General features: G+C 52.4%; 115 protein-coding genes, 1 tRNA gene, 1 pseudogene and 1 riboswitch (1 of these 118 running past the window's edge). Of the genes and pseudogenes, 80 read left to right on the top strand and 37 right to left on the bottom strand.

The genetic code is table 11. The features are described 5' to 3' along the window. From ACZ41M_RS00005 to ACZ41M_RS00040, 8 genes are all read left to right on the top strand, one after another. On the top strand, positions 1-937 hold a 937-nt coding region (locus tag ACZ41M_RS00005), incomplete at its 5' end, for a polyprenyl synthetase family protein (RefSeq protein ID WP_464737474.1). A gap of 47 nt (positions 938-984) precedes the next feature. Beyond that, positions 985-2,265, top strand: a complete 1,281-nt coding sequence (locus tag ACZ41M_RS00010; RefSeq protein ID WP_464730893.1) for an HlyC/CorC family transporter — start codon at positions 985-987, stop codon at positions 2,263-2,265. 44 nt (positions 2,266-2,309) lie between these two features. Then, positions 2,310-3,545, top strand: coding sequence for a GspE/PulE family protein (locus ACZ41M_RS00015; RefSeq protein ID WP_464730892.1), 1,236 nt, complete (start codon positions 2,310-2,312; stop codon positions 3,543-3,545). A gap of 10 nt (positions 3,546-3,555) precedes the next feature. After that, positions 3,556-4,818, top strand: coding sequence for a type II secretion system F family protein (locus tag ACZ41M_RS00020; RefSeq protein ID WP_464730891.1), 1,263 nt, complete (start codon positions 3,556-3,558; stop codon positions 4,816-4,818). Between the two features lie 2 nt (positions 4,819-4,820). Then, a complete protein-coding gene (locus ACZ41M_RS00025) occupies positions 4,821-5,669 on the top strand; it encodes a prepilin peptidase (RefSeq protein ID WP_464730890.1) in 849 nt (282 codons plus the stop codon). A gap of 13 nt (positions 5,670-5,682) precedes the next feature. After that, positions 5,683-6,402: a dephospho-CoA kinase gene (gene coaE, locus ACZ41M_RS00030; protein WP_464730889.1), complete on the top strand. Its 720-nt coding sequence runs from the start codon at positions 5,683-5,685 to the stop codon at positions 6,400-6,402. Positions 6,403-6,413: 11 nt separating this feature from the next. After that, a complete protein-coding gene (zapD, locus tag ACZ41M_RS00035) occupies positions 6,414-7,271 on the top strand; it encodes a cell division protein ZapD (protein ID WP_464730888.1) in 858 nt (285 codons plus the stop codon). Next, positions 7,268-7,465 (top strand): DNA gyrase inhibitor YacG, encoded by a 198-nt coding sequence (locus tag ACZ41M_RS00040; protein ID WP_464730887.1) that lies wholly within the window; start codon positions 7,268-7,270, stop codon positions 7,463-7,465. Before zapD ends, ACZ41M_RS00040 begins: the two co-directional genes overlap by 4 nt. Positions 7,466-7,533: 68 nt before the next feature. On the opposite strand, the gene ACZ41M_RS00045 is transcribed toward ACZ41M_RS00040, so the two are convergent. The 5 genes from ACZ41M_RS00045 to ACZ41M_RS00065 all read right to left on the bottom strand — a co-directional run bounded on the left by ACZ41M_RS00045 (position 7,534) and on the right by ACZ41M_RS00065 (position 11,058). Then, positions 7,534-7,833 (bottom strand): hypothetical protein, encoded by a 300-nt coding sequence (locus ACZ41M_RS00045; protein WP_464730886.1) that lies wholly within the window; start codon positions 7,831-7,833, stop codon positions 7,534-7,536. Between the two features lie 164 nt (positions 7,834-7,997). Then, positions 7,998-9,215: a ribosomal protein uL16 3-hydroxylase gene (locus ACZ41M_RS00050; protein WP_464730885.1), complete on the bottom strand. Its 1,218-nt coding sequence runs from the start codon at positions 9,213-9,215 to the stop codon at positions 7,998-8,000. Between the two features lie 88 nt (positions 9,216-9,303). Beyond that, on the bottom strand, positions 9,304-10,515 hold the full coding sequence (gene coaBC / locus ACZ41M_RS00055; protein ID WP_464730884.1) for a bifunctional phosphopantothenoylcysteine decarboxylase/phosphopantothenate--cysteine ligase CoaBC: 1,212 nt from the start codon (positions 10,513-10,515) through the stop codon (positions 9,304-9,306). Between the two features lie 7 nt (positions 10,516-10,522). Then, positions 10,523-10,831 carry a cell division protein ZapA gene (locus ACZ41M_RS00060; RefSeq protein WP_464730883.1) on the bottom strand — a complete coding sequence of 103 codons (309 nt, stop codon included), beginning with the start codon at positions 10,829-10,831 and terminating at the stop codon, positions 10,523-10,525. After that, positions 10,828-11,058, bottom strand: coding sequence for a hypothetical protein (locus ACZ41M_RS00065; RefSeq protein WP_464730882.1), 231 nt, complete (start codon positions 11,056-11,058; stop codon positions 10,828-10,830). The genes ACZ41M_RS00060 and ACZ41M_RS00065 overlap by 4 nt, the downstream gene beginning before the upstream one ends. A 139-nt stretch (positions 11,059-11,197) precedes the next feature. Beyond that, a riboswitch (cobalamin riboswitch) is annotated at positions 11,198-11,483 on the top strand. Between the two features lie 76 nt (positions 11,484-11,559). Here ACZ41M_RS00065 and ACZ41M_RS00070 point away from each other — a divergent pair. Genes ACZ41M_RS00070 through ACZ41M_RS00080 form a run of 3 tightly spaced genes read left to right on the top strand, consistent with a single transcriptional unit; the run spans position 11,560 to position 15,235 of the window. Further along, positions 11,560-13,467, top strand: coding sequence for a TonB-dependent receptor plug domain-containing protein (locus ACZ41M_RS00070; protein ID WP_464730881.1), 1,908 nt, complete (start codon positions 11,560-11,562; stop codon positions 13,465-13,467). Between the two features lie 26 nt (positions 13,468-13,493). Beyond that, complete coding sequence (locus ACZ41M_RS00075) at positions 13,494-14,477, top strand: FecCD family ABC transporter permease (protein ID WP_464730880.1); 984 nt, start codon at positions 13,494-13,496, stop codon at positions 14,475-14,477. Further along, positions 14,474-15,235 (top strand): ABC transporter ATP-binding protein, encoded by a 762-nt coding sequence (locus ACZ41M_RS00080; RefSeq protein ID WP_464730879.1) that lies wholly within the window; start codon positions 14,474-14,476, stop codon positions 15,233-15,235. Before ACZ41M_RS00075 ends, ACZ41M_RS00080 begins: the two co-directional genes overlap by 4 nt. Before the next feature lie 62 nt (positions 15,236-15,297). Here the strand turns inward: ACZ41M_RS00080 and hemN are convergent, their stop codons facing one another. Beyond that, the gene (hemN, locus tag ACZ41M_RS00085; RefSeq protein ID WP_464730878.1) at positions 15,298-16,680 is read right to left on the bottom strand and encodes an oxygen-independent coproporphyrinogen III oxidase; all 1,383 of its coding nucleotides are present in this window, start codon (positions 16,678-16,680) and stop codon (positions 15,298-15,300) included. Between the two features lie 284 nt (positions 16,681-16,964). Here hemN and rplU point away from each other — a divergent pair, with 284 nt between their 5' ends. The 3 genes from rplU (at position 16,965) to ACZ41M_RS00100 (ending at position 19,708) form a co-directional block, all read left to right on the top strand. Continuing rightward, complete coding sequence (gene rplU, locus ACZ41M_RS00090) at positions 16,965-17,276, top strand: 50S ribosomal protein L21 (RefSeq protein ID WP_464730877.1); 312 nt, start codon at positions 16,965-16,967, stop codon at positions 17,274-17,276. Between the two features lie 73 nt (positions 17,277-17,349). Then, positions 17,350-17,604, top strand: coding sequence for a 50S ribosomal protein L27 (gene rpmA / locus ACZ41M_RS00095; protein WP_464730876.1), 255 nt, complete (start codon positions 17,350-17,352; stop codon positions 17,602-17,604). A 190-nt stretch (positions 17,605-17,794) separates the two neighbouring features. Then, positions 17,795-19,708, top strand: a complete 1,914-nt coding sequence (locus ACZ41M_RS00100; protein ID WP_464730875.1) for an amylosucrase — start codon at positions 17,795-17,797, stop codon at positions 19,706-19,708. Positions 19,709-19,759: 51 nt separating this feature from the next. On the opposite strand, the gene ACZ41M_RS00105 is transcribed toward ACZ41M_RS00100, so the two are convergent. Beyond that, the gene (locus ACZ41M_RS00105) at positions 19,760-21,031 is read right to left on the bottom strand and encodes an MFS transporter (RefSeq protein WP_464730874.1); all 1,272 of its coding nucleotides are present in this window, start codon (positions 21,029-21,031) and stop codon (positions 19,760-19,762) included. Positions 21,032-21,225: 194 nt separating this feature from the next. Between ACZ41M_RS00105 and cgtA the strand changes: the two are divergent. The 4 genes and pseudogenes from cgtA to ACZ41M_RS00125 form a co-directional block, all read left to right on the top strand. After that, positions 21,226-22,284 (top strand): annotated as a pseudogene (cgtA, locus tag ACZ41M_RS00110) (Obg family GTPase CgtA); the annotation flags it as partial. Between the two features lie 221 nt (positions 22,285-22,505). Beyond that, complete coding sequence (proB, locus tag ACZ41M_RS00115; protein ID WP_464732141.1) at positions 22,506-23,600, top strand: glutamate 5-kinase; 1,095 nt, start codon at positions 22,506-22,508, stop codon at positions 23,598-23,600. 4 nt (positions 23,601-23,604) lie between these two features. Further along, positions 23,605-24,120 (top strand): tRNA adenosine(34) deaminase TadA, encoded by a 516-nt coding sequence (gene tadA, locus ACZ41M_RS00120; RefSeq protein WP_464730873.1) that lies wholly within the window; start codon positions 23,605-23,607, stop codon positions 24,118-24,120. 301 nt (positions 24,121-24,421) lie between these two features. Next, entirely contained in the window at positions 24,422-25,474 is a 1,053-nt protein-coding gene (locus ACZ41M_RS00125) for a ligand-gated ion channel (RefSeq protein ID WP_464730872.1), read from the top strand. Between the two features lie 118 nt (positions 25,475-25,592). Here the strand turns inward: ACZ41M_RS00125 and ACZ41M_RS00130 are convergent, their stop codons facing one another. From ACZ41M_RS00130 to ACZ41M_RS00175, 10 genes are all read right to left on the bottom strand, one after another. Next, positions 25,593-26,051, bottom strand: a complete 459-nt coding sequence (locus ACZ41M_RS00130; protein ID WP_464730871.1) for a group III truncated hemoglobin — start codon at positions 26,049-26,051, stop codon at positions 25,593-25,595. A gap of 147 nt (positions 26,052-26,198) precedes the next feature. Next, positions 26,199-26,567, bottom strand: a complete 369-nt coding sequence (locus tag ACZ41M_RS00135) for a DUF779 domain-containing protein (protein ID WP_464730870.1) — start codon at positions 26,565-26,567, stop codon at positions 26,199-26,201. Positions 26,568-26,660: 93 nt separating this feature from the next. Next, positions 26,661-27,812, bottom strand: coding sequence for an iron-containing alcohol dehydrogenase (locus tag ACZ41M_RS00140; protein ID WP_464730869.1), 1,152 nt, complete (start codon positions 27,810-27,812; stop codon positions 26,661-26,663). 215 nt (positions 27,813-28,027) lie between these two features. After that, positions 28,028-29,548 carry an acetaldehyde dehydrogenase ExaC gene (gene exaC / locus ACZ41M_RS00145; RefSeq protein ID WP_464730868.1) on the bottom strand — a complete coding sequence of 507 codons (1,521 nt, stop codon included), beginning with the start codon at positions 29,546-29,548 and terminating at the stop codon, positions 28,028-28,030. A gap of 135 nt (positions 29,549-29,683) precedes the next feature. Further along, positions 29,684-30,880, bottom strand: coding sequence for a GAF domain-containing protein (locus ACZ41M_RS00150; RefSeq protein ID WP_464730867.1), 1,197 nt, complete (start codon positions 30,878-30,880; stop codon positions 29,684-29,686). Between the two features lie 170 nt (positions 30,881-31,050). After that, positions 31,051-31,320: a glutaredoxin family protein gene (locus tag ACZ41M_RS00155; RefSeq protein WP_464730866.1), complete on the bottom strand. Its 270-nt coding sequence runs from the start codon at positions 31,318-31,320 to the stop codon at positions 31,051-31,053. Further along, positions 31,321-32,697, bottom strand: coding sequence for a PDZ domain-containing protein (locus ACZ41M_RS00160; protein WP_464730865.1), 1,377 nt, complete (start codon positions 32,695-32,697; stop codon positions 31,321-31,323). A gap of 192 nt (positions 32,698-32,889) precedes the next feature. Continuing rightward, complete coding sequence (gene sodB, locus ACZ41M_RS00165; RefSeq protein WP_464730864.1) at positions 32,890-33,468, bottom strand: superoxide dismutase [Fe]; 579 nt, start codon at positions 33,466-33,468, stop codon at positions 32,890-32,892. Positions 33,469-33,497: 29 nt separating this feature from the next. Further along, positions 33,498-34,841 carry an exodeoxyribonuclease VII large subunit gene (gene xseA, locus ACZ41M_RS00170; RefSeq protein WP_464730863.1) on the bottom strand — a complete coding sequence of 448 codons (1,344 nt, stop codon included), beginning with the start codon at positions 34,839-34,841 and terminating at the stop codon, positions 33,498-33,500. A 5-nt stretch (positions 34,842-34,846) separates the two neighbouring features. Continuing rightward, positions 34,847-35,488, bottom strand: coding sequence for an SIMPL domain-containing protein (locus ACZ41M_RS00175; protein ID WP_464730862.1), 642 nt, complete (start codon positions 35,486-35,488; stop codon positions 34,847-34,849). Positions 35,489-35,669: 181 nt separating this feature from the next. Between ACZ41M_RS00175 and ACZ41M_RS00180 the strand changes: the two genes are divergently transcribed. Beyond that, the gene (locus tag ACZ41M_RS00180) at positions 35,670-36,281 is read left to right on the top strand and encodes an OmpA family protein (RefSeq protein ID WP_464732140.1); all 612 of its coding nucleotides are present in this window, start codon (positions 35,670-35,672) and stop codon (positions 36,279-36,281) included. A gap of 70 nt (positions 36,282-36,351) precedes the next feature. Here the strand turns inward: ACZ41M_RS00180 and lolA are convergent, their stop codons facing one another. Then, positions 36,352-36,987 carry an outer membrane lipoprotein periplasmic chaperone LolA gene (gene lolA / locus ACZ41M_RS00185; protein ID WP_464730861.1) on the bottom strand — a complete coding sequence of 212 codons (636 nt, stop codon included), beginning with the start codon at positions 36,985-36,987 and terminating at the stop codon, positions 36,352-36,354. 420 nt (positions 36,988-37,407) lie between these two features. On the opposite strand from lolA, the gene ACZ41M_RS00190 reads away from it, so the two are divergent. Next, complete coding sequence (locus tag ACZ41M_RS00190) at positions 37,408-38,235, top strand: Cof-type HAD-IIB family hydrolase (protein WP_464730860.1); 828 nt, start codon at positions 37,408-37,410, stop codon at positions 38,233-38,235. A gap of 116 nt (positions 38,236-38,351) precedes the next feature. Here the strand turns inward: ACZ41M_RS00190 and ACZ41M_RS00195 are convergent, their stop codons facing one another. The 4 genes from ACZ41M_RS00195 to ACZ41M_RS00210 form a co-directional block, all read right to left on the bottom strand. Further along, on the bottom strand, positions 38,352-39,218 hold the full coding sequence (locus tag ACZ41M_RS00195) for a Rossmann-like and DUF2520 domain-containing protein (RefSeq protein WP_464730859.1): 867 nt from the start codon (positions 39,216-39,218) through the stop codon (positions 38,352-38,354). Positions 39,219-39,252: 34 nt separating this feature from the next. Then, the gene (locus tag ACZ41M_RS00200; protein WP_464730858.1) at positions 39,253-41,232 is read right to left on the bottom strand and encodes an ATP-dependent DNA helicase; all 1,980 of its coding nucleotides are present in this window, start codon (positions 41,230-41,232) and stop codon (positions 39,253-39,255) included. A gap of 40 nt (positions 41,233-41,272) precedes the next feature. Continuing rightward, positions 41,273-41,788, bottom strand: a complete 516-nt coding sequence (locus ACZ41M_RS00205; RefSeq protein WP_464730857.1) for a hypothetical protein — start codon at positions 41,786-41,788, stop codon at positions 41,273-41,275. Positions 41,789-41,873: 85 nt separating this feature from the next. Beyond that, positions 41,874-42,362 (bottom strand): hypothetical protein, encoded by a 489-nt coding sequence (locus ACZ41M_RS00210; RefSeq protein ID WP_464737475.1) that lies wholly within the window; start codon positions 42,360-42,362, stop codon positions 41,874-41,876. A gap of 233 nt (positions 42,363-42,595) precedes the next feature. Here ACZ41M_RS00210 and ACZ41M_RS00215 point away from each other — a divergent pair, with 233 nt between their 5' ends. The 8 genes from ACZ41M_RS00215 (at position 42,596) to ACZ41M_RS00250 (ending at position 51,669) form a co-directional block, all read left to right on the top strand. Continuing rightward, complete coding sequence (locus ACZ41M_RS00215) at positions 42,596-45,016, top strand: Tex family protein (RefSeq protein WP_464730855.1); 2,421 nt, start codon at positions 42,596-42,598, stop codon at positions 45,014-45,016. 285 nt (positions 45,017-45,301) lie between these two features. Beyond that, positions 45,302-46,030, top strand: a complete 729-nt coding sequence (locus ACZ41M_RS00220) for a transferrin-binding protein-like solute binding protein (RefSeq protein WP_464730854.1) — start codon at positions 45,302-45,304, stop codon at positions 46,028-46,030. Positions 46,031-46,165: 135 nt separating this feature from the next. Then, positions 46,166-46,960 (top strand): transferrin-binding protein-like solute binding protein, encoded by a 795-nt coding sequence (locus ACZ41M_RS00225; protein WP_464730853.1) that lies wholly within the window; start codon positions 46,166-46,168, stop codon positions 46,958-46,960. Further along, complete coding sequence (locus ACZ41M_RS00230) at positions 46,957-47,757, top strand: tetratricopeptide repeat protein (protein WP_464737476.1); 801 nt, start codon at positions 46,957-46,959, stop codon at positions 47,755-47,757. Before ACZ41M_RS00225 ends, ACZ41M_RS00230 begins: the two co-directional genes overlap by 4 nt. Beyond that, positions 47,754-48,470 carry a surface lipoprotein assembly modifier gene (locus ACZ41M_RS00235; RefSeq protein ID WP_464730851.1) on the top strand — a complete coding sequence of 239 codons (717 nt, stop codon included), beginning with the start codon at positions 47,754-47,756 and terminating at the stop codon, positions 48,468-48,470. Before ACZ41M_RS00230 ends, ACZ41M_RS00235 begins: the two co-directional genes overlap by 4 nt. 217 nt (positions 48,471-48,687) lie before the next feature. Further along, the gene (locus ACZ41M_RS00240) at positions 48,688-49,848 is read left to right on the top strand and encodes an ATP phosphoribosyltransferase regulatory subunit (protein ID WP_464730850.1); all 1,161 of its coding nucleotides are present in this window, start codon (positions 48,688-48,690) and stop codon (positions 49,846-49,848) included. Between the two features lie 32 nt (positions 49,849-49,880). Continuing rightward, a complete protein-coding gene (locus tag ACZ41M_RS00245) occupies positions 49,881-51,221 on the top strand; it encodes an adenylosuccinate synthase (protein WP_464730849.1) in 1,341 nt (446 codons plus the stop codon). A gap of 34 nt (positions 51,222-51,255) precedes the next feature. Then, on the top strand, positions 51,256-51,669 hold the full coding sequence (locus ACZ41M_RS00250) for a hypothetical protein (RefSeq protein ID WP_464730848.1): 414 nt from the start codon (positions 51,256-51,258) through the stop codon (positions 51,667-51,669). Positions 51,670-51,865: 196 nt separating this feature from the next. On the opposite strand, the gene ACZ41M_RS00255 is transcribed toward ACZ41M_RS00250, so the two are convergent. Further along, positions 51,866-52,810 carry an IS5 family transposase gene (locus ACZ41M_RS00255; RefSeq protein ID WP_464730200.1) on the bottom strand — a complete coding sequence of 315 codons (945 nt, stop codon included), beginning with the start codon at positions 52,808-52,810 and terminating at the stop codon, positions 51,866-51,868. A gap of 79 nt (positions 52,811-52,889) precedes the next feature. After that, positions 52,890-53,138 carry a DUF1289 domain-containing protein gene (locus ACZ41M_RS00260; protein WP_464730847.1) on the bottom strand — a complete coding sequence of 83 codons (249 nt, stop codon included), beginning with the start codon at positions 53,136-53,138 and terminating at the stop codon, positions 52,890-52,892. Positions 53,139-53,254: 116 nt separating this feature from the next. Between ACZ41M_RS00260 and ACZ41M_RS00265 the strand changes: the two genes are divergently transcribed. The 30 genes from ACZ41M_RS00265 (at position 53,255) to ACZ41M_RS00410 (ending at position 77,510) form a co-directional block, all read left to right on the top strand. Continuing rightward, complete coding sequence (locus tag ACZ41M_RS00265; RefSeq protein ID WP_464730846.1) at positions 53,255-53,812, top strand: phosphoribosyltransferase; 558 nt, start codon at positions 53,255-53,257, stop codon at positions 53,810-53,812. A gap of 78 nt (positions 53,813-53,890) precedes the next feature. Further along, positions 53,891-54,100 (top strand): DUF2788 domain-containing protein, encoded by a 210-nt coding sequence (locus ACZ41M_RS00270; protein ID WP_464730845.1) that lies wholly within the window; start codon positions 53,891-53,893, stop codon positions 54,098-54,100. Between the two features lie 33 nt (positions 54,101-54,133). After that, entirely contained in the window at positions 54,134-54,784 is a 651-nt protein-coding gene (locus ACZ41M_RS00275; RefSeq protein WP_464730844.1) for a DUF2238 domain-containing protein, read from the top strand. A gap of 17 nt (positions 54,785-54,801) precedes the next feature. Then, positions 54,802-55,809, top strand: coding sequence for an NAD(P)H-quinone oxidoreductase (locus ACZ41M_RS00280; protein WP_464730843.1), 1,008 nt, complete (start codon positions 54,802-54,804; stop codon positions 55,807-55,809). Between the two features lie 186 nt (positions 55,810-55,995). Beyond that, positions 55,996-56,745, top strand: coding sequence for a triose-phosphate isomerase (gene tpiA / locus ACZ41M_RS00285; protein WP_464730842.1), 750 nt, complete (start codon positions 55,996-55,998; stop codon positions 56,743-56,745). A 96-nt stretch (positions 56,746-56,841) separates the two neighbouring features. Continuing rightward, positions 56,842-57,195 carry a preprotein translocase subunit SecG gene (gene secG / locus ACZ41M_RS00290; RefSeq protein WP_464730841.1) on the top strand — a complete coding sequence of 118 codons (354 nt, stop codon included), beginning with the start codon at positions 56,842-56,844 and terminating at the stop codon, positions 57,193-57,195. Positions 57,196-57,253: 58 nt separating this feature from the next. Further along, a tRNA-Leu gene (locus ACZ41M_RS00295) sits at positions 57,254-57,339 on the top strand. A 115-nt stretch (positions 57,340-57,454) separates the two neighbouring features. Further along, the gene (locus ACZ41M_RS00300) at positions 57,455-57,829 is read left to right on the top strand and encodes an NADH-quinone oxidoreductase subunit A (protein ID WP_464730840.1); all 375 of its coding nucleotides are present in this window, start codon (positions 57,455-57,457) and stop codon (positions 57,827-57,829) included. An 86-nt stretch (positions 57,830-57,915) separates the two neighbouring features. After that, complete coding sequence (locus ACZ41M_RS00305) at positions 57,916-58,419, top strand: NuoB/complex I 20 kDa subunit family protein (RefSeq protein ID WP_464730839.1); 504 nt, start codon at positions 57,916-57,918, stop codon at positions 58,417-58,419. Continuing rightward, positions 58,416-59,057, top strand: coding sequence for an NADH-quinone oxidoreductase subunit C (locus tag ACZ41M_RS00310; protein ID WP_464730838.1), 642 nt, complete (start codon positions 58,416-58,418; stop codon positions 59,055-59,057). Before ACZ41M_RS00305 ends, ACZ41M_RS00310 begins: the two co-directional genes overlap by 4 nt. 17 nt (positions 59,058-59,074) lie before the next feature. Beyond that, the gene (locus ACZ41M_RS00315) at positions 59,075-60,328 is read left to right on the top strand and encodes an NADH-quinone oxidoreductase subunit D (RefSeq protein WP_464730837.1); all 1,254 of its coding nucleotides are present in this window, start codon (positions 59,075-59,077) and stop codon (positions 60,326-60,328) included. A gap of 35 nt (positions 60,329-60,363) precedes the next feature. Continuing rightward, positions 60,364-60,852, top strand: a complete 489-nt coding sequence (gene nuoE, locus ACZ41M_RS00320) for an NADH-quinone oxidoreductase subunit NuoE (RefSeq protein ID WP_464730836.1) — start codon at positions 60,364-60,366, stop codon at positions 60,850-60,852. Then, positions 60,849-62,141 (top strand): NADH-quinone oxidoreductase subunit NuoF, encoded by a 1,293-nt coding sequence (gene nuoF / locus ACZ41M_RS00325; protein WP_464730835.1) that lies wholly within the window; start codon positions 60,849-60,851, stop codon positions 62,139-62,141. Before nuoE ends, nuoF begins: the two co-directional genes overlap by 4 nt. 13 nt (positions 62,142-62,154) lie before the next feature. After that, entirely contained in the window at positions 62,155-64,479 is a 2,325-nt protein-coding gene (gene nuoG, locus ACZ41M_RS00330; protein ID WP_464730834.1) for an NADH-quinone oxidoreductase subunit NuoG, read from the top strand. Further along, complete coding sequence (nuoH, locus tag ACZ41M_RS00335; protein WP_464730833.1) at positions 64,479-65,546, top strand: NADH-quinone oxidoreductase subunit NuoH; 1,068 nt, start codon at positions 64,479-64,481, stop codon at positions 65,544-65,546. Before nuoG ends, nuoH begins: the two co-directional genes overlap by 1 nt. Positions 65,547-65,609: 63 nt before the next feature. After that, positions 65,610-66,098 carry an NADH-quinone oxidoreductase subunit NuoI gene (nuoI, locus tag ACZ41M_RS00340; protein ID WP_464730832.1) on the top strand — a complete coding sequence of 163 codons (489 nt, stop codon included), beginning with the start codon at positions 65,610-65,612 and terminating at the stop codon, positions 66,096-66,098. 52 nt (positions 66,099-66,150) lie between these two features. Beyond that, the gene (locus tag ACZ41M_RS00345) at positions 66,151-66,807 is read left to right on the top strand and encodes an NADH-quinone oxidoreductase subunit J (protein WP_464730831.1); all 657 of its coding nucleotides are present in this window, start codon (positions 66,151-66,153) and stop codon (positions 66,805-66,807) included. After that, positions 66,804-67,109: an NADH-quinone oxidoreductase subunit NuoK gene (nuoK, locus tag ACZ41M_RS00350; protein ID WP_464730830.1), complete on the top strand. Its 306-nt coding sequence runs from the start codon at positions 66,804-66,806 to the stop codon at positions 67,107-67,109. The genes ACZ41M_RS00345 and nuoK overlap by 4 nt, the downstream gene beginning before the upstream one ends. A gap of 103 nt (positions 67,110-67,212) precedes the next feature. Beyond that, positions 67,213-69,228: an NADH-quinone oxidoreductase subunit L gene (nuoL, locus tag ACZ41M_RS00355; RefSeq protein WP_464730829.1), complete on the top strand. Its 2,016-nt coding sequence runs from the start codon at positions 67,213-67,215 to the stop codon at positions 69,226-69,228. Between the two features lie 128 nt (positions 69,229-69,356). After that, positions 69,357-70,856, top strand: a complete 1,500-nt coding sequence (locus tag ACZ41M_RS00360) for an NADH-quinone oxidoreductase subunit M (protein WP_464730828.1) — start codon at positions 69,357-69,359, stop codon at positions 70,854-70,856. Between the two features lie 86 nt (positions 70,857-70,942). After that, positions 70,943-72,421 carry an NADH-quinone oxidoreductase subunit NuoN gene (gene nuoN / locus ACZ41M_RS00365; RefSeq protein ID WP_464730827.1) on the top strand — a complete coding sequence of 493 codons (1,479 nt, stop codon included), beginning with the start codon at positions 70,943-70,945 and terminating at the stop codon, positions 72,419-72,421. Positions 72,422-72,427: 6 nt separating this feature from the next. Beyond that, complete coding sequence (locus ACZ41M_RS00370; protein ID WP_464730826.1) at positions 72,428-72,718, top strand: DUF2818 family protein; 291 nt, start codon at positions 72,428-72,430, stop codon at positions 72,716-72,718. Positions 72,719-72,787: 69 nt separating this feature from the next. Continuing rightward, positions 72,788-73,387, top strand: a complete 600-nt coding sequence (locus ACZ41M_RS00375) for an NUDIX domain-containing protein (RefSeq protein WP_464730825.1) — start codon at positions 72,788-72,790, stop codon at positions 73,385-73,387. A 15-nt stretch (positions 73,388-73,402) separates the two neighbouring features. Next, positions 73,403-73,753: a 5-carboxymethyl-2-hydroxymuconate Delta-isomerase gene (locus ACZ41M_RS00380; protein WP_464730824.1), complete on the top strand. Its 351-nt coding sequence runs from the start codon at positions 73,403-73,405 to the stop codon at positions 73,751-73,753. A gap of 323 nt (positions 73,754-74,076) precedes the next feature. Further along, entirely contained in the window at positions 74,077-75,156 is a 1,080-nt protein-coding gene (aroG, locus tag ACZ41M_RS00385; RefSeq protein ID WP_464730823.1) for a 3-deoxy-7-phosphoheptulonate synthase AroG, read from the top strand. 24 nt (positions 75,157-75,180) lie between these two features. Next, positions 75,181-75,534, top strand: coding sequence for an antibiotic biosynthesis monooxygenase family protein (locus ACZ41M_RS00390; RefSeq protein WP_464732139.1), 354 nt, complete (start codon positions 75,181-75,183; stop codon positions 75,532-75,534). Positions 75,535-75,571: 37 nt separating this feature from the next. Further along, the gene (locus tag ACZ41M_RS00395; RefSeq protein ID WP_464730822.1) at positions 75,572-75,961 is read left to right on the top strand and encodes a RidA family protein; all 390 of its coding nucleotides are present in this window, start codon (positions 75,572-75,574) and stop codon (positions 75,959-75,961) included. A gap of 48 nt (positions 75,962-76,009) precedes the next feature. Beyond that, positions 76,010-76,141 (top strand): hypothetical protein, encoded by a 132-nt coding sequence (locus ACZ41M_RS00400; protein ID WP_464730821.1) that lies wholly within the window; start codon positions 76,010-76,012, stop codon positions 76,139-76,141. A gap of 68 nt (positions 76,142-76,209) precedes the next feature. After that, on the top strand, positions 76,210-76,506 hold the full coding sequence (locus ACZ41M_RS00405; RefSeq protein ID WP_464730820.1) for an ArsR/SmtB family transcription factor: 297 nt from the start codon (positions 76,210-76,212) through the stop codon (positions 76,504-76,506). Between the two features lie 29 nt (positions 76,507-76,535). Then, complete coding sequence (locus ACZ41M_RS00410; RefSeq protein WP_464730819.1) at positions 76,536-77,510, top strand: cation diffusion facilitator family transporter; 975 nt, start codon at positions 76,536-76,538, stop codon at positions 77,508-77,510. A gap of 77 nt (positions 77,511-77,587) precedes the next feature. Here ACZ41M_RS00410 and ACZ41M_RS00415 read toward each other — a convergent pair whose 3' ends face one another. Then, a complete protein-coding gene (locus ACZ41M_RS00415) occupies positions 77,588-79,414 on the bottom strand; it encodes an ABC transporter ATP-binding protein (protein WP_464732138.1) in 1,827 nt (608 codons plus the stop codon). A gap of 215 nt (positions 79,415-79,629) precedes the next feature. Here ACZ41M_RS00415 and ppk1 point away from each other — a divergent pair, with 215 nt between their 5' ends. The 3 genes from ppk1 (at position 79,630) to ACZ41M_RS00430 (ending at position 83,516) form a co-directional block, all read left to right on the top strand. Further along, complete coding sequence (ppk1, locus tag ACZ41M_RS00420) at positions 79,630-81,735, top strand: polyphosphate kinase 1 (protein WP_464730818.1); 2,106 nt, start codon at positions 79,630-79,632, stop codon at positions 81,733-81,735. Next, positions 81,736-82,509, top strand: a complete 774-nt coding sequence (locus ACZ41M_RS00425) for a sulfite exporter TauE/SafE family protein (RefSeq protein ID WP_464730817.1) — start codon at positions 81,736-81,738, stop codon at positions 82,507-82,509. Between the two features lie 152 nt (positions 82,510-82,661). Next, positions 82,662-83,516, top strand: coding sequence for a hypothetical protein (locus ACZ41M_RS00430; RefSeq protein ID WP_464730816.1), 855 nt, complete (start codon positions 82,662-82,664; stop codon positions 83,514-83,516). Positions 83,517-83,586: 70 nt separating this feature from the next. Here ACZ41M_RS00430 and hemL read toward each other — a convergent pair whose 3' ends face one another. Then, positions 83,587-84,885 (bottom strand): glutamate-1-semialdehyde 2,1-aminomutase, encoded by a 1,299-nt coding sequence (hemL, locus tag ACZ41M_RS00435; protein WP_464730815.1) that lies wholly within the window; start codon positions 84,883-84,885, stop codon positions 83,587-83,589. 12 nt (positions 84,886-84,897) lie between these two features. After that, a complete protein-coding gene (gene thiD / locus ACZ41M_RS00440) occupies positions 84,898-85,791 on the bottom strand; it encodes a bifunctional hydroxymethylpyrimidine kinase/phosphomethylpyrimidine kinase (protein ID WP_464730814.1) in 894 nt (297 codons plus the stop codon). A 131-nt stretch (positions 85,792-85,922) separates the two neighbouring features. On the opposite strand from thiD, the gene ACZ41M_RS00445 reads away from it, so the two are divergent. Beyond that, positions 85,923-86,093 (top strand): rubredoxin, encoded by a 171-nt coding sequence (locus ACZ41M_RS00445; protein ID WP_464730813.1) that lies wholly within the window; start codon positions 85,923-85,925, stop codon positions 86,091-86,093. A 76-nt stretch (positions 86,094-86,169) separates the two neighbouring features. On the opposite strand, the gene plsX is transcribed toward ACZ41M_RS00445, so the two are convergent. The 3 genes from plsX to ACZ41M_RS00460 all read right to left on the bottom strand — a co-directional run bounded on the left by plsX (position 86,170) and on the right by ACZ41M_RS00460 (position 88,183). Beyond that, on the bottom strand, positions 86,170-87,198 hold the full coding sequence (plsX, locus tag ACZ41M_RS00450) for a phosphate acyltransferase PlsX (RefSeq protein ID WP_464730812.1): 1,029 nt from the start codon (positions 87,196-87,198) through the stop codon (positions 86,170-86,172). A 172-nt stretch (positions 87,199-87,370) separates the two neighbouring features. Next, on the bottom strand, positions 87,371-87,553 hold the full coding sequence (rpmF, locus tag ACZ41M_RS00455) for a 50S ribosomal protein L32 (RefSeq protein ID WP_464730811.1): 183 nt from the start codon (positions 87,551-87,553) through the stop codon (positions 87,371-87,373). A 108-nt stretch (positions 87,554-87,661) separates the two neighbouring features. Continuing rightward, entirely contained in the window at positions 87,662-88,183 is a 522-nt protein-coding gene (locus ACZ41M_RS00460; RefSeq protein WP_464730810.1) for a YceD family protein, read from the bottom strand. A 95-nt stretch (positions 88,184-88,278) separates the two neighbouring features. Here ACZ41M_RS00460 and ACZ41M_RS00465 point away from each other — a divergent pair, with 95 nt between their 5' ends. The 4 genes from ACZ41M_RS00465 (at position 88,279) to ACZ41M_RS00480 (ending at position 92,476) form a co-directional block, all read left to right on the top strand. Further along, the gene (locus ACZ41M_RS00465; RefSeq protein WP_464730809.1) at positions 88,279-88,872 is read left to right on the top strand and encodes a Maf family nucleotide pyrophosphatase; all 594 of its coding nucleotides are present in this window, start codon (positions 88,279-88,281) and stop codon (positions 88,870-88,872) included. Positions 88,873-88,973: 101 nt separating this feature from the next. After that, positions 88,974-90,008: a carboxylesterase family protein gene (locus ACZ41M_RS00470; RefSeq protein ID WP_464730808.1), complete on the top strand. Its 1,035-nt coding sequence runs from the start codon at positions 88,974-88,976 to the stop codon at positions 90,006-90,008. A gap of 239 nt (positions 90,009-90,247) precedes the next feature. Then, entirely contained in the window at positions 90,248-91,768 is a 1,521-nt protein-coding gene (locus ACZ41M_RS00475; RefSeq protein WP_464730807.1) for an alpha/beta hydrolase, read from the top strand. A 78-nt stretch (positions 91,769-91,846) separates the two neighbouring features. Then, positions 91,847-92,476, top strand: coding sequence for an NAD(P)-dependent oxidoreductase (locus ACZ41M_RS00480; protein WP_464730806.1), 630 nt, complete (start codon positions 91,847-91,849; stop codon positions 92,474-92,476). A 55-nt stretch (positions 92,477-92,531) separates the two neighbouring features. Here ACZ41M_RS00480 and rpiA read toward each other — a convergent pair whose 3' ends face one another. Then, positions 92,532-93,206 carry a ribose-5-phosphate isomerase RpiA gene (gene rpiA / locus ACZ41M_RS00485; RefSeq protein ID WP_464730805.1) on the bottom strand — a complete coding sequence of 225 codons (675 nt, stop codon included), beginning with the start codon at positions 93,204-93,206 and terminating at the stop codon, positions 92,532-92,534. 258 nt (positions 93,207-93,464) lie between these two features. Between rpiA and tyrS the strand changes: the two genes are divergently transcribed. The 3 genes from tyrS (at position 93,465) to dtd (ending at position 95,788) form a co-directional block, all read left to right on the top strand. Next, positions 93,465-94,730, top strand: a complete 1,266-nt coding sequence (tyrS, locus tag ACZ41M_RS00490; protein ID WP_464730804.1) for a tyrosine--tRNA ligase — start codon at positions 93,465-93,467, stop codon at positions 94,728-94,730. A gap of 75 nt (positions 94,731-94,805) precedes the next feature. Continuing rightward, positions 94,806-95,324 carry a transposase gene (locus ACZ41M_RS00495; protein WP_464730803.1) on the top strand — a complete coding sequence of 173 codons (519 nt, stop codon included), beginning with the start codon at positions 94,806-94,808 and terminating at the stop codon, positions 95,322-95,324. A 2-nt stretch (positions 95,325-95,326) separates the two neighbouring features. Beyond that, complete coding sequence (gene dtd, locus ACZ41M_RS00500) at positions 95,327-95,788, top strand: D-aminoacyl-tRNA deacylase (protein ID WP_464730802.1); 462 nt, start codon at positions 95,327-95,329, stop codon at positions 95,786-95,788. 65 nt (positions 95,789-95,853) lie between these two features. On the opposite strand, the gene ACZ41M_RS00505 is transcribed toward dtd, so the two are convergent. Together ACZ41M_RS00505 and ACZ41M_RS00510 are read right to left on the bottom strand one after the other, a co-directional pair. Further along, the gene (locus ACZ41M_RS00505; protein WP_464730801.1) at positions 95,854-96,156 is read right to left on the bottom strand and encodes an Mpo1-like protein; all 303 of its coding nucleotides are present in this window, start codon (positions 96,154-96,156) and stop codon (positions 95,854-95,856) included. A gap of 68 nt (positions 96,157-96,224) precedes the next feature. Next, the gene (locus ACZ41M_RS00510) at positions 96,225-97,220 is read right to left on the bottom strand and encodes a LacI family DNA-binding transcriptional regulator (RefSeq protein ID WP_464730800.1); all 996 of its coding nucleotides are present in this window, start codon (positions 97,218-97,220) and stop codon (positions 96,225-96,227) included. A gap of 388 nt (positions 97,221-97,608) precedes the next feature. Here ACZ41M_RS00510 and ptsP point away from each other — a divergent pair, with 388 nt between their 5' ends. The 4 genes from ptsP to ACZ41M_RS00530 all read left to right on the top strand — a co-directional run bounded on the left by ptsP (position 97,609) and on the right by ACZ41M_RS00530 (position 102,607). Then, positions 97,609-100,092 (top strand): phosphoenolpyruvate--protein phosphotransferase, encoded by a 2,484-nt coding sequence (ptsP, locus tag ACZ41M_RS00515; protein WP_464730799.1) that lies wholly within the window; start codon positions 97,609-97,611, stop codon positions 100,090-100,092. Continuing rightward, complete coding sequence (pfkB, locus tag ACZ41M_RS00520; RefSeq protein WP_464730798.1) at positions 100,089-101,078, top strand: 1-phosphofructokinase; 990 nt, start codon at positions 100,089-100,091, stop codon at positions 101,076-101,078. Before ptsP ends, pfkB begins: the two co-directional genes overlap by 4 nt. Positions 101,079-101,191: 113 nt before the next feature. Continuing rightward, complete coding sequence (locus ACZ41M_RS00525) at positions 101,192-101,494, top strand: PTS fructose transporter subunit IIB (RefSeq protein ID WP_464730797.1); 303 nt, start codon at positions 101,192-101,194, stop codon at positions 101,492-101,494. A 39-nt stretch (positions 101,495-101,533) separates the two neighbouring features. Further along, complete coding sequence (locus ACZ41M_RS00530) at positions 101,534-102,607, top strand: PTS fructose transporter subunit IIC (protein WP_464730796.1); 1,074 nt, start codon at positions 101,534-101,536, stop codon at positions 102,605-102,607. A 158-nt stretch (positions 102,608-102,765) separates the two neighbouring features. On the opposite strand, the gene prpF is transcribed toward ACZ41M_RS00530, so the two are convergent. Next, positions 102,766-103,956 carry a 2-methylaconitate cis-trans isomerase PrpF gene (gene prpF / locus ACZ41M_RS00535; protein WP_464730795.1) on the bottom strand — a complete coding sequence of 397 codons (1,191 nt, stop codon included), beginning with the start codon at positions 103,954-103,956 and terminating at the stop codon, positions 102,766-102,768. A gap of 110 nt (positions 103,957-104,066) precedes the next feature. On the opposite strand from prpF, the gene ACZ41M_RS00540 reads away from it, so the two are divergent. Continuing rightward, the gene (locus ACZ41M_RS00540; protein WP_464730794.1) at positions 104,067-104,585 is read left to right on the top strand and encodes a DNA-deoxyinosine glycosylase; all 519 of its coding nucleotides are present in this window, start codon (positions 104,067-104,069) and stop codon (positions 104,583-104,585) included. A gap of 148 nt (positions 104,586-104,733) precedes the next feature. Beyond that, positions 104,734-105,090 (top strand): DUF1622 domain-containing protein, encoded by a 357-nt coding sequence (locus ACZ41M_RS00545; RefSeq protein ID WP_464730793.1) that lies wholly within the window; start codon positions 104,734-104,736, stop codon positions 105,088-105,090. 411 nt (positions 105,091-105,501) lie between these two features. On the opposite strand, the gene acnD is transcribed toward ACZ41M_RS00545, so the two are convergent. From acnD to prpB, 3 genes are all read right to left on the bottom strand, one after another. Next, complete coding sequence (gene acnD, locus ACZ41M_RS00550; RefSeq protein WP_464730792.1) at positions 105,502-108,120, bottom strand: Fe/S-dependent 2-methylisocitrate dehydratase AcnD; 2,619 nt, start codon at positions 108,118-108,120, stop codon at positions 105,502-105,504. 190 nt (positions 108,121-108,310) lie between these two features. Further along, the gene (gene prpC, locus ACZ41M_RS00555; RefSeq protein WP_464730791.1) at positions 108,311-109,471 is read right to left on the bottom strand and encodes a bifunctional 2-methylcitrate synthase/citrate synthase; all 1,161 of its coding nucleotides are present in this window, start codon (positions 109,469-109,471) and stop codon (positions 108,311-108,313) included. Between the two features lie 46 nt (positions 109,472-109,517). Then, entirely contained in the window at positions 109,518-110,399 is an 882-nt protein-coding gene (gene prpB, locus ACZ41M_RS00560) for a methylisocitrate lyase (RefSeq protein WP_464730790.1), read from the bottom strand. Between the two features lie 359 nt (positions 110,400-110,758). Between prpB and ACZ41M_RS00565 the strand changes: the two genes are divergently transcribed. The 5 genes from ACZ41M_RS00565 to accB form a co-directional block, all read left to right on the top strand. Continuing rightward, complete coding sequence (locus ACZ41M_RS00565) at positions 110,759-111,490, top strand: YbhB/YbcL family Raf kinase inhibitor-like protein (RefSeq protein WP_464730789.1); 732 nt, start codon at positions 110,759-110,761, stop codon at positions 111,488-111,490. 17 nt (positions 111,491-111,507) lie between these two features. Further along, positions 111,508-112,065, top strand: coding sequence for a guanyl-specific ribonuclease (locus ACZ41M_RS00570; RefSeq protein WP_464730788.1), 558 nt, complete (start codon positions 111,508-111,510; stop codon positions 112,063-112,065). Between the two features lie 2 nt (positions 112,066-112,067). Next, on the top strand, positions 112,068-112,553 hold the full coding sequence (locus ACZ41M_RS00575) for a barstar family protein (protein ID WP_464730787.1): 486 nt from the start codon (positions 112,068-112,070) through the stop codon (positions 112,551-112,553). Between the two features lie 122 nt (positions 112,554-112,675). Continuing rightward, complete coding sequence (gene aroQ, locus ACZ41M_RS00580; protein WP_464730786.1) at positions 112,676-113,128, top strand: type II 3-dehydroquinate dehydratase; 453 nt, start codon at positions 112,676-112,678, stop codon at positions 113,126-113,128. A 375-nt stretch (positions 113,129-113,503) separates the two neighbouring features. Then, positions 113,504-113,870, top strand: partial view of an acetyl-CoA carboxylase biotin carboxyl carrier protein gene (accB, locus tag ACZ41M_RS00585; RefSeq protein ID WP_464730785.1) — the 5' portion only. Its footprint extends 104 nt past the window's final position; 367 of the gene's 471 nt are visible here — the first part of the coding sequence; its start codon is at positions 113,504-113,506; the stop codon falls past the right edge of the window.

Here is a 113,870-nt window from a genome sequence, read left to right on the forward strand (position 1 = left end):
GCTCAATGAAGTGATTCGCCAGACCTTGCACTCGGAAGTGCCGCTGGTGAACCAGATTTCGGAGTATTTGATTTCGGCAGGCGGCAAACGTCTGCGTCCGGCGATTCATCTGCTGCTCACGCGCGCGCTGCAAAATGCGTGCCCGCATTCGGCATACACGCTGGCGGCAGTGGTGGAGTTTATCCATACGTCCACGCTGTTGCACGATGATGTGGTGGATGAATCGGATCTGCGCCGTGGGCGGCAGACGGCGAACGCGATGTTTGGCAATGCGGCCAGCGTGCTGGTCGGTGACTTTTTGTATTCGCGCTCGTTTCAGATGATGGTCAGCGTGCAGAGCATGCGCGTGATGGAGATTTTGGCCGACGCGACCAATGTGATTGCCGAAGGCGAGGTTTTGCAGTTGCTCAATGTGCACGATCCTGACGTGACCGAGGCGCGCTATATGCAGGTGATTCATTATAAAACCGCGCGACTGTTTGAGGCTTCGGCGCAGTTGGCCGCGGTGATGAGCGGTTGTACGGCGGAGCAGGAGGCGTTGTGTGCTGCTTATGGTCGTCATCTGGGCGCGGCGTTCCAGTTGGCCGATGATATTTTGGATTACGCGGGCGATACGGCGGTTTTGGGTAAAAACGTGGGCGACGATTTGCGCGAGGGTAAGCCGACTTTGCCGCTGATTTATGTGCTGGAAAATGGTTCGGATGCGGAAAAAGCGATGGTGCGAGCGGCGATTGAGAATGGCGGTATTGATCAGGCGCATTCCGACTTCACCACGATTTTGAACGCGATCAAGTCGAAAGGCGCGCTGGATTACACGCATCAAAAAGCCGAGCATGAAGTGGCGGCAGCGAAAGCCGCTTTGGACTTTTTGCCGGAATCTGAGTTCAAGCAAACCTTGCTGGCGTTGGCGGATTACTCGCTGGCGCGTGATGTGTAAGCCGTTTTTGCGCAACAATTGCGACTCGTCAATCTAAAGGAACAACTGTGGATACGCTCCCGCTTTGGGCACAGATTTTAATTTTAGTAGGTTTGCTGGCGGTGGCTGGGTTTTTCTCGATCGCCGAGACCTCGATGATGGCGATCAATCGTTTTCGCTTGCGCCATTTGGCCAAGCAGGGCAACCGAGCTGCGATACGGACACAGGAATTGCTCGAACAAACCGAGCGTTTGCTCGGTGTGATTTTGATCGGCAATAATGTGATCAATACGATTTCCGCGATGTTCTCCGGTGCGATTGCCGCGCACTACTGGGGGAACAATCAATATGCCTTGTCGATTGCCGCAGCACTTATCTCGTTTGCCATCATTATTTTTAGTGAGCTGACGCCGAAAGTCATCGGTGCGGCCTATCCTGAAAAAATTGCGCTGCCCGCCAGCCTGATTCTCAAGCCGTTGCTGACCATCATCTATCCGGCGGTATGGTTCACCAATTTGTTTGCCAATGGCTTGCTGCGTTTGATGCGCATCAATCCGAAGCCGGACGAAGAAACGCTATCGAGCGAAGAAATCCGTGCGTTGGTGCTGGAGCAAACGCCGTTGATGCCGAAAAAGCACAAAAGCATTTTGGTCAATCTGTTTGATTTGGAGGAAGTGGAGGTCAACGATCTGATGACGCCGCGCTCGAAAATCGAGGCGCTGAACATCAATGACGATATTGACACCATCCGCCATCAATTGGTGACCTGCTACCACAATAAATTGCCGGTGTACGACGGCGAATTGAACAACATCCTGGGGATTTTTCACATCCGCAAAGCCTTGCATCACTTGGAGGACGGCTCCTTGACCATCGATGAAATCCGCAACAGCGTGAGCAAACCGTATTTCATCCCGTCCGAGACCGCGATTTTTGAGCAGTTGCAGCATTTTCAGGAGGACAAACAGCGGCTCGGCGTGGTGGTGGACGAGTACAGCGAGGTGCTGGGGATTTTGACGATGGAGGACATCATTGAGGAAATGGTCGGCGAATTCACCTCGGCGGGACACGGTGGTCAAAGTCGCACGGTATGGGGCGAAGATGGCTCGGTGGTGATTGATGCGGGAACCTCGTTGCGTGAAGTCAACCGCCGTTTGAAACTGAATCTGCCCTTGGATGGGCCCAAAACACTCAATGGTTTGATTTTGGAAGAATTGCAAGACATCCCTGATGCGCAAGTCAGTTTGCGTTTTAACGACTGCGTGGTGGAAGTCGTGCACGTGGATGATCAGGGCGTGCGCAGTGCGCGTCTGTTTCGCCTCAACAAACAGAAAAAAACCTCGCATTGAGCTCGCCAATAGGCGCGTTCAATCATTATTCATAGGAAAGCACGGTGAACGTTATTCGCTCGGTTTCTCTCGTTAGCGCGGTCAGTGGCGCAGGTACGCAGATTTTTGATGCGCAGGACGCGCCAGTGGTGCGTTATATTCAGGATTTACTCGCGCGCTTGGTCGGCGAGCGCGCATCCGACGTGCATTTTGAACCGTTTGCCGAGGATTTTCGCATCCGTGCGCGTATTGACGGTGTGCTGCATGAAGTGGCGCGCCCTGATCTAAATTTGCGTGAGCAGCTGACCGTGCGTCTGAAAATCATGGCGCAGTTGGACATTGCCGAAAAACGTTTGCCGCAAGATGGTCGGCTGAAATTAACGATCACGCCGAATCAGTCGGTGGATTGTCGCATCAGCACCTTGCCAACTTTGTTCGGTGAAAAAGTGGTGGTGCGCTTTTTGAATGCGCAGGATACCACGCTGGATTTGCATGGTCTGGGCTACGAGCCGGAGCAATTGCGCATCGTGGAAGAAACGCTCAAACACCCGCACGGCATGGTGCTGATGACGGGGCCGACGGGTAGCGGTAAAACCGTGTCGTTGTACGCCTGTCTGAATGTGCTCAATCACGAGGGCGTGAATATTTCCACCGTCGAAGACCCCGTAGAAATTTTCATGCACGGCATCAATCAAGTCAGTATCAATGAAAAAGCCGGTGTGCAGTTTGCCACCGCTTTACGCGCGTTTTTGCGCCAAGACCCCGATATTTTGATGGTCGGTGAAATCCGCGATCTGGAAACCGCCGATATTGCGGTCAAAGCCGCACAGACGGGGCATTTGGTCTTTTCAACCCTGCATACGAACGATGCAACGATGGCGCTGACCCGCCTGATGCAGATGGGCGTGACGCCCTACAATGTGGCGGCATCGGTCAATTTGATTGTGGCGCAGCGTTTGGTGCGGCGACTGTGTTCGTGCAAAAAGCCGGTCAAGCTGGATGCATATTTGCTGCAAAGTGCGGGAATGGACGAGGCACAAGCGCAACAGACCGATTGGCAAGCATTCGCGCCCAATGGCTGCGAGCAATGTTATGGTACGGGCTATATCGGGCGCATCGGGATTTTTCAGGTCGTACCGGTCTTGCCGAGTATGCAATCACTGATCGCGCGCAATGCGTCGTCGCAAGAATTGAGCCAACTGGCACAAGAAGAAGGTTATTTAAACCTGCGCCAAGCCGGTTTGCGTAAAGTGGTGGCGGGCATCAGCTCGCTCGAAGAAGTCATGTCGGCCACATTGTAACAAGGTGACCATGAATACCGCACCGCCGAATCCCCCAAGCAGCCCAAATCCGTCAGCATCAGCCCATAGTCGGTCTGCGCCCCAGCCCGTTCCGGCTTTAAAACGCTACACCTGGCGCGGACAAAACCGCGCGGGGCAGGATTTATCGGGCGTGCTGTATGGCGTGGACAAGGATGCGGTGCGTGCGCAATTACATCAGCGCGGCATTATTGCGCTGACGATTCGTCACTCCGGTGAGCCGTGGCTGCGACGCGTGTCCACACGCGAAGTGACGCGGTTTTTACAGGAATTATCCACGTTGTACGATTCGGGCGTGCCATTGTTGCGCATCTTGGATGTGCAGTTGTACAGCGAGCCGAAACCGTATTTTCGCAACATCATACAAACCATTCGTCTGGATGTGGAGCGTGGTGAAAACCTGCACACCGCGCTGCGTCATCATCCAAAAATTTTCGATGAATTGAGCTGCAATCTGATCGCCAGCGGTGAGGAGTCGGGGCGCTTGTCCGAGGTCTTGCGCAACATCGTCCAGTCGCAGGAGCAGCGTCAACGCATCCGTTCGCAGATTCAAACTGCGTTGTGGTATCCGATTTTTGTGTTCTTGGCCGCAATTTTGGTCTGGACGCTCATTTTAACCTTTATCGTGCCGGTGTTTGAGTCGGTGTACCGTACTCAGGGCAAAACTTTGCCGTGGTTGACTCAGTTTTTGATCCAAATCTCACACAGCATACGCGACAATTGGCTGATTTGGCTGGCGTTGATTGGGCTATTGCTGGCGTTGCTGGCGCGTTGGCGACAGTCGCGTTGGCAGGGCGTTTTGGATCGCTGGCGGATGCGGATTCCGCTGATTGGACGATTGCTGCGGCAAGCGTGGCACGCGCAATTTGCCCGTACCTTGGGTCTGCTGTATCAGTCGGGCGTGCCGCTGTATCAGGCGCTGGAGACCTCGGCGCAAACGGTGTCCAGCGTGACGATGCGCCAATCGATTCGCGCGGTGATTCAGGACGTGCTCAATGGCCACAGCCTGTCGCTGGCCATGACGCAGTATCCGATTTTTGAGCCGAGTTTGATTCAGCGGGTGCAAATCGGCGAAGAGTCCGGCTCGCTGTCTACTATGTTGTTGCAACACGCACAGCACAATGAGTTTTTGGTTGAGCAGGGAATCAAGCGCTTGTCTTCCTTGATCGAGCCCATCATGGTGGTTGTGGTCGGTGTGACCGTTGCGGTTATGGTGATCGCGCTGTATCTGCCGATTCTGAATATGGGCATGTGATCATGGCATGGGCTGATGGGTTCGCGTGGTTTTGGCTGCTGCTGTGCGCGGCGGCGTTGGGCAGTTTTGCCAATGTGTTGGTGTATCGATTGCCGATGCAGATTGTGCGGGCGTCTGATGAAGTGGATTCGAGCAAGGGCGCGTTTAATATCGCTGTGCCGGCTTCGCATTGCCCGAATTGTCACACGCCGCTCAAGTGGTGGCAGAATGTGCCTCTGATGAGTTTTATATGGCTCAAAGGTCGTTGTGCGTTTTGTCATGCGCCGATTCCGCGTCGTTATTTTTGGATTGAGTTGGGTACGGTATTGATTGCCATCGCGTGCCTGTCATTGTTTGGCATCGGTGTGAAGGCTTTGGCGCTGTTTGTTTTGTTGTACGCCTTGTGGGTGTTGAACTGGATGGATGCTTTGTATCAATTGCTGCCCGACGTGTTGACGCTCGGTTTGCTGTGGACAGGCCTGTTGCTGCGGGCGTGGTTTGCGCCGATGAGTTTGGACGATGCGGTTTGGGGTGCGGTGTTGGGCTATGTTTTGCTGTATCTGCCGCATGTGTTGTATCTGAAATGGCGCGGCGAAGTCGGACTGGGTTTGGGCGATGCGAAATTGCTGGCTGCGGTGGGCGCGTGGTTGGGTTTGGTGCATGTGCCGACGGTATTGCTATTGGCTTGCGTGGCGGGTTTGATGTATGGCGGCGTACGATTTTTAGGGCGCGCGCGCGTGACGCATCGTGTGGAGGCACAAGATTTACGGGATTTGCGCAGGGTGCGCATTCCGTTCGGACCGTTTATCAGTATGGCGACGGCGCTCATTGTGCTGTGGCAACATACGCTGATTTTTGCGGGGTGGCAATGATGAAGGGGGCTTTATGAAAGGTGTTTTGCAGATATTGCGTCCGTATTTACGCCCATCATTGCGAATGATGACCGAACGCGCCGAGTTGCCCGCTCATGTGCTGAATGTGGGTTTGACCGGCGGTATTGGTTCGGGCAAATCGACCGTGGCGCAGCTCATGCAGTCGCATGGCTTTGCGGTGATTGATCTGGATCGTATTTCGCATGAATTGACTCAAGCCGGCGGTCGTGCCATCGCGCCGATCGTGGCGTACTTTGGTTCTGCGGCGATGGCTGCGGACGGTGCGCTCAACCGTGCCTTTATCCGCGAGCGCGTGTTTGCCGAACCATCGGAACGCGCGGCGCTGGAGGGGATTTTGCACCCGATGATTGAGCAAGAGGTGTTTGCGCAGGCGAGGCATTTGGCGCAGCAGGCCAAGTGCATCGTGTATGATATTCCGCTGTTGGTGGAGAGTGAGCGTTGGCAAGCGCGTTTGGATTGGATCGTGGTGGTTGATTGCGAATCAGAGGTGCAACTGCAGCGTGTCCAAGCGCGTAACCCGCAGATGGATGTGACAACGATTAAGGCCATCATTTCGGCGCAAGCTTCACCCGATCAGCGTCGAGCCATCGCCAATGCGCTGATTGATAATCGTCAAAATACGCCCAATCGCTTGAATCTAAGCCGTCAAGTCGATATACTGACCAATTATATAAACGCATTGTGTGCGCAGAAGCAATGTAAGCAAAATTGACAAAGGTAGGCATGACCCCATTTGTATCAACGTCGGACTCAAAAATCACTTTCGAGTTTCCGCTCAATGAGCGGTTTCGGACGTTTTTGCGCATTGAAAATCTGCTGCACCGTTGGCAATACTATTTGCGTTCAACGACGAAAGAAGACCATCACACCGCGATTTTGACCCTGCTGGATATTTACGATTTTTCGTTCCGCAACGATGTCAAAGGTGATTTGCTCTCCGAATTGGCGCGCTACAAGCAAGCACTGAGCCAATATTTCAGCTCCCCAGATGTGTCGGAAGACAAACTCAATCAAACGATTTTGCGTTTGGTTGATGCGTATAAACAAATTGAGCAGTCGCCCAAATTTGGCGGCAACTTGGCTGACAATGAGTGGTTGATCAATATCAAAAGCCGTTTGGTGGTCTCCGCCAGCGTATGCTCGTTTGACATGGGCTTCTATTATCAATGGTTACAGGACTCCGAACAGCGCCGGCTCAATGATTTGCAAGAGTGGATACAGCCGTTTGCGCCGATGTTTGACGCGGTGACGTTGTTGTTGCAACTGTCGCGCAATTTGGCTTTGACCAAGGACTGTGTGACGCATTCGTACGCCTATCAACAGCCATTATCCGGTCGTAAATTTGACATCATGCGCGTCGAATTTGCCAACACCAGCAATTATCTTCCCGACTTTAGTGCCAACAAGCACGTCATTTGGCTGCGCTTCGCCGCGCCTGTGGTGAGTGTGCGCTCAAGCGCAAAAACCATGCAACACGCCATGCAGGAGGAAGTGGCTTTTCGTCTCGGCTTGTGCGGCGTGCCGGCCACTTCGCCGGTGGCGCAGCGCGAACAAGTTCATCCGTTTTACAGTGCGCTATGAGTGTACGAGTCAAGTGTCCGACCTGTCGTCGGGAAATCGCATACGATGCGCGTTCGCCGTTTCGACCGTTTTGTTCAGAGCGCTGCCGTCTCATCGATTTAGGCGCTTGGTCGCAGGAAAGTTTTCGCATCCCCGTGATTGAGGAAGACGATGGGCTGAATGTGCATACACCGCTGGATGATGCACCACACTAATCTCAAATCAATGTAAAAAACCGTCAGAGACTGACGGTTTTTTGTACGAATCGTAAAACTACGGGCGATTACTGTTTGCCATCGGCCGTGCGAACCGCTTCTTTGACATCGGCTGCGGCTTTGTCTACTGTTGTTTTGGCAGCGTCAGCCGCGTTTTTGGTCGCGTCAGCAGCTGCGCCGGTTGCGGTTTTGGCTGCATCGGCTGCAGTTGTTGCGGCGCCTGCGGCTGCATTTTTGCCTGCATCTACTGCGGTGGCAGCGGCGTTTTTAGTGGCGTCAACAGCAGATTCTGCTTTTTGGTTCGCGCCACCGCAGGCGGCTAAAATACCGGCTGAGAGCAATACGGCGATCAGTGAGAATTTTTTCATGGGAAACTCCTAAAATAAAAATGTGTGAGTCGGTTCACGGGTTAAAGTAGTAAAGCAGCAACGTAAAAACGCTGCGTCATTAAACACAGGTAGCGAATTATAAAGAAAAAATCCTGTGCGCGTGCGGAACCGCCGCTTTTTTACGCAACGTAATCGGATTGCGCTTACGCCAAAAACCAGCCTTGCTCGTACCAATCGTGCCACACTGCCCATAATTCGGAGTCTTTGGTGATGGAGCCAATCTCCTCGGCAGACAAGGCGCGCTGGTTCGCCAGTTGTTGCAACACCTCGGCGTCTACGCCATCGGCGACGAAATGTTCGCCATTGATGAACACCCATGGTGCGCGGTACAGCATTTTGGTGGCGAAGGCCAATTGCAGACCCTGCTTTTTGATGCGGTTTTTGAACTGCGCCAAGGTGCAACTGCTCGGCAGGTCAAAAAACACGCTCGGTTTGGGCTCGGATAGGTAGCAGCCGAGGCTCTCGGTCACCCAGTCTTTGTCCCAGCGCATTTCTTGCAAACGCTTGCTGATGTCGTTAATCATCTCGTTCGGAATTTGCGCGGGCGTATTTTGGTATTTCAAATTCGGGTCGGCGTAGTGGCCGGACAGTTCCAAATTGTCCTCGATAAATTGCAGCAGCGCGACGCCCAACTCCTGGTAACTCGGCGTGCGAAAACCGATCGAGTAGGTCATGCAGTCGCCCACCGCGATGCCGTCGTGTGCGTATTGTGGCGGTAGATAGAGCATATCCCCCGGCTCCAGCACCCAGTCTTGCTCGGGTGTGAAGTGTTGCAAAATGCGTACCGGCAGATTCGGGCGAATACTGCGATCCGTTTCCTGAGAAATGCGCCAATGGCGTTTGCCATAGCCTTGCAGTAAAAACACATCGTACGCGTCGTAATGCGGCCCGACGCCGCCGCCGTCGGTGGCGAAACTGATCATCAAGTCATCCAAACGCACGTCGGGAATGAAGCGAAACAGATTAATCAACGCGTGGCCGAGCGGATGATGCAGGTCTACGCCCTGAATCAATGCCGTCCAGCGGTTTTGTTTGCGCGAGGGGATGGCTTTTTTCTTGACAGGGCCGTGTTGCAGCGACCAGCCGTTTTGCGCGTCGTCTATCACCAAACGCGATTCGATCGCCTCATTTTGCAAGGCATCGATCGCATCCTGCGGCTGATAAAATGCTTGGAAATTTGGAATCGCTTGGCGAATCAACAACGGTTTTTTGTGCCAGTACTCTTTTAAAAAAGTCTGTACCGACATGCCGCCCAGCGGAATCGGTTGGCCATTGAGCATCGGCCAATCCTTGCCCGCAGGCGTTCGTGAAAAGTCCCCCAACTGCTGCCAGAGCGGGGGGTTGGTTTTTTTGCTGCGCATGATGTGCCTCGTGAATGAGTCGAAAAATGAATGAATCGCGTGAAAAGCTATGTCAATGGCATGTATGCCAATGCGTTTGCTCGAACGGTTAAGGCTTTTTTGCTTGGTGCAGGGCGAATTGCTCGGCAATCGCTTGAATCAACAGCGGCGCCAAATCGTCCTTACGCATTTTTTGCAGCGCCTGCACGCCATTCTCGGAAATCAGGCTGGCTTGGTTGTACTCGCTACCAAAAGTGCTCGGTCCTTGGTTGGCAATGATCAGCGGAATGTTCTTTTTCAAACGCTTGGCCTGCGCGTATTCGATTACGTTTTCCGATTCGGCGGCAAAACCGACACAAAACGGCGCGTTCGGTTGCGCGGCAATGGTCGCGAGGATGTCGGGCGTTTGTACAAAATTCAAACTCGGTACGTCGTCGGTCGAAGCTTTCTTGATTTTCTGCGTAGCAACCTGAGCGACTTTCCAGTCGGCAACGGCGGCGACGGCGATGAATATGTCTTGTCCGTCCAATTGCGCTTGGCAGGCGGCGAGCATATCGTCGGCCGATTGCACATCAATGCGCGTCACACCAAACGGTGCGGGCAGTGCGGTTTTACCGGAAATTAAGGTCACGTGCGCGCCTGCATTTGCAGCCGCTTGTGCCAGTGCGTAGCCCATTTTGCCACTCGAATGATTGGTGATGCCGCGCACGGGATCAATTGCTTCAAACGTCGGGCCGGCGGTGAGTAACACCCGTTTACCCGCCAATACTTGCGGTGTGAATAGACGTGGCAGTAGCGATAAAATCTCGGTCGGCTCGATCATGCGACCATCGCCGATTTCGCCGCAGGCCTGTTCACCATTCGCCGGCCCAAATATGTGAATGCCGTCGGCACGAATTTGTGCCAGATTACGCTGGGTCGCAGGATTACCCCACATTTGTACGTTCATAGCGGGTGCGATGGCGAGCGGGCATTTGGCCGGATCACGCGCTAAGACCAGATTGGTCAGCAAATCGTCGCTGATGCCGTGGGCGATTTTCGCCATGACATTGGCCGTGCACGGTGCGATCAGCATGGCGTCGGCCTCGCGGCTCAGATTGATGTGGGCGATGTTGCTGTCCGTACCGCTGCGGTTGTCCCACAGCGAGTCGTATACCGGCTCGCCCGAGAGTGTGGCGAGGGTCAGCGGCGTGATGAATTCTTTCGCGCCATCGGTCATGACGACGGATACGCGCAGGCCTTGTTTACGCAGAAGACGTACCAGCTCGGCGGATTTATACGCCGCGATGCCGCCGCTGATGCCTAAGAGGATGTGTTTCATGGGCTGCTTAGATCAATGAGTTGAGCGGCGGATGGATGGCGTCGTCAATCTGCTGAACCATTTGCTCAATGCGCTGAGTGGATTCGAGCTGGGTGCTGTTGTGCAAATTGAGTTGCAGCAATTCATTGGCAATTTGCAAGGCGGCAAATACCGCGATTTTGTCGTGGCCAGATAAACCCATTTGCTGATGAATCGTGGTCATTTTTTTATCGACCAGTGCGACGGAGGCCAGCAGTGTCGCTTTTTCATCCGACGTGCACAGCAGGGTGTAGCTGCGCCCCAAAATATTGACGTTTAGTGTTTCTTTTTGGCTCATTCGTCCTCCGAAGTAACCGAGTCAGATTCTGCCGAACCGTCGCTCAAGCGCGCGATCACCCGATCAATACGCGCTTGTGCGGTATTCATGCGCTCTTGCAGCGCCCGCTTTTCATGCTCCAAATGCTGAACGCGCTCGCGCAATTGGCGGTTGTCCTCCTGCAGTTGGCGCACGAAGTCCAAAAGTGTTGCCAATTTGTCTTCTAAAAGTTGAATCAGTTTGAGCATGGTCGAGGTCAAAAAATAAGTAAAAAACAACAATCTCAACGGCTTACGAGACTATCTGCCAATTCTACTCGAATTTGCCCACACACACCGCAAAATCTGGCGGATTTTAAAAGATTGATTTTTGACAGGCAGTCCATTACAGTGTCGGTATTCTACGAGTGTCATAGTTAATCACTATGGTGAAACAGGGAAACTGGAGGCGATGAGCGTTGATCCGATGCGTTTATTCAACGATTTCATTCGCGTAACCATGCTGCACCCGCAACGGTAGATTTCATTGCACAGCCCATTAAAGGGCACGCACGAACGTTTGGCAATCCACTGTAAACAAAATCCTCGCGCCACGCGCGAAGTCTTGATTCGTTTATGGGAAGGGTCAAACAGGGGAAATCAGCCCGGAGACCGGCTCATAGAACTGCCGAAGGCTCCAATGACTAAAACCACGAGTCTTCAAATCGTAAACCCTATGCCTTGCGGGTTGCTTGGCCAAGGACAGCAAAAATGAACAATACATACCCTTCGACAGGGGTATCTGCGCGTGCGCGTCATCAACGCCACGGTTCGCAGATGCCTACCCATTCCTCTAATTTTTCCGTGCAATTGAGCTTGGTTTTGGCTTTATCCGCCTACTCAGTACACGCATGGGCGCAAGAAAGCGGCGCGCCTGACGTCGTCACCTCGGCAGCGCGCACTTCGCAGGTTGTGACCGACGCGCTCAACTCCACTACGCTCATTACCCGCGCGGATATTGAGTCTGCAACGGTAACTGATTTGGCTGGTTTGCTTCGACAGCAGTCTGGGGTTATCGTTCGACAAAATGGTCCTACAGGTAATTTGTCTCAAGTTTCTTTGCGCGGCGGCGATACAAAACAGACATTAATTTTGGTAGATGGTGTCCCGTTAAATAATTTGTCTTTTGGTAGTGCGACATTAGAGCAAATTCCCTTGTCTTTGATTGATCGCGTCGAGATCGTTCGTGGTAATGTTTCTGCTCTGTATGGCTCGCAAGCCACTGGTGGCTTGGTACAGATTTTTACACGCAAAGCTCAAATGGGACAACAGGCGGAGGTGCGCTTTGCTATTGGCTCTCACGGTCAAAAACAAGCAAGTGCGCAAGTGAGCACAGGTAATGATAAGGTTCAACTATCCGCTGGTTTAGCTCATGAACAAGCTAAAGCAGTAAGTGCTCGAAACGCCGCTGTGGCCAACCCAGATAAAGATGGTTATCGTAATAACAGTGGTAACCTTTCGGTGCGTTTTACGCCCAATGAGCGTAATGAGTTCGGAGTGAAATTCTATCAAACCAATGGATATAACGATTATGATGAACTATTCGGAGGTACGTCCGCGATTCATTACCAAAAAGCCAAAACTGAGCAGCTGACGGCATATAGTAATAATCAATTGATGAGCAACTGGTCAAGCCAATTAATATTGAGTCAAGGTGTTACAGACGCAGAAAATACAAGTATTTCGAGTTTTGCCCCCTTTGTTACTAACGATAAAACGACAACTCAAAGTATTTCTTGGCAAAATCAAATTGACTTGAATGTGGGAAAATTGATTGCTGGCGTATCGCATACTCATCAAACGATTAAAAATGGTAATACGTACACGGTTAATAATTTTTCAAAAAATAAAAGAGATACAAATAGTATTTGGTTAGGTTACAACTTAGATCAAAACCGTCATCATTTACAACTGAACGGGCGTTGGGATAAGTTGTCTGACTTTGGTCATTATGAAACTGGAGCCATCAACTATGGTTATGATGTTACGCCAGAACTCAAGGTGTTTGCAGGCTATAGCAATGGTTTTACAGCGCCCTCGTTTTGGGATTTATATGGTTCTTCTTGGGCTAGCAATAAAAACCTGAAAGTCGAAAAAGCTCAGTATGCGCAAGCAGGTGTTCAGTATGACCGTCAGAAATATGGCACGCGTGTGACCTTATACCACAATAAATATAAGAATCGAATTTACTTGGATAGCGCTTATATTCCTCAAAATGCAGATTCTCGTGCAAAAGGGGTTGAGTGGCATTCTTGGTATGCAGATCGCGGTTGGAATGTTGACTTCGGTTTGACTTACCAAGATGTTCAGTTTGCTCAAACTAAGGAACGTTGGTTGCGTCAGCCACGAGTTTTAGCTAATGTTAGCTTAGGTAAGACTTGGAAACAGTGGCAGGCGCAAGCAGATTGGACGGTTCAAGGTAATATGAAGGACGTGAGTAATAAAACAGTGGCCGGTTTCGGTGTGCTCAATACGTCGTTGTTCTACTCGCCACGCAAAGATTTGAAACTGGGCTTGACCGTGGGTAATGTATTTGACCGAAAATATGAGCCGATCGCGGGTTATAACGCCATGCCGCGTAATTTCCTATTCTCGGTGAACTATAAGCCGCAGTGGTAAGTGTCGTTATTTAAATGATGCGCTGCATGAAACTCCGTGTGCCTCGCTTTATTGACAGCCATGCCAGCCATTTTTGGCTGGCTGTTTCTGTTGGTGTGGCGCTATGCGTGGTGCTGTGGGCGATGACTTCGGGCGGCGCGTATGCGTCGCCCGATATTTTTTATCACTTGCGTATGCCGCGTGTGCTGGCGGCTTTTGGCGTCGGTGGTTTGCTGGCTTTGGCGGGCGTGATGTTGCAGGCGCTGTTGCGCAATCCGTTGGCTGAACCGTATATGCTCGGCGCGGCCAGTGGTGCGTCGTTTGCCTTGTTGGTCGGAACGGTGTTGGGGCTGGCGTGGTGGATGTTGCAGGGTTTGGCATTTGCCGGTGCGGTGGCGGTGCTGTGTCTGATGTGGTTGATTTTGCGTCGATTTAGCCGATTGGAAGGGGATATTTCGATTGTGTTGTTGCTGGGGGTGTTGTGCTCGGCGACCTTGAATGCGGGTGTGAGCGTGCTGCTTTTGATGTTGCCCGATCGGGCGTTGCGCGGCAGTTTGTTTTGGCTGATGGGTGATTTGGCGGGTTCGGGGCAGCATTTTGTGGCGTGGTGGGGGCTGTGGCTGTGTTTGCTGCTGGCATTGCCGCTGGCGGGACGCATGATGGTGTTGATGCGCGGTGCGCTGATGGCGCACGCGGTGGGTGTGCCGGTGCAGCGGGTGCGGGTGCAGTTGCTGCTGTTGGCGGGTTTGGCGACGGCTTTGGCGGTGTTTGAGGCTGGCGCTGTGGGCTTTATCGGTTTGGTCGTGCCGCATTTTGTGAAGTTGTTTTGTGCCAAGCGCGATGTGGGCATGCGCTCGGTCATGGTACTGTGTGTGTTGTGGGGCGGTGTGTTGTTGGTGTTGGCCGATGCGCTGGCGCGCACGATCATTGCGCCGATGCAGTTACCGGTGGGCGTGCTGACGATCGCGCTGGGTGCGCCGTTTTTGGCGTGGCAATTGGTGGTGCGTTTGAAATCAGGGGGAATGGCATGAGTGTGTCTGCGTTGCCCGTGGTGTTGCAGTGCGATCGGTTGGCGATTGGTTTTGCTGAGCGAACGTTGGTCGCGCCGTTTGATTGGTCGGTGCGCGAGGGTGAGCGCTGGGCGGTGTTGGGGGCGAATGGTTCGGGGAAAACCAGCCTGTTGCATGCTTTGTTGGGCGCGTCCGTTGCCGATCAGCCGCAGTTGGGTGCGCAGATCACGTTGATGGGTACGTGTTTGGCGCAGTTGAGTGTGCAGACCCAAGCGCGTTGGCGGGTGTGGGTGCCGCAGCGGTATGAGGAGCCGTTCACGATTACGGTGTTGCAGGCTTTGCAGAGTGTGGCGGCGTCGGCGTCCATTGAGGTGGTGCTGGCGGTATTGGCGCAGTTTGGTTTGCAGACTCATGCGCGCGCGTGGGTGCATCAGTTGTCCGGCGGGGAGCGACAGCGTTTGACTTGGGCGATGGCGGCCTTGCGCGCACAGTTGTCTGAGGGGCAAACGCGGCTGTGGCTGCTGGATGAGCCGTTTTCGGCGCAGGATATTGCGTGGCAGCAGCGGCTGTTGCGTTTTTTATGTGAATGCGACGGCGCCGTGGTGGCGACGGTGCATGATTTGAATCAAGTCCATCGGTTTGCGACGCATGTGTTGCTGCTGGGCGAGAGCGGTGTCTTGGCGCAGGGCGCGCGTGAGCAGGTGATGCGCTCGGAGACGCTCAGTCGGGCGTTTGGGGTGGAGGTGGCGCTGGATGAGAACGGGCGAGTTTTTTGGTAGTGGGTTTGTGAGGGTGTAAAAAATCCGCGCTTGATTGCGCGGATTTTTAGTGCGAATGTTGCTTAAATCGTCATTGAAAACAGCCGAGTCTCGGGTTGTTTTTCCCACAAACGCAGGTCAAACGCCATGGCGATGTTGCGAATAAAGGGGCGGCCAACTTCTAAAACGGTTAATCCATCATCATGAATTTCAAGCAAACCGTCTTCTTGCATGGATTTCAGGCGTTCGATAATCAGCGGTAGTTCGGGCAGTTGCATCTGTTCGGCGCGCCAATCGGTGTGCATACGGCACATGATGTTGAGGATGTGTTGGCGCACGATCAGGTCGGTTGGTGTGAGAATGTGGCCGCGTACCAAAGGCCATTCGCCGTTGGTGATGCGGGCGTTGTAATCGTCCAGTTTTTTCTCGTTTTGTGCAAACGCGTACCAGGTATCGGAAATCGAGGATACGCCGAGACTGATCATCAAGCGCGTGTTGGTTTCGGTATAGCCCATGAAATTGCGGTGCAGGCGGCCTTCGATCATGGCTTTGTAGAGCGTATCGGTGTCGCGGGCAAAATGGTCCATGCCGACTTCGATGTAGCCGAGTGTGTCGAACAGCTCTTTGCCCAATTCGTACAGGGCGCGTTTTTCTGGGCCGCTGGGCAGGTCGGCTTCATTGAAGCCGCGCTGGCCATTATTTTTCAGCCATGGCACATGCGCGTAGCTGTAAAAGGCCAAACGATCTGGCGCGAGGCTGGCGGTTTTTTCGATGGTGTGGCGCATGCTGTCCAACTGCTGATGCGGCAGGCCGAACACGAGATCGTGGCTGATGGAGGTGTAGCCGATGCGACGGGCGGCTTCGTGCACGCGCGCGACGTTTTCAAATGGCTGAATGCGGTTGATGGCCTTTTGCACCTTCGGGTCGTAGTCTTGAACGCCAAAGCTTACGCGACGAAAGCCCAAATCGTACAGGGTTTGTAAATGCGCTTCGGTGGTGTTGTTCGGATGCCCTTCGAAGCTGAATTCGTGGTTTTCGGCGCGATCGGCATGTTCAAATAAGCCGTTGAGCAGCGTGTTTAAGTTTTCCGGGCTGAAAAAGGTTGGTGTGCCGCCACCCAAATGGATTTCTCGAATGCGTGGTCGCTCATTGCTGTGTTTGGCCAGTTCGTCAATGTACATGCGCCATTCACGCAGCACATTGGCGATATAACCGGCTTCGACGCTGTGATTTTTGGTGATGCGGTGGTTACACGCGCAAAATGTACACAGGCTTTCACAAAACGGCAGGTGAATGTACAGGCTGATGCCGTCGTGTTGGTTGGATTCGATAAAGGTGCGCGCCAATGTCTGCAAATAGGCCGGTACGGTGAAATCCTGCTCTTGCCAATAAGGAACCGTCGGATAGCTGGTGTAGCGCGGGCCGGCGACATTGTATTTGTGAATTAAGTGGTGGGAAACCGTCATAATCGAATCTTCATAAAGCTTGAATGGAATAAGCGTCATTGTATGATAAAACCATAGGCTCTGGGCGGATGTCACCATAAGCCATATAGACATCAACCGTTATTGTTCATGCCTCTTTGGATTGATGGCGCATCACACAGATCGGATTTACTATGAGAAAAATACAATTGTGGTCGCTCAATTTTGTTGTTTTAATGCTTTTGTTCTTGATTTTATTGATAAAAATGTTTAAAATTACCAGTTCTCTCGTAATGGTGCGGGGGATATTTGTAAAAGGAATTTAAATGTACGCAGTCATAAAAACTGGTGGCAAACAATATCGTGTTGTCGCTGGCCAAAAATTGAAAGTAGAACAGATCGCTGCTGACATTGGACAACAAGTGACTTTGAACGAAGTCTTGGCCGTGGGTTCTGGCGAAGGTTTGGTTGTGGGTACGCCGTTGGTGTCTGGTGCGTCTGTGGTAGCTAAAGTATTGTCTCAAGGTCGTCACGACAAAGTGCGCATTTTCAAAATGCGTCGTCGTAAACACTACCAAAAGCGTCAAGGCCATCGTCAAAACTACACTGAATTGTTGATTGAAACGGTGAATGCTTAATTTTTAATTGAGCACTTGTTAAGTTTATCGCCGAAGTCGAATAGGACTTTGGGATTGAAAAAAGGATGTCATCATGGCACATAAGAAAGGCGGCGGCTCTACGCGTAACGGTCGTGAATCAGAATCGAAGCGCTTGGGCGTGAAGATTTACGGCGGCGAACACATCGTTCCGGGCAACATCATCGTGCGTCAGCGCGGTACTGAATTCCACCCAGGCGAAGGCGTTGGTATGGGTAAAGACCACACCTTGTTCGCATTGGTTGAAGGTAAAGTACAATTTGCCGTTAAAGGCGCACAAAAGCGTCGCGTGGTTAGCATCGTATCGTAAACGATTTCTGCCCCGTATTTCGGCGTTTGCGGTCATTTGACTGTGAACTGATAAAAAACTCTACGAATAAAATCGTGGAGTTTTTTTGTTTTTGATGTATTTTTTGTTTGTATTTTGGGTGAACTCAGCTCTACAATAAGATAGTTGGTGTTTAATCGTTTACATAACCATCTAACCAAAGAGGTTCATCATGCTCACGCAAGCCCAACAAGTCGATCTGACGTTACAACACATTCATAACCAAATTTTGGCAACTTATCCGTCGCCGGAGCGCGCAGTGGTTGAAAAATCGGAGGATTGGCAGCAGTTTAGCCAACGGTTGCGAACTCATTTCCCAACCCTGATGTGGGAGCTCAATCATGTGTACGGCACGAATGAAGCAGTGCTACCGATGTTGGATCAATTGATGCTGATGGCGTGGCAGAGCTATTCATCGCGTGCGGAACCGTTGAAAAAACAGGATGCGGCACGCGAAGCGGATCCCGACTGGTTCCTATCAAACAAAATGGTTGGCGGTGTGTGCTACGTGGATCTGTTTGCGGGTAATCTGCGCGGCATCATCGACTCGATTCCATATTTCAAAGAACTGGGGCTGACCTATCTGCATCTGATGCCATTGTTCAAATGTCCGGATGGCAAGAGTGATGGCGGCTATGCCGTCAGTAGCTACCGTGAGGTGAATCCGGCGCTCGGTACGATTGACGATCTGCGCGAGGTGGCCAAAGCTTTGCGCGAAGCCGGCATTACGATGGTGGTGGATTTTATTTTCAATCACACTTCAAACGAACACGAATGGGCGAAAGCCTGTGCCGGTGGCGATCCGATGTTTGATAATTTTTACTATATCTTCCCCGATCGCTGGATGCCGGATCAATACGACCGCACGGTGCGGGAAATCTTCCCCGATCAGCATCCGGGTGCATTCTCTCAGTTACAGGACGGTCGCTGGGTGTGGACGACGTTCAATTCGTTCCAATGGGATTTGAATTACAGCAATCCGTGGGTGTTCCGCGCGATGGCGGGCGAGATGATGTTCATTGCCAATCTGGGCGTGGATATTTTGCGCATGGATGCGGTGGCGTTCATTTGGAAACAATTGGGCACGGATTGCGAAAATCTGCCGCAGGCGCATGCATTGATTCGGGCGTTTAATGCAGTGATGCGCATTGCCGCACCGAGTGTGCTGTTCAAATCCGAGGCGATCGTGCATCCGGATAAAGTGGTGCAATACATCGCGCCGAATGAGTGTCAGTTGTCGTACAACCCGCTGCAAATGGCTTTGTTGTGGAATACCTTGGCAACGCGCGAGGTGAATTTGCTGCAACAGGCGCTGACCTTCCGTCACAATCTGCCGGAGCATACCGCGTGGGTGAACTATGTGCGGTGCCATGACGACATTGGCTGGACGTTTGCCGATGAGGATGCGGCGTATTTTGGCATCAATGGTTTTTTCCATCGCCAATTTTTGAATCGCTTTTATGTCAATCGCTACGAGGGCAGTTTCGCGCGCGGCGTGCCGTTCCAAGACAATCCGAATACCGGCGACTGCCGCATCAGCGGCATGTGTGCTTCATTGGTCGGTTTGGAGCAGGGCGACCCGTATGCGGTGGCGCGGATTTTACTGCTGCACAGCGTGATTTTGAGCAGTGGCGGCCTGCCGTTGTTCTATCTGGGGGACGAGGTCGGTACGCTCAATGACTTTGGTTACCAGAGCGATCCGAATAAGCAGGACGACAGCCGTTGGGTGCATCGCCCACCGCGTGATGCTGCGCGTTACGCGCAGCGTACGGACTTGAGCACCAGCGCAGGGCAGATTTATCAGGGCTTACGACATTTGATTGAGCTGCGCAAAAACACCGACGCGTTGTCTGGCGCGCGTCTGACCATTTTTGACTGCAAAAACCCGCATGTGCTCGGCTATCTGCGCAATGATGCGGTTTTGGTTTTGGCCAATTTCAGTGAAGCCGATCAAACCGTGCTGGCCCATGTACTGTCCGCCATGCCGACGCAGGCGCGTGATTTGATCAGTGGCGAGCATTACGCTTTGGATGCGGATTTATGCCTGAAACCGTATCAAGTGCTGTGGCTCCAGATTAAAGCCTAATACGCATTGAGCCGTAATCGGCGCACGTTGATAACACCACGCACGCAGGGTTTAATTCGGTGCGTGGTGCATTTTTTTATGGATGCGAAATAGCTGCATGATCGAAATATAAAAACCGATCATGGCAAAGGCAATCGTCATGTAACCGATGCTCACGCCCAACAGTTCGCTCACATAACCCACGACCAAGCCAGCACTTTGAGCGCCGATGATGATGCAAAACATCAGCAACGCGGAGAATTTTGCCGTATCGTGCGGCGCAAAATCGATCAAATGATTGAGCAAAATCGGGAATACCACGCCGATGCCGACACCGGCAAAAAAGTTGGTGACAAACATATACGGCAGCGTCGCGGAGTTCGGAAAAAATGCGATCAGCACAAATGCCACGCAACCGACCAAACTCAAGCGAATCAATCGCTGCTCAATCGTCAATTCGCTGTGAATGAATGCTTGCCAACTGCGCACCAGCACCATCCCGAGCGTGAACCCGACCAAACCCACGCGCGCCTGATCCAGTGCGATTTCACGGCCGGAATGTGCGTAATTGACGAACCAAAAGCTGTGCCCCCACTCCACATAACCGATCAAAATCGCCGCTATCCACGCCCAAATCGCCCACGGCGCGAACATCAATTGCAGATAAGTATGCGCGTGTTGGGCAGGTGCGCTTGGCGTTGAGGAGTCGTGCGATGTTTCGTGCGAGGTGTCCTGTGCAGACGAAATCAGCGACAACTGCGCAATCGCCTGTCGAATCTGTGCGCGACTGTATGCAAACAGCAACACCAGCACCAATACCGTGAACACCGCATACGGCACGCGCCAGTTCGGATACGCGCGCAGTAGCACAATCACCCAAATCGGCGCAATGCTCGCACCGATGCTCCAGCCCACATCGAGCAAAGCCAAGACACGCGCGCGGATGCTGCTGACCAACTGCATTTTGCCGATCAGCGTATGCCCCAGCGTCGCCATCGCGATCACCATGACTTCATACAGGATAAAGCCGCTGATGAGCATGGCAAAGCCCGTACTTGCGACCATGATGCCGATGGCAACCAACATACCCAGCAAATAAGTCATCAGCAGGTGGCGTGCCGACACGCGATGCACCAAATCACCGCCTAAAAATGCGCCGATGGCGCTGCCGACATTGCCCCAAAACACCAGCCAGCCAATGTGCTTGGGTGTAAGGGTCAAATCAGCGGAAATTTCGGTGGTCAGACTGCCCAGCAAATTGCCAAAAATACCGGCGCAGAGAATGCTAAACATAATGAGCCAAGCCAGAATGGGGACTTGGCGGATAAATTCACGAGTATTCATAAAAACCTTGCTTGTTAAGGTGACATTCTAAACCTTTTGCGTCAATCGCGTGCGCGCACGGCACGACGCGCGCGGCAAAAACCTTGGGGCAAGGCAGGCGCATCGCTTATAATGGCGGGCAATGCGCACAGATTGCGCACATTTACAGTCCGTCGGTGCATCGTCATCAATGCCGCCGGACGTAGGGAAAGAATATGAAATTTATAGATGAAGCCAAAATCGAAGTCATCGCCGGTAATGGTGGCAATGGCGTGGCGAGTTTTCGCCGTGAAAAACACAAACCGAACGGCGGACCGGACGGTGGCGACGGCGGGCGTGGCGGCAGTGTTTATGCCGTGGCCGACGAAAATTTGAACACGCTGATTGACTACCGTTTTACCAAAAAACACCTCGCGCAAAATGGTGAGCGCGGCCAGTCCAGCGACTGCTACGGCAAGGGTGGCGAAGACATCACGCTGAGAATGCCGGTTGGCACCATGATTTTCGACGCGGAGTCGGGCGATTTGCTGCACGACTTGGCGCAGTCGGGGCAAACCGTACTGCTCGCCAAAGGTGGCGAAGGCGGCTTGGGCAATATCCACTTTAAATCCTCGACCAACCGCACCCCGCGTCAATGCACGCCGGGTACGGAGGGCGAACGTTTTGCCCTGCGTTTGGAGTTGAAAGTATTGGCCGACGTCGGTCTGCTCGGTATGCCCAATGCGGGTAAATCCACGCTGATTTCAGCGGTGTCCAATGCGCGTCCGAAAATCGCCGACTACCCGTTCACCACATTGCATCCGAATCTGGGCGTGGTACGCACAGCGGCCGAGCGCAGCTTCGTGATCGCCGATATTCCGGGTTTGATCGAGGGGGCGGCTGATGGCATTGGCTTGGGCGTGCGCTTTTTGAAACACTTGGCGCGCACACGTTTGCTGTTGCATTTGGTTGACATCGCGCCGTTTGACCCGAATGTGGATCCCGTGCACGAAGCACGCGCGATTGTCGAAGAGCTGCGCAAATACGACGAAACGCTGTACGACAAACCGCGCTGGTTGGTGCTCAATAAAATCGATATGATCGCCGAAGACGAGCGTGCTGAACGCGTGGCTGCGTTTGTCAAAGATTACGGTTGGCAAGGGCCGGTATACCAAATTTCCGCCGCGACGCGCGAAGGTACCGAGGCGCTGATGAAAGAGATTCAAAACTATGTCGATCAAGTGAAATTGACCGAGCAGCGCGAGCGCGCGGAATCTGAACAAGCCGAGCAAGCCGCCAAACTGGCCGAACAATTACAAGCCAACCCGGCCAATCCAGCCAGCCCTTTGCAAGCCGCGCCCCTGCCGCAATCGGTATTGAATAAACCCGCCGCCCCACAACTGAGCACAGATAAAGCGGACGATGCGGAGGGCGCATAATGAGCGCAACGCAAACCGTCCGCATCAACGCCGCTGAGGATTTGGCGCGTCCCGTGTCGCTGAAAACCGCTGAACGCGTGGTGATCAAGGTCGGCAGCTCGCTTGTGACCAACGAAGGCCGCGGGCTGGACGAGGCCGCCATCGCCAGTTGGGCGGCGCAGATTGCCGCATTGCGCCAAGCGGGTAAAGAAGTGGTCTTGGTCAGCAGTGGCGCGATTGCCGAAGGAATGAAGCGGCTCAAATGGAACAGCCGTCCGACCCACATCGACGAGCTACAAGCCGCCGCAGCCGTGGGGCAAATGGGTTTGGCGCAGGTGTATGAAACCCAGTTTGCCAAATACGACATCGTTACGGCGCAGATTTTGCTCACGCATGAGGACTTGGCCGATCGCAAACGCTATTTGAATGCGCGCTCGGCCATGTTCACCCTGCTGCATTTGGGCGTTGTGCCGATCATCAACGAAAACGACACCGTCGTTACCGATGAAATTAAAGTCGGTGACAACGACACCCTCGGCGCACTGGTGGCCAACCTGATCGAGGCCGACGTACTCGTCATCCTCACCGATCAGGCCGGACTGTTCACCGCCGATCCGCGCAAAGACCCGAACGCTGAACTCATCCAGACCGCACCGGCGGGCTTGGAGCCGCTCGAACAAATGGCGGGTGGCGCAGGCAGCAGCATTGGCAAAGGCGGCATGCTCACCAAAGTATTGGCAGCCAAACGCGCCATGCGCAGTGGCGCCAGCACCATCATCGCCAGCGGACGCGAAACGCAGGTACTGCCACGTTTGGCGCAGGGTGAACGCATCGGCACCGAGCTGTACGCCAGCGTCGCACTGCTCACCGCACGCCAACAATGGCTCGCCAATCACCTGCAAATGCGTGGACACGTCGTACTCGATGAGGGCGCGGTTAAAGCCGTATTATCCGGCGGGAAAAGCGTGCTGCCGATTGGCGTGATTCGCGTGTATGGCAATTTCGAGCGCGGCGAAGTCATCGCCTGCGTGGACGAAGCGGGCAAGGAAATTGCACGCGGCCTGTCCAATTACAGCAGCTCCGACACCATGCGCATTGCCCGCCATGCCAGTAGCGAATTTGCCGCGCTACTCGGACGTGATGCCGATGAGGCAGAACTGATCCACCGCAACAACCTGATTAAATCCAAATAAATCCATGAACGAACTCGTTTGGTCGGATGAAATGAGCGATGAGCATCACACGCAGGCGCGCGATGAATTTTTCATGCGCCATGCGTTGGCCTGCGCACAGCAAGCCTACGACGCGGGCGAAGTCCCCGTGGGCGCGGTCGTCGTACACCAAAACCGCGTGATTGCCAGCGGCTACAATCACCCCATCGGGCTGAATGATCCGACCGCACACGCCGAAGTGCAGGCACTGCGCGCCGCCGCACAAATTCTCCAAAACTACCGCATGCCCGAGTGCGAACTCTACGTCACCCTCGAACCCTGCCTGATGTGTACCGGCGCGATGTTTCACGCGCGGCTTGCGCGGGTCGTGTTCGGCGCGAGCGACTATAAAACCGGTGTCGCCGGTTCGGTGATGAATGTCTATACGCATGAACAACTCAACCACCATGCGACGGTGGTTGGTGGGGTTTTGGAAGAAGAAGCCCGCGAAGTTTTGCAGCGATTTTTTAGAGAGCGTCGGGCGAAGCAAAAAGGTGATTGAGCGAGTCGGTGTTAGGGTAGTAAAGACAACTCCAGCAATACATGAGCGCTCGCACACAGTAGCTGATTTCAAAATATAAGCAGTTGATAAGAGTGAAATTGGTTCTATTGGATGGATACTCAATGGTCTAAAAATCGGCTGAAAAAGTTCGATAAGCCACAGATTTTTTCTATATTCTACGATTTCGCAATTTGTTCGTTCGGTCGATTGCGTTTGTGAAGGAGGCAGGTGTTTTAAAGAAATACGGTTCGATTTTGGAGGCAGGAGAATTTATGTCAACGCTAATATATTCTAAAAAAATGTGGTTGCTGTTTTTTGTAGCGCGCTGGCGTGGCTCAACATCGCTTGGGCTCAAAATAGCCCGGCGCAGTTATCAGTCGAGAAATCGGCCAGTGCACAAGCCATCGCTGATGCGAAAACGGCTCCTTCACCGCAAGCCAGCGAGGTGCTGGTTGGGATTTATCTGAATGATGTGCAGGCGATTGATCTGAAGCTGCATAATTACATGGTGGATTTTTATATCTGGTATCGCTGGAAAAATCCGGAGATTGACCCGTCAAAGACGATGGAGTTTGTCAATCATTCCGAGTCTTGGGGCAGTATGTTGACTCCGGCTTCAGAGGAGCCGCAAAAGTTGCCTGACGGTAGTTTGTATCAAGTGGTGCATGTGCAAGGCAAAATGAGTAAAAAAATGGATTTGCATGACTATCCGTTTGACAAGCAAATTATTCGTATCGTGGTGGAAGATGCCGCTTCGAATGCGAGTGCTATGAAATATGTCGTGGATAAGGTTTCGGCCAATTCTGAATTAAAGCTGCCCGGTTTTTTATACCATCAGCCAACATTGACCGCGACAGAATACACCCATCAAACCACATTTGGTGATCCGCGTTCGCAAACGGCTTCGACTTATTCTCGAGTGACTCTGGATTTGCCGATTGAGCGACCACATGTTAATGCTTTTATGAAAAATATTTTGCCGATTTTCTTGGCGGTGATCTGCTGTTCATTGGCGTTTTTATTGCATCCGACTTTGGTGGACTCTCGTTTTCAGATTGCGGTGGTGTCTTTACTCTCTATTGTCGCTTTACAAATGACCTCGTCGCAGGATTTGCCCACGATTGAATACATGACTTTGCTCGATAATCTGTATGTTATTGGTTATTTTTATTGTATTTATGTGGTGGCGACGTTAACGCTGTCCACTAAACTGGCGCATATTCATGATGATGAGCACAATGATCCGGCAGGCATTCGGCGCGCAGTAAAGTTTGACCGTATTTTTGGTGTGGTTGGTTTGTTCTTTTATGCGCTTGCTACTTTGTGGACTATGCGGCCTTTATTTGCCGGGTGATGGTTGGAGTAGCGTTCTATCCTTGGGTTTTTATATTTTTAAGGTGTGCAATTTGGGTTTGCACACCTTATTTTCTCTGCTCTTTATCAGTTTCAATTGTCGGTGACATTATCTGCGCTCACAGAGGTTCCGTGGGTTTATCTAAGCGGATTTGTGTAAACTCGTTCTCCTGCGCCAGCGGCGCATCCCCTGAGTTTTGTTGCTCCACCCAAAATTGATGATTCATGTCGAGTGAGCGGCCAATGCGTTGCGCTTGCGCCATCCATGCGTCGGCCAGATCGGTGGGCAGTTGTTCGCGTAGGGTTTGTTCAAACAGCGGTAGCCAGTTGTGTTTGAGTAGTCCGCTGGTGAATCCGACGGCGCGGTGTTTCTTCACGACATTGTATGAATAGTCCATATAGCGTTCGCCGCCGAGTGTGACCCACCAAAAATGGGTGATGAGGTCTTTGTGATGCGGCCAGTCTTTGACCACGGAGAAGGGCATGGCGAGCCCAGGATCGCGTTGCACGCGCTCGTAGAAGGTGTCAACGACTTGGGCGATGCGTTCGCGCCCGATGGTTTCAGCGGTTGTTTGCATAGTGATGATTCAGTTCTTGATATGAACTGAGATTATAGGGCAAAGGTGGCTTGTTCGTTTTCGTCGTTGTGCTTAAGGAAATGCGGAATCAGTTCATGTTTTCAGCATAAGCACGGAAAAAGTAGGTTTTACTTTTTCCGTATTTCCTTAAATCAGTCCTTGCGCTTGTAATTGGGCGATTTCATCATCGGTAAATAGCCGCGAACGGGTATGAAAAGCTTTGCCGGTACTGCCTTCGAGTGAGAATGTGCCGCCGTGACCGTCAATCACGTCGATAATGAGCTGGGTGTGTTTCCAGTATTCGTATTGCGAGGCGCTGATGTAGAACGGTACGCCGCCGATATCGCCCAGATGTACGTCGTAGGCGCCGATGGTGAGGTCGGTCGGTAGATAGCAGTTGGCCGCGCTGTTGTCACAGCAGCCGCCGGATTGGTGAAACATCAGCTCGCCGTATTCGGCTTTGAGCTGGGCGATGAGTTCGAGTGTCGCCGGTGTGGCGATGACGCGTTCGACCATGGTTGTCTCCTGGGTATTTTTTATTGTGTATGAAACACACCCGCATTGCGCAGGTGTGTTTCATGGGTGCTTCATCGTTAATGCGACGAAATTTTATGATCGTTTGCCAAAGGCGTTTTCAAAAATCCCGACGATTTCGGCGTGTGAGGCTTGAACCGGATTGGTCAGGCCGCATACGTCTTTGAGCGCGTTGTCGGCGAGTGTGTCAAAGTCTTCGCGTTTGACGCCGAGTTCTTCCAATGATTTGGGAATGCCCACGATGTCGGCGAGTTTTTTGATCGCGGCAATCACGTCTAAATCTTTCAAGTCCGAGTTGTTCGCCCCTAAAACCTGACCCACTTCATTGAGGCGCTCGCTCGCAACGCTCATGTTGAAGGCTTCGACGTGCGGCAGCAGCAGGGCGTTACACACGCCGTGCGGTAAATCATAAAAGCCGCCCAATTGGTGCGCCATGGCGTGTACATAGCCGAGCGATGCGTTGTTGAACGCCATACCGGCGAGGAACTGTGCGTAGGCCATTTGCTCGCGCGCTTCTTTGTTGTTCGGCTCGCGTACGGCGGTTGGCAAATAGCGCGCCACCAGCGCGATGGCTTTGAGTGCACAGGCGTCGGTGATCGGTGAGGCGATGGTGGAGACGTAGGCTTCGACCGCGTGGGTCAATGCGTCCATGCCGGTGGCGGCGGTTAAGCCTGCGGGCATGCCTTCCATCAGTTCGGAGTCGTTGATGGAAAGGAATGGCGTGACGTTGCTGTCCACAATCGCCATTTTGACGTGGCGGCTCTCGTCGGTGATGATGGTAAAGCGGGTCATTTCGGACGCCGTGCCCGCCGTGGTGTTGATGGCGATCAAGGTCATTTGCGGTTTTTTCGATTGGTTCAGACCCTCGTAGTCCTCGATTTTTCCGCCGTTGCTGGCGACCAGCGCGATGCCTTTGGCGCAGTCATGCACGGAGCCACCGCCCAATGATATGATGAAATCGGCCTGCGCTTTGTTCAGTTGTTCCAAACCGGCGTTGACATTGCCCACGGTCGGATTCGGTTTGACGCCGTCAAAAATGACGTATTCAATGCCTTTTTCGGCCAAACGATCGGCGACTTGCTGCGCCATGCCCATTTGAACCAATGGGGCGTCGGTCACGAGAAAGGCTTTCTTAAAGCCCAGTTGTGCGATTTGGGTTAAACCTTCGGCCAATGCGCCTTGACCCAAAATATTGTTGCTTGGCATGAAAAATTGCGAAGTACTCATGGTTTTTCTCCTTTTGTCTTGGTCGTCCTTGTCACTTCATACGCATCGTATCATTGCATGATGGACGATTTAGGGGGAGTTGTTCTATCTTTGTGGCGCAATAATAGGGATGTATCTGTATGTTTTTGCGGATGTTTTTTTGCGTTGCGCAGTGATATAATGGATGAATTAACTCGGGACAGGTCTGGCGACCTGTCCCGTTGTTTTTCAGTGGTTTAGAAGAAGCCGAGTTTTTGCTCGGTGTAGCTGACCAACAGGTTTTTCGTTTGTTGGTAGTGGTCGAGCATCACTTTGTGCGTTTCGCGACCAATGCCGGATTCTTTGTAGCCACCAAATGCTGCGTGCGCCGGATAGGCGTGGTAGCAGTTGGTCCACACGCGACCGGCTTTGATGCCGCGACCCATGCGGTAGGCTACGTTGCCATTGCGCGTCCACACACCCGCACCCAGACCGTACAGCGTATCGTTGGCCAAAGCGAGCGCGTCGGCTTCGTCTTTGAACGTGGTTACTGCCAGCACGGGGCCGAAAATTTCCTCTTGGAAAATACGCATTTTGTTGTGGCCTTTGAACACGGTCGGTTGGATGTAGTAGCCATCCGCCAAATCACCCGCCATTTGCGCACGCTCGCCGCCGATCAGTACCTGAGCGCCTTCTTGTTTGCCCAAATCCAGATACGAGGTGATTTTGGTCATTTGCTCTTGCGAGGCTTGCGCGCCGATCATGGTGTCGGTATCAAGCGGGTTGCCTTGCTTGATTGCGGCGATGCGTTGCAGACAGCGCTCCATGAATTTATCGTAAATGGATTCATGGATCAACGCGCGCGATGGGCAGGTGCAGACTTCGCCTTGATTGAAGGCGAACAATACGAGGCCTTCGATGGCTTTGTCTAAGTAGCCGTCATCCTCAGCCATCACGTCTGGGAAGAACACGTTGGGCGATTTGCCGCCGAGTTCGAGCGTGGCCGGAATCAAATTATTGGCGGCGGCTTGCGCGATCACGCGACCGGTGGAGGTCGAGCCGGTGAAGGCGATTTTCGCAATGCGTTTGCTGGAGGCCAGCGGCATACCGGCTTCGCGGCCAAAGCCGTTGACGATGTTCAATGCGCCTGCGGGCAATAAATCGGCGATCAACTCAACCAATACGAGGATGCTGATCGGCGTTTGCTCGGCCGGTTTGAGAATCACGCAGTTGCCTGCGGCTAAAGCGGGTGCGAGTTTCCACGCCGCCATCAGAATCGGGAAGTTCCACGGAATGATTTGACCGACCACACCAAGCGGCTCGTGGATGTGATATGCCATTGTGTTTTCGTCGATTTCACTGATGCCGCCTTCTTGCGAGCGGACGCAACCGGCGAAATAGCGGAAGTGGTCAATCGCCAGCGGAATGTCGGCGTTGAGAGTTTCGCGGATCGGCTTGCCGTTGTCCACCGTTTCGGCGTAGGCCAGCAGCTCCAGATTGGCTTCCAAACGGTCGGCGATTTTCAGCAAAATATTGCCGCGCTCCGCTGCTGAGGTTTTGCCCCAGCGATCGGCGGCGGCGTGTGCCGCATCCAAAGCCAACTCGATGTCCTCGGCGGACGAGCGAGCGGCTTGGGTATATGGTTTGCCGGTGATCGGTGTCACGACGTCGAAATACACGCCTTTGGTCGGTGCGACCCATTTGCCGCCGATGAAGTTATCGTATTTGGCTTTGAATTTCAAGGGTGCGCCGCTGGTGTTGGGATGTGCGTAGATCATGGTTCGTCTCCTATCGTTAAGATTAAAATAAAAAGGGGTGCATATATTTGCACTTGGGCCAATCGTGACGGATCATGTCATACAGCAGGTTGAATTTAGGTTGAATGAATCTTTTCAACCCGTGCGCTGTGATGATTAACCCAATTGCGCCAGCTTTGCTGCCACCGCTGCGCGCCGTCCGTCGCCGGCGGGTAAGAGTTGCTCGAGCAAGGCCAAGATGTCGTATTCAGGCTCGTGGTACAGGGTGAATTGCCACAGTGCTTCGGTGTTGTGGTCTTTGAGCAGGCTGCGGATGACCAATTGGTGCAGGTAGTCTCGGTACTCGACGACTTCCGGCGCTTGCGATTGCGGCAGAACCGGGCGCTGGTACAGCGGCATAAGTTTGTCGCTCAAACCGTGCAAGGCGTATTGTTCAACCATCTGCGCATCGGTGGCGCACAGCGCAGGGGAGAGGTTCAGGCGGTAAGGACGTGCTTGCAACACATCGCCGACGTGTTGGCGCAGATGACTCATCTCAGATTTGAGCGTGGACATGGATACTACTTGATCGCCGTACACATACGCATGCAGGCGTTCCAAATTCAGACCTTCGGGATGCAGGGCGAGCACCAGCCAGATTTCTTGCAATCGTTTCGGTAAACTGGTTTGTCCGAGGTATACGCCGGCGTTCGAGCCGCACAGATTGAGGTGAAAATTCGGCTCGATTTGTACCTGTGACCACAGGTGCGAAATTTGCTGGGCGTAGTGGCTGACGGTGGCCAATGCCAACGGCGTGGCGTGCTGCCACGGCGCGCTGATGTCCAGCACCCCCGCCAATTGGCCGCTGGGCGCATGAACGATGGGTGCAGCGTAGCACACCCATTCGTGCAGGCTCGGGACGTAATGTTCGGCGGAGAAAATCGCGGTTGGTTTGGACAGACGCGCGGCCACGGCAACGGCGTTGGTGCCGATGCTGTGCTCGTCCCAACGGGCGGAGGGTATGAAGTGCGCTTTTTCCAGACGGCGTGCCATGACGCGATGCGAGGCCGTCCATTGCAATGTGGCGTGTGCGTCGCTCAAGCCGATGGCAAATCCGCTGTCTTCAACGGCGTGTTGCAGTTCGTTCAACAGCGGTTGGGCGATTTGATACAGGTGCGAGCGGATGAATTCGCGCCGAACCGCTTCCGGGTCGTCAATCGGCGCGCAGGTTTGGTTCACGCTGACATGCGGCGCAGAGCGTTTCCATGATTGTGTCAACCACGAGCTGTCTTCGGTGCGGTTGTGCTGCACAAAATGATGCCATTGCTGCTCGGTGTGCGTGCGCTGAGCACGCAGGCGATCGTTGCTACGCATAATTGTCTCCTCAGCAATCGATTCAGATCATCGATGTCCGGCGGTTTTTTTGAATACCGCTCTGCGACGTGTATGAACCCATCATACAATAAATCGGGTGCCAAGTTGCGTAGAAATGATGGAGGGGTGAGTTTGATTGGTTATTCTATCTTTTTGATTTTATTGAAAAATTATGAATGATTCGCGATGTGGTGCAGCAGCTTGTCCACGTCCAGCCGTCCTTCGCAAATGAGCTGTTCGTGATCATCCGTCAGCACGGGAATGCGCAGACCATAGCGTGATTCGAGTTCTGCGTCATCCTCAATGTCTTGCCAAACCAGATGCAGTAACTGGTGATTTTTTTGCGCCCATACCTGAATATCTGCCCACATGTCATGACACAGATGGCAGGTTTCACGGCCATACAAAAGCAGGGTCAGTGGTGCGCGGGGAGCGGACATTTACTCATCCACGCTCAGGGTGATGAATTGGCGGGTTTCGCCACGGATCACGTACAGCGCCACACTGTCGCCTGACCCTAAGCCTTGCGCCATTTGGTTCAATTGCGTGGTGCTGTTCAGCGGCGTTTGGTTGATGGATACGATCACATCGCCTGTTTGCAGACCGTTGGCCTGCGCTGAGCCTTGCACGCCGGTAATCAGAACGCCGCTACCGATGGCAAGGGCGTCTTTTTGCGCGGTGGTGAGTGTGCGCACGCGCAAGCCCAAACGCTGCCAAGTCCAACTGGCAGGCGTGGCCTGTGTTTTCGGATTGCTCAAGCTCAACTCAAGTGATTCGCCAGTGCGAAAGACACGAATTTTGGCCTGATTGTCCTGCCGCAAAAAGTCGGGCAAGGCGTTCAAATCGGATGCGTCAACAACGCTTTGAGTTTCCAGCGCGATAATCACATCGCCTTTTTGCAAACCGGCATTGGCCGCAATGCTGCCGCTACGCACCTGCGTGACCAATGCGCCCGCCATATTGGTCAATCCCAATGCGGCGCTTTGCGTTTGATCCAGATTGCGTGCGGAAAAACCGATTTGCGATAGGAAATTGATGGTTTCTGAGGCTTTGTCGTAGCCATCCGAACTGAGTTTGCCCAACGAGGCGTGACGGTACAAGCCCAGAGGGGCACGCGTTTGCGTCGAGTTGATGCCCAATACTTGACCGTATACATTGAGCAAAGGACCGCCGCTGTTGTCGCGGTTGGCGGTGACGTCGCTCACCAGGCCGATGGCGGGCGTTTGCGCGGGGGTGCTGACGATCACGCCGACGGAGACGCCTTTTTTGTTCGCACCGATGGCGATCACGCCTTCGCCTTCTTCAACCTGACGCGCCAATCCGATGGCGGGCAAGCCGTTTGCTGAAATTTGCAAAATCGCCAAGTCGTTTTTCGGCTCGGTACGGGTGACGCGCGCTTTGAATTGGCGCTTATCGGGCAAGATGACAAAAATTTCGTGTTTGCCTTTGACCCACTGATAATTAGTGGCGATTCTGCCGGTTGAGCTGATGATAAAGCCTGAACCGGTGATGCGCTTTTTGACCACCGGAGCGGCTTGGCCGCCTGCGTTCGGATGGTCCAAGAATATCGATGAGAGCGACTGATACACCGGATCGTCGGTGATGTCTTTGTACTGCTCAGGAATTTTGACTTTGACCCATTCCACGCCTTGCACTTGCACGATGGAGGGTGCGCTGTCGGTGACCAATTGATTGACATTCACCCCTGCTGCATGCGCGTTCAGCGAACAAAAACCCAAAAGCATCCAGCCGAACAGTCGCTGTCGCTGTGCGTGCGGATGAAACGGACGGGCGAAGCGAGTGAGCAAATGCATCATTGGGTGTATGTGTGTGTATGGAAAATGAGGTATAAAGGTACTCGGTAAACGTTTTCTTAAGTCTTTGATATTATAACCAAATTTTCAATCACACATGGGCTTCAAGGCCGAATATTTTGTCTTTGGGCGCAGACATCAAAAAACCACGCGTTTACCGCGTGGTTTTCTGTACAAATATATCAATACAATGATTTAAGCAAAATTGGCAGCAACGAAATCCCAGTTGACCAAATTCCAGAAGCTTTCCACGTATTTTGGACGCGCATTGCGGTAGTCGATGTAGTACGCGTGTTCCCACACGTCACAGGTCAACAAGGCTTTGTTGTCTGTGGTCAATGGAGTTGCGGCGTTTGAAGTCGATACCAAGTCCAATTCGCCGGATGGGGTTTTGACCAACCATGCCCAGCCTGAGCCAAACGTGGTGACTGCACATTTGCTGAATGCTTCTTTGAATGCGTCGAATGAGCCCCATTTGGCATTGATCGCATCGGCCAATGCACCGGTGGGTGCGCCGCCGCCGTTGGGTTTCATGCTGTTCCAGTAGAACGTGTGGTTCCATACTTGCGCCGCATTATTGAAAATCCCGCCGGATGATTTTTTCACGATTTCTTCCAAAGACGCGTTTTCAAACTCTGTGCCTTTGATCAAGTTATTCAGGTTGTCCACATAGGCTTTGTGGTGTTTGCCGTAGTGGAATTCCAAGGTTTCTGCGGAAATGGTTGGCGCCAACGCGTCCATGGCATAAGGCAATGCGGGTAAAGTATGTTCCATAGTCTTATCCTTTAGTTCTCAATTAAAAATTATTCTGTCTCGGTGTGATTGACAGTGCCAACCACGCGTCCACGTGCGAGCTGGATCGTGATGCCATCGCCAGACTGCAACGTATCTGCATTATAAACGATACGTCCGGTTTGTGTTTGCACGTACGCAAAACCGCGCTGGAGCACATTGTGCGGGTTGAGCTGTTGCAGGCTTTGTGCCGCATGACGGGCGCGTTGCTCACGCTGTTGCAGCAAACGCTGCATGGCCTGTTGCAATAACTGCTGTCGATTGGCCAAGGCATCGGCGTGGTGGGGAATATCCGGCTGCGCACGTTGCCAATTGCGCGCGGCGTATTGCCAACGCTGTTCGGCGTGTGTCAACTGTCGTGAAAAGCTGTGTTGCAGTTGCGTCCACAACTGTCTGATGTGCAATTGCTTGTGCGTGAGCTGCTGCGCCGGTGTGAGCAATCCGAAAGTGGCGCGATCCAAACGCTGCTCCGCCTGCGTTTGCGTGTGGCGCATGGCGCGTTGCAGCGCGCGCAGGCTGGCGGACAACTCGGCTTGCCAATCGGCGTGGCTCGGGCTGCTGATGAGTTCGGCTGCGGCGGTTGGTGTCGCCGCGCGCTGGTCGGCGACGAAATCGGCAATCGTGGTGTCGGTCTCGTGACCCACACCGCTGATGGTCGGCAGGCGGCTTTTGAAAATCGCGTGCGCGACTTCCGGCTCGTTAAACGCCCATAAATCCTCCAGACTGCCGCCGCCACGGATGATGAGTAGGGCGTCCAATTCCTTGTTTTGATTGGCCAAGGCGATGGCGCGCGCGATTTGTGGTGCGGCGGATTCGCCTTGTACCAGCGTTGGATACAAAAATATTTCGATGTGCGGCGCGCGGCGTGCCAAGGTATGTGCGACGTCGCGCAAAGCGGCGGCCTGCGGTGAGGTCACGACCCCGATTTTTCGTACAAAATACGGGAGGCCTTGCTTGGTGTTCGGATCGAATAATCCCTCGCGTTCAAGCTGTGCCTTGAGTTTGAGAAAACGCTCGTACAGCGTGCCCAAACCTGCGGGACGCAGGGTTTCGACGGTGAGCTGAAAATCGCCACGCGGTGTGTACAATCCGGCAGAAACGTAGGCTTGCACGGCATCGCCTTCGCGCGGTTGCCAATTGAGCAGATTGATTTTTTGGCGAAACATCACCGCGCGTACCTGCGCTTTTTCATCCTTGAGCGAGAAGTACCAATGTCCGCTGGCTGCGCGTGTGAGATTGGAAATTTCGCCCTGTACCCACAGCAGCGGCACATTGCGCTCCAGCAGTGCGGCGATGCGTTGATTCAGCTCGGTGATGCTCAGATATTGCTCGGCCATGCGTTCGCCCAAAGTCACAAAGTTTAATCCAGTAATTCAAATACCATGATGACGCTTTCGCGTACTTGGACGTCCTGCGGCTCAATATCGGCTTTGGCCACCGACATCATGGGCGCGGAGTCATAGCCGCCGCCATAGGCGCGTGGTGAGATGCCATTGAGGCCGCTCATGTCGCCATAGACGATTTCCTGTACTTTGCCCAACTGCACCAGAGCAGTGGAGGCCAGTGTGTGTGCGTTGTTTTTCGCTGCGATGACCGCGTTTTGCAAGGCCTGCTGGCGCAGCACTTCGGGGCTTTTGAGCGAAAACGAGACTTGAAATTCCGCATTGCTTTGGCTGTGCGACATCAGCTCAACCAAATCGTTGAGCACCTGTTTGTTATGGTCCAGAACCACGTTCATGCGGTGTGAGGCTCGATAGCCGATGTCAATGCTCTGACCATTTTCGTATTTGGTCTCGGTATGGATCGAAAAATCGCTGGTCTTTAACTCGATGATGGGCAATTGCGAGGCCTGCACACTGCTTTTCAAGCGTTCGGTGGTGCTGTTGAGCTGATTAACCGCCGTGGCGTACTCTTTGGCAACGCCCGTGATGTTTAACGACAAGGTGGCGGTATCCGGTTCGGCTTGGGCTTGACCTTCACCGTAGACTTTCAGTAAGCGCATAATAAGCTCCCTCGGCTCTCGTTGGTTATGTGCGGTTTCATTGTACCAGCAATGGGTGCAACAAGCGTTGCGGCTGCGCTGCTGGATAAAATGGTTGGCGCACGCGATGAATATAAAATACGCAGATGGACGCGCTAAATCGCGTATAATTCTCGATGATTATTTTTAACACAATGGAGCGATTATGTATTCTGAAGACGATAAAGACAACGATCAGCGGTTTGTATTGGGCTTGCTGGCAGGGATTGTGACCCTATTGGTCGGTAGCGTGATTACGTTTGGCGCCTACGTCGGTAGCGGTGGTGGTAGTGATGCGGCCAAAGCAGGCGCAGCCGGAGCAAACGGAGCCGCAGCCACCGCGACAGCAGCACATGGCGCAGCAGCAACCGATGCCAACGCGACGACAGCAGCAGCGACTACCGATGCCGGCGCAGCGGCAGCCACTGGTGCAGCAGGTGCGGACGAAGCCAAAGTCGTGGTTGAAAACGGCGTGGTGAAATTCTACTTCGCTTCGGGTAAATCCGATCTGGCCAAAGGCGGCAACGAAGCATTGGCCGAAGTGGTCAAAGGCGTGAAAGCTGGTCAAAAAGCCGTGATCTCCGGCTACCATGACAGCACCGGCAATCTGGCGCAGAACCAAGAATTGGCGAAAAAACGCGCGTTTTCGGTGCGTGATGCATTGGTCGCGCTGGGCGTACCTGCGGAACAAATCGAATTGAAAAAACCGGAACAAAGTGCCGGTAGCGGCGACAACGCCGAAGCGCGTCGCGTGGAAGTGGTGTTGAGCAAGTAATTCAATTGCTCCGCTCAGCAAAAAGCCTCTCGAATTTCGAGAGGCTTTTTTATGGCTGATGCTTCAGTTTTTAATTACTCACACGAGTTCCTGCAGGTGGGGTGAAGCTGAAGGTTCCTGCGGACACGCCCGGATTTTTGGTAAAGCCGGAGAAGAACAAAATCGTGGTCTGACCCAAGTTATCGTACAGCACCACTGCATCCGGCACGCCGTTTTTCATGCCGATGTTCACGCTGGAGAAGCTCGATTGTCCTTTCGGTTTGGCATGTACCCAGCTACGACCGTCGCGCTCGCCTGCGTCGGTCAAGGTGAAATTCTGTGACAAATCACCGCTGCCGAACAACACTGCGGCAGGTGATGAGCCGATGGCGCTGCCCAGTGAACGCTTGGTCACCTGTTTCAAATCTTTGTCGTACATGGTCAGGGTTTTACCATCGCTGACCAAAATTTGTTGATACGGTTTGCTGTAGGTCCAGCGAAATTTACCCGGACGTGAGAATACGAATGAACCGGAGCTGGATTTCACGCTTTTACCTTTGACCTGCTGGGTGAAATTGCCCGAGGCCGATTTAAAATCCTTGTTGAAGTTTTGCAAATCTTCAATCGCACCGGCTTGCGCCATGCCGATGGCGCCGGCGCACAGCCCCAGCAGAATCGCTGTGCGTGCAACATAAACGGTGTGTAGACGATTTTTGAAAAATTTCATGTAAATCCTTTCATGGTTGCTTGTCTTTGATGTGCCTTTTTGTGAACGGACGTGAATCAACGTGCATAACGTGCATAACGTGTATAAACGTGCGTAAACATGAAAAACGGCTGTTCACTGATTTTGCTCTGCGCTACCGCGTTTGAGGTCGCGTCATTGGCAAGCACGGGCATACTAACAAATAAATCGGGAGAAACGTTGACCATTTTTGTCGAGAAAAGCATAACTTTACACTGATGGAGACATTGTGCGCAGTGATCGACCGGTGCTCCATACCTTGTACAATTGAGCGGGCTGCGCATTATACCCGTGATCGTCCGTGTATATGAAACAGCGGAGCGAGCACAATCGACAAAGCTGAACAAGAATACCCATGACAGGATAAAATGCGATAAAACCGTTGAAACTAAAGGGCTATTTATGGCGAACAACATCAATGCAGAGCAAATCAAACTGGTCTTTTTTGATATAGACGAAACCTTGTATGTCAAAGATAAAGCCTATGTTCCGCCCAGTGTGTACACCGCCATTCGCAAGCTCAAGGAGAACGGCATTGTCCCGGGAATCGCCACGGGTCGCGCGCGCGGCGTGTTTCCGCGTGTGATTAATGAGCTGATCGAACAAGAAAACATTGACATGATGGTCACCATCAATGGTCAGCACAACAGTTATCAAGGCAAGGTGATCGAGCGCCATCCGATAGCCATCGCCAAAATCGAGCGACTGATTGAATTTTTCGAGCAGCACCGAATCATTTACGCGTTTATCAGCAACGACCGCATTGCGGTATCGGGCATCACACCGGAGATGCAAGCGGCGCTGAACCCGATCACTACTGATTATGTGGTGGACAAACAGCATTATCGGCAGCATGAGGTGTATCAGATGCTGGCGTTTTACGACGCCAGTCAGGACGCACAGATTCAAGCGTCTGGGGTTTTGGGAGAGGATCTGAAAGTTCTGCGCTGGCATGAATACTCGGTGGATGTGCTCGAAGATGCCGGCTCGAAAGCGCGCGGTATCGATACCATTGCGCGGCATTTGGGCTACACCGCTGCCAATGTGATGGCGTTTGGCGACGGCATCAATGATCGCGAGATGATTGCGCATGTGGGGCTGGGCGTAGCGATGGGCAATGCCATTCCCGAACTAAAACGAGTTGCCCAATACGTCACCAGTGATATTGAGGACGATGGGATACTCAATGCGTTGGTTGCTTTGGGAATGATTGATGGATTTGAGCGGTAATTTTAAAAATGATTTCAAGATTGCACCCGCAAAGTGGGCGGCATCGTACCCGTCCAGTTCTGAAAGGCGCGGAAGCATGAATGGGATTTTCAAAGTCCCATCAACAAAAATCGCGTTTACTTAGGCGTTGAGTCTTGATCCTCCGATTGAGTCACTGTTCCGTGTTGCGCCAGCCGCGCGGCCAGGATGCTGAGGGCGGCGTAGGCTTCGCCCAGCGTGGCGTCGTGTGCGGTCAGGGCGGTGGTTTGGGCTTGTACCACAGCGGTGTCGCCGCGAGCGGCGGGGCCGGTGAGTGCCGCTTGGGAGCCGAGGGCTTGCAGGTTAGCGGCGGCGCGTTGCACGAAGCCGTTGCTCAGAGTGGGTACATATTCGGCGGGTACGCCTGCGTGTTGCCACAGTTCGCTGGCGGCGGCGTGCAGCACGGGCAGGAAGTTGCTGGCGAGCACGGCGGCGGCGTGGTAGAGGGGTTTGGCTGCGGCGGCAAGGGTGAAGCACTGCGCGCCAATGGCATGGTAGGCACGTTCGGCTTCGGTGCGGGCGATGGCATCGCCTTCCAGCGCGCACAGCGTGCCGGGGAACTGGCTTACCGATTGAGCCACTTGCGCAAAGCTGAAGGCGGGGTGTGTGCTGGCGGTGTGCCAGCCTTGTGCCGCCAGCGGCGCTAATAAATCAGCAGACCAGTAGCCGCTGGCGTGCCAAGCGATGGCGGGCGAATGGTGTAGTGCCGCCAGCGCGTGTGCGGCGGCACTGATCTGTCCATCGGGCACGGCCAGTAGCCAGACGTGGGCGGGCGGCATGTGCGCCAGCTGTGCCACGGCTTGGCCGGCGCCGATTTCGGCCACGGCGGCTTGGGCGCTGGCGGTGCTGCGGGTGTGCACGGCCTGCACGGTGTAGATGCTGTGGATATGCCACAGATGCGCGAGTGTGCGACCGAGGTGACCCGCGCCAATCAGATTCAGGGTGGGGGCGGTGTGTTGTGTCATGGTATGAGTATGGTTGTGGATCGTGGATCCGTGGCTACTCGGTGCGAGTTGCCGTAGGATGGTTTGGTTCAAAAAACGCGCACGCCACGGATTCTTCACGAGTGCGGGCGAACGGCGGCAGGCTTTGCCAAATGCGTCCACCGTACTTTTTGGTCACCAGCCGTGTGTCGCAAATCATCAGCACACCACGGTCGGATTCCGAGCGAATCAGTCGCCCCGCGCCTTGTTTGAGGTTGATGACCGCTTGCGGTACTTGATAGGCCATGAAGCCATTTTCGCCGCGCTCCTCGATCACTTTTAAGCGTGCCGCCAGCACCGGATCGTCCGGCGGCGCGAACGGCAGTTTGTCGATGATGACCAATGATAATGCGTCGCCGCGCACGTCCACGCCTTCCCAAAAGCTTTGCGAACCGATCAATACGGGATTTTTCGCCGAGCGGTATTGGTTCAGTAGCTCGGTACGCGAGGCTTCGCCCTGAATCAACACGGTCCAATCCAGACCGTGTTCTTCAATTTGTTCGGTCAGCCACGCGCCGTAGCGTTTGACCGCCGCCAAGGTGGTGCAGAGCAAAAACGCACGGCCATTTGAGGCGCGTAGCATCGGCCAGATTTTTTGCAATACGGCATTGCCGTAGCTGCGCTCGTGTGGCTCGGGCAGGCCGTTGGGCACATACAGCAGGCTTTGTTGGGCAAAATCAAAGGGGCTGTCCCACGCGGCAGTGTGCGCGTCGTTCAAACCCAATTGTTCTTTGAACAGGCCAAAGTCGCCGCGCACCGACAGGGTGGCGGAGGTGAAAATCCATGAGCGCGGATGCTCGGATTCGCGCTGGCGCGTGAACGGCTCGGCGACCGACAGCGGCGTGGCGTTCAGCCGCACGGTGTGCGAAAACGCCTCGACCCAGCGCACCATGTCGCTGCTGTTGATTTGTCGCCACTGCGTGAATTTTTCGGCCAATTCTTGCAGACGCACCGCTAATTGTTCAATGGTTTCGGCGCGCTCGGTCGCTGGTTCGATGGTTTTGAGCGTGTTCTCAATCGTGCTGTGCAAATGATCGAGCGCGGGCCAAATCGGTGAGGTGTCGGGCAGTTGCGCCACGCTCCAGCGGCCATTATCGCCACAGGCAATGCGCACGTCTTTCGCCGCGCGCTCCAGTGTGTCTTTGACCTCGCGCCAATCGGTCGCGTCGCGGGCGTGGGTGATGCCCTCGGCGAGCAAATCACGCGCCAAATCAATCACTTGTGCCGTAGATACCTGCTGGCCAAAAAACACGCTGGCGACTTCGGGTACTTGGTGCGCCTCGTCAAACACCACGGTGTTGACCGCGGGCAGCAGCTCGGCAATGCCTTCTTCGCGCAGCATCACATCGGCAAAAAATAAATGATGATTCACCACGATCACGTCGGCGGCCTGCGCGTCTTTGCGTGCCTGCATGACGAAGCATTCTTTGTGGTTCGGACAATCCGAGCCGAGGCAGTTTTCGCGGGTTGAGGTCACTTGCGACCAGACCATCGCGTCATCCGGTATGTCCGGCCACTCGGCTTTGTCGCCGCGTTTGACGTGGTGTAGGTCTTTTTTGATGCGCTTGAGGTGCTTGGCATCGTCGCGTCCGAGCAGACGGCCATTCATCAACACACGGTCGAGATGATAATGGCAAACGTAATTGGCGCGGCCTTTGAGCAGGGCGATGGTCACGGGTGCGCCGAGCGCGTCGCGGATGGTCGGCAGATCGCGTTCAAAGAGTTGATCTTGCAGGGTTTTGGTTCCCGTTGAGATGATGGCTTTGCCGCCCCACAGCAGCGTTGGAATCAGGTAGGCGAAGGTTTTGCCCGTGCCGGTTCCGGCTTCGAGTATCGCGCTGCTGACGTTGTTCAGGGCGTGCGTGACCGCCTGCGCCATTTCGAGCTGCTCAGGGCGGGCGTTGAAATATGGCAGTTTCTGCGCGAGCGTACCGCTCTCGCCAAAGATTTGTTCGAGTTGGTGGGATTGGTTGAAAGGTAATTTGAGTGAGGACACGGGCGGTACTTATGGTGAGTTTTTTGTAAAGTCGGTTGGATTATGGTGTGGCATTGAGAATACTGAGGTAATTTTCAATGTCTTTCGGGTCTTTCATCCATTCCCGCAGTACATCTTGATAGTACTGACATTCTTTTTGATATACCTCTGGGCTATACTGGTATTTATTCGGAGTGCTTTGGACTTCTGCCTGAATTTGTGGGTAATACGGTGAGGCGAGTAACAGCTGTCGATAGTGTGGATAGCTTGTCCAAAATTGCTTGACCAGTTGTTGGTGTGCCATGCGTTGCGGCCGTGGAACGGCAGCGCAGTAAACCAGCATATCGTCCGTCAGTTCGTAGATGCGCCGTAGTACATTGAGTTTTTTAATTTCAATTTGTTCGGCGGATAGAGCTGCGGGCGTGGTCGGGCTGGGGGGCAATGTGGTGGTTGGTTTCTTGGTCGAGGATGCCGCTGGCACACCCGCTTGGAACTCTGGGACACGATTTGGCGAGCTGACGCAGGCGCTGATGAAGGCAATGGATAGTAATGGTATCCAAAATAAGCGACGAGGCATTTTTCTCTCCCAAAAAGATTACGAAATGAGTTGAAGTCAGGTCAAGCGAGGGCGCAGGAGGCGTGTGTTGCGCTGTTTGCGAGTGTCAGGGCGCTTGCTCGATGGCTGGCTGTGGCTGTTGTGCCTTTAGGATGCGCTGTCTTTTGATTTCCTCGATGCGCTTGACTTTTGCATTGTAATCTTCGACGTTCTGCGCACGCTGGGCGGCTTTGGCGGCTTCTTGGGCTTTGGCTTGCGCGAGTTTTTCGGCGTGGGCTTTTTGTCGCGCCGCGTATTCGGCGGCGTTGCGCGCGCGTTCAGCCGCTTTGGCAGCTTCTTTTTGCTGATAAGCTTTTACTTTTTGCATCAGGGCGACACGCTGTTGCTCTGCTTGTGCTTGGCGAATGTAGAGGCGCGCCGCGCTGCGTTCGATTTGCGCTTGATCCCAAATTTGGTTGCGGATGTTGGCTTGCTGATCCAAGCAGCGATTGACAAAAAATTGTCGGTAGCAGGCGGCTTGGTTGTTTTTGAGTTCGATATCGGCTGCGTTTTGGCGGGCAATGGCGTCGCGCTCAATCTGCTCGGCTTGCGCCATGTTGTTGATTTGGGCGGCGCTGCTTTGCAGATTTTGCGGGGACAGCGGGTCGTTGGCGATGGTTGATTGGGTGTGTTGTTGTGTATTGGCGCAGCCCAATAGCAGTAAAGCGGCGCAAATTGTGGCACAATACGCGGCTGTTTTTCGGATGCTCTGCGTCCGAAAAGTATTTGAGTGAACACTCAATGAATGAATTAACCGCTTGATTTTTAATAACATAAATGGATACACCGATGAATGCTGTCGCCAATGAAACCCTTGCAACTACCACAGTCGCCACGGCCGAAGAAACCTTGAAGGCTCGTATTATCCCCCAAATCGCCAGTGATTTGGGAATTCGTGTCGCGCAAGTGATGGCCGCCGTGCAATTATTGGATGAAGGCGCGACGGTGCCGTTCATTGCGCGTTATCGTAAGGAGGCGACCAATGGTTTGGATGACACGCAGTTGCGTGATTTGGACGAGCGCCTACGTTATTTGCGCGAATTGGAGGAGCGCCGTAGTGCGATTTTAAAATCCATCGATGAGCAGGGTAAATTGACCACGGAGTTGCACGCGGCGATTGATGCGGTGATGACCAAGCAATTGCTCGAGGATTTGTATCTGCCGTATAAGCCGAAACGTCGCACACGGGCGCAAATCGCTCGCGAAGCGGGCTTGGAGCCGTTGGCGTTGGCATTGTTGGCCGATCCGACGCTCAATCCCGAAACTGAGGCGGCGAAATATTTCAACGCCGAAGCGAATATCAACGATGCCAAAGCGGCGCTGGACGGCGCGCGTGATATTTTGGCCGAGAATTTTTCGGAAAGCGCCGAATTGCTGGCGCATCTGCGGGGCTATTTGAACAAAAACGGTGTGGTCTATGCGAGCGTCATCGAGGGCAAGGAGGCCGAAGGGCAGAAGTTCCAAGACTACTTCGCCTACTCCGAAAACTATGCCAGCATTCCGTCGCACCGCGCGTTGGCGATGTTTCGCGGGCGCAACGAGGGCGTGCTGAGTGTGCGTTTGGGATTGGACGAATCATTGGAGTCGCAAACGCCACACCCATGCGAAGGTTTGGTCGCGCAGCAGTTTAATATCAAAGATTTAGGCCGTGCTGCCGATGCGTTTTTGCTCAACTGCGCCCGCTGGGCGTGGCGCGTCAAACTGCAACTGCACCTGGAAACCGAATTACTCGGCACGCTGCGCGAAGCGGCAGAAACCGAGGCGATCAATGTTTTTGGCAAAAACCTGCGCGACTTGCTGCTCGCCGCACCAGCGGGGCAAAAAGCCATCATCGGTCTGGATCCGGGCATTCGCACGGGCGTGAAGGTCGCGGTGATCGACGCGACCAGCAAACTGCTGGCGACCGACACGATTTACCCGCACCAGCCGCGTAATGACTGGGATGGCTCGATCAATGCCTTGCTTAAACTGGTTAAACAACACAACGTCGGGCTGATCGCGATTGGCAACGGCACAGCCAGCCGCGAAACCGAAAAACTCGCTGCAGACGTGATCAAAATCGTTGGTAATGGCGTGCAAAAAATCGTCGTGTCCGAAGCAGGCGCATCGGTGTACTCCGCTTCCGAGTTGGCCGCCAAAGAGTTTCCGGATTTGGACGTATCCTTGCGTGGCGCGGTGTCGATCGCGCGTCGATTGCAAGACCCCTTGGCCGAATTGGTCAAAATTGATCCGAAATCCATCGGCGTGGGTCAATATCAGCACGACGTGAATCAGCGCGAATTGGCGCGTGCACTCGATGCCGTGGTTGAGGATTGCGTGAACGCGGTGGGTGTGGACGTGAATACCGCATCGGCGCAGTTGCTCGCGCGCGTGTCCGGCCTGAACACGGTACTGGCGAAAAACATCGTCGAATACCGTGAGGCGAACGGCGCGTTCGTCAATCGCCAATGGCTGAAAAAAGTGCCGCGTCTGGGTGAAAAGACCTTTGAACAAGCAGCAGGCTTTTTGCGCATCAATGCCGATACGGATAACGCCGAGATCAATCCGCTGGACGCCTCCGCCGTTCACCCAGAAGCCTATCCCGTGGTTGAACGCATTTTGGCGCGCATTCAAAAAGGCATCAAGGACGTGATGGGCACCAAAGAAGCGCTCAAAGGCATTTCGCCGAGCGAATTCACCGATGAACAATTCGGCTTGCCCACCGTTATGGATATTTTCAACGAGCTGGAGAAACCTGGGCGTGATCCGCGTGGTGAATTCAAAACCGCGACCTTTAGCGATGGCGTGGACAGCATCAAAGATCTGCGCGAAGGCATGGTGCTCGAAGGCGTGATTACCAACGTGGCGAATTTCGGCGCATTTGTCGACATTGGCGTGCATCAGGACGGTCTCGTACACATCTCCGCATTGTCCAATACCTACGTCAAAGACCCGCGTGAAGTGGTCAAAACGGGGCAATTGGTCAAAGTCAAAGTCATGGAAGTGGACGTGGCGCGTGCGCGAATTGGCTTGAGTATGCGCTTGGACGACGAACCGGGCGCAGCAGGGGGCGCACCTAAAGAACGCGGCGAGCGTAGAGAGCGTGGAGGGCGTGAAGATCGCCCGAATAACGGACAACGCAGCCAAGATCGCCGTGGTGCAGGCCATTCGCGCGCGAACGACGCCGGCCAAACCGCGATGGCAGCGGCGTTTGCCAAACTCAAAAGGTGATGGCGGGTTGACTATGTGCTGATTTTGGGTTGATGCGCGTTGCGTTGGTATGGTTCGCAACAATAAAAGCGTTGAATAAAGAGTGGTATTTAACAATACCACTCTTTATTGGGCTTAATGGTAAATTGGTAATACCATTTATTTTATATTTTATGGTATAATAATGAAATAAAATCTATTGTTAATGAATAATTATTCTGTTTTTTGTTAATTAAGCAGATTTATTTTTAAATGTACTTTTAATGTTAAGGAACTATTATAAAAAAATCACAAAACACATTATGGTTGGTTTCAGTTGCGGCGGCGGTTGCTTTGAGCGCATGCGGTTCAGGCGGTAGCGGCTCGGGTGTTTCAAACAGCAATCCCACCACACCGACTCCCCCGACTAAGCCGACTGTAACTGAGTTTAAACAAGCCGGCTATGGTTCACAAGGCACCGCCAGTACCAATTTGGCCGCCGCTACCTCGGATGGTGCGAAGTATACCTACCAATACGAAGGCAAAACATTGGATATCACTCTGCCGAGTACCAAAGCGGGTACTGTAGTTAGCTCTACCGATGGCAGCGGTTTGACGACTGCTGTGGGTGGGTCGACCTACAGTTACTCACGTTTTGGTTCAGTTTTTTCAAAAAACCAATCATCTCCGTCTGAAGTGTTCTCGGTTGGTGTACCGACCAGCAATATGCCTACTACCGGCAGCGCTCAGTACAAAGGTTTGTTACTCGGCGACGGCATGACCTCCGATCGCCAAGCATTCCACACGCAGTTTGATGTGTCGTTCGCCAATAAGACCTTGACTGGAACGGGCAGTACCGTTGATGGTGTGCAAGTGTACGAATTCCGTGATGGCAAGATTCTGAATAATACTTTTGCCGGTGTATTTGCACATCCTGCCGCAGATACTGCAGGTACATTTGCTGGTCAATTCTTTGGTCCGAATGCCGCGGAATTGGGTGGTTATGCGCATGGCCAAGAAGGCTACACTTTCTCGTTTGGTGCGAAAAAGCAGTAATTCAATCGCTACACAGTGCGTTCAATATATTCGGGTTTAAATAAAGCAACTTACATCGAGAGATTGAGTTGCTTTTTGCTTCAGTTTTAGTTAGCCTATAGTCTTAATTTTAGATTGAACTAAAGGAAGGATGATATGAAGAGAATGACTTGTACGACGACGATCTTAGTAACTTTGGTTTTAGCCGCATGTGGTTCTGGTGGCAGCGGTTCGGGCGTATCTTCATCGGGTAATTCTTCTATTTCTGTGGTTACGTTGCCTCCTGTAGCTTCGCCATCAGATTCGAGCGTGAGTTATTTCACTATGACGGGTGGTAACAAAGAACAGACCTTGAGCTTTGATGAGGCAAACATTAAAACAGTGATTATTGGCGGAGAAAAGCTGGATATTGGCAGTTACAAAGCGGGCTTCAATAACCAGTGGGTAATGCAGACAGGTGGTGTTTCTGCGGGTAGTAATGAGCATAACGGCTTTACGCCACAGAGTATTTATGCGTACACTGAACAAGCGGATTATATTGTAGGTATGCTCATGAAGGACAATGTTTGGTATGCGTTTTACAATGGAAAGCCAACCGATGTGGCTAATATGCCAAACTCAGGGATTGCTCAGTATAAAGGTGGTGCTACATTAGAATCAGGCTGGGGTGCAGGTACTGGTAGTTCTTTTAGTTCTTTAATGCCTGCTGGTACTGATATCTCTGTGGATTTTGGTAATAAGAAATTGACAGGTTCGATTGCACGTAGTGATCGAGATGGTGGGGCGATTCAGTTAAATGCTAATGTAATCGGCAACTCGTTCAAATCATCTAGTGAGGCCTCGGTACAAACCAAGGGACAGTTTTTTGGCTCGAATGCAGAGCAATTGGGCGGCGTTTTTAAAGAGGCCAGCACTTATGCGGTGGGCGCTTTTTATGGGGTAAAACAGTGAGTTGTAGTTTTAATCGCATCGTATTTCAATTGCAATATTCTAAAAAAAGCGAGAGGACTTCTCGCTTTTTTTGTAGTTCCATACTTTTTTCAAATACTGTCAAACTGGTTTTGGCTGGTTTAGGGGTAGGTTGGTACGGCGTGACACATGGGCAGGAAGTAATAATTCCCGAGCCTGCGGCGGTTGGTATATCCAATACACTTGATCCCAATGTAAAATTTGGGGAGAAAAATCAGCCTTCTCAAGAAGTTCAGCTGACGGATGAGCAGTTGTCTGCTAATCCGCTCCTTTTGGCGCAGACTCTGGATGCGGCGATTCAGCAACATAAATGGTCTATCGCAGCGCATTTATTACCTTTGTATGCGCAGGTCTCGCCACGAGATGAAACGCTGCTGTCGTTTGCACGGGCGCGTTTGGCGCATGCGCGTGGTCAGTATGTGCAGGCAATTGATGCTTATCGAGCGATTTTGGCGGATAAACCGACACTGACCCCGATTCGTTTGTATTTGGCGCAGGCGTTGTTTGAGAATCAGCAAAATGAGGCGGCGGTTTTTCAGTTTGAGAAAATTCGCGCGGATCAGCCACCGGCTGAGGTGGTGCAAACCGTTGAGCAGTATCTGACGGCGATTCGTCGGCGCAATGCTTGGCGCGTGGATGGTTGGTTGAATTATCTGAATGATAATAACGTGAATAATGCGCCCAGTGAGCGTGAAATTAGGGTTAATGGAGTAAAGCAAGCATGGGTTTTAACACCTGATAGTTTGCCAAAAAAGCGCAGGGTTTGGGCTATGGCGTGAATGTTGCGCGCGATGTGTATGTGTCCGATCAAAACGCGATCACGGGCAGCGTGAGTGTGAATGGTAAGTCATATTGGAACCAACATGCGTATGATGATTTGATTGCGCGGGCAAATCTGGGCTATCAGCGACAAACGGCGCGCTACTACGCGGCAGCGGTGCCGTTTTATCAGCAGCGTTGGTTTGGTAATCGCGCGTATTCGCATACCTATGGTGTGCGCTTGAGCGGCTCGTACATCGTCAAACCGGATTGGCAAGTCGGTGGTGCGTATGAGTATGGTCGCAACCGTTATGACGAGCGCCGATATTTGGATGGTGATTATCATTTTGTTTCGCTCAGCGCGAGTCACGCCTTCAATTCGACCACGCAACTGGTGTTGGGTATGGATTTGACCCGCGATCAGACGCAGGATGCAAGTGATTCCTCGTGGCGTACGGGTGTCAGGGCGGGCGTGACGCATGATTTTGCTTCGGGGTTTTCGGCGCAGTTGCAAGGCTCGATGGCGCGCAAGCGGTTTGACGAGCCGAATTTTTTCGGGGTGCGCAGACAGGAGCGTGAGTACAACGGCACATTGACACTGTGGAATCGCCGTTGGTATGTCTGGGGTGTGATGCCGAAGCTGAATTTTGAGGCGCAAAAAACCACCAGCAACATCAGTTTGTACGCTTATCAAAAGCAGCGGGTGTATCTGAGTTTGGATCGTCGGTTTTGATTCGTGGCGACGATTCAATAAAAACACATGACTGACGGGGGATTTTCCCGTAGAATATGGCTGAAAAGCACAGGGTGCATCGAAAGCCATTCGCCCGCCCCATCATATTTATAAAACACGCCTTTTCAATCATTGTTAAGGCGTGTTTTTTTGTGTGGTTTTGTATGACGTGTGATGCGCTGCTGCGGTGCAATCCTTGAATAATGGATGTCAATTTATGAGTACAAATGCGTGGGTTTTGCCCGATCAGATTTCCGATGTGTTGCCACGACAGGCGCGCACCTTGGAAGCTTTGCGTCGTGGGCTGTTGGATTTATTCAAGCGTTATGGCTACGAGCTGGTGATTCCGCCGCTGGTGGAGTATACGGATGCGCTGTTGGATGATGAGGATGATGATTTGAATCTGCGCACGGTGAAGTGGGCGGATCAGTCGACGGGTCGTACGCTGGCAATTCGCGCGGATATGACGCCGCAGGCAGCGCGTATTGATGCACACTTGCTCAATCGCAGGGGCTTGACGCGTTTGTGTTACTGCGGCTCAGTGTTTCATGCGCAAGCGGTGGGCTTGCTGACTTCGCGCGAGCCGCTGGTGGTCGGCGCGGAGTTGTACGGTCATCAGGGTTTGGAGGCCGATGCGGAGATTCAGACCTTGTTGATCGAGGCGTTGAAATATTCCAAATTGCCCGGCGTGCGTTTGGATGTGTCGCATGCGCAGATCGTGCGTGCGATTCTGGCCGATGTGCCAAGCGATCTGTTGAAAAATACGGCGGATGTGTACGCTGCGTTGCAGGCTAAAGACAGCGCTGCTTTGCGCGTGTGTACGCAGGATTATCCGGAGTCGGTGTGCGCGGCGCTGTTGGCGCTGCTTGATTTGTACGGCGGTGTGGAGGTTTTGGCGCGCGCGCGTGAAGTGTTGCCGCCGCATGAACGCATTATCCAGTCGTTGGATGAGTTGGCGATTTTGGCGCAGCTCGATACCGATGGCGTGGTGCAGTTTGATTTGGCGGATTTGATCGGGTATAGCTATCACACCGGAGTGATGTTTGCCGCGTATTGCGCGGGTATGCCGAATGCGATTGCGCGCGGTGGCCGCTACGATCGAATTGGCGAACGCTTTGGTCGTGCGCGTCCGGCAACAGGTTTTTCGCTGGATTTGCGCGAAATCACGGAGATTTTACCGACCCTGCCGGCGAATAAAGCAATCGCTGCGCCGTGGTTGTTCGATGCGTCGTTACAGGCGGCGATTGCGCAATTGCGTGCGCAAGGCGAAGTGGTGATTCCGCTGCCCGCAGGCGATGCGCATGAAGAGGACGAGTTTGTGTGCGACCGTGAATTGGTGCGCGAGGGCGACGAATGGTTGGTAAAGGCGAAAGCCTGATTTGAATTTAAAACTGAATTGAAGGAAAAGCTATGAGTACGGTACAGCAAGTGAATGCGCAAAGTAATGTGGTGGTCATCGGTACACAGTGGGGCGATGAGGGCAAGGGCAAAATCATCGATTGGCTGAGCGAAACCACGCAGGGCGTGGTGCGCTTTCAAGGCGGTCATAACGCCGGTCACACGCTGATTATCAACGGGCATAAAACCGTCTTGCGCCTGATCCCGTCGGGCATCATGCATGCCGGTCTGCCGTGCTTTATCGGTAATGGCGTGGTACTCTCGCCCGAAGCTTTGTTCAAAGAAATTGGCGAACTCGAAGCCGCCGGCGTGGATGTGCGCTCACGTCTGCGCATTTCCGAAGCCTGCACGTTGATTTTGCCGTACCATATTGCCGTCGATCAAGCGCGTGAAGCCAAGCGTGGTGCCGCGAAAATTGGCACGACTGGCCGAGGCATCGGTCCGGCGTATGAAGACAAAGTGGCGCGTCGCGCCCTGCGTGTGCAGGATTTGTTTGATCCTGAATTGTTTGCGGTCAAACTCAAAGAAACTTTGGAGTTTCACAACTTCATGCTCACCCAATATTTGGGCGCGCCTGCGGTAGATTATCAAAAAACCTTGGACGAAGCCTTGTCCTACGCGGATCAGCTCAAACCAATGGTGGATGACGTGTCTGCGACGCTGTATGAGATTCAGGCCAAAGGCGGGCGCTTGCTGTTTGAAGGCGCGCAAGGCACTTTACTTGACGTTGATCATGGCACCTATCCTTTCGTGACCAGCTCCAATTGTGTGGCTGGTGCGGCGGCAGCTGGTGCGGGCGTGGGACCTAATCGCTTGAACTACGTCCTCGGCATCACCAAAGCCTACTGCACGCGCGTTGGCGCGGGTCCATTCCCGACCGAGTTGTACAACGCCGACGGCATGAACGACGCCAGTGGTAAACACATGGCTGAAGTCGGTAAAGAATTTGGTTCGGTGACGGGGCGTGCGCGTCGCTGCGGTTGGTTTGATGCGGCTGCGCTCAAACGCTCCATTCAAATCAATGGCGTGACTGGTTTGGCCATGATGAAATTGGACGTGTTGGACGGGTTGCCGGAGGTCAAACTCTGCGTGGGTTATGAAATCGACGGTAAACGCGTGGATTTGCTGCCGCGCGGGGCTGATGAAGTGGCGCGCTGCACGCCGGTGTATGAAACCTTCGCCGGTTGGACGGAATCCACTTATGGTCTGACATCTTGGGATGAGTTACCGGCCAATGCACAGGCGTATTTGAATCGCCTCGAAGAAGTCTGCGGCGTACCGATCGACATCGTATCGACCGGCCCTGACCGTGTGCATACCATCAATAAATCGAAGACATTGTTGTTGGCGTAATCAATGAAAAACCGTTCGTTGAACAGAGGTGATGATGAGTTATTCTAAAGTGTGTTTTTTGGTCGGAATGCTGTGCGCTGCGCCTGCCTTTGCCGATGGTTTTGCAGATCGGGTTACGTTGGCACAACAGGCCATCAAGTCGCCTGAAGGCGCACGATACGATCAATTGTTGATGCCGTATATTCAAACTGCGATCAATTCATGTGTGCGCCAAAATGTCGGCGGTATCAATGGGGTTGTTGGTGGCGAGCAGAAATTCACTTTGGTCGGCGCGGTGCGCGCAGAGGGTATTTTGAGTGATGCTCAGGTTCGCCCACAGACTGCTTTTTCGAACTGCTTTGTCCAAGAGTTTGGCCGCTCGCCTTTGCCGAATTTACATTTGAATGGTATTGGCAGTAAAGCGCCTCATCCGATCGTGGTGAATGTGCGCGTGCGTTTGGCTCCGTGATGGAGCGGGTAATACATCAAACAGCCCTCATTTCGAGGGCTGTTTTTTTAGGAAGCGCGGATTAAGCTCACACCATCCCATTTTCAATTGAAGTGATGAGTTTGAAAACGGAATCCCCCTCAAACTCATCACAAATAGTCCCGATAAACGGGTGATTTACTGCAATGCGCCGTATTTTGGCGCATTGCAGACGGATTTATGGTGTCAAAGGTCGATTTCCTTTGACGATGTTGAACAAGGCAAGCAGGACAAACGCACGATTAGCGTTTTTAGCCAAGCCACGGTAGCGCGCTTTTGCAAAGCCCCAAATGCGTTTGATCCAGAGGAAGGGATGCTCAACACGGGCACGCACAGAACTCTTGCGGCGATTGCTCATACGCTGTTCATCGGTCAGGTCACGATTGCGGAATTTGCGGTGATTGGTAAAGTCTTTGGCTTTGGATGAGCGTTCACGCATAGTGGTCTTCTGGCCGATGTAGGCCGAATCGCCGTACACGCGAGTTTCATCACCGTGCATGAGATTGGGTAATTCCTGACTGTCGTGAATACTTGCGGTAGTCACGGTGCTGCTGTGAACAAGCCCGGTTTTGCTGTCCACGCCGATATGTACTTTCATACCGAAGTGCCACTGATTGCCTTTCTTGGTGGAGCTCATTTCAGGGTCGCGTTCGCTCTTTGCATTTTTGGTAGAACTCGGTGCAGCAATGATGGTGGCGTCGACGATCGTGCCGCCAGATAGTCGTAGCCCCGCATTGTCCAGAAGGCTGCCGACCACTCCAAAGAGTTGCTCGCCGAGCTTGTGACGTTCAAGTAGGTGGCGAAAGTTCTCCAATGTCGTGGCATCGGGGATGGGTTCATTGCCAAGGTCGAATTTACAGAAATGGCGGGCTGTGGGCATGTTGTACAGAAAGTCTTCACAGGCTTCATCGGCAAGGTTGAACCAGTGGGCTACGAAGTACATCCGCAGCATCCGCTCCAGACCTCGTGGTGGACGACCCTTGCCAACTTTGGGATAGTGCGGTTCTATCACGGTACACAGTTCTTTCCACGGAATGAGCTTGTCCATCTTCTCAAGGAAGATTTCTTGTTTGGTGCGTTTACGATATTTGTCAAACGTGCCGGATAAACTGAGTTGCTGCATCGGATGCCTCTGGTGTTTTTAAGATGTGACTATTTTATTTCAATTCTCTGATTGCGTGACTTGTTCCGTGATTCCTTTATTATTCAAACAAACTCATTTGATCGGTCGGTTCGTCGGTATCGCTTGGTGGCGTGGATTGCGCACGCAGGTATTTTTGTTCCCGAACTCGACACAGTCGCAGCACCCAGTATTGCTGCGCAGGTGTGAGGTGCTGCCAGTACTGACGCTCTTCGCGCTTGCGAAAGCAGCCTTTGCACAGGCCTTGTGCGTTGGATTCGCACACGCCTTTGCAGGGGTTGGGCAGGTCGAAAAATTCGAGTTGTTCCATCTGAGCGCGCGTTGGTTGATTTGCCAAGAGATGCGAGATTGTAAGCATTTTTATGGGGAAATGGCTTACAATTTGCGCTTTCAATCCATGGTTTGTCTATAAAAGAGGAAATAAAAATGAGCATCCAGCAAAGCACCGAAACCGATTTGTATGTCGATTGGCAGGGTTATCACCGCATGATTGAACGCTTGGCGTTGCAGATTTATGAGTCGGGCTGGCATTTTGACGTGGTGTTGTGCTTGGCGCGCGGCGGTTTGGTCGCGGGTAATGTGCTGTGCCGAATTTTTGATAAGCCGTTGGCGGTGTTGTCCACCAGCTCGTATCGTGAGGCAATCGGTACGGTACAGGGCGCGCTGGACATTGCAAAAAATATCACGATGACACAGGGCGAGTTGAGTGGCAGCGTGCTGCTGGTGGATGACTTGATTGATACCGGCGTGACGTTGGCGGCGGTGAAGGCGCATTTGAAGGAGTTTTATCCGGCAATCACGGATGTGCGCTCGGCGGTGCTGTGGCGTAAAGGCCATGCTTCTGAGGATATGGAGTCAAAGCCGGATTACTGTGTGGATTTTTTGGAAAACAATCCTTGGATTCATCAGCCGTTTGAGGCGTATGATGCTTTGCAGCCGCATATGCTGGCGGCGTGGTTGAAGAAGTCGCAGACGCAAACGTGATTGTATGAATAAAAATAGTTAAGGAAGCGCAGACGGTAGAGGTTACTCCGAGCCTCCTTAATACGATAGGGGGAGAGTATGTCCGAAGCGGAGTTTGCGACGTGGGCCGTGCGCTTGGGGGTGGGCGGTCTGATCGCATTTATGTTTTTCATCGTGTTTCAATTGGCGCATGAGAGCAAAGCAGGTAAATATGGTTTGATGGTGATGATGATCGCGTTGATGATGGGCGTGGTTGGCTTCGGTATCAAGCTGGCCGTGGAGTTGATTTTAAAAGTAAACGGCTTGTGATGGTGCCGCCGCCCGTACATTAGAGGAGATGAGATGCATCGACCGCTTTTGCTTTCCAGATATGTGTTGATGGCGGGTAGCGTGCTGGTGGTGTTGGCGTTGCTGGCTTCGGCCATTCGTCCGTTTGATCGTGCGACGTGGTGGATGGAGGTGTTTCCTGTTTTCGTGGCGTTTCCCTTGTTGTGGCTGACGCGCCGTTCTTTTGCTTGGACAAGTTTACTGTATGTGCTGATCACCGTACACGCCTTGGTGTTGATCTTGGGCGGTGCGTATTCGTATGCGCGCGTGCCTTTGGGTTTTTGGCTACAGGATGTGTTTGCTTTGTCGCGCAATCCGTATGACAAAATCGGTCATTTTATGCAGGGCTTGGTGCCGGCTTTGGTGGCGCGTGAGTTGATGTTGCGCCGCGCTTGGGTCAATGGCCGTGGCATTGCAGGGTTCTTTTCGGTGTGTGTGGCCATGACGGTCAGTGCGGTGTATGAGTTGATTGAGTGGCTGGCGGCGGTGTTGCTCGGGCAGGGTGCGGATGAGTTTCTCGGTACGCAAGGTTATGTGTGGGACACGCAGTCAGATATGGGGTTTGCGCTGCTCGGGGCGTTGGTAGCTGTATTTGTATTTCGTCGTTGGCACGATCGCCAAATCGAGCAGTTGGATAATTGGTCAAATAGTCTTTTTTATTCGTGATGGTTGTCGGAGGGTGTATGGATAAGATGCGTGCGGTGGTATGTGACGGTACGGGTGGTGCAGAGGTGTTGCAATTGGCTGAGGTGGCGTTACCGCAACCGTGGCCTAATTTAACGCAGCAGGTGCTGATTCGCGTGCATGCAGCGGGGATCAATCGTCCCGATGTGTTGCAACGCAGTGGCCTGTATGCGCCACCGAAGGATGCGTCGCCGTTGCTCGGGCTGGAAGTGGCGGGCGAAGTGGTCGAGGTCAAAGGCGATTCGTCGTGGAAAATCGGTGATCGCGTGTGTGCGTTGACACATGGGGGCGGCTATGCCGAATACGTTTGGGCGGATGCGCGCCAGTGTCTGCCTGTACCAAACGGCTGGACGATGGCGCAGGCGGCGAGCCTGCCCGAAACCTTGTTCACGGTTTGGCTCAATGTGTTTGAGCGCGCGCAATTGGGCTTGTATCAGTCATCGGAAACCCTGCTGATTCACGCCGGCGCAAGTGGCATCGGTGCCAGCGCGATTCAAATGGCCAAGGCTTTGGGGCATCGGGTGATTGTCACCTTGCGCCAAATGAGCAAGGCGGATTTTTGTCGTCAACTGGGCGCGGATGATGTGGTGGTGTTGGATGAGCAGTGGAGCGACGTGGTTTTGGAGAAAACTGCAGGGCGTGGTGTCGATGTGATTCTCGATATGCTCGGTACAGCGACTGCTGCTGGCGATATGCGCGTGCTGGCGCGACGCGGGCGTTTGGCTTGGATTGCGTTTTTAACCGGCTCGCGCATGGAAATCAAGGTGCACGAGGTGATGGGCAAAGAGGCTGTATTGACCGGTGCATTTTTGCGTCCACAATCGGCGGATACCAAGGCGCAATTGGCGCAAGGCTTGCGCGAGCATATTTGGCCAAAAATTGAGCAGGGATTGATTGTGCCGATGGTGCATCAAGTGTTTGCGTTTGATCAGGTGCGTGAGGCGCATCAATATATGGAGTCAAACCAACATTCGGGCAAATTGGTCTTGTCATGGGCAAATGACTAAAAACCGTTTTGAATCAGAAGGATGCAGTCCTTGGTGTTTGATTGTGCGGGTTTGTTAATGGCGTGCGGCGCAAATCGTCTGCGTTCAGATTGACCGGTTTAGCCGAACAGCGTATAATTCCAAAGTTGTCCGACGCGAGTATTTGCGCCGGGGATTAAGTCCTCAAAAACCTTTTCGGAGAGCATCATGCGTAGTCAATGGATCATCGGTAACTGGAAAATGAACGGCAGTTTGAGTGCAAACGCCGCATTGTTGAACGAATTGATCGCGGGTACGCAGGAAAAAGGCTCGGCACGCATGGCGGTTTGTGCGCCTTATCCATATTTGGCGCAAGTACAAGCGGCTTTGGCAAACAGCAATATTGCCTACGGGGCGCAAAACCTGAGCGATAAAGCCAGCGGTGCGTATACCGGTGAAGTCAGTGCCGATATGCTCAAAGATTTCGGTGTGCAATTGGTGCTGATCGGACACTCCGAGCGTCGCAGCTTGTATGGCGAAACCGATGCTGTAGTTGCGGAAAAATCGCGCGTGGCGTTGGAAGCGGGTTTAACACCGGTGATTTGTGTCGGTGAAACTTTGAGTGAGCGTGAATCGGGTCAAGCGCAAGCAGTGGTTTTGCGTCAACTCAAAGCGGTGGCAGATGTCATCGGCGTGTCAGGATTGTCACGTAGTATTTTGGCTTACGAGCCGGTTTGGGCGATTGGTACGGGTAAAACCGCCTCTCCTGAGCAAGCACAAGAAGTGCACGGTTGGATTCGTGCGGCTTTGCGCGAATTGGACAGCGCAATGGCGGATGACATGACCATTTTGTATGGTGGCAGTGTGAAAGCCAGCAATGCGCAAGAAATTTTTGCCAAGCCGGATGTAGATGGCGGCTTGATTGGCGGTGCAGCATTGGTCGCAGAGGATTTTTTAACGATTTATCGCTCGGCTTGAGGCGAGAAATAGCGTACAATAACGCCGAATAGAATAAATGTGGGTGCGGTTTTTGCGATAAACGAAAACAGCACCCCAATGAGGAATTAGAAAAAAGTGGAATTACTCAAAACGATTATGATTGTGTTGCAGGTTTTATCCGCCGTTGGCGTGATAGGCTTGGTTTTGATTCAGCAAGGTAAAGGTGCTGATGCTGGTGCGGCATTTGGTTCCGGTGCGTCCGGTACTGTATTTGGCGCGGCAGGCTCGGCTAACTTCCTGAGCCGCACCACGGCATGGTTGGCAACGGTATTTGTGGTTTGCACCATTGTTTTGTCTTTTGTGGTTAGCCCGATTTCGTCTATCAGAAATGATGGTGTGAATTTGAGCAACGTGAAAGTTCAAGAGCAGCAACCCGCTCAACCAGCAGCGCCGGCTAAGCCGAATGCAACACAAGGAATTCCACAATAATGTGCATCGCTCGCGATGGTTGCGGGTAAGCAATGAGTAGTTGGGGAAATCAGAATAAGCCGACGTGGTGAAATTGGTAGACACGCTATCTTGAGGGGGTAGTGGCCTTAGGCTGTACGAGTTCGAGTCTCGTCGTCGGCACCAAAAAGTAGTTTGAAACACAAAGTGTTTCGGGCGAGTGGTAAAGCAAACATTCGATAGGGCGCGCAATGCGTTGATTGTTCGGATGTTCGGTATCAATTTGATTTGGGAAGATAAAATGAATTTAACCAACTATGTTCCGGTATTACTATTCATTTTCGCAGCGCTCGGTTTGGGCTTGTTGGTCGTTGGCATCGGCTTTTTGCTCGGACCCCGCAAACCGGATGCGGCTAAATTATCTCCTTACGAATGCGGCTTTGAAGCGTTTGAAGACACGCGTATGCGTTTCGATGTGCGCTATTATTTGGTCGCCATTCTGTTCATCTTATTTGACTTGGAAACCGCATTTTTGGTTCCTTGGGCAATCTCTCTTAAAGACTTGTCAACGCCTGAAGCGCCGCTGTATGGCTTTATTGTCATGCTGGTGTTTTTGGCCGAATTGGTTTTGGGTTACATCTATATTTGGAAAAAAGGCGCGCTTGATTGGGAATAATTCCACGCAGGCGTTTTTGTTTTTCAAATAATCGTTTTTGTTGTCGTGCAATCTGTGGGTCAATAGCTCGCAAAGAGGTTAATCTGATGAGTGATACAACCGTCGAAAAGCAAGGGTTTATCGTAACCACTGCTGAAAACTTAATGAATTGGACGCGCACCGGCTCTATGTGGCCGATGACGTTTGGTCTGGCCTGCTGTGCAGTGGAAATGATGCAGGCAGGTGCGGCGCGCTACGACTTGGATCGTTTTGGTGTGATTTTTCGCCCCAGCCCGCGCCATTCTGACGTGATGATTGTTGCGGGAACCTTGACCAATAAAATGGCACCGGCATTGCGTAAGGTTTATGACCAAATGGCTGAGCCGCGTTGGGTGATTTCCATGGGGTCGTGTGCCAATGGCGGTGGTTATTACCACTATGCGTATTCTGTGGTGCGTGGTTGTGATCGGGTTGTGCCAGTGGATATTTATGTTCCAGGCTGTCCTCCGACTGCCGAGGCTTTGATTTACGGGATTTTCCAATTGCAAAATAAAATCATCCGTAAACAAAAATCTCAAAATACTGTGTTGTTGGCGCGAGGTGTCGTATGAGTGAGTCCGTAGTAAACACTGAAACCACTGTTGAGGCCGTATCGCCATCACGTAGCGAGCAATTGCTCAATCAAGTGAAAGCGATTGTTGGCGATGCGTACCACTACACCGATGCTTTGGGCGAGGTGACTTTACAAGTGCCTGTGGCTGATTATTTGGCGGTTGCGCGTCAATTGCATGATGAGCCAGCTTTGAAATTTGACATCATGCTCGACTTGTGCGGCGTCGATTATTCAGAGTACAACGGTGGTGGCTGGCCGAATCGTTTCGCGGTGGTATTGCATTTGCTGTCAGTGACGCAAAATCAACGCCTGCGTTTGCGCGTATTTGCTCCCAAGGATGACTTTCCGGTGGTGCCGAGTGTGATGGGTATCTGGAGTGCGGCAGATTGGTTTGAGCGTGAAGCATTCGATATGTATGGCATCGTGTTTGAAGGTCATAATGACCTGCGCCGTATTCTGACGGATTATGGCTTTATCGGTCATCCGTTGCGTAAGGATTTTCCTGTGTCTGGTTATGTTGAAATGCGTTACGACACGGAGCAAAAACGGGTTATTTATCAACCTGTTACCATCGAGCCTCGTGAAAATACCCCACGCATTGTGCGCGAACCGGGTTTTGGGCAAAATGCCAAATAAGATGAATCGGGTGAAAAATGGCTGAACTTAAAAATTACACACTGAACTTTGGTCCACAGCACCCTGCGGCGCACGGTGTATTGCGTCTGGTTCTGGAGTTGGATGGCGAAGTGGTGCAGCGTGCTGACCCGCATATTGGGTTGCTGCATCGCGCGACAGAAAAATTGGCGGAGCAAAAAACCTATTTGCAGGCTTTGCCGTATATGGATCGTTTGGACTATATGTCCATGATGAGCAGTGAACATGCCTATGTGATGGCGATTGAGAAAATGCTCAATATCACGGTGCCGTTGCGTGCGCAGTATATTCGTGTCTTGTTTGACGAAATCACCCGTTTGCTCAATCACTTACTGTGGATTGGCGCGCATGCGCTGGACGTTGGTGCGATGACACCATTCTTGTATTGCTTCCGTGAGCGTGAAGATCTCTTGGATGCATACGAAGCCGTTTCCGGCGCGCGTATGCATGCAGCGTACTACCGTCCGGGTGGTGTGTCGCGCGATTTGCCGGACACCATGCCTAAATTGAAAAAGACCAAAGTGCGTTCTCAGGCATCGGTGGATCGTATCAACCGCAACCGCGAAGGCTCTTTGCTCGACTTTTTGGAAGACTTCACTCAGCGCTTCCCAGGTTATGTCGATGAATATGAAACCTTGCTGACGGACAACCGCATTTGGAAACAACGTTTGGTGGACGTGGGTATTGTGACACCTGAGCGTGCCAAAGCATGGGGCTTTACCGGTCCGATGCTGCGTGGTTCGGGCGTGGTTTGGGATTTGCGTAAAAACCAACCGTACGAAGTCTACGACAAACTCGACTTTGCGATTCCGGTGGGTAAAAACGGTGACTCGTATGATCGCTATTTGGTGCGTATGCAAGAAATGCGCGAAGCGAACAAAATTATGGCGCAGTGTATCGCGTGGCTTAAAGCCAACCCAGGCCCGGTGATTATTGACGATCACAAGATCGCACCGCCGACGCGTAACGAGATGAAAACCAATATGGAAGCGCTGATTCACCACTTCAAACTGTTCACCGAAGGTATGCACATCCCGCCATCCGAGGCGTATGCGGCGGTTGAGCATCCAAAGGGTGAGTTTGGTATTTACATGGTATCCGATGGCGCGAACAAACCATATCGTTTGAAAATCCGTGCGCCGGGGTATGCGCATTTGCAGTCATTGGATGAAATGAGCCGAGGCCATATGTTGGCCGACGTGGTTACCATCATTGGTACTCAAGATATTGTATTCGGTGAAATTGACCGCTGATTGATCGAAGACAATACAGATAGGGGCACGTGAAGATGTTATCAGAACAAGCATTACAACAAATCGCCATAGAAGTGGCGAAATATCCTGCAGATCAAAAGCAATCTGCAGTGATGAGCGCATTGCGTATTGCGCAGGTCGAATATGGCTGGGTCTCGCCTGAAATTATGACAGAAGTCGCACAGGTACTCGATATGCCAGCGATTGCGGTGGAAGAAGTAGCAACGTTTTACAATATGTACGACATCAAGCCGGTGGGCAAGCATAAAATCACCGTCTGCACCAATTTGCCTTGCGCTTTGAGCGGCGGCGTTTCTGCAGCGGACTATCTGAAAGAAAAACTCGGCATTGATTTTAATGAAACCACGGCCGATGGTATGTTTACCCTCAAAGAAGGTGAATGCATGGGTGCGTGCGGCGATTCGCCGGTGCTTTTGCACAACAACCACACCATGTGCAGTTTCATGAGCAATGAAAAAATCGATGCTTTGCTCAACCAATTGTCAGGGGAGTCGAACAAATGACCTGTTTGCATGATCGACACATCAATCCTGTGATTCTGGCGGGCTTAAACGGATCCAACTGGGATTTGGACAGCTATGTGGCGCGCGGTGGCTATGAGGTATTGAAAAAAATCTTGGCGGAAAAAACATCGCCGGATGACCTCATCAATGAAATGAAACTTTCAGCTTTGCGTGGCCGTGGTGGCGCGGGCTTCCCAACCGGTCTGAAGTGGAGCTTCATGCCGCGTCAATACCCAGGGCAAAAATATCTGGTGTGTAATACCGATGAAGGCGAGCCGGGCACGTTTAAAGACCGCGACATCATTCGCTACAATCCGCACGCGCTGATCGAAGGCATGGCCATTGCCGCCTACACCATGGGCATTTCTCGTGGCTACAACTACATTCACGGTGAAATTTTTGAAGCCTACGAAATTTTCGAGCAAGCTTTGGCGCAAGCGCGTCAAGCAGGTTTGCTCGGTGACAATATCCTCGGCTCGGGCTTTAGTTTTGACCTGTTTGCACACCATGGCTATGGTGCGTATATTTGCGGTGAAGAAACCGCTTTGCTCGAATCGCTTGAAGGCAAAAAAGGCCAACCGCGCTTTAAACCACCGTTCCCTGCGAGCTTTGGTTTGTACGGTAAGCCAACCACGATTAACAATACCGAGACCTTTGCTGCTGTGCCGTTCCTGTTGAAAATGGGTGGTCAAGCGTATTTGGACATCGGTAAACCGAATAATGGCGGCACCAAAATTTTCTCCGTGTCGGGTGATGTCAATCTGCCGGGTAACTACGAAGTACCGATGGGAACACCGTTCTCTACCTTGCTCGAGTTGGCCGGTGGCGTGCGCGGCGGCAATTTAAAAGCCGTGATTCCAGGTGGCTCGTCTGCGCCGGTATTGCCAGCGCACATCATCATGGAATGCACCATGGATTACGATTCGATCTCTAAAGCTGGCTCTATGCTCGGTTCAGGCGCTGTGATCGTGATGAATGACACGCGCTGTATGGTCAAGTCGTTGCAACGCCTGTCGTATTTCTATTATGAAGAATCCTGTGGTCAATGTACCCCATGTCGCGAAGGCACCGGCTGGTTATGGCGTATGGTTGATCGTATCGAAAAAGGTCAAGGCCGTCCAGAGGATTTGGATTTGTTGGATTCCGTAGCCGGTAACATCATGGGGCGCACCATTTGCGCCTTGGGCGATGCGGCGGCTATGCCAGTGCGCTCGTTTGTGAAACACTTCCGTGATGAATTCGCCTATCACATTGAGCACAAAAACTGCGTTGTGCCCACGTATCGTTAATTGAAGGTGACGTATGCTTGAAATGGAAATTGATGGTATCAAGATCGAAATGCCCGAGGGCAGCATGGTCATGGATGCCGTGAAAAAAGTGGGTAAGTACGTTCCCCATTTTTGCTATCACGAAAAATTATCGGTTGCGGCCTCGTGCCGTATGTGCTTGGTTGAAGTAGAAAAAGCACCGAAGCCGTTGCCTGCCTGTGCCACTCCGGTGACGCCGAATATGGTCGTGCGCACGCAAGTGGTCTCTGAAAAAGCGAAAACCGCACAAGCCGACGTGATGGAGTTCTTATTGCTCAATCACCCGCTGGATTGTCCGATTTGCGATCAGGGTGGTGAATGCCAACTGCAAGACCTCTCTATGGGTTATGGTAAAGGCACTTCGCGCTTTGGTGAAGAAAAGCATGTGGTTGCGCCAAAAAATCCGGGACCGCTGATTTCCATGCAAGAAATGGCGCGCTGCATTCATTGCACCCGCTGTGTGCGCTTCGGTCAAGAAGTTGCGGGCATCATGGAATTGGGTATGATCAACCGTGGTGAACATTCTGAAATCACCACCTTTGTTGGTAAAACCATTGATTCCGAACTCTCCGGCAATATGATTGACCTGTGTCCGGTCGGTGCGATTTTGTCCAAACCATTCCGCTATTCTGCGCGTTCATGGGAATTATCCCGTCGCAAATCCATCAGCGCCCACGATTCATGGGGCAGCAGCTTGGCCGTACACGTCAAAGATCATCGCGTCAAGCGCGTGGTGTCCTTGATTAACGAAGCCGTCAATGATCATTGGATTTCCGATCGCGATCGCTTCTCATACGAAGGTTTGAATTCGGAGGATCGTATTACCGAACCGATGATCAAAACCAATGGCGAGTGGAAAACCGTTTCATGGGATGAAGCGTTCACCTACGCCATCGAACAAATTAAAAACCGCAAAGGTCAGGCAGGTGCGGATCAAATCGGTGCTTTGGCACATCCGCAATCAACCGTTGAAGAGCTATACGCGCTCAAAGCATTGATCAATGGCTTGGGCAGTGCGCACATTGACACTCAGTTGCGTCAAACCGATGACAGCTTCAATGCGCATTTGCAAGGCATCCCACATTTGGCACAAACCATTCCGAGTTTGGGTGAAACCCACGTTGGCTTAGTGATTGGCGCGCATTTGCGTCAAGACCACCCGTTGCTCGCACTGCGCTTGCGCCAAGCGGCGAAAAATCGTGCAGATATTTATGTGTTGAGTGATGAAGCCGAAGATCTGTACATGCGCGCTCATCAAAAAGCGGTCAATGCCTCCTCATGGCTGAGCGAGTTGTTGGCGATTGAAGCCGAGCTGAATAATCCGCAAAGCGACAACTTTGCTGGTCAAGTCGCGCGCAATTTGCGCAATGAACATGCGAGCAACAAAGCCATTATCGTTGGCAATGCCGCTATGAATCATCCGCAAGCCGCACAAATTTTGGCCGTGGCCAATCGCATCGCACAATCATGCGGCGCCGTTGTGTCCGTGGCAGTGGATGGTGCAAATACCGTGGGTGCGTACGCAGTGGGTGCGGTCGCGCAAAACGGCAGTTTGACCGCACAACAAATGTTGGCACAACCGCGCGCTGTCTATATCACGTTAAACGTTGAGCCCGCCAATGACACGGCCAATTCGGCGCAAGCCGTAGCCGCTTTGAAATCGGCCTTTGTGATTGCGCTGAATCCATACTTCTCTGCGGTGGCTGACACCGCTGATGTGATTTTGCCAACCGTACCATTTACCGAAACCGGTGGCACGTTTGTTAATGCCGAAGGCCGCGCACAGACATTCAATCCAGTGGTCAAACCACTGGGCGAAGCACGTCCGGCATGGAAAGTATTGCGCGTTTTGGGCGAGCGCTTGGATATTCAATCCCCAGCGTTCAGCGCCAACGATGTGAATGATATTCGTGCGGCGGTTGCTCCTGTTTTGGCAGAATTGCCAGCGCGTTTGGCCAATGGTTCAAGCGCCGTTGCGCAGGCTGCACAAGTAGCTGACGGCTGGGTGCGCAGCACACGTGTGAATCCATACGCTGTGGATGCTGTGGTGCGTCGTGCAGGCAGTTTGCAAAAAACCAAATGGGCGCAAGATGGTTTGGTCGTCGGTTTGGCAGACAATGTGTATCAGGCTTTGGGCTTGGCCGTTGATTTGGCAGGTGATCCGGAATGGGTGATCGTCAAGCAGGGTGAGAACAGCGTCAAAGCGCAAGCCGTTTTGAATCCAAAATTGGCGGATAACGTCGTTGATATTCAAGCAGGTACGGCACTGGCCGCTGCCTTGGGTTCTGCGTACGCAAGCGTAACAGTGGAGCGAGCATAATGGAGCTGATTAATCAATTCACGACTTGGGGTGTTGCTACCTTTGGCGACGCGCTGTGGACGGTTTTGTGGGCATTGATCCGCATCGTGCCTTTGATGGTTGCGGTACTGCTCTCCGTCGCGTATTTGACCTACGCTGAGCGTAAAGTCATTGGTGCGATGCAAGGCCGTATCGGTCCCGATGTAGTCGGTCCGTATGGTTTATTGCAGCCGATTGCCGACGTGGTCAAGCTGCTGCTCAAGGAAATCATTACGCCAAGCCGCGCGGATAAACCATTGTATTATCTTGGCCCGCTGATGGTTTTGGTGCCCGCGTTTGCGGTATGGGCGGTCATTCCGCTGGCTCAAGATTTTGTGATCTCTAATGTTGACGCTTCTTTGCTATACGTGATGTCGGTGGCTTCCATCGGTGTGTATGGCGTGATTTTGGCAGGGTGGGCGAGTAACTCTAAATACGCCTTTTTCGGTGCGATGCGTGCCTCTGCACAGATGGTGTCGTACGAAATCGCCATGGGTTTTGCCATCGTCGTGGTATTGATGGTATCGAACAGCCTGAACCTGACCAGCATCGTTGAAACCCAGCAAAAGGGCATGTTCAACAGCATGGGCATTAATTTCCTTTCGTGGAACTGGTTGCCACTGTTGCCGATGTTTGTGGTGTATTTGATTTCCGGTGTGGCCGAGACCAACCGTCACCCATTTGACGTTGTCGAGGGCGAGTCCGAGATTGTGGCTGGTCACATGACCGAGTACTCAGGTATGGGTTTTGCCTTGTTCTTCTTGGCCGAGTATACCAATATGTTCGTGATTGCTGCTTTGACCTCGATCATGTTCTTGGGTGGTTGGGACGCGCCGTTTGCATTCTTGTCGTTCATTCCGGGCATTGTTTGGATGCTCTTGAAAATGAGCTCGATCATCATCTTTTTCTTGTGGATTCGCGCGACTTTCCCTCGCTACCGCTATGATCAAATTATGCGTTTGGGTTGGAAGGTGTTTTTACCCGTGTGTTTGGTTTGGTTGTTGGTCATCGGTATTTGGTTGCACTCGCCACTGTCTATTTGGAAATAAATGAGTTGAGAGTACAGTGTACTTTAACGGAAACTGCACACAGATAAGCGTAGGTAGAAAACTATGGCATCATTGAAACATTATTTTAAAAGTTTTTTCTTGACCGAACTGCTGACCGGCATGACAGTCACGGGAAGGTATTTTTTCAAGGAAAAAATTACTCTGCGTTATCCCGTAGAAAAAACCCCGATTTCCCCGCGTTTCCGCGGTTTGCATGCACAACGTCGCTATGAAAATGGCGAGGAGCGTTGTATCGCGTGTAAATTGTGCGAAGCGGTATGTCCGGCCATGGCGATTTCGATTGAATTGGCTGAGCGCGAAGATGGTTCGCGTCGTACCACGCGCTATGATATTGATTTGACCAAATGTATTTTCTGCGGCTTTTGCGAAGAATCTTGCCCTGTGGATGCGATTGTGGAAACGCCTATTCTCGAATACCACGGTGAGAAGCGCGGTGATTTGTACTACACCAAAGAGATGTTGCTGGCGGTCGGTGATCGCTATGAGGCGGAAATTGCGGCGGCTAAAGCGGCTGATGCAAAATACCGTTAAATCGTGTCGTGTGACGTACGCTAAAATTGTATTAATGTGAAAAGAGTTTGAGATGGATATTCAAAATATCATTTATTTCGTGTTCGCTGCGGTATTGCTCAGTTGTGCAATCGCCGTGGTTACGGCACGTAACCCGGTTCACTCCGCCTTGTTTCTGATCGCATCGTTTTTTTCTGCTGCGGGCATTTGGATTATGTTGCAGGCAGAATTTCTTGGCATTTTGCTGGTGCTCGTGTATGTCGGCGCGGTGATGGTATTGTTTGTCTTCGTGGTGATGATGCTCAACCTCAATACGGTCAAAAAGCGTGAAGGGTTTAAGAAAACCTTGGCGCTGGCCTTAGGTTTGGGCGCATTGGTGATTGTACAAATTGGTTCCGTGATTTTTCACTATTTGCACCGTCCGGCCAAGCCGAATGCGGCGGAAATGCTGGTAAAAGACGGTTCGAATACCCGTCGCATCGGCGAGGTGTTGTACACGCAATATGCTTTGGCGTTTGAGTTGGCTGCTTTGGTGTTGCTCGTTGCCTTGGTAGCGGCGGTGGCGATTACTTTGCGCAATCGCAAGGGTGCTAAAGAGCAAAACCCATCCAAACAAGCACAAACTCGCGCTCAAGATCGTTTGCGTATGGTCAATGAAGCAGCGGATGTTGATGCGCGACAAACTTTGGTTGACCAGTCAGTCAAGTCAGTTAATACACAGGAGTCATGATGCCTACGTCTTATTATGTGATTTTAGGTGCGGCGTTATTTGCGATCGGCGTGGTTGGTATTGTACTGAACCGTAAAAACATGATTGTTTTGCTGATGTCGATTGAGTTGATGCTGTTGGCAGTGAATACGAATTTTATTAGCTTTGCGCATATGCTGGGCGATGTCTCTGGCCAAATTTTTGTGTTTTTCATTATGACGGTTGCGGCGGCTGAAGCGGCGATTGGTTTGGCGATTTTGGTGGTATTGTTCCGCACGATGGATACCGTCGATATGGATAAACTGGATAATTTGCAGGGTTAATGCGGATTTGAACCAGTAGCAATTGAGATCGGATGCGTCAGGCAAAACGACGTCTCCGAGGTGTAAAAAGTATTAGATAGATTAGACAATAAGCGAGAAAACAATGAAATCGTTGTACCTCATCATTCCGTTTGCGCCATTGGTCGGCTCGATTTTGGCAGGTATTTTTGGCAAACAGCTTGGGCGTTTGCCATCTGCGATCGTGACGATTCTGGGTGTGTTGATTGCGTTCATCGGCTCGTTCATTGTCTTTAACGACGTTCGTGCAGGCAATGTGTTCAATGGCTCGGTGTATACATGGGGGCAAATCGGTGATTTGAAATTGGAAGTCGGCTTTCTGATTGATAACCTGACCACCATGATGATGTGCGTGGTGACATTTGTTTCGCTGATGGTGCATATTTACACCATGGGTTATATGAAGGATGACCCAGGCTATCAACGCTTCTTCTCATACATTTCTTTGTTTACCTTCTCTATGTTAATGCTCGTGATGAGCAACAACTTCTTGCAACTGTTCTTTGGTTGGGAAGCTGTGGGTTTGGTGTCTTATCTTCTGATTGGTTTCTGGTATACCCGTCCGACCGCTATTTTTGCCAATATGAAGGCATTTTTGGTCAACCGTGTCGGTGACTTTGGCTTCGTTTTGGGTATCGGTTTGATTTATGCTTTTGCCGGGTCTTTGGATTATGCGGCGGTGTTTGCCAAGCGCGAAGAGTTGGCGCAAATGTTGTTCCCGGGTACCGACTGGATGCTGATTACCACCATTTGTATCTGTTTGTTCATCGGTGCGATGGGTAAATCGGCGCAAGTGCCTTTGCATGTGTGGCTGCCGGACTCAATGGAAGGTCCAACTCCAATTTCTGCATTGATTCACGCGGCAACGATGGTGACCGCAGGTATCTTCATGGTCAGCCGCATGTCGCCGCTGTTTGAATTGTCCAATACCGCCTTGTCCTTTGTCTTGATTATTGGTGCGGTTACTGCGTTGTTCATGGGCTTTCTGGGTATTGTTCAAAACGACATCAAACGTGTGGTGGCGTATTCAACGTTGTCGCAGTTGGGTTATATGACCGTGGCTTTGGGTGTGTCGGCTTACTCTGTTGCGGTATTCCATTTGATGACGCACGCGTTCTTTAAAGCCTTGCTGTTCTTGGGTGCGGGTTCGGTCATCATCGGTATGCACCACGATCAAGATATGCGCAATATGGGCGGTTTGCGTAAGTACATGCCAATCACTTGGATCACTTCATTGCTCGGTTCGTTGGCTTTGATTGGCACGCCGTTCTTCTCAGGTTTTTACTCAAAAGATTCGATTATCGAAGCAGCGGCTGAATCGCATCTGTTCGGTTCTGGTTTTGCCTATTTTGCGGTATTGGCCGGTGTGTTCATCACTGCGTTCTATTCGTTCCGTATGTATTTCCTCGTGTTTCATGGCAAGGAGCGTTGGATGCAGGCATCTGCACACCATGCTCATGACGATGCACATGATGACAGCCATGATGAGCATCACCATGGCTTGGGGCCAAATGACAAGCCACACGAATCCCCATGGGTGGTGACCTTGCCATTGATTCTGTTGGCGATTCCATCCGTGATTATCGGTTTCCTGACCATAGAGCCGATGCTGTTTGGCGACTTCTTCAAAGGTGTCATCACGGTCGATAGCGAAGCCCATCCTGCGATGGCAGAGCTAAAACATATTTTTGAATCACATGGTGGTGCTGTGGGTATGGGTACGCATGCCTTGATGACCGCTCCGTTCTGGTTGGCTTTGGCGGGTGTGGCGTTGGCTTATTTCTTCTATATGGTCAAACCGAGCATTCCTGCTGCCATTAAAGAGAAAACACCGATCATCAACAATATTTTGGAAAACAAATACTACTTTGATAAATTCAACGAAACCGTGATCGCTGGTGGCGCACGTAAAATCGGTGAGTTCTTGTGGAAAGTGTCGGATAGCAAGCTGATTGATGGTTTGATCGTCAATGGTGCGGCAAAAGTGGTGAATGTGTTTGCGCAAGCGATGAGCTTGTTCCAGTCCGGTTTGATTTACCAGTACGCGTTTGCGATGGTTATCGGGGTGATTTTCTTCTTGTTTATTATTGTGACGCTTTGATGGTATTGTTTGGTACCGTCAATGGCATGGGTTTTGTAATTAATAGTTAACGATTGGGGGCGACTCTACGGTTCAGTGGTTTGGATCAGCAGGTCGGCTCGATATTAAAAAGTGGTAGCGATATGCATATGCCTTGGTTAAGTTTAGCGATTTGGGTTCCCATCTTGTTTGGTGTGGTGACACTGCTTTTAGGGCGCAGCGACCGTGATGGTCTGGCGCGATGGGTTGCCTTACTCGGTGCGATCGTCAGTTTCTTGATCACGATTCCGCTGATCGTCGGATTTAATGGGTCAACGGCGGCGATGCAATTCGTTGAGCAACACTCTTGGTTGCCCAGCATCAACGCAAGCTATGCTTTGGGCGTGGACGGCCTGTCCGTTTGGTTTATTCCTCTGACTGCGTTTATCACCGTTTTGGTGGTATTGGCCGGTTGGGAAGTGATTACCAATAAAGTGGCGCAGTACAATGCCGCCTTTTTGATTTTGTCCGGTTTGATGGTCGGCGTGTTTGGTGTGACCGATGGCTTTTTATTTTACATCTTCTTTGAAGCGACCTTGATCCCGATGTACATCATCGTGGGTGTTTGGGGTGGTCCGAATCGTGTGTATGCGGCGTTTAAATTCTTCTTATACACCTTGATGGGTTCGTTGCTGATGTTGATCGCCATTGCTTATCTGCGCTATGCAACCGGCACATTCGATATTGCCGCGTGGCATGATTATCCGCTGGCGATGTCGGTGCAAAAATTATTGTTCTTCGCGTTTTTGATGGCGTTCGCGGTGAAAGTGCCGATGTGGCCGGTGCACACATGGTTGCCGGATGCGCACGTGGAAGCGCCGACCGGTGGTTCGATGGTGTTGGCGGCGATTATGTTGAAGCTCGGTGCATACGGTTTCCTGCGCTTCTCTCTGCCAATCGCACCGGATGCCTCGCATGCATTGGCTCCGCTGATGATTACTTTGTCGCTGATTGCTGTGGTCTACGTTGGTTTGGTGGCCTTGGTGCAGAAAGACATGAAAAAACTGGTGGCGTACTCGTCCATCGCGCACATGGGCTTCGTAACCTTGGGCTTTTTCATGTTCAACCAACAGGGTCAAGGAAATAACGTCGCGATGCAAGGTGCGATTTTGCAAATGATTTCACACGGTTTTGTCTCCGCCGCTATGTTCTTCTGTATTGGTGTGATGTATGACCGCGTACACAGCCGCGAAATCTCTGCCTATGGTGGCGTGGTCAACACGATGCCGAAATTTGCCGCGTTTTTCATGTTGTTCACTATGGCCAATGCCGGTTTGCCAGCTACCAGTGGCTTCGTCGGTGAGTTTTTGGTGATCATCGGTGCGGCTAAGTTCAATTTCTGGATCGCTGCGATTGCCGCCACGACCTTGATCGTTGGTGCTGCTTATTCACTGTGGATGTACAAACGCGTGGTATTCGGTCCGGTTGCGAACCATCATGTGGCGGAATTGACCGATGCCAATGGTCGTGAACTGTTGATCTTGGGTTTATTGGCGGTGGCTGTATTGGCAATGGGTCTGTATCCATTCCCATTCACGAGCACCATTGATGCTTCAGTGAATGAGTTGATTCAGCATGTGGCGCAAAGCAAATTGCCTGTCAAGCCATAATTGATGAAGCGCTCACGAAGCCTAAGTAATTATTTTGTAGCAGCTATTTTAAGAATTCTAATCGGTTAGAACGAGGTTAAAACGTTATGCCAAATTTTTTCATTGTTTACCCTGAGATCGTGTTAGCGATTTTCGCAACGGCGGTATTATTACTCGAACTGGGGACACACAACGATGCGTATCGTCGGATCATTCACGTTGTCAGCTTGATCAGTTTGGCAATCGCAGGCGTTTTAACGGCTCGCTTGCTGCACTCTGGCGTCAATTTGATGGCGTTCAATGATATGTTCGTCTCTGATCCGTTGGCGAACCTGGCCAAAATGTTCTCGCTCATTTGTGTGGCAGTGACGTTTGTGTACGGTCAGCGTTATGCGGTCGAGCGCGGTTTTTTGAATGGTGAGTTCTACAGCTTGAGCTTGTTCTCATTGGTCGGTCAGTTGGTGATGATCTCGTCCAATAACTTGCTGGCTTTGTATATGGGTTTGGAGTTACAGGCTTTGTCTCTGTATGCGCTGGTGGCCTTGCGTCGTGACCATGTGCGTTCGATTGAGGCAGCGATGAAGTATTTCATCCTGGGCGCGATTGCTTCCGGTTTGCTGTTGTTTGGTATGTCGTTGGTGTACGGTGCAACTGGCGGTAGCTTGAGCTTGACGGAAATTGCGAATAAGGTCGCGGGTGGTCATGCCGATACGCAAATGCCGATTTTGATTATGGGCTTGGTGTTCTTGGTCGCTGGTGTGGCGTTTAAACTGGGTGTGGTTCCTTTCCATATGTGGGTTCCTGACGTTTATCAAGGTTCGCCAACGCCTGTCACTTTAATGATTGCAGCTGCGCCGAAAATTGCCGCCTTTGTGATGGTCGTGCGTTTGTTTATCCAAGGTTTGCCGCACTTGTCGATTGATTGGCAACAAATGTTCGCGGTTTTGGCGGTGCTCTCCTTGATTCTTGGTAATCTGGCAGCGATCCGCCAAAAAAGTTATAAACGTATGTTGGCGTATTCGGGCATTTCGCACATGGGTTTTGTGCTGTTGGGCTTTTTGTCTGCGCGCGCGGGTGTTGATCCATACACCACAGCATTGGGTGTCGGGCATGCGTTCTACTATGTGATTGTGTATTCCATCACCACGCTGGCCAGCTTTGGTGCGATTCTGGCGATGACGCATGCGGGCTTTGAAGCGGATCAATTGGATGATTTCAAAGGCTTGAACCAGCGTAATCCTTGGTTGGCATTCTTACTGCTGTTGGTGATGTTCTCGTTGGCCGGTATTCCGCCGTTGGTTGGTTTCATGGCGAAATTCGTGGTGATTCAAGGTTTGGTTAATGCAGGTTTGTTCAAGCTGGCCTTGGTGGCGGTTCTGTTCTCGCTCATCGGTGCATTCTATTATCTGCGTGTGGTCAAGTTGATGTACTTCGATAAACCGGAAAATACCACACCGATTCAGTTCTCAGCCGTTCAGCACGGTGTCTTGACCGTCAACGCTTTGGCTCTGATTGTATTGGGCGTGTTACCAAACGGCTTGATTCAAATGGCCGTCAATGCGGTCTTGAAAAGTTTGGGTGTTTAATTGAATATGTCGGCTATATGGGTGATTCTCGCCGGTCTGGTATTGGCGACTTTGCCTATGCTGGGTGATCGCAGTGTGTTTGCAATACCGCTGTTGAAATCATCCAAGTCCGCTTGGGTGCGTGTATTGGAATTTGTCATTGCCTATGCGATCTGGATTTTAGTTGGACGACTGTTGGAAGCGCAGGTAGGACAGGTCAACAAGCAAGGCTGGCAGTTCTATGTGGTTACTTTTTTGCTGTTTATTGTGGCCGCATTTCCTGCGTTTGCGTGGCGCTATTTGTGGCGTCGCGCTTAATGGTGATTAGTTGAAAATTGAACGCGTGGCTGTCCACGCGTTTTTTATTAGATGAATGAAGAGGTGTGTATGACTCAAGCGTATGATGTGAGCCAAGTGCAGCAATTGGAACAATTGGAACAAGAGGAGGGCTTGGCTGAGCAAACATTGGATGATCGGTTGATGTATGAGGGTGATTACTTAAAACTCCATCGCGCCACTGTGCAACTGCCCAATGGTGCAACCTCGTATCGTGAGTACCTTAAACATCCCGGCGCGGTGATGATCATTCCGTTGTTTGAGAATGGCGATGTACTGCTGGAGCGTCAGTATCGTTATCCGATGCGCAAAGTATTCATCGAATTTCCTGCAGGAAAAAAGGATGCGGGCGAAGCGCCATTGGAGACGGCCAAGCGTGAATTGCTGGAGGAAACCGGCTATCGTGCCGAACGCTACACGCATGTGACTGACATTCACAACGCGCTGGCGTACTGCGACGAGGTGATTCATTTTTACTTGGCCGAAGGGCTGATTCAAGCGGGCGAACAGCAGTTGGATGACAATGAATTTGTGCAAGTATTGCGCGTGCCTTTGAGTCAATTGATGACGTGGATTAAAAACGGTTGGGTTTCGGACGTGAAAACCCAACTGGGTGCATTTTGGCTGCAAGATTATTTGAAGCAATCATAAAGGAAAGGATTCAATATGCCGCATTGCTGTATCGAATATACGCCAAACGTATTGGCGAAAATGGATAAAGCCGAACTGCTGCACACCGCACATCAGGTCATGCTGAGTGCGGGCTTGTTCGGGGCCGCAGATGTGAAAACCCGTGCGCACGAGGTGAGTGATTTTATTCTGGGTGAGCAGCCGCTCCAGCAAAGCGGTTTTATTCATATCATCATTTATTTGTTGAGCGGTCGCACGGCTGAGCAAAAGCAGGCCTTGACGCACAGCATGGCGCAGGCGTTGCGTGCAAAGCTGCCTGATTTAGCGAGCATCACCGTGGATATTCGTGATATGACACGTGAGACCTACGCCAAAGATGTGATGTGATTGGCGTTGTGATTTGCCGGATTTACCACAGCGATTGAAAAACATCATCCATTAAAGTGAGTTTTTGCTTGCAATTGGTTTTGAAAAAGACTATAAATACATATGTTCGCCGCTCCGTTGCTAAAGATGTGAGCGGCTTTGGAGAAAATTACCTTATGTTGTACGCACAATCATTTTATTTCTGGCACTTTACACGAACTGGCGGTGGATCTGTTCGGTAGCCTTGTGCGACCCAAATAAACGAAACCGCTAATGCCCGATTAGCGGTTTTTTTGTGCCATTTTTTTAGATTTTGAATTATTTTAAAGTGAAAAGGAAACACCATGCAGATCAATACCGATGACGTGCGGATTAAACGAATTGATGAGCTTGCGCCGCCGGGGCACATCATGCGCGAATTTCCACTGTCTATGCAGGCCTCACAAATCACCTACAACTCGCGTGAGGCGATTCATCGTATATTGCACGATGCGGATGATCGCCTCGTGGTCATCATCGGACCGTGCTCGATTCACGATCCGGCCGCCGCAATCGACTATGCCAAACAGTTGGTCGTGGCTCGCGAGCAGTACAAAGACACATTGGAAATCGTCATGCGCGTGTATTTTGAAAAACCCCGAACGACCGTTGGCTGGAAAGGTTTGATTAACGATCCTGGTTTGGATCAAACCTTTGATATCAACAAAGGTCTGCGCATGGCGCGAAAATTATTGTTAGAAATCAACGAATTGGGTTTGCCCGCAGCGGTTGAGTTCCTCGATATGATTTCTCCGCAGTACATCGCCGATTTGGTGAGTTGGGGCGCGATTGGTGCGCGTACCACCGAGTCGCAAGTGCACCGTGAGTTGGCTTCCGGTTTGTCTTGCCCCGTCGGTTTTAAAAACGGCACGGACGGCAATGTCAAAATCGCCATTGATGCGATTCAGGCCGCGCGTCGCCCGCACCATTTCCTGTCTGTTACCAAAGCAGGCCACTCCGCCATTGTTTCAACCAATGGTAACGAGGATTGTCACTTGATTCTGCGTGGTGGTAAAACCCCGAATTACGACGCGGCCAATGTCAATATATCGTGCGAGCAAATTGCCAAAGGCGGTCTGCCGCAACGCATCATGATTGACGCATCGCACGCGAACTCCGAGAAAAACCCTGAGCGTCAATTGCCAGTATGTGAAAACATCGCCGAGCAGCTCGCGGCGGGTGACGAGCGGATTTTTGGCGTGATGGTTGAGAGTAATTTGGTTGGCGGTCGTCAAGATTTGGTCGAAGGCCAAACGCTCACCTACGGTCAAAGCATCACCGATGGCTGCATCAACTGGGAAACCTCGCAAAAAGTGCTGCAAATTCTGTCGGATGGTGTTGCCGCGCGTCGCCGTGCGAAGCTCAATAATTACAACGAACAGTAAGCCCAAGGAATCGCTATGAGCCTCATGGAGCGTTTTGCCAATACGCCGCAACCACCGTGTTACGTGGTAATGTTCACGAATCAACGTACTGAGCGCGATGACGAAGGCTATCATGCCATGGCACAACGTATGTTGGAATTAGCCGCGCAGCAGCCCGGCTACCTCGGTGCGGAAAGCACGCGTGATGCGGATGGGTTCGGCATCACGCTGTCGTACTGGGACAGTTTGGCGCACATTGCGCAGTGGAAAAACCACGCCGAGCATCAAATCGCGCAGGCCAAAGGTAAAAGTGACTGGTACGAAGCCTATTTCACCCGTATTGCCAAAGTGGAGCGCGCCTACGCGATGTTGCCAAACCATGAGGAACGTGTACAATAAGCCGCGCGATTTATTTTTTCTTGAAAGGACACACGTTATGACCAGAAGCATCATCAGCACCACCAACGCACCGGCAGCCATCGGCCCGTATTCACAAGCCGTAAAAATTGGCGCCTTTGTTTTCACCTCCGGCCAACTCGGCATGGATCCGGCCAGTGGCGCGCTGCTGGACAGCATTGAGGAGCAGGCACATCAAGCGTTTAAAAATCTCTCCGCGATCCTCACCGAAGCGGGCGGCGATCTGTCTGATGTGGTCAAACTGACCCTGTTTGTGACTGATTTGAACGACTTTGCCACGGTCAATCAAATCATGACGCAATACATTGCCGAGCCGTTCCCTGCGCGTTCAACAGTGGAGGTGGCCGGTCTGCCTAAAGGCGCGAAGTTTGAGGTGGAAGCCATCGCGCAGATTGCACATAAAGATTAACAAAAAGAAAAAGGCTCGGTTTCGAGCCTTTCTTCTTATGGAGACTGAATGAGTCAAATAACCATCCAGAGATTGAATCCGGCGCATGCCGAGGACTACCGTGCATTGATGTTGGAGGCGTATGAACGCCACCCCGATGATTTTTTATCTCATACCCGCTCTGGCGATTTTTTCGTCTAAATATTGGCCAAACAGTTGAATAATTGTTCAATTGTTGTATAATTCACTGCCGTTTGAGGAGTGCGAATATGAGGGATGAGTCACAGGATATTGAGCAGCTGGCGGATGTGTTCAGTTTGCTGGGTGAGCCGACGCGTTTGCGTATTGTGCTGGCGTGTTTTGAGGCGCCGAAAGGCGTGGGTGAAATCGCTCAGGATTTGAATTTGAGTATGTCGCTGATCAGCCATCATTTGCGTTTGTTGCGCGCCGCACGCATTGTGCATGCGGAGCGCGTGGGTAAACATGTGTATTGCCGTTTGACCGATGTGCATATTCGAGCGATGCTCAGTAATATGCTGGAGCATATCGGTGAGGACGCTGAGTAATTTTTAATTAAAGGATCTTGGGGAAGATTATGTCGATTTTTCATCATCACGATGATGGCGATGCGCATCATCAGCATCAGATGCATTACAACGCAGGCCGATTCCTCGGCTTTGCTTTATTTTTAACCGGTGCTTTTGCGATTGTCGAGGTGATTGCGAGTTTCGCCTCGGGTTCATTGGCTTTGCTTTCGGATGCGGGGCATATGATTACGGATTCGGCGTCGCTTGGGCTGGCGTATTTGGCGCAGCGCTTTGCGATGCGTCCGGCGTCGTCGAAGCTGTCGTTTGGCTACACGCGGGTGGAGATTGTCGCGGCGTTTGTCAATGCGCTGTTCATGCTGGTGATTATCGGTTGGATTGTGTTTAAAGCGGTGGGTCGTTTGATTGAGCCAACGCCGGTTGCGGGTGAAACGGTGACGTTGGTGGCGACTTTGGGTTTGTTTGTGAATCTGTTGGTGGCGTGGTTAATCATGCGCGACCAAACCTCGATGAATGCGCGTGCGGCATTGGTGCATGTGATGGGTGATTTGCTCGGCTCGGTGGCGGCGATTGTCGCAGGCTTGGTGATTTCGTACACGGGCTGGTTGCCGATTGACCCGATTTTGTCGATGCTGGTGGCGGTGTTGTTGCTTAATTCAACTTGGCGTTTGCTCAAGGAGTCGGGCTGGCATTTGCTGGATGCTGTGCCGCATCAGATTGATTATGAGGGCGTAGGAAGGGATTTGCAAAATGTGGAGGGCATTGCCTCGGTGCATGATTTGCATATCTGGAATATGTCGCCCGATCATCCGATGCTGACTGCGCACGTGACGCTCAAGCACGATGTGCGCTGGCCGATTTTGCTCGAATCAGCGCGCTTGATGCTGCGTGACAAGCATAAAATCGAGCACATCACCTTGCAGCCGGAATGGGAGGATGAGGGGATTGTGTATCGTCCGCCGAGCAATCCGCCCGCGCATCTGAGCGATGGAACGGTGTGCCCGACCAACTCTGCGGTGCATTGAGTGGCTGTGGGTAATGCGTGGTGTCGATGATGGCAAAAAACAGGCGGGGAAATCCCCGCCTTATTTTTTGTGATGAATTACTCCGAGCCTAAAAATCCACCGCTTTGATGCGCCCACAGTCGCGCGTACAAGCCGTTTTTGGCCAAGAGTTCATGGTGCGTACCTTGCTCAATCACTTGTCCTTGGTCGAGCACGATCAGCCGATCCATAGCGGCGATGGTGGACAGACGATGGGCGATGGCGATTACGGTTTTGCCTTCCATCAGCTCGTACAGGCTTTCCTGAATTGCATTTTCTACCTCGGAGTCAAGCGCGCTGGTGGCTTCGTCGAGCAATAGAATCGGTGCGTCTTTGAGCATGACACGAGCAATGGCGATGCGCTGACGCTGGCCGCCGGAGAGCTTGACGCCGCGCTCGCCAACGTGGGCGTCGTAGCCGGTGCGTCCTTTGGCGTCGGTCAGTTGCAGAATGAAGTCGTGCGCTTGTGCGCGTTGCGCCGCGAGCATCATTTGGGCATCGTTCGCGTCGGGCTTGCCGTAGACGATGTTGTCGCGAACCGAGCGATGCAACAGCGAAGTGTCTTGCGTAACCATGCCGATTTGTTGGCGCAGGCTGTTTTGCGTGACCTCGCGGATGTTTTGCCCGTCGATCAGAATTTGCCCTTCGTTCAAATCGTAAAAACGCAGCAGCAGATTGACGATGGTGCTTTTGCCCGCGCCGGAGCGTCCGACCAAACCGATTTTTTCGCCCGGCGCAATGTTCAGGTTCAAATGCGTCAACAGCGGTTTTTTCTCATCGTAGCGGAAGGTCACGTCTTTAAATTCAATTAAGCCGCGCGATACGCTCAGCGCCTGTGCCGCCGGTGCATCCAGTACCGTGTGCGGTTTGGACAATGTGTTCATGCCGTCCTGAATCGTACCAATATGCTCGAATAACTGCGCGGTTTCCCACATAATCCAGTGCGACAGGCCGTTCAGACGCAGCGCCATTGCGGTCGCAGCGGCGAGTGCGCCGACCTGAATTTGCCCGTTTTGCCACAGCCACAAGCCCAAACCGGCGGTGGAAATAACCAAGAGCATATTCAGCGTATGGTTGACGAATTCGAGTTTCGTGACCAGACGCATTTGCGCGTACACCGTACCCATGAATTCGCGCATCGCGCTGCGGGCGTATTCGGATTCGCGTTTGCCGTGTGAGAACAACTTCACCGTGGTGATGTTGCTGTACGCATCGGTGACGCGACCGGTCATGAGTGAACGCGCGTCGGCCTGCGCCTCGGCGGTGATTTTCAGTTTGGGGATGAAATAGCGCATGCCCAAGCCAAAGGAGACGATCCACAGCACAAACGGCAACAGCAGCCATGCATCAAAGCTTGCCAAAATCACGCCCATCGTCAGGAAATACACCAAGACATACACCAGCATATCGGCACAGATCATGATCGTATCGCGCACGGCCAGCGCGGTCTGCATTACTTTGGCCGAGACACGACCTGCGAATTCGTCTTGGTAAAAGCTCAGGCTTTGCTGAAGCATCAAACGGTGAAAATTCCAACGCAGACGCATGGGGAAATTGCCTTGCACGGTTTGAAAACGCAGCGCCGACTGGGCGAAAATCCACAGCGGGCTAAAAGCAATCAGGCCAAACATCAACAGCAGCGCGTAACGCTTTTGCGACCACAGCTCGTTGGGCGAGAGCGTGGTCAACCAATCCACCAGTTTGCCCATCATTTGAAACAGGTAGGCTTCGAATACGCCGATGCCCGCCGTCAAGATAATGACGGCGAGCAGCCAGCCACGCAAGCCATCCAAACATGACCAGATGAACGGAAACAGGCCGGATTTGGGCGGTGTTGGCTCGGTATCGGGGTAGGCGTCAATACGCGATTCAAACCAATGGAAAATTTGGGGTAACATATGCAATACAAACAAAATCAAAAAGATAACAAGGTGTCATCATACCACGATGGTCTTTGTTCCGAACGCAACGGGCTCGCGATCTGCGCTCGATGTATCTGATGCGCTACAGAGTAACGGCGGCCTTGTCATAAATTTGTCACATTGCATACGGCTGATTTCCCACATAATGTAGGCTAAAACCATGAATTTTAGTGAGTGCCATGATTAAAACCGCCACCAAATCCCCCATGAGCAAAATGCCATTGCCCGCAAAAAACTATCTGAACCGTGAACTGAGCCTGCTCGCGTTTAACCGGCGGGTGCTGGCGCAGGCGCAGGATGAGCGCGTGCCTTTGCTGGAGCGCTTGCGCTTTTTGTGCATCGTGTCGAGTAACTTGGATGAGTTTTTTGAGATTCGTATGGCGGGGATCAAGGAGCAAATTCGCGCTCAGTCGTCCTCCGTCAGCGTTGATGGCAAAACCCCGCAGGAGACCTATCGGCTGGTGTCCGCGCAGGTACATCGACTGGTGGATGAGCAGTATCAAGTGCTCAATCAGATGATTTTGCCGCAGTTGGCTGAGCAGGGCATTCGGTTTTTGCGTCGCGCGACGTGGACACCGGAGCAGCGCGAATGGATACACCAATACTTTTTGCGTGAGCTGATGCCGGTACTCACGCCCATTGGTTTGGATACCTCGCATCCGTTTCCGAAAGTTTTGAATAAAAGTTTGAATTTCGCGGTGGAGCTGGAGGGCAAAGATGCCTTCGGCCGCCATGCGGATGCAGCGATTGTGCAAGCGCCACGCGTGTTACCGCGCGTGATTCGCCTGCCGCAGGAATTGGTTGATGTGGAATACGGCTTTGTGTTTTTGTCCTCGGTGCTGCATGAGTTCATGCACGAATTATTCATCGGCATGAATGTGTTGGGCTGTTATCAATTTCGCGTGACGCGCAACTCCGATTTGTTTGTCGATGAAGAGGAAGTGACCAATCTACGCACCACCTTGCAAGGAGAATTGCCGCACCGACACTTTGGTGACGCGGTTCGTTTGGAGGTGTCGGACAATTGCTCACCGGCGATGGCTGCGTTCCTGACCGCACAATTTGGCTTGGATGAGCACGACGTGTATCGCGTCAATGGGCCGGTGAATTTGGTACGGCTGATGCAGGTGCCCGATTGGGTCGATCAGCCCGCGTTGAAATTTGCCCCGTATCGCGTGGGCGTGAATAAAGAGCTGAGCAAAGGTAGCAATATTTTTGAGGCCATCGGCAAGGGCGATATTCTGCTGCACCATCCGTACCAATCGTTCGCGCCGGTGATCGAGTGGCTGAATGATGCGGCGCATGCCCCGAATGTGGTGGCGATCAAGATGACGGTGTACCGCACGGGGACGGATTCGGAGCTGATGCAGTCGCTGATTCGCGCAGCGCAAAATGGCAAGGAGGTCACGGTGGTGGTCGAGCTGATGGCGCGCTTTGACGAGGAGGCTAATATCGGCTGGGCGACGAAATTGGAGGAGGTCGGCGCGCATGTGGTATACGGTGTGGTCGGCTACAAAGTCCATGCCAAAGCGCTGCTGATCGTGCGGCGCGAAGCAGGACAATTGCGCAAATACGCGCATTTGGGCACGGGCAATTATCATCCGAAAACCGCACGGCTGTATTCGGATTTTGGCCTGTTGACCGCGAATCCTGAGATCACGCACGATGTGAGCGAGGTGTTTAAACAATTGACCGGATTGGGCAAAGCGCGCACGCTGACGCATCTGTGGCAAGCGCCGTTTACCCTGCACAGCAATATCATGGCGCGTATTCGTGCCGAAACCGAGGCCGCGCGCGCCGGAGGCAAGGCGCGCATCATCGCGAAAATGAATTCGCTGCAAGAGCCGCAGATCATTCACGCGCTGTACGAGGCTTCGCAAGCCGGTGTTAAAATTGATCTGATCGTGCGCGGTTTTTGCCTGTTGCGCCCAGGCGTGAAAGGGCTGTCGGAAAACATCCGTGTGCGCTCAATCATCGGGCGCGTGTTGGAACACCACCGTATATTTTATTTCTACGCGCAGGGGCGCGAGGATGTTTACCTCTCCAGCGCGGATTGGATGGAGCGCAATGTGTTCAAACGCATCGAATTGGCGTTTCCGATATTGGATAGAAAAATCAAAAAACGCGTGATTCACGAAGGTCTGCGCGTCTATCTGAGTGACAATCAGCAGACGTGGGAGATGAACGGCGAGGGTGGCTACACGCGGCGTAAACCGAGCAGCCGTCAGGTCAAACCGCGCAGTGCGCAGATGGGCTTGATGCATTTATTGGGAGAGCTTGGTTAAATGGAACTGTTTTGGGTGTCGTTGGCGGCATTGCTCGCTTCGTGCTTGACCTTTTTCTCAGGATTTGGCCTGGGAACTTTGCTCATGCCTGTGGTCGCCTTGTTTTTGCCGGTGGAGGTGGCGATTGCCGTGACCGCCATCGTGCATTTGGCGAATAATTTGTTCAAATTGGCTTTGGTGGGCAAAAAAGCCGACTGCTCGGTGGTCTGGCGTTTCGGCGCGCCCGCCGTATTGGCCGCATTGCTCGGCGCATGGCTGCTCAATATGCTGTCGGGTTTGCCCACCTTGTTTGAATACCAATGGCTCGGGCGTGAGTTCGCGGTATCGGTGGTGAAATTCATCATTGGCGTGCTGATTTTGGCCTTTGTCTGGCTGGAGCTGTCGCCGCGCTTTGCCAAAATGAGTTTTGATGCGCGTTATTTGCCGCTGGGCGGCGCGCTCAGTGGTTTTTTTGGCGGACTGTCGGGGCATCAAGGCGCATTTCGCAGCATGTTTCTAATCAAATCCGGCCTGGATTCGCAACGCTTCATCGCTACCGGCGTGGTGCTGGCGGTGCTGGTCGATGTCGCGCGGATGCTGGTGTATGGCTGGAGTTTTTCGGCAAACACGGCGAATGTTCAGTGGACGATGGTCTTGTCCGCCTCGTTCTCGGCTTTTGTCGGTGCGTATCTGGGCGCCAAGCTGCTGCATAAAGTGACACTACGCACGATACAACGACTGGTTTCGGTATTGCTGGTGTTGATCGGTTTGGGTTTGGTGACAGGACTACTGTGAGGGGGCATAGAGCCTGAGTGATGCGTTAATGTAATGGCGTCATAACGCTCATAGGCCTTATCCGTAGGTGAATCCATGCCAAAAACGCTATAGAAAATATCTTGGATCGGCTATACTCACTCACTTTCAATATCCATTTGGAGTGTCGCTGTATGTTGCCCGTAACCGCGCTAAAAGACATGTTCCCGGTCATCATGACCCCCAGCCATGATGGCAAATATTTTCACAATTACACCGTTTCGCTGCTCAATCTCGTCATAGAAGCACAAAAGATCGGTATGTCCTTGCAAGTTGTCCTGCACCGTGGCGAGAGTCTGATCACCCGTGCACGCAATGATTGTGTAGCGAAGTTTCTGGCCAATCCGCAATGGACACACCTGTTTTGGATTGATTCCGATATCGGTTTCAGTATCGAAGCGGCGCTTCGTCTGCTGCTCTCCGATCACGATATTGCCGCCGGTGTGTATCCGCTCAAACGTGAAAATTGGCCGGCGGAGGGCATCCCTGCTGGTATGACGCAGGCGCAATTTGAAAGCCATTACACGCGCTACACCGTCAACACCGATGGCGTGAATGAGAACAATGAATTGCAACTGGATATTTCGGAAGATGGTTTTCTTAAGCTCGACGAAGCGCCGACCGGATTCATGGTCATCAAGCGTCAGGTGTTTGAACGTCTGGTACAAAGCTATCCGGATTACCAATACGTTCCCGATGCGGTCGGTGTTGAGGACAAGGGGCTGCACTACCGCTTTTTCGACGTGATGGTTGACCCGAAAACTCGTCGCTATTTGTCCGAAGATTACGGCTTTTGCCGTCTGTGGAGCGGGCTGGGCGAACATATCTATGTGGATTGCCACTCCAATCTGACGCATCAAGGTGCGAAACTCTACAACGGACCGTTTTACAAATCTCTGAGGGACAACCTCTCCTCTGCCATTGGCGCTCCGAAGGGTGCGGTGATGAAGTTGAGCGGATTGCAGTATGTGCCGAAAGACGAGTTGTAAGTCAATGACCCGAATCGGAATAAAAAACCGCGCTACTCAAACAGTAGCGCGGTTTTCATTTTAGAAGCAGTTAAACCTTCAGTTGTTTAAACGCCTTTTGCGCCGCCGCGATGGTGTTCACCACATCATCTGCGCTGTGTGCGGCGGAGACAAAGCCTGCCTCGAACGCCGATGGCGCGAGGTAGACGCCTTCGTCCAGCATGGCGTGGAAAAATGCGGGGAACAGGTCGGTGCGCGAGGCCATCATGTCGGCAAAGCTCTGCGGCTTTTTCTCGGCAAAATACAGGCCGAACATCCCGCCTTCGCAGTCGGTGGAGAAGGGTACGCCCGCCACCTGCGCGGCGTATTCGAGGCCATTCATCAGTTGGCGCGTGCGTTCATACAGATTTTGGTAGAAATTCGGCTCGGAAATGATGTCCAGCGTGGTCATACCCGCAGCGACCGCGACTGGATTGCCGGACAGTGTGCCCGCTTGATACACGCCGCCGAGTGGTGCCATGTGCGCCATGATGTCGCGGCGACCGCCAAACGCGGCGACCGGCATGCCGCCACCGATGACTTTGCCCAATGTGGTGATGTCGGCTTGCACGCCGTACAGTCCTTGCGCGCATTGTTTGCCCACGCGAAAGCCGGTCATCACTTCGTCAATAATCAATACCGCGCCGTGCTTCGTGCATAATTCGCGCAGGGTTTGCATGAATTCAGGCGTGGCGCGCACGAAATTCATATTGCCTGCGATTGGTTCGAGGATGACGCAGGCGAGCTGATCGCCTTTTTCCTTGAACAGGGTTTGCAGCGCCTCAACGTCATTGTACGGTAATACCAGCGTGTCTTTGGACACGGCTTGCGGCACGCCCGCAGAGGATGGATTGCCAAAGGTCAATAGGCCGGAACCGGCTTTGACCAGCAGGCTGTCGGAGTGGCCGTGGTAGCAGCCCTCGAATTTCACCAGTAAATCGCGGCCGGTGAAACCACGCGCGAGGCGAATCGCGCTCATGGTCGCTTCGGTGCCGGAGGAGACGAGGCGAACCTGCTCCAATTGCGGCAGCATCGCGCACAGTTTCTCGGCGATTTCCACTTCGGCACGCGTCGGTGCGCCGTAGCCGAGGCCGTTTGCCGCGGCTTCTTGCACCGCTTTGACCACACGCGGGTGGGCGTGGCCAACGATGATCGGACCCCATGAGCCGATGTAGTCGATGTATTTTTTGTCGTTTTCGTCCCAGAAATACGCGCCTTCGGCACGCTTGATGAAACGCGGTGTGCCGCCGACGGAGCGGAAGGCGCGCACGGGTGAATTCACGCCACCCGGTGTGGTGGTTTGGGCGCGGTCAAATAGGGCTTGGTTTTGGTCTAATGCAGTCATTGTCATGTCGTTTAAAGGTTATTGCAAAGTGTTGGATGAAGGCGCAGGGCGTTTGTTGGGCGATTGCTCGACTTCGGCGGTTTCGTCCTCGGTTTGGCGCGTCCAGTAAAAACGGTCAGGGATTTTTTTGCCCATGCCCATGCTGATGCCAAACCGCAGGGTTTGCCAGGTGTATTCGAGCGCCTCGCCGACCGCTTGCGGTGTGGGTTGGCCATGGGCGATGAGCGCGCTGATGGCGGCGGACAAGGTGCTGTTCGCGCCCAAAAATGCGTCTTTCAAACGCGGCGTGGTGTCGGTGCGCAGCAGTCCGTCGCTGGAGAATAGTTGATGCACCACCTGCGAGTCTGGCGTTTTGGCATCGGTGGCGAACACATATTCGCAACCGGAGGAGAGCAGGGCTTGCGCGTGCGCATTGGCCAGCAGTTGCGGATGCTCCTCTTCAATTTGCGTGAAGTTGTGTTTGACTTCGGCCAGTTGGCGCAGCAGATGACGCTGGGCAATCAGCAGATTGGCGTTGGGTAAAATCAATTCATGCGTCGCGGTGATGATGTCTTCGGCGTTGTTGCCGTCGTCGTCATCGGCCACGAGAATGGAGGGCGCGAGAATCACCGGTACTTGCGGATAATCGGCCATGATTTCAGCGATGACGCGTACGATTTGCACATCGGGCAAGACGCCGATTTTGATCGCGTGAACCACGGAGTCTTCAAGCAAGGTGCGCGCCTGATCGTCCACCCAGTCGGCGTCCAGCGGAATCACTGCTTCGAGTCGGCTGAAATCACCAGCCAGTAGGGTGGTAGCGACGGTGAACGCGCTGGCTTCTAAGCTGGCGCAGGTCAGCGCATCGGCGGCAATGCCCGCGCCACCGGTCGGATCGTGTGCATTAAAACTCAAAACGATGGGGTAACTCATGCGAAACCTTGATAAAATAAGGGTTGTCTTTTAGGTGAGCGCATGGGACTTGAAGTCTGCGATATGCGCCCCAGATGCTGTATTGTACCGTGCTACGATACGCTTGGGTATGTGTTGATTTAAATTTAAGGATGAGTATGAAAACGTGGATGTGTTTGGTGTGCGGCTGGGTTTATGATGAGGAACAAGGTTGGCCGGAGGATGGCATCGCGCCCGGTACAAAATGGGAGGATGTGCCGTCGGACTGGATCTGCCCGGAATGCGGCGTGGGCAAAGCGGATTTTGAAATGGTGGTGATCTAATCTGTTGTTTGCAATTGAATTAAAAAACCGGTAGTCATGAGCTACCGGTTTTTTTATCGCCTGCAGGGAGGCGTATTCAATGATGAATTTGCGCCAGCATCGCGCTGGTTTTGTCCAGCATATGGTGTTCCACCGCATTGAAAGCGCGCGCCAAGGCGAAGCCATAGGCATACGCGTCCGCGCTACCGTGGCTTTTGATGACCACGCCGCGTAGGCCGACCAGCGCGGCGCCGTTGTACGGGCGATTGTCCACGCGATGACGAAAACCATTGATCGCGGGCATGGCGAATAAGGCGGTCCATTTGCGCCACCATGATTTTTTGAACTCTTCGGTCATGTGTTCGCGCACCAATTTGCTCATGCCCTCGGAGGTTTTGAGCAAGGCATTGCCGACAAAACCATCGCACACAATCACGTCGGCGCCGCCGGTGAAAATCTGGTTGCCTTCGACATTGCCGATAAAGTTGATGGGCGTGTTTTTGAGTAACTCAAACGCCTGTTTGGTCGCCTCGTTGCCCTTCATTTCTTCGTGACCGATGTTGAGTAGACCGACGCGCGGATTGGTTGCATGCGCGTGCTCCATCGTTGCGGCGGCAAGCGATGAACCCATCAGGGCGAACTGCTGCAAATGCTCGGCGGTGCAATCCACATTCGCCCCCAAATCCAGCACCACCGTGCCGGTTCCTTCCAGATTCGGCATGATTGAGGCAATCGCCGGGCGGTCAATGCCATCCAATGTTTTGAGCACAAAGCGAGCAATGGCCATCAGCGCGCCGGTATTACCGGCGGAGACGACGGCGTGCGCACGGCCTTCTTTCACCAGATTGATCGCTACGCGCATGGAGGAGTCTTTTTTACGGCGCAGAGCCGATTCGACCGCCTCATGCATTTCCACCACTTCGGATGCATGCACGATTTGGCAGCGCTCGGATTCGGTGAGCTGATGTTGCGCGAGCGCAGAGCGAATCTGTGTTTGCTCACCGACCAGCAGCAAGCCCGCGTCGGGATGGGTGCGTAAAAATTCAGCGCAGGCAGGCAAGGTCACGGGCAATCCGTGATCGCCGCCCATGACATCTACGGCAATGATGGTTTTTTGCAGGCTCATATGGTGTGCTAAATAGTTGAAACCGTGAATTGCAAAGCGACTGTTTAATCCGATCGGATGGTCCGACTCAATTTAAACGACAAAAAGCTGGTAAATACCAGCCTTGCCATGTCGCTATTGCCGACGAGAATTCTTAATCGTTGCGCACAGATGCACATCGATTGACGCAAAATTATTCGTCGTTTTTAGTTTTAACTACTTTTTTGCCACGGTAAAAGCCGTTCGGGCTAACGTGGTGGCGCAAGTGTACTTCACCGGTCACCGGTTCGATCGCCGTAGCAGGACCCGTGATGAAGTCGTGCGAACGGTGCATACCGCGTTTAGAAGGTGATTTTTTGTTTTGTTGAACAGCCATGATAAACTCCAGAAACTCCAAACAGAGAATGCGCGATTATATAGGAAAAATTCATCTTTGCCAAGTTGTATTACACTTTTGCGTGGTTTTTGAGGCAAATTGTTGAATTTATTGATTTTTCAGTGTGCGTAAAGCGTCAAACGGCGAGGCCTTTTCACCCGCTGACATCGGGAGGGTTTTATCGCATTGCTCATGCGCGATGACGATCGGCAGGCTCAGAATGATTTCATCCTCCATCAATGTGAACGTGTCAAAAGTTTTGCTGCCGACGATTTTTTCAATACCTGCGGTGCCTGCGGCAATCGCGTTGAGCTCCTCTTCCTCGTCGTCCAATTCGGCTTCGGTGTGAACCAATTCGAGAGAATTATCCACGTCTACCGCATACGCCATTTCCTCCAAACAGCGTTGGCAGCGCATCATCAGCGTGCCGGTGATGCGAATGTGCATGATGGGGTGCTTTTTCTCGTCCAATTCACCCGATAGCTCGTAATGCAGCGCACCGTCGTGGCGCGTCAAGTCGCTGGCCAAGCGGGTCAGCAGGTTGATGGGCAATTCGCCTTGCTTGCTGGCATGCTCTTTGCATAGGGCAAATACGTCGATTGTCCAGGGTGATGCGTGGGCTGTGCTCATAGTGTCTTTCGTAATGTTCGAGGGTGTGTCTGTGCGTAAATCCTGCGATAATAATGACTTCGCTTAAATGATTTGAAAATTATAACAGAGGTTTTATGGTTGACACATCCCATCCCGAACTGATTTTAGGCTCATCTTCTCCCTATCGCCGTGAACTTTTAGAGCGTTTGCGTCTGCCGTTTCGCGTGGTCAGCCCGACCATTGACGAGACGCCGCATGCGGGCGAAACGCCGGTGGATACCGCGTTGCGACTGGCGCTGGAAAAAGCCCGACACATCGCGCGCAGTTATCCGAATGCGCTCATCATTGGCGCGGATCAAGTGGCCACTGTGAATGGCGAGCAAATCGGCAAAGCGGGTGGCTTTGACAAGGCCTTGGCGCAACTGCAAATGATGCGGGGCAAAACTGCGCTGTTTCACAGTGCTTTATGCCTGTATGACGCGCGCAACGACACCTATCAACTGGACAATATTGTGACCAAGACCACGTTCCGCGATTTGTCGGATGAAGAGTTGGCCGCGTATTTGCGCATCGAACAGCCGTATGATTGTGCAGGCAGTGCAAAAGTTGAGGCGCTGGGCATCACCATCCTCGAAAAAGTCGAGTCCGACGATCCGACTGCGTTGATTGGATTGCCGTTGATTGCGTTGACGGGTATGCTGCGCAAAGCGGGGCTGACATTGTACTGATGACTCATTTTTAAATAAGTGTAAAGTCGGTTCAGTTCATCATATTTCAGTAGTACCATTTTCACTGACACTATTGGTGGTCAATTATTTTGTGGAGAAATATGATGAAAAAATTTGGAATGATTCATGTGTTGTTGCCGGTATGGCTGTGTGCGTGTATGAGCAATATGGCGAATGCAACAACGGCGGCAGAAATGACGGCTGCGCCCAATGTCATACCCTCGGCGGCTCAACCAAGCATTTGGGGTAATGCTTACGGCGGCGCGGATAAAAGTTATGATACCGAGCTTTTGCACCTGCGCGCGCAAATTGCACCACGTTTTAAAATCCTGCAATTTCATGATTTGGTCACAGGCAAAACCATGGCCTACAATCTGTACATTCCCAAAAACTATGACCCGAAAAAACGCTATCCATTGGTGTTATTTATGGCAGATTCCAGCACGGTGGGTAAAGGAGCGGCGGCGCCATTGATGCAAGGTTACGGCGGCATTATCTGGGCGACCGATGAGAGTCAGGCCAAGCATCCGAGCTTTGTGCTGGTTCCTGCTTTTGCTGGCCCTGATAATGTGACCAATGATAATTGGGGCGTGAGTGACGAGCTGGATATGGTCTTGCGTTTGCTACAAAAAACCGTAGTGCAGTACTCGATTGATTCAAACCGTTTATACACCACGGGGCAATCCATGGGCGGTATGATTTCATTTTATCTTAATGCGAATCATCCGGATTTGTTTGCCGCCTCGTTGTTTGTCGGTAGTCAATGGGACGTGAATGTGCTTGCGCCGTTGGCGAATCAATCCTTCTTTTATATTGTTTCCTCTGGTGATCCGAGAGCCTCTAAAGGCATGAATGAGCTGGGCGCTATGTTGAAAGGCAAAGGCGCTAGCTATGGCCAAATCGAATTCGCTGCTAATCTGCCGCAGGCGGAGCAAGATCGTAAAGTGCAAGACCTCATCGCACAGGGCAAACGAATTAATTTCGTCCAGTTCACCAAAGGAACTTTAGTGCCGGCGTCCATTAGGGGCAGTGAAATGTTTGTCGAACATATGTACTCGTTCGATCACGCGTATTTACTCAGTCCGGTGCGAGACTGGCTGTTTCAACAGCGCAAGCAGTCACACTCAAGCAAATAATTCATGAGGCTTGCGCTTTGATAGGGGGTTGGCGCATATTGGGTACACATATAAGCGCGGATCAATCGGCATATCGATAGGGAGAGAAACTGCGGATACTCGTCACAAATGGCGCGCCACACTACAAATAGAAACCATAAAGAGGCGCCACAATGGCGCTTTTTTGATCCTCCCACGCAGTCATGAGCTGAGTGGGGTGGGATGTAGGTCATAATTAAAACAAGATAGGGAAGGTGTTTATGTTGCAAAGAGGTATCTACGGACTGGGTGTATTGTGTCTGCTGTCGGCGTGTCATCAAACGGTTCAAAATGAACCGGTAAATGAACAGGTAAAGGCGCCGGTTCAGACTGCGGCGCATGTCACAGCGGCGCATGTGCCAAAACCGATTGAATGGGCGAGTTGTCGCCGTCCTGAATATCGATCGTGGTTTACGCAGAAGATTCCGTCCAATTTGCAATGCGCGTCTTTGGATGTGCCGCTGTCTTATGACGCGGCGCCATCGTCAACCGATACGATTGCGCAACAACGGGTCACACTCACGCTGACGCGCCTGCCTGCGAAGCAGCAAAAGCAAGGTGATTTGGTGGTTTTGGCCGGTGGTCCCGGTGAATCAGGGATGAATCCGTCGGTTACGCCATCGGCGGCGAATGCGCCTTTGCTGGCGGCTTACGATATCATTGGCTACGCACCCAGAGGTGTTGCGCCTTCCACGCCAACCATATCCTGCCCGATTGCAGCGAATGATTCATCCGATAGCACGGTGTCTGAGAATGAGCTGTTTGTGCGCGCTTGTATTGAGCATACGGGCTTGGATGTATTAAAGCACATCAGCACCCGCGAAGCGGTCTATGACTTGGAGCAAATTCGCAAGGCTTTGGGCAATGAAAAGCTGACGGCAATTGGCTACTCGTATGGCACGAAGGTGGTGGCCAGCTATGCAGAACAGTTTCCTCAATCGGTGCGCGCTTTGGTGCTGGACGGCGTGGTTGACCTGTCGGAGGACTACTTCACTCAGCGTATCAATCAAGAAAAAGGCTTTCAAGCCACTTTTGAGCGATTTGCCGCGTATTGCGCGCGCGAACGAGTTTGTTTTCTATCGTCAGATCCGCAAACGGCTCAGACGCAGTTTCACCAATTGTTGAGAAAATTGGAGTCAAAACCTCTGGTGGTCAATGCGCGCACACGCATCGGGGTGGATGAGGTGTTGTCTGCGATGGGAACGTATCTACTCTGGGATGATCACTGGCCGGATTTGGCGCGTGCATTGCAGGCGTTGAATCGCGGTTCGGCGCGACCTTTCGCCCAACTCATGCAGCAATTGCCAAATGAAGCGTCTAATGAAGCATTGGGCGCTATCAATTGTGCCGATGGCGCGGTACACTTGGACAAAGAGAATGCCTTGGCGCAGTGGCGACGTGTGGACGAGGCCGCCACGTTCAGCGACCATCGACCAAAAACCGAGGCGGAGTTATTCGAGTCCTGTCATTTTTGGCCGCACGTAGGAACCGATCAAGCGCGTATTCCCGTGGTTGCCAAAGAGTTGCCCAAGCTGCTGTTTGTCGCGCAACGACACGACCCGACCACACCGTATGCGAATGCCGTTCGCATGGCGCAGTATTTCAACAGCCCGTTACTCACGCGCGAAGGCGATGGCCACACACTCGTGTTTAGCGGCATCAGCTCGTGCGTGGATCAAGAGGCCGTTGCCTACCTGCTGCAAAAGGATTATGAAGCCAAAGACCGAAGTTGTGCTTCGTAGTGGTATTGGTTGAGTGACATCGGCAGGTGAATTCTGAGATAAAATCATGCACACAATCATCAAGTGAGTGGAGGCTATATGAAATTCGCAGTCATCGGCGCATCGGCGGGCGTGGGCTTGGAACTGGTCAAGCAACTGCTTGACCACGGGCATACGGTCAATACCTTGTCGCGCAGCATCGGGACGATTCCCGAGCATGAGCGCGTGCATAAAATCGTCGGCAGTGCGCTGAATGAAGCGGACATCGCGCAGGCCATCGACGGCGTGGACGCGATTTTGGTCACGCTGGGGACGGGTACGAGTCGTAAAGCAACCGGTCTGTATATTCAATCGCCCAGAGCGATTTTGAACGCGATCAAAGCCACCGGTGCGCAGCCACCGCTGATCGTATTGACCGGATTCGGCGCGGGTGACAGTATGAAATACAGTTCGTGGCCGGTGAAAACCACATTTAAACTACTGCTGGGCGAGATATATGCCGAAAAAACCCTGATGGAAAAAATCCTCGCAGCGCAGTATCCGAATGTGATGTTCGTGCGTCCGGGGATATTGACCCATGGACCATTGACCGGACGCTATCGCGTGCTGGCCGAGCCGACAAAAGGCGCGCGGGTCAATATGATTTCGCGCAAAGACGTGGCGGATTTTATGCGACAACAGGCGGAAAATCCAACCTATATCGGGCAGTATCCGATTTTGACGAATTGAGTTTTTATTCAAAAAAGTAAAGGGCGCATTGTGCGCCCTTTTTTATGAATCATGTTTAGCGATAAACCCGCTCTTTCACCCCATCCGCCGTGGCGATGAGCGCAACATGCGCGGGCTGTTGGGCAAAAATACCGACGGTGAGTACGCCCGGAATCAGGGTGAGTTCGCGCTCCAGTGCAAGTGGGTCGGTGATTTGTAATCCATGTACGTCAAGGATGTGACAACCGTTGTCGGTGACAATCGGTGCGTCGTCTTTGACGCGCCAAATCGGCAGGCCGCCGATGGCAGTCAAGCGACGCGCGACGGCTTCGCGTGCGAGCGGTACGATTTCAATCGGTAGGGGGAATTTGCCGAGCACGTCCACTTCTTTGCTCGCGTCGGCGATGCAGATGAATTTTTGCGCAACAGAGGCACAGATTTTTTCACGGGTGTGGGCTGCGCCACCGCCTTTAATCATGTAGCCGCGTGGGTCGATTTCGTCCGCTCCGTCAATGTAAACGGGCACGTCGCGCACTTCGTTCACGTCAAATACTTTGATGCCGTAGCCTGCCAAACGTTCGGCAGTGCGGTTGGAGCTGGCGATCGCGCCAATGATCTTGTCCTTGATTTTGGCCAGCTCGTCAATGAATAGATCGGCGGTGGAGCCGGTGCCGACGCCGATGATGGCGTTGTGCGGGACGTATTCGATGGCTTTTTGTGCGACGAGTTGCTTCAGTTCGTTTTGGTTCATGGTGTGTTTATTTTAAAGTTGAAAAGTTGGCGCAATTTTAGCATTGACGTCGCGTGATGTCGCTCTTATTTCGGGACAATTCTGCTGAGAACTCGTGTGCAATGTTACCAACTTTGGGTGTTTTCACTGCGTGCATGATATACGACTATGTGAGATTTATCGAACTGGCGATCCGCTGGTCGGATGCAATTGGCGAGGCATTTCGAGGCGCAAATTGGTACAATAACGCCTTTCAAATCAATCATGAATAGGTTTCAAATGACTGAGCAAACGTCTTCTGCGATAGCCAAAACGTCGCCCCAATACCCGATCACCGATGCGGTGAAACACGCATTGGCCGTGACCAAACGCGGTTGCGACGAATTACTGGTGGAGTCCGAATGGGTGCAAAAACTCGCGCGTAGCGCGGCCACGGGTGTGCCGCTGCGTGTCAAACTCGGCCTCGATCCGACCGCGCCGGACATTCACCTCGGTCACACCGTGGTGCTGAATAAACTGCGTCAATTGCAGGATTTGGGACACACCGTGATTTTCCTGATTGGTGATTTTACCTCCATGATTGGTGACCCGTCGGGGCGTAACGCCACGCGTCCGCCGCTGACCCGTGAGCAAATCGAGGCGAATGCGAAAACCTACTACGAACAAGCCAGCCTGATTCTCGATCCGGCCAAAACCGAAATTCGCTACAACTCCGAATGGTGCGATCCACTGGGCGCACGCGGCATGATTCAATTGGCGTCGCGCTACACCGTGGCGCGGATGCTGGAGCGCGAGGATTTCACCAAGCGCTATAAAGGCGGTGTGCCGATTTCCGTGCATGAATTTTTATACCCGCTGATGCAGGGTTATGACTCGGTGGCGCTGCAATCGGACATCGAGCTGGGCGGCACCGATCAGAAATTCAATTTGCTGGTGGGACGCGAATTGCAAAAAGAATACGGTCAGGAAGCACAATGTATTTTGACCATGCCGCTGCTGGTTGGCTTGGATGGCGTGGACAAAATGTCGAAATCCAAAAACAACTACGTCGGTATCACCGAGGCGCCGAATGAGATGTTTGGCAAAGTTATGAGCATTTCCGATGACATGATGTGGACGTGGTACGACCTGCTTTCGTTTGTGTCATTGGAACAAATTGCACAATACAAACAAGAGGTCGCGAACGGTCGCAACCCGCGCGACATTAAGGTTTTACTGGCACAGGAAATCGTTACGCGTTTCCACGATCAGCAGGCGGCAGAGGATGCATTGGCAGCGTTTAACCACCGCGCCAAAGGTGGAATTCCCGACGATATTGAAAGCGTCACGGTAAGCGTGGATGCCGAAGGTATGCCGCTGGGTGCGCTGCTTAAAGCGGCGGGGCTGGTGGCCAGCTCATCCGAAGGCAATCGTGCGATTGACCAAGGCGGCTGTAAAATCGATGGCGAAGCGGTTAAAGACAAACAGCTGCGTTTGGCTGCGGGCGAATACGTGATCCAGGTAGGCAAACGTCGGTTTGCGAAGGTGACGGTGGAGCAAGGGTAATCTTCCGTAGGTTGAGGTCTTTCTTGTAGGGGCGCATGGCATGCGCCCTTTCTTAAATAACGCTCTTCTCTCGTTATGGCTAGTGAAACAGATATTCACCATCGGCGATCCATTCGATTAAAAGCATACGATTATTCGCAAACGGGTTTGTATTTTCTCACCATTTGTACGTATGAGCGGCAAGCGCTGTTTGGAACCATTAAGGATGGAGAGCTGTTATTGAATGACTGTGGGCGTGTTGCGCACAATGAATGGCTAAAAACTGCTCAAATTCGAGAAAATATTGTGTTGCATGATTTTGTGGTGATGCCCAATCATCTGCATGGTATTGTGGAAATTCAGGCAGGGCGCATGCCATGCGCCCCTACGATCGGAGACTTGGTGCGTGGTTATAAATCCTCTGTGACCAGGTGTATTCGTGAAGTTCAGAAAGATACTCAACTGCGGATTTGGCAACGCAATTACTATGAGCACATCATTCGTTCGGAAGCATCTTATTTAACTATTTCGGAATATATTCAAACCAACCCGCAGCGCTGGGCGGAGGATACGTATTTCGTTGCTGATAATCAGCGCTATTTGGAAAGCGAGTAAACATGATCGCATTGATTCAACGCGTCAAGCGCGCCTCTGTCACGGTGGGTGATCACGTCACTGGGCAAATCGAGCAGGGTTTGCTGGTGTTGCTGTGCGCGGAAAAAAACGATACACCGGCCATCGGGGCGAAATTGCTGAAAAAGGTTTTGGCGTATCGGGTGTTCTCGGATGGTGCGGGCAAAATGAATCGCTCGGTGCAAAATCTGGATGGTAATGGCGCACACGGCGGTTTGCTGATCGTGTCGCAGTTCACCTTGGCAGCGGATACGAACAGTGGGACGCGCGCGAGTTTCACGCCTGCTGCTTCACCGGATTTAGCCCAATTTTTGTATGAAGATTGGGTGGTGAAGGCGCGTTCGGAGCACCGCATTGTTGAGACGGGCGAGTTTGCTGCGGATATGCAGGTGTCCTTGGTCAATGATGGGCCGGTGACGTTTTGGTTGCAGGTCAAGCCTGAGTAAATGGTGTTGCGTGATTAAAAAAGCGTTCGAGTGATCGAACGCTTTTTTAATTGAACCGTTATTTTTCAAACCTTGCCGCTGATTTTCATGAACCACCAGCGCAGACCAATAAAGAGGAAGCGCCAGTCGTTGAAAAACTCGGGTTTTTTGCCTTCAAAAGCATGGCCGATGAATTGCAAAACCCAGCCGATGATGAATAGCACCACGCCGAAATGCAGCAGCGATGGCATGAAGAGGGAGAGGATGAGTAAAGCGATGGACAGCGCAACCAGCGGTATGCCGAAGGTATGCGTCAGGCGATTCATCGGGTGTTGATGGCTTTGCTCATATTGGGCGATCCATTCGGACCACGGGCGATTAAAGTACACGGTTGCCTCCTATGCGATGAATTGTTGTGGTGTCTATGCTATAGGGTGCGCGCGGCAGATGCAAGTGTTTATTGGCCGCGTTTGAGGCTGGATTGTTTGACTTGCAGCGTGCCTTGCAAAATGAGTTTTTTATAAGGACGGGTCGGGCTTTCGATGCGCTGAAACAGCAGGTCAATGGCCGAACGGCCAATTTCTTCAGTGGGCTGGCTGATGATGGTCAGCGGTGGTTCGACGACGTTGCCCCATGTGGTTTCGTCAAAGCCGACCAATGCGATGTCCTGCGGAATACGGATGTTTTGCGAGCGCAGGGCTTGAAAAGCGCCGACGGTGATGAGGTTGTTGCTGGTAAAAATACCGTCTGGCTTGACGCCGCTGTGCAGCAGCTCCAAGGTGCTTTGATAGCCTTGTTCAATACGTGGTGCGATAAAGTGTGCGCTGTAGTGCTCCAAACCTGCTTCTCTGATGGCTTGTTCAAAACCTTCGCGACGGTCAAAGCCGGTGGTACTGGTGTCACCGAAAAAGCCCACCAAACGCTGGCAGCCTTGCTCCAGCATGTGTTTGGTCAGATTGTAGGCGGCGGAGACGTTATCGAGCATGACGGTATCGTAATTCGGATTGTTGTCTACGCGTCGGTCAATGATGACGAATGGCATATGCGCACGGTAGGGTTTGCGCGTAGAGCCGAATTGTTGGGTGGGGGAGAAAATGATGCCGGCAACGTTTTCGTCGTGCATCAGGTTCAGATACATGTGCTCTTTGTCGGGGTTCTCGTCGGTGTTGCAAATGATGATCGAGTAGCCACGCTCGTAGGCGGCATCCTCTACCGCACGAGCGATGGCGGTAAAAAACGGGTTGCGAATATCAGAGACGATCAGCCCGATTTTGGTGCTGGTCTGCGCGCGCAGGCTGCGCGCGATCAGATTGGGACGATAGTTCAGTTCGGCAATGGCGCGCAAAACCAACTCGCGTTTCTCATCGGTGATGTAGCCCTTATTGGCGATCACGCGTGATACGGTGGCGATCGATACTCCGGCGGCTTTAGCGACGTCTTTGATGCTGGCCATATTCGATTTCTGTTTTAGGGTGAAGGTTGTTTAAGAAAGTGCAGAATAATGATATACGTTTAACTGATAATTATAAGCGAATGATTGAACGTATGCGACAGAATCCATCGGTATTTTGAAATATATCAATTTTCTTGAGTCGGGGCACTATTTTTTGAGTTTGCAAAGAATTTCCATGGATAATGGTTTGCCCCAATATTTTCTATTCATATCATCCAAGCGTGTGGTTCAAAATAAAACGATATGTGCTTTCGGCTTGAATGCTTGTGTAAAAAGCATGAAGTTTTTTTATTAAATGTGTTGACAATGAGTGTGTAATCGTTTACAGTTTTCCCATATCGAGTGAGAAGCGATCATTCATACCAGTCACAAACAATTGGAGGTGGGTATGTTGGCATTAAATCTGAATCAGGTGCGCTTAAACGCCAAAGCGCAAAATAAACACGATGCAATTGAGCAGGTGGCGCAGTTGTTGGTGGATTCGGGCAATATTGATCCGCGGTATATCGAGAGTATGTTTGCGCGTGAGCAGGTGGCCAATACCTATCTGTGCAACGGCATTGCGATTCCTCACGGTATGCCGGAGAATCGCGAATTCATTTTAAACACCGGCATTTCGGTGTTGCAAATCCCTGAGGGTGTCCAGTGGAATGACGAAGACACCGTTTATCTTCTGGTCGGTATCGCGGCCAAATCCAACGAACATTTAGATATATTGCGCAAACTCACGCGTGTGGTTTCCGATGAGGAAGAGGCGCATCGTTTGGCCAATACCCATAATCCGGCAGATATCATTGAAGCCTTGACCGGTGCGCGCCCCGAGCCTGCGCCGGCAGCTTCGCTATCCGACTATCCGCTTGCGTTTGAAACCACGATTCTCAATCCGACCGGTTTGCACGCACGGCCGGCGACCGAATTGGTCAGCCTAGCCAAAAAATTCCAATCGAATATTCGCTTGCGCTTTGGTGACGAAATGGCCGACGCGAAAAGTTTGGTCAAATTATTGCAACTGGGCGTGGTCAACGGCGCTCGGATCAAGGTTTCCGCGCAGGGCGCGGATGCGGAGCAGGCATTGGCCGCGCTCAAAGCGGCAATCGAAAGCGGCTTGGGCGAAGGTGACGAGCATGAGGAAGCACCGGCGGTGGTGTTGGATCGCGAGCGTCTGCTGTGGAAAGCCGAAAGCACGACCGCGTTTGCCAGTGGCGTGGCGGCCTCCGATGGCATAGTGTACGGCCCGATCACTCAGCACACCGCGAAAAAAATTGTGGTCGAGGATGAGCAGTCCGATCCGACTTCCGAATTGATTGCCTTTGATGCGGCGGTGGTGAATGCCCATCAAGCCTTGCAAAACAATTATCAAGAGGTGAAAAATCGCCTCGGTTCGAAACAAGCGGCGATTTTCCTCGCGCACGCAGAGTTTTTGCAAGACGACGAGCTGCTCAATAGCACCAAAGTCTTAATCGAGCAAAAGCACAGTGCCGCCTGGGCGTGGCAGCATGTGATTGACAGCCGTATTGCACAGATTACCAAACTCGATGATGCGGTATTGGCCGCACGCGCCGTAGATCTGAGCGATGTGGCGCAGCGGGTTTTGCGCCAGTTGCTGCACATGGATAACGAGCCGGTGATGACTGCGCAAGAGCCGTCTGTACTCGTGGCCGATGATTTAACGCCATCCGATACGGCGAACCTGGATCCCGATATGATTTTGGGTTTTATCACCGCTAAGGGCGGACCGACTTCGCATACTGCGATCATTGCGCGCGCGATGGGGATTCCGGCGATTGTCGCGGCGGGCGATGCGATTTTGGATATCGATCCGCGCACGCCGTGTATTTTGGACGGTTTTAACGGTGCTTTGTATCTGAAGCCAACACAGGCTGAAATCACCAGTGCGCAAGCCTTGCACGAAGAAGTCGAGCGTCAATTGAATATCGACTTTGCCGAGCGCTTGACGGCGGCGGTGACTACCGATGGTCAGCACATTGAGGTGTTTGCCAATGTGAATCGAGTCACGGATGCCGAGCAGGCGGTGGAATATGGTGCCGAAGGCGTGGGCTTGATGCGCACCGAGTTTTTATTCCTCGAATCGGGCGAAACCCCGAGCGAAGAGGAGCAGTATCAGGTTTATTGCGATATGGCACGCGCATTACAAGGTCGTCCATTGACCATTCGCACGCTGGATATTGGCGGTGATAAACAAGTACCGCATTTGAATCTGCCCAAAGAAGACAATTCTTTCCTCGGTATTCGCGGTATTCGTCTGTGCATGGCGCGTCCCGATCTATTCGAGCCGCAATTACGGGCGATTTATCGCGCGGCGCGCGATGTCAGCAAAGAGGGTGGGCAAATTCGTGTGATGTTCCCGATGATCAGCACGGTTTCTGAGATTGAACACGTCATGGCTCAATGCGAAGCGATTCGCGCCGAGCTGGACGCACCGAAAATTGAGCTGGGCATTATGGTCGAAGTACCGTCCACCGCTGTGTTGGCCGACCAGTTTGCCAAATTAGTCGATTTCTTCTCCATCGGCACGAACGATTTGACGCAATACACCTTGGCGATGGATCGCGTGCATCCGCAGTTGGCCAAGCAGGCCGACGCGCTTAATCCGGCGGTGCTGCGCATGATAGACATGACCGTGCGTGCGGCCAAAGCCGAAGGCAAATGGGTCGGCGTGTGTGGTGGCGCGGCCAGCGATGTACGCGGTGCGGAGATTTTGACCGGTTTGGGCGTGACCGAACTGAGTATCACCGTGCCGACGATTCCGACCATCAAGGCGCAATTGCGTCGCGTAGCATTGAGTGATTTGCAAGCTTTGGCACAAAAAGCCTTAGCCTGCCGAACAGCAGATGAGGTACGAGCATTATGAGTCAAACCCATTTAAACCAATCCAAATCCATGACACAGAGCCAGCGCAAAGGACGCGTCGGTACGCTGACCACCAATCCGGCGATCGATCAAACCGTGACACTGGATCACTTTACCTTGGGGAAAGTGAATCGCTGCCACCACATGCGTTTTGACGCGGGCGGCAAGGGCGTGAACGTCGCTTTGCGCTTGGCCGATTACGGTCTGCCGGTGGCGGCGACCGGTTTTTTGGGTGAGCAAAATACAGCGCTGTTTGAGCAAACTTTTAGCCGCAAGGCCATTGAAGATCGTTTCATTCGTACCGCAGGCGAAACCCGTGTGAATGTGAAAATCATCGATGTGGCCGAACAGCAAACCAGCGACATCAATGCCGCCGGTGTGAAACCGAATGATGAGGATGTGCAGGCGCTGCTCAAAACGCTGGACGAGATGGCCGAGCAGTGCGAGTGGTTCATTCTGGGCGGTCGTTTGCAGGATAGTTTGCCAACGGACTTGTACGCGCAGATGACGACACGCCTGAAAGCCAAAAATTGCAAAGTGATTTTGGACAGCAGCGGTGAGGCTTTGCGCTTGGGACTGAGTGCAGGGCCGGATGTGATCAAGCCGAATATTGACGAGTTGAGCGAATTGGTGGGTAAGCCGTTGACCGATACGGCGCAAGTATTGGCGAGCGCGCGTAGCTTGCTCAACGAGCAGACACAATTGGTTGTCGTATCGATGGGCGGTGATGGTGCGATGTTTGTACGCGCCAATGAAGCGCTGATCGCGCGTCCGCCGCAGGTTGATATCAAGTCTACCGTCGGTGCCGGTGATGCGATGGTCGCCGGCATGGTGGCAGGTTTTTGCCAAAACCTGCCGTTGGGTGAGTGCGCCAGCTTGGGAACCGCGTTTTCATTGAGTGCGATTACCAATTTTGTCCGTGATTTACCGCCCAAAGATGTGCTGGAGCAGTGGCAAGCGCAGGTGGTGATTCAACCGCTGTTATGACATTCAATTTTCAATGAATTAACAATAGATGGGCGACTCATAGAAGGTGAGCAGCTTATTTAGACTATCTATATCGACGTTGACACAACGTTTATTTTGAAAGGAGCAACACAATGGCAACTATCGTAGCGATTACTTCTTGTCCAACCGGTATTGCACATACCTACATGGCCGCAGAAGGTTTGGAAGCGGGTGCGAAAAAACTCGGTCACAAGATCAAAGTGGAAACTCAAGGGTCTGTGGGTGCGGAAAACCAACTGACCGCGAGCGACATCGAAGCGGCGGATGTGGTCATCATCGCGGCGGACACCAATGTGGATTTGAGCCGTTTTGCCGGTAAAAAAGTCTACTCAACCGGTAGTAAAGCGGCGATTAAAGATGGCGCAGGTTTGATTACTACGGCCTTGGCGTCGTAAGTGGTTGGCCGTATTTACGTCTATTTTTAGGAGAGCAACATGGCTGGTGAAGGTTTAAAAGGTGCTTATAAGCATCTGATGACGGGCGTATCGTATATGCTTCCGTTTGTGGTGGCGGGTGGTTTGCTGATCGCCATTGGTTTTGCCGCGCGCGGGATTTATGCCTATGATCCGGCAATGGCGTTGGATGGTACGAAAATGGAGCCGACGGCATGGACGACATTCTGGGCGAATGTGTTCACCATCGGTGCGAAAGGTGGCTTCGGTCTGATGGTCGCGGTTTTGTCCGGTTATATTGCCTACTCCATTGCGGATCGTCCGGGTTTAACGCCGGGTATGATCGGCGGTGTCTTGGCCGGTATCACTGGTTCGGGCTTCTTGGGCGGGATTATCTCAGGCTTTTTGGCCGGTTATTTCACCAAATGGCTCAACGGCGCGATCAAACTGCCGCGTAATTTGGCGGGGCTAAAACCGGTGCTCATACTGCCGTTGATCAGTACATTGGTGGTCGGTTTGATCATGTTCTACGTGGTCGGTGTGCCGGTATCGGGCTTGCTCAAAGCCATGACCGCATGGTTGACCAGCATGCAGACCTCCAGCGCATTGGTGCTCGGCTTGATTCTTGGTGCGATGATGGCGTTCGATATGGGTGGTCCGGTGAATAAAGCGGCTTATACCTTTGCCGTGGGTTTGCTCGCCAGCCAAGTGTATGCGCCCATGGCAGCCGTGATGGCTGCTGGTATGACGCCGCCGCTGGGCGTGGCTTTGGCCTCGTATTTGTTCAAAAACCGCTTCTCTGAAGAAGAGCGCAAAGCAGGCAGTGCAGCGGCGGTACTCGGTATCGCATTCGTGACCGAAGGCGCAATTCCGTTCGCAGCGCGTGATCCGATTCGTGTGATTCCAGCACTGATGACGGGTTCGGCTGTGGCAGGTGCGTTGTCTATGGTGTTCGGGGCGCAATTGCATGTGCCGCACGGAGGGGTTTTTGTATTGCCGATTCCGAATGCGGTGGATAATTTGTTACCGTACATTGCTGCCATTGCGATTGGTACCGTGGTTACGGCTGCGATGCTGTTCGTGCTGAAAAAACCAATTCCACAGGAAGCGGCGTAATTAGCTTGATCCAATAATAAATGTAGGGGCACATGATTGTGCCCCTATTTTTCTGGTTTTTTATAATGAGATGGAAAGGGCGCATGCCATGCGCCCCTACGTAATCCATTATTTAAGAAAATGCGGAAAAGGTAGGTTTTTACTTTTTCCGTATTCCCTTAGAAACTATCCCCAGGCACACGCACCCAGCCTTCCATGATGATACGGGCGGAGCGGCTCATGATGGCCTTGGTCACCGTCCATTCGCCGTTGACCTGTTTCGCCTCCGCACCCACGCGCAAGGTGCCGGAAGGATGGCCGAAACGCACCGCCGTGCGTTCGCCACCGCCTGCCGCCAGATTCACCAAAGTGCCCGGCACTGCCGCCGCCGTGCCAATCGCCACCGCACAAGTGCCCATCATCGCGTGGTGCAGCTTGCCCATCGACAAGGCACGCACCAGCAAATCCACATCACCCGCTGCGATGGTTTTGCCGCTGGAGGCGGTGTAGCTGGTCGGTGGTGCGACAAAGGCGATTTTCGGCGTGTGCTGGCGTGTCAACGCTTCTTCAGGGTTTTTGATCAAACCCATGCGCAAGGCACCGGCGACACGAATCGCCTCGAAGAATTTTAATTTTTCAGGGTCGGAATTGATGTCCTCGCGCAACTCCGTGCCGGTGTAGCCAATGTCGGCGGCGTTGACAAACACGGTTGGAATCCCCGCGCTGATCATGGTGGCTTTGAATGTGCCAATGCCCGGTACTTCCAAATCATCCACCAGATTGCCGGTCGGGAACATCGAGCCGCCGTCCTCCGAATCATCGGATGGATCCATAAATTCCAACACGATTTCCGCCGCTGGGAATGTCACGCCGTCCAGCTCAAAGTCGCCGGTTTCCTGCACTTGGCCGTTGGTTACCGGCACATGGGCGATGATGGTTTTTTGAATATTCGCCTGCCAGATGCGCACCACGGCCACGCCGTTTTCAGGGATGCGCGCCGGATCAACCAAGCCTGCATGAATCGCAAACGCACCGGCGGCGGTGGACAGATTGCCGCAATTGCCTGACCAATCCACAAAAGCCTTGTCAATCGAGATTTGACCGTAGAGATAATCCACGTCGTGATCCGGCACGCTGGCTTTGGACAAAATCACGCATTTGGAGGTGCTGGAAGTCGCGCCGCCCATGCCGTCAATGTGCGCGGCGTATGGATCGGGACTGCCGATCACGCGCATGAATAATTTATCGCGTGCTGCGCCGGGCTTTTGGCAGGATTCAGGCAAATCCTGCAAACGGAAAAACACGCCTTTAGATGTACCGCCACGAATGTAGGTGGCGGGGATTTTAACTTGTGCGGCAAAAGTGGACATGACGACCTCCGTGAAATAATGATGCGTTATAGTAGCCCAAATCGCTTACGATTAACCTACAATGACATGATTGTCCATCATACCTCAAGCCAGTTGAAGCCCCATTGATCATGAGCCAAAGCACACACAGTTTTAACTGCATCTTGCCGGATGAACCGCCGCAAATATTGATTTTAGGTTCCTTACCCAGCGTCGCATCGGTCACGCAACAGCAGTACTACGCGCATCCGCAGAATGCTTTTTGGCGCATCATCGAGGCCTTGTTTGCCGAGCGTCAGCCGTTGACGTATGCGCAACGAATCGCACTATTGAAACAGCACCGCATCGCCTTGTGGGACGTGATCGCCAGTGCGAAGCGCGAAGGCAGCTTGGACAGTGCGATTGAGGCTGCCAGCGTCGTGCCGAATGACATCGTCGGCTTGCTCCATGCTTTTCCCAGTCTACACAGCATTTATCTCAACGGCGGGAGCGCGACCACATTATTCAAACGCCACATCGCCAAACAACTACCCCGTTCAGTTTCGGTCGTTTCGCTGCCGAGTACCAGCCCTGCAAATGCGCGCATGCGCTTCGAAGAGAAACTGGCGCAATGGCATGTGGTGCGCGATGCGCTGTGCGTGTCAGGCTAAGTGGCTTTCGCTGATCAGTCGTCAAGCCAAATAGGGTGAATAGGGTAAATAGGGTTTATTCATCACAATCAATCGGGCATAATCATCCTGAACCATTGCATCCGCAGTGCGTTTTTCATCCTTCGCTAGGCGCAGAAAGGAACGAAGCATGCCTACATTTCGAGAGTTTATTGAATTCGTTGGAATCGCGATTGATTTTGCGGGCGTTGTCGCCATCGCATTGGGGCTGCTGTACGCCATTTACGTGTTTGCTACCGTGCGCACCAGTCGGACGGAGCGCATTCGCCAGTTGCGCCAAAATCTCGGCAGCGGTATTTTGATTGGTTTGGAACTACTGATTGCCGCCGATATCGTGCGCACCGTCGCGATTACCCCGACTTTGGAAAGCGTTGCGGTTTTGGGGCTGATTGTGATTATCCGAACCTTCCTGAGCATGACCTTGCAAGTCGAACTGGATGGCCGATGGCCGTGGAAACGCCAAAACCCAAGCGCGCCTAATCAGTAAATAAAGTGGATTTTGTTTAGAGATCCCGCTGCTCATAGACTACCCTTGTATGTGCCCCCGGGAGTTATTACTTCTTCTCAACAACTTGAGGAGTTTCAAAGATTAGAGAGGTTGGCGGGAGCGTCGGAAGAAGTTTTGCAAGGTAAAAGGCGAATCGAAATAATAATGGAAGCTCAACAAGTAGCTATATTTCAGCCTGTATTTTGTATAACGTCGATAAAAGGGATCAAGTTCTACAGCATTGCACGGCAATTAATGAGTGATCACAGAAGATATTTGCATTTGCTGCATAAAGTATTTCAGGCGTTTTAATCAGAATATTGAACTGTTATTGAACAGAAACGGACTGCATGCAGTCCGTTTCTGTTTTAAATCACCCCAAAGTAGGTTTTTACTTTGGGGATGGTTTTTTTACGCATTACCTTCCAAAAAGTCCTGCGCGAAGCGTTGCAGCACGCCGCCTGCTTCGTAGATGCTGACTTCTTCGGCGGTATCGAGGCGGCAGGTCACGGGGATGTGGACGGTTTCGCCGTTTTTGCGGTGTACCACGACAGTCAGGTCGGCGCGGGGTTTGCGTTCGCCGATGACATCGAAGGTTTCGGTGCCGTCGATGCCGTAGGTGTGGCGGTTTTCACCGGCTTTGAATTCGAGCGGCAGCACGCCCATGCCGACGAGGTTGGTGCGGTGGATGCGCTCAAACCCTTCGGCGACAATGGCTTCGACACCGGCCAGACGCACGCCTTTGGCCGCCCAGTCACGCGAGGAACCTTGACCGTAGTCGGCACCGGCGATGATGATCAGCGGTTGTTTGCGGTTCATATAGGTTTCGATGGCTTCCCACATGCGCATCACTTGGCCTTCGGGTTCCACGCGGGCGAGTGAGCCTTGTTTCACGCTGCCGTCCGGATTTTTCACCATTTCGTTGAACAGTTTCGGGTTGGCAAATGTGGCGCGTTGCGCAGTCAAATGGTCACCTCGGTGGGTGGCGTAGCTGTTGAAATCTTCTTCAGGCAAGCCCATTTTGTGCAGGTATTCGCCCGCTGCGCTGTCCATCAAAATGGCGTTGGATGGCGACAGGTGGTCGGTGGTGATGTTGTCCGGCAATACGGCGAGCGGACGCATGCCTTTGAGCGTGCGCTCACCGGCCAACGCGCCTTCCCAGTACGGCGGACGGCGGATGTAGGTGGACATCGGGCGCCAGTCGTACAACGGACTTGGGGCTTTTTCTACTGCGCCCAGATCAAACATCGGGATGTAGATTTGCTTGAATTGCTCCGGTTTGACGTGTTGTTCAACGATGGCGTCGATTTCTTCGTCGGACGGCCAGAGGTCTTTCAGGCGAATTTCTTTGCCGTCCACCACGGCGAGCACGTCTTTTTCAATGTCAAAACGCACGGTACCGGCGATGGCATAGGCCACGACCAGTGGCGGCGATGCGAGGAAGGCTTGCTTCGCATACGGGTGAATGCGGCCGTCGAAGTTGCGGTTGCCTGACAATACGGCGGTGGCGTACAAATCGCGGGCTATGATTTCTTGCTGGATGTTCGGATCGAGCGCGCCGCTCATGCCGTTACAGGTGGTACAGGCGTAGGCGACGATGCCGAAGCCGAGTTTTTCCAGTTCAGGCAACAGGCCGGATGATTCGAGGTAGAGTTTGGCGACTTTGGAGCCGGGTGCGAACGAGGTTTTCACCCACGGTTTGCGCACGAGGCCGAGTTCGTTTGCCCGTTTGGCGAGCAAACCGGCGGCCACGACGTTGCGCGGATTCGAGGTATTGGTGCACGAGGTGATCGCGGCGATGATGACTGCGCCGTCCGGCATCAGGCCGTCGGCTTCTTGCGCTTTGGCTTTGTCCAGATCCACAGCGATGCCGCGCTCGGCCAAGTCTGAAGTTGGCAAACGTTTGTGCGGATTCGATGGTCCCGCCATATTGCGCACCACGGTGGACAAGTCAAACGTCAATACGCGTTCGTATTCGGCGGTTTTCAGGGCGTCCGCCCACAGGCCGGTTTGTTTGGCGTATTGCTCCACCAGTGCGACTTGCTCCGGCTCACGGCCGGTCAATTTCAGATAATCAATGGTTTGTTGGTCGATGTAGAACATAGCCGCCGTTGCGCCGTATTCAGGGCACATATTGGAAATGGTCGCGCGGTCGCCAATCGACAAGCTGTCGGCGCCATCGCCGAAAAATTCCACATAGGCGCCAACCACGCGCTCTTTGCGCAAAAATTCGGTCAAGGCCAAGACGATGTCGGTCGCGGTGATGCCGGGTTGACGTTTGCCAGTGAGCTTCACGCCAACAATGTCCGGCAGACGCATCATGGACGCGCGGCCGAGCATGACGGTTTCGGCTTCCAAACCACCCACGCCAATCGCAATCACGCCCAAGGCATCCACATGCGGCGTGTGGCTGTCGGTGCCGACGCAGGTGTCGGGGAAGGCAACGCCGTTGCGGTTTTGAATCACCGGCGACATTTTTTCGAGGTTGATTTGGTGCATGATGCCGTTGCCCGCCGGAATCACGTTGACGTTTTCAAACGCGGTCGCGCACCAGTCGATGAAGTGGAAACGGTCTTCGTTGCGGCGATCTTCGATGTCACGGTTTTTCTGGAAGGCGTCGGGGTCATAGCCGCCGCATTCCACCGCCAAAGAGTGGTCGACGATCAATTGCGTTTGCACCACCGGATTGACTTTGGCCGGATCGCCGCCTTGATCGGCAATCGCATCGCGCAAACCGGCCAGATCCACCAAGGCGGTTTGGCCGAGAATGTCGTGGCACACCACACGGGCAGGGAACCACGGGAAATCGACTTCGCGCTTGCGCTCGATCAATTGGTTCAGCCATTCGTTCAAGGTGGCGGCATCGGTGCCGTTGTCATCGGCCTTGCGCACCAGTTGCTCGGCCAGCACGCGGCTGGTGTAGGGCAAGCCGTCGTAGGCGCCGGGTTTGATGGCTTCAACTGCGGCACGCGCGTCGTAGTAGGCGATGTCGCTGTTGGCTAAATTTTTGCGAAATTGATGAGCGTTCATGAGGTGAAACTCCCTAATAAAAATAAAAATCGAAACATAAAATCCGTGCTGACAAACCGTATTCCGACGAAAGCGCTTGATAGCGGGGTGCGCTTGCGTGGGAATAAAGACTGCTAAGGCTAATAAAACGGTTCAATTGAATTAAATAGCAGTGGGTCGATGAATCATCGACCCACCTACAACAACGTAATTATTTACGTTTGCTGATCGCTACAAATTTCAAGTCTTCCGGACCTGTGTAGTTCGCGCTTGGACGAATGATCTTGTTGTCCTGACGCTGTTCGATCACGTGTGCGCTCCAGCCTGCTGTACGCGATACCACGAACAATGGGGTGAACATGGCGGTTGGTACGCCCATCAAGTTGTACGATACGGCGCTGAACCAGTCCAGATTCGGGAACATTTTTTTGATTTCCCACATCACGGATTCGAGACGCTCAGCCACGTCGTACATGCGCATGTCGCCTTGCTCTTTGCCCAAATCGTGCGCCACTTTTTTGATCACAACGTTGCGCGGATCGGCGATGGTGTATACCGGATGGCCAAAACCAATCACGACTTCTTTGCGTTCTACACGTGCGCGGATGTCGGCTTCGGCTTCGTCTGGTGAGCCATAGCGTTGTTGGATTTCAAACGCCACTTCGTTCGCGCCGCCGTGTTTTGGACCGCGCAACGCGCCAATGCCTGCGCAAATGGCGGAGTACATGTCCGAACCGGTACCTGCTACCACGCGTGAGGCGAAGGTTGAGGCATTGAACTCGTGTTCTGCGTACAAAATCAATGAGATGTGCATGGCTTTAACCCATGAATCAGGGCATTTTTTGCCGTGCAACAGGGTCAGGAAGTGACCGCCGATGGAGTCGTCATCGGTTTCCACTTCAATGCGTTTGCCATTGTGCGCAAAATGGTACCAGTAGAGCAGCATGGAGCTGTGGCATGCCATCAATTTGTCGGCAATGTCGCGTGCGCCGGCGTAATTGTGGTCGTCCTTCTCAGGTGTGACGCAGCCCAGAACCGATACGCCGGTGCGCATCACGTCCATTGGGTGCGCGGACGGTGGCAATTGTTCCAAAGCGACTTTGACCGCTTGCGGCAGGCCGCGCATGCGTTGCAATTTCGCTTTGTAGTTGGCCAATTGGGTTTTGGTTGGCAATGTGCCGTGTACCAACAAATGCGCGACTTCTTCAAATTCGCATTTGAGTGCCAAGTCCATGATGTCGTAACCACGGTAGTGCAAGTCGTTGCCCGAACGGCCAACGGTACACAGTGCGGTATTGCCTGCGGCCACGCCGGACAGGGCAACGGATTTTTTCGGCTTGAATGTTGCGGTGGTTGCGGTTTCTTTACTCATTGTGCTTGTCTCCATGAGGTTAAGGTTAATCAAGAAGGGTAGAACATTATTTGTTTAGGAATAAATCCAGCTTGTCTTCGTACGCTTGATAGCCGATGGATGCGTACAGCTCCATACGGGTTTGCATCGTGTCCACTACGCCGGATTGCGTGCCGTTTTGACGCAGGCTGTTGTAGACATTCAGTGCCGCTTTGTTCGCCGCGCGGAACGCAGACAGCGGGTAGAGTGTCATGGCGACGCCGACTTCGCGCAATTCATCGGTGGTGAACAACGGCGTTTGGCCAAATTCGGTCAAGTTGGCCAGAATCGGTACGTTTGGCAAAGCTTTGACGAAAGCGCTGTACATGTCCAAGGTAATGGCGGCTTCTGGGAACAGGCCGTCTGCACCGGCTTCGATGTATTTGCTCGCGCGTTCAATCGCGGCATCTAAGCCTTCGTTGGCAATTGCATCGGTACGCGCCATGATGAAGAATGATTCGTCGGTACGCGCATCGACCGCCGCTTTGATGCGATCGACCATTTCGTCGGCTGGGACGATGGCTTTGTTCGGGCGGTGGCCACAGCGCTTCGCGCCGACTTGATCCTCAATGTGCATGGCGGCAACGCCTGCTTTGATCATGCTTTTGGTGGTGCGTGCGACATTAAATGCCGACGGGCCAAAGCCGGTGTCTACGTCCACCAGCAAAGGCAGATCGCAAATATCGGTGATGCGGCGCGCGTCAATCAGGACGTCTTCCAAACCGGTAATGCCCAGATCAGGCACGCCGAGCGAGCCTGCGGCCACGCCGCCGCCGGAAACGTAAATGGCTTTAAAGCCGGCTTGTTGTGCGAGCAGGGCGTGATTGGCGTTGATTGCGCCAACGATCTGCAACGGCGATTCTTCTTTTAGGGCTTGCCGAAAACGTTGGCCGGCTGTTAATGAACTCATGAGTAACCTCCTTAATTGACGATATAGAATTCGGTGTTTTGTTGATAGGATTCATCCATTTAGTGTACTTTATGCAAATATTCTTACAAGAGATTGACTGGCGAACAAATTCAGCGACGTGTGATGAAATACGCAATGCCTTTTGATGTGGTGCTTGGTTATGGAGCAGCCATAAACTCGCGCAGTATCTGGTTGTTAATTGCGCCAATCAGCCAATACAGACAATGCTGATTACCCCGCGCTTCATTGAATATTTTTATTTCAAAATGTTCCATGCGTGAGATGGCTTCTACTGCTAAAATACAAGTGACTCAGTATATAGAGCATGAAATCGTATTTGATCAAAAGGAGTGCAATACATGAAACTTCACAGCGACAGTTTTCCGGATAATGGCGTGATTCCAGCGGAGTTTGCCTTTGCGCAAATTGATCAAAAAGTGCGCGTGCGCTTTGCTGATAATAAAAACCCGCATCTGGCATGGTCTGAAGTGCCCGAAGGCACGCAATCGTTCGTCATTTTGTGCGTGGACGACTGCGCACCGACCGATCCGACGGATGTGAATCAAGTCGATCGCGAAGTGCCCGCCGATTTGCCGCGCGATGATTTTTACCACTGGATTTTGATCAATATTCCGGCTTCCATGCGTGAAATTGCAGCTGGACAGTTTTCCAATCAAGTGACGCCGCGCGGTAAAGCCGGCCCCATTGTGCCGATCAAGGAATTCAGTGAAACACTGATGCGCCATGGCATCAACGACTATACCCACTGGTTTGCCAACGATTACGATATGGCCGGTGATTACTACGGTTACGACGGTCCATGCCCGCCGTGGAATGACTCCATCGTACACAAATACACCTTTACGTTGTATGCCTTGGACATCCCTGAATTGAGTATGCCGCTGGCGAGTAAACTCAATATCAGCGCGGTGCAACGCCGTATGGAAGGGCATATTTTGGATCAAGCCAGTTGGTCGGGCGTGTACACGCTTACGCCGCGTCTGGCTTCGGCGCTGTCGATTGACAGTGGTACAGGTGGTATTGGTGACGGTACGGGCGATGCTGCTGCCAACTCGGCAGAACCGAGTTAATTGAAACGGCTCACGATATGACTCGTCGGACGTTACAGATTTTGGTTGTGGTGCTGTCGCTGGCTTTGCTGGCGGCGTGTTTTCGTATTTATCATTTGAGCTCGGATGCCAATTCGGGATCAAAATCGACCATTGCCACGCAAAAAAATACGGCCAACAACCGCGCCAATGAGGGTGCGACGCCAGAGGTCAGTGCAAAAAGCAACAATGGCTCGGGCAAACGTTCTACCGAGTCATCCAACGCTAAAGCCGATGCTGATTATGCCGGCGGCATCGGGACGATAGACTATGCGGCCTTGCCCAAAGAAGCGCAAACGGTGATTGGTATGATTCAAAAGCGTGCCAGTTTTCCCTATCGCCAAGACGGGCAAACATTCAGCAACCGCGAACGGATTTTGCCGAGCCAACCGCGCGGCTATTATCAAGAATACACCGTGCCGACTCCTGGCGCTGACAATCGCGGAGCGCGCCGTATCGTTTCCGGACAGGGAACGACGGGCGACAATGCCAATAGCGGCGAATACTATTACACCAGCGATCACTACCGCAGTTTTGCGCGGGTACGGATGGAGTGAGCATGAATCCAATTAAAACCGAATTGTGGTCGCGCATCGTGGGTAAATGGGTTGAGTGCCATATCGCTGATGTGTCCGAGGCATCCAAATCGGCAGCTGCCGACGGTGTTGGTCGTGACGATGGCCTTGGTGATTATCTGGCGGTGTACACCACCGAGTTGGGTGCAGATGTGCGCACGGTGGACGTGCGCAAAGCGGTTGATGCTGCTGAGGTTTTGGCGCTATTGGCCGCACGTTTGAATTTTCCTGACTATTTCGGGGAAAATTTAGATGCGCTGTACGATGTGACCGGTGAATACGCCGATCGATTGCAGGCGCAATTGAACGCGCAGGACGGTTCTGTACCGCAAGTGTGGTTGATACACAGCGATGTGGCGCAGAGCAAAATGCTGTTCCCGGTTATGGATACACTCAAAGACGCGATGAGCGAGCTTACGGGCGTCGGCTTGAGCATACTTTGGGTGGTCACGGGTGCCAACACGGTGTAATATTCACTTTATCGTGTAGCAACGCTATCTGCATGCAAAAATAGATAACGCTGATTAAAATCGCATCAGTACTATTTTGGATTTGATTACATGACTTCAAAGCAGCAAAATCAGCAAAAGAGATGATTATGAACAGTATTTTAGTGATTCACGGTCCGAATTTAAATTTATTGGGTACACGCGAACCCGAGGTATATGGTTCGCAAACCTTGGCGGATGTGAATCAACGTTTACAGCAGCAGGCGCAGGAATTGGGGCTTGCGTTGGAGACCTACCAGAGTAATCACGAAGGTGAAATCGTTGAGGCGATTCACCGCGCGCGAGGGCAGCATCAGGCTATCATTATCAATCCGGCGGCGTTCACGCATACCAGCGTTGCGGTTCGTGATGCACTCGCGGGCGTGGCAATTCCGTTCATTGAAGTGCATTTGTCCAATGTTTATCAACGCGAGCCATTCCGTCACCACTCCTTCATGTCTGATTTGGCGGTTGGGGTGATCTGCGGTTTGGGTGCTTATGGCTATGAAGCGGCCTTATCCTACTGGGCGCAGAAACTGAAGGCAAAATCCGCTTAAATGAACTTATCAGAACGCTATCGATTATAAAAATAAATAAGATGGCGTTAAATACTCTCTTGTTTTGAAGGTTTTAAAAATCTGAACGTTCGTTCTATTTAACTTGTTTTAGCGAAAAATATCGAAAAATAAGCGAAAATAAGTCACTTTCACGAATTTTAAGGCGTATAATCGCACTCCAATAATATATGGTCATTTTCAAGGCCGTATGGGATGCTGTGCTGCTTGGCTGTTTGGGCTTTGAGTGGTTTCGCATCAAATACGTGTTCATTGGATCATTGTGCCGCCTATTTATTTTTGTGTTGAATCATGGCGGCGCAGCATATACCCATCGATGGCAACATCGATTCCAATAATTCTAAAGGAGCGAGCAGAATGGATTTGCGTAAACTCAAAACACTGATTGATTTGGTGTCTGAATCGGAAGTATCAGAGTTGGAAATTACTGAGGCCGAAGGTAAGGTGCGTATCGTTAAAGGCGGCGGTTCCGTCATGGTGTCTGCACCGCAAGTGGTACACAGTGCGCCAGCGGTTGCTGCGGCACCAGTGGCAGCGGCTGCTGCACCTGCGGTTGCTGCGCCAGCACCTGCCGCTGCTCCGGCACAAGAAGCCGGCACGCCAGTCAAATCACCGATGGTCGGTACGTTCTACGCCGCATCCGCGCCGGGCGCTGCGCCGTACGTCACAGTTGGTACTGCGGTGAAAAAAGGCCAAACCCTGTGCATCATTGAGGCCATGAAGT

It is taken from the genome of Puribacter membranae (assembly GCF_055380425.1).

Bases quoted from the DNA above. Each gene is read 5' to 3' on its own strand.
- ACZ41M_RS00020 (WP_464730891.1), top strand. From the start codon at position 3,556: ATGAATACCGCACCGCCGAATCCCCCAAGCAGCCCAAATCCGTCAGCA.
- ACZ41M_RS00025 (WP_464730890.1), top strand. From the start codon at position 4,821: ATGGCATGGGCTGATGGGTTCGCGTGGTTTTGGCTGCTGCTGTGCGCG.
- coaE (WP_464730889.1), top strand. From the start codon at position 5,683: ATGAAAGGTGTTTTGCAGATATTGCGTCCGTATTTACGCCCATCATTG.
- zapD (WP_464730888.1), top strand. From the start codon at position 6,414: ATGACCCCATTTGTATCAACGTCGGACTCAAAAATCACTTTCGAGTTT.
- ACZ41M_RS00040 (WP_464730887.1), top strand. From the start codon at position 7,268: ATGAGTGTACGAGTCAAGTGTCCGACCTGTCGTCGGGAAATCGCATAC.
- ACZ41M_RS00045 (WP_464730886.1), bottom strand. From the start codon at position 7,833: ATGAAAAAATTCTCACTGATCGCCGTATTGCTCTCAGCCGGTATTTTA.
- ACZ41M_RS00050 (WP_464730885.1), bottom strand. From the start codon at position 9,215: ATGCGCAGCAAAAAAACCAACCCCCCGCTCTGGCAGCAGTTGGGGGAC.
- coaBC (WP_464730884.1), bottom strand. From the start codon at position 10,515: ATGAAACACATCCTCTTAGGCATCAGCGGCGGCATCGCGGCGTATAAA.
- ACZ41M_RS00060 (WP_464730883.1), bottom strand. From the start codon at position 10,831: ATGAGCCAAAAAGAAACACTAAACGTCAATATTTTGGGGCGCAGCTAC.
- ACZ41M_RS00065 (WP_464730882.1), bottom strand. From the start codon at position 11,058: ATGCTCAAACTGATTCAACTTTTAGAAGACAAATTGGCAACACTTTTG.
- ACZ41M_RS00070 (WP_464730881.1), top strand. From the start codon at position 11,560: ATGAACAATACATACCCTTCGACAGGGGTATCTGCGCGTGCGCGTCAT.
- ACZ41M_RS00075 (WP_464730880.1), top strand. From the start codon at position 13,494: ATGAAACTCCGTGTGCCTCGCTTTATTGACAGCCATGCCAGCCATTTT.
- ACZ41M_RS00080 (WP_464730879.1), top strand. From the start codon at position 14,474: ATGAGTGTGTCTGCGTTGCCCGTGGTGTTGCAGTGCGATCGGTTGGCG.
- hemN (WP_464730878.1), bottom strand. From the start codon at position 16,680: ATGACGGTTTCCCACCACTTAATTCACAAATACAATGTCGCCGGCCCG.
- rplU (WP_464730877.1), top strand. From the start codon at position 16,965: ATGTACGCAGTCATAAAAACTGGTGGCAAACAATATCGTGTTGTCGCT.
- rpmA (WP_464730876.1), top strand. From the start codon at position 17,350: ATGGCACATAAGAAAGGCGGCGGCTCTACGCGTAACGGTCGTGAATCA.
- ACZ41M_RS00100 (WP_464730875.1), top strand. From the start codon at position 17,795: ATGCTCACGCAAGCCCAACAAGTCGATCTGACGTTACAACACATTCAT.
- ACZ41M_RS00105 (WP_464730874.1), bottom strand. From the start codon at position 21,031: ATGAATACTCGTGAATTTATCCGCCAAGTCCCCATTCTGGCTTGGCTC.
- tadA (WP_464730873.1), top strand. From the start codon at position 23,605: ATGAACGAACTCGTTTGGTCGGATGAAATGAGCGATGAGCATCACACG.
- ACZ41M_RS00130 (WP_464730871.1), bottom strand. From the start codon at position 26,051: ATGCAAACAACCGCTGAAACCATCGGGCGCGAACGCATCGCCCAAGTC.
- ACZ41M_RS00135 (WP_464730870.1), bottom strand. From the start codon at position 26,567: ATGGTCGAACGCGTCATCGCCACACCGGCGACACTCGAACTCATCGCC.
- ACZ41M_RS00140 (WP_464730869.1), bottom strand. From the start codon at position 27,812: ATGAGTACTTCGCAATTTTTCATGCCAAGCAACAATATTTTGGGTCAA.
- exaC (WP_464730868.1), bottom strand. From the start codon at position 29,548: ATGATCTACGCACATCCCAACACCAGCGGCGCACCCTTGAAATTCAAA.
- ACZ41M_RS00150 (WP_464730867.1), bottom strand. From the start codon at position 30,880: ATGCGTAGCAACGATCGCCTGCGTGCTCAGCGCACGCACACCGAGCAG.
- ACZ41M_RS00155 (WP_464730866.1), bottom strand. From the start codon at position 31,320: ATGTCCGCTCCCCGCGCACCACTGACCCTGCTTTTGTATGGCCGTGAA.
- ACZ41M_RS00160 (WP_464730865.1), bottom strand. From the start codon at position 32,697: ATGATGCATTTGCTCACTCGCTTCGCCCGTCCGTTTCATCCGCACGCA.
- sodB (WP_464730864.1), bottom strand. From the start codon at position 33,468: ATGGAACATACTTTACCCGCATTGCCTTATGCCATGGACGCGTTGGCG.
- ACZ41M_RS00175 (WP_464730862.1), bottom strand. From the start codon at position 35,488: ATGCGCTTACTGAAAGTCTACGGTGAAGGTCAAGCCCAAGCCGAACCG.
- lolA (WP_464730861.1), bottom strand. From the start codon at position 36,987: ATGAAATTTTTCAAAAATCGTCTACACACCGTTTATGTTGCACGCACA.
- ACZ41M_RS00190 (WP_464730860.1), top strand. From the start codon at position 37,408: ATGGCGAACAACATCAATGCAGAGCAAATCAAACTGGTCTTTTTTGAT.
- ACZ41M_RS00195 (WP_464730859.1), bottom strand. From the start codon at position 39,218: ATGACACAACACACCGCCCCCACCCTGAATCTGATTGGCGCGGGTCAC.
- ACZ41M_RS00205 (WP_464730857.1), bottom strand. From the start codon at position 41,788: ATGCCTCGTCGCTTATTTTGGATACCATTACTATCCATTGCCTTCATC.
- ACZ41M_RS00210 (WP_464737475.1), bottom strand. From the start codon at position 42,362: ATGGCGCAAGCCGAGCAGATTGAGCGCGACGCCATTGCCCGCCAAAAC.
- ACZ41M_RS00215 (WP_464730855.1), top strand. From the start codon at position 42,596: ATGAATGCTGTCGCCAATGAAACCCTTGCAACTACCACAGTCGCCACG.
- ACZ41M_RS00225 (WP_464730853.1), top strand. From the start codon at position 46,166: ATGAAGAGAATGACTTGTACGACGACGATCTTAGTAACTTTGGTTTTA.
- ACZ41M_RS00240 (WP_464730850.1), top strand. From the start codon at position 48,688: ATGAGTACAAATGCGTGGGTTTTGCCCGATCAGATTTCCGATGTGTTG.
- ACZ41M_RS00245 (WP_464730849.1), top strand. From the start codon at position 49,881: ATGAGTACGGTACAGCAAGTGAATGCGCAAAGTAATGTGGTGGTCATC.
- ACZ41M_RS00250 (WP_464730848.1), top strand. From the start codon at position 51,256: ATGAGTTATTCTAAAGTGTGTTTTTTGGTCGGAATGCTGTGCGCTGCG.
- ACZ41M_RS00255 (WP_464730200.1), bottom strand. From the start codon at position 52,810: ATGCAGCAACTCAGTTTATCCGGCACGTTTGACAAATATCGTAAACGC.
- ACZ41M_RS00260 (WP_464730847.1), bottom strand. From the start codon at position 53,138: ATGGAACAACTCGAATTTTTCGACCTGCCCAACCCCTGCAAAGGCGTG.
- ACZ41M_RS00265 (WP_464730846.1), top strand. From the start codon at position 53,255: ATGAGCATCCAGCAAAGCACCGAAACCGATTTGTATGTCGATTGGCAG.
- ACZ41M_RS00270 (WP_464730845.1), top strand. From the start codon at position 53,891: ATGTCCGAAGCGGAGTTTGCGACGTGGGCCGTGCGCTTGGGGGTGGGC.
- ACZ41M_RS00275 (WP_464730844.1), top strand. From the start codon at position 54,134: ATGCATCGACCGCTTTTGCTTTCCAGATATGTGTTGATGGCGGGTAGC.
- ACZ41M_RS00280 (WP_464730843.1), top strand. From the start codon at position 54,802: ATGGATAAGATGCGTGCGGTGGTATGTGACGGTACGGGTGGTGCAGAG.
- tpiA (WP_464730842.1), top strand. From the start codon at position 55,996: ATGCGTAGTCAATGGATCATCGGTAACTGGAAAATGAACGGCAGTTTG.
- ACZ41M_RS00300 (WP_464730840.1), top strand. From the start codon at position 57,455: ATGAATTTAACCAACTATGTTCCGGTATTACTATTCATTTTCGCAGCG.
- ACZ41M_RS00305 (WP_464730839.1), top strand. From the start codon at position 57,916: ATGAGTGATACAACCGTCGAAAAGCAAGGGTTTATCGTAACCACTGCT.
- ACZ41M_RS00310 (WP_464730838.1), top strand. From the start codon at position 58,416: ATGAGTGAGTCCGTAGTAAACACTGAAACCACTGTTGAGGCCGTATCG.
- ACZ41M_RS00315 (WP_464730837.1), top strand. From the start codon at position 59,075: ATGGCTGAACTTAAAAATTACACACTGAACTTTGGTCCACAGCACCCT.
- nuoE (WP_464730836.1), top strand. From the start codon at position 60,364: ATGTTATCAGAACAAGCATTACAACAAATCGCCATAGAAGTGGCGAAA.
- nuoF (WP_464730835.1), top strand. From the start codon at position 60,849: ATGACCTGTTTGCATGATCGACACATCAATCCTGTGATTCTGGCGGGC.
- nuoG (WP_464730834.1), top strand. From the start codon at position 62,155: ATGCTTGAAATGGAAATTGATGGTATCAAGATCGAAATGCCCGAGGGC.
- nuoH (WP_464730833.1), top strand. From the start codon at position 64,479: ATGGAGCTGATTAATCAATTCACGACTTGGGGTGTTGCTACCTTTGGC.
- nuoI (WP_464730832.1), top strand. From the start codon at position 65,610: ATGGCATCATTGAAACATTATTTTAAAAGTTTTTTCTTGACCGAACTG.
- ACZ41M_RS00345 (WP_464730831.1), top strand. From the start codon at position 66,151: ATGGATATTCAAAATATCATTTATTTCGTGTTCGCTGCGGTATTGCTC.
- nuoK (WP_464730830.1), top strand. From the start codon at position 66,804: ATGATGCCTACGTCTTATTATGTGATTTTAGGTGCGGCGTTATTTGCG.
- nuoL (WP_464730829.1), top strand. From the start codon at position 67,213: ATGAAATCGTTGTACCTCATCATTCCGTTTGCGCCATTGGTCGGCTCG.
- ACZ41M_RS00360 (WP_464730828.1), top strand. From the start codon at position 69,357: ATGCCTTGGTTAAGTTTAGCGATTTGGGTTCCCATCTTGTTTGGTGTG.
- nuoN (WP_464730827.1), top strand. From the start codon at position 70,943: ATGCCAAATTTTTTCATTGTTTACCCTGAGATCGTGTTAGCGATTTTC.
- ACZ41M_RS00370 (WP_464730826.1), top strand. From the start codon at position 72,428: ATGTCGGCTATATGGGTGATTCTCGCCGGTCTGGTATTGGCGACTTTG.
- ACZ41M_RS00375 (WP_464730825.1), top strand. From the start codon at position 72,788: ATGACTCAAGCGTATGATGTGAGCCAAGTGCAGCAATTGGAACAATTG.
- ACZ41M_RS00380 (WP_464730824.1), top strand. From the start codon at position 73,403: ATGCCGCATTGCTGTATCGAATATACGCCAAACGTATTGGCGAAAATG.
- aroG (WP_464730823.1), top strand. From the start codon at position 74,077: ATGCAGATCAATACCGATGACGTGCGGATTAAACGAATTGATGAGCTT.
- ACZ41M_RS00390 (WP_464732139.1), top strand. From the start codon at position 75,181: ATGGAGCGTTTTGCCAATACGCCGCAACCACCGTGTTACGTGGTAATG.
- ACZ41M_RS00395 (WP_464730822.1), top strand. From the start codon at position 75,572: ATGACCAGAAGCATCATCAGCACCACCAACGCACCGGCAGCCATCGGC.
- ACZ41M_RS00400 (WP_464730821.1), top strand. From the start codon at position 76,010: ATGAGTCAAATAACCATCCAGAGATTGAATCCGGCGCATGCCGAGGAC.
- ACZ41M_RS00405 (WP_464730820.1), top strand. From the start codon at position 76,210: ATGAGGGATGAGTCACAGGATATTGAGCAGCTGGCGGATGTGTTCAGT.
- ACZ41M_RS00410 (WP_464730819.1), top strand. From the start codon at position 76,536: ATGTCGATTTTTCATCATCACGATGATGGCGATGCGCATCATCAGCAT.
- ppk1 (WP_464730818.1), top strand. From the start codon at position 79,630: ATGATTAAAACCGCCACCAAATCCCCCATGAGCAAAATGCCATTGCCC.
- ACZ41M_RS00425 (WP_464730817.1), top strand. From the start codon at position 81,736: ATGGAACTGTTTTGGGTGTCGTTGGCGGCATTGCTCGCTTCGTGCTTG.
- ACZ41M_RS00430 (WP_464730816.1), top strand. From the start codon at position 82,662: ATGTTGCCCGTAACCGCGCTAAAAGACATGTTCCCGGTCATCATGACC.
- hemL (WP_464730815.1), bottom strand. From the start codon at position 84,885: ATGACAATGACTGCATTAGACCAAAACCAAGCCCTATTTGACCGCGCC.
- thiD (WP_464730814.1), bottom strand. From the start codon at position 85,791: ATGAGTTACCCCATCGTTTTGAGTTTTAATGCACACGATCCGACCGGT.
- ACZ41M_RS00445 (WP_464730813.1), top strand. From the start codon at position 85,923: ATGAGTATGAAAACGTGGATGTGTTTGGTGTGCGGCTGGGTTTATGAT.
- plsX (WP_464730812.1), bottom strand. From the start codon at position 87,198: ATGAGCCTGCAAAAAACCATCATTGCCGTAGATGTCATGGGCGGCGAT.
- rpmF (WP_464730811.1), bottom strand. From the start codon at position 87,553: ATGGCTGTTCAACAAAACAAAAAATCACCTTCTAAACGCGGTATGCAC.
- ACZ41M_RS00460 (WP_464730810.1), bottom strand. From the start codon at position 88,183: ATGAGCACAGCCCACGCATCACCCTGGACAATCGACGTATTTGCCCTA.
- ACZ41M_RS00465 (WP_464730809.1), top strand. From the start codon at position 88,279: ATGGTTGACACATCCCATCCCGAACTGATTTTAGGCTCATCTTCTCCC.
- ACZ41M_RS00470 (WP_464730808.1), top strand. From the start codon at position 88,974: ATGATGAAAAAATTTGGAATGATTCATGTGTTGTTGCCGGTATGGCTG.
- ACZ41M_RS00475 (WP_464730807.1), top strand. From the start codon at position 90,248: ATGTTGCAAAGAGGTATCTACGGACTGGGTGTATTGTGTCTGCTGTCG.
- ACZ41M_RS00480 (WP_464730806.1), top strand. From the start codon at position 91,847: ATGAAATTCGCAGTCATCGGCGCATCGGCGGGCGTGGGCTTGGAACTG.
- rpiA (WP_464730805.1), bottom strand. From the start codon at position 93,206: ATGAACCAAAACGAACTGAAGCAACTCGTCGCACAAAAAGCCATCGAA.
- tyrS (WP_464730804.1), top strand. From the start codon at position 93,465: ATGACTGAGCAAACGTCTTCTGCGATAGCCAAAACGTCGCCCCAATAC.
- ACZ41M_RS00495 (WP_464730803.1), top strand. From the start codon at position 94,806: ATGGCTAGTGAAACAGATATTCACCATCGGCGATCCATTCGATTAAAA.
- dtd (WP_464730802.1), top strand. From the start codon at position 95,327: ATGATCGCATTGATTCAACGCGTCAAGCGCGCCTCTGTCACGGTGGGT.
- ACZ41M_RS00510 (WP_464730800.1), bottom strand. From the start codon at position 97,220: ATGGCCAGCATCAAAGACGTCGCTAAAGCCGCCGGAGTATCGATCGCC.
- ptsP (WP_464730799.1), top strand. From the start codon at position 97,609: ATGTTGGCATTAAATCTGAATCAGGTGCGCTTAAACGCCAAAGCGCAA.
- pfkB (WP_464730798.1), top strand. From the start codon at position 100,089: ATGAGTCAAACCCATTTAAACCAATCCAAATCCATGACACAGAGCCAG.
- ACZ41M_RS00525 (WP_464730797.1), top strand. From the start codon at position 101,192: ATGGCAACTATCGTAGCGATTACTTCTTGTCCAACCGGTATTGCACAT.
- ACZ41M_RS00530 (WP_464730796.1), top strand. From the start codon at position 101,534: ATGGCTGGTGAAGGTTTAAAAGGTGCTTATAAGCATCTGATGACGGGC.
- prpF (WP_464730795.1), bottom strand. From the start codon at position 103,956: ATGTCCACTTTTGCCGCACAAGTTAAAATCCCCGCCACCTACATTCGT.
- ACZ41M_RS00540 (WP_464730794.1), top strand. From the start codon at position 104,067: ATGAGCCAAAGCACACACAGTTTTAACTGCATCTTGCCGGATGAACCG.
- ACZ41M_RS00545 (WP_464730793.1), top strand. From the start codon at position 104,734: ATGCCTACATTTCGAGAGTTTATTGAATTCGTTGGAATCGCGATTGAT.
- acnD (WP_464730792.1), bottom strand. From the start codon at position 108,120: ATGAACGCTCATCAATTTCGCAAAAATTTAGCCAACAGCGACATCGCC.
- prpC (WP_464730791.1), bottom strand. From the start codon at position 109,471: ATGAGTAAAGAAACCGCAACCACCGCAACATTCAAGCCGAAAAAATCC.
- prpB (WP_464730790.1), bottom strand. From the start codon at position 110,399: ATGAGTTCATTAACAGCCGGCCAACGTTTTCGGCAAGCCCTAAAAGAA.
- ACZ41M_RS00565 (WP_464730789.1), top strand. From the start codon at position 110,759: ATGAAACTTCACAGCGACAGTTTTCCGGATAATGGCGTGATTCCAGCG.
- ACZ41M_RS00570 (WP_464730788.1), top strand. From the start codon at position 111,508: ATGACTCGTCGGACGTTACAGATTTTGGTTGTGGTGCTGTCGCTGGCT.
- ACZ41M_RS00575 (WP_464730787.1), top strand. From the start codon at position 112,068: ATGAATCCAATTAAAACCGAATTGTGGTCGCGCATCGTGGGTAAATGG.
- aroQ (WP_464730786.1), top strand. From the start codon at position 112,676: ATGATTATGAACAGTATTTTAGTGATTCACGGTCCGAATTTAAATTTA.